Source organism: Streptomyces sp. NPDC046122 (assembly GCF_056429965.1).
On the sequence record NZ_JBWKLQ010000018.1, the window covers coordinates 5,336 to 86,361 of the forward strand.

The window sequence follows — 81,026 nt, forward strand, 5'->3', positions numbered from 1 at the left end:
AAGAAGTTACGTCACTCATCAGGGTGGACCGGACCAGAAGGAATGGGTTTTTTTTCCCCCTCGCTTGGGAATCCTTTTGTTGGCCCCCCCCCCCCCCCCCCAGCGCCGGTCACACTCTGGCGGAACACGCTAAAGGTTCGACGGCGGACACGAGGGCACAGGTCTCCGCCGAAGAGCCGGGGCATCCGTGGACGTGGCCCGCTGCGCCTCGGCGTGGGGCCCGGCGACGTGCTGGACGAACTGTGGTCGGCCTTCCATCAAGGAATCCGTGGCGGGAGAACCCGCTGGCCGGATTCGTGATCCTCTTGCGGCTCCCGTCCTCGTTGCCGACGCGGTCGAGCCGGAGCTTCTGCATCGCCCATCTGACAAGGGCTGAGGGGGCCCACCTATGGTTCGACGATGTGTCGCAGATAGGCGTGCGGCTCGGCGAGATAGCGGCGCCAGTGATCCACAATGCCGAGCTCCCGCCAGGCGACCCTCCGCATACCGTGCTCACCGACCTCGATGATGTCCGCGCCCGGCAGTGCGGTCAGCAAAGGGGAGTGCGTGGCACAGATGACCTGGCCGCCCTCCTTGGCCAACCGATCGATGTGCCCGATCAGCTCAAGGCACGAGGAGAAGGAGAGCGCCGCCTCCGGCTCGTCGAGAACGTAGAGGCCGGCGTGAAGGAACTTCCCTCGGAACGCCGCGAGAAAGCCCTCACCGTGGCTGACATGGTCCGGCGAGAACCCCTCTCTGCCCAGGGCGTCCAGCGCGGTCTCGGCACGCAGGAAAAAGCCCTTGCGGGCTGACCAACTGCTGACCATACGGCGCCCGCGCCCTGAGGCGGCGTCGAATTTCATTCGCTCGCCGAGGGTCGACTTGCCGCGCGGGGAAGCGTAGCGCCAGTCGTGGGAGCCGCCGTAGGAGTCCAGGCCGAACCCCTCTGCCAGCGCCTCGACCAGGGTCGACTTCCCCGAGCCGTTCTCGCCGACCAGAAAGGTCACCGGTGCGGTGAACCGCAGTCCTTCATCGAGTAGCTGCCGAACGCAGGGCACCGACCAAGGCCAGGCTTCCTCGTCGTACGAGGGGAGATGGGCATACGCGCGTTCGATGATCACGCAACCAGTGTCGCCCGGACTGGGAAAGCGTATGCGCCCCGTGTAGCCGGTGCCAGTACCTCGCGCTCGTTCGGCAGGGGCTCCGGTCGGTCATGCGGCCGTTGCCATGCGTTGCAACGGCAGTGCCTCAACGCCTCCAAACTGAACTCTGCGCGTTCGAGTCGGCGGAATGCGCCAACTGTGCGAGCGGCCACGATGGTGCTGCGGCATACCAGCCGGCCTGCGTCACTCTTCCGAACCGAACCGAACCGTCTGCCGGGGCAGTCCGGGCCTCCGCTTCTGGGTGCCACGTCGGTACGTGACGTACTACCGGGACAGCGCTACGGCCCTGGACTACAGCCAGGTCGTGCCGGTCGTGGGCACCACCCCGGAAGGCCGGTCCCCTAGCGCCCCTCGCTTTGTGCGGTGTGGTCGCCGATTGTCGAGGATGCGGTGGTTGCGAAAATCCGGTTCAGGTGATGGTGGAGTACCGCGACAGCCGATTCTGGGTCCCGCTGGCCCACGAGGATGCTGGTTCCCATGGTCGCTGCCATCGCGAGCAGGCTGATCGCCTCCGTGCGGGCGTCGATGCCGGGATCGGCCAGGTCTGCCGCCTGGGCCTGTTCGAGGAGGTCGGTCAGGGCGTTCTCCGCGGCGTCGGGGTTGTCGATGAACGGTTGGGCTGCCAGCGCCTCGTTGGTCACGGACAGGATCGCGTAGGAGGTGTAGAGCAGGTGGAAGGTGCGGCTTTCCTCGTCGGTAGGGAGGGAGGCCAGCACCAGCGCCTCGATGGTGGCGCGGGGGCCCGGGTTGGGCCCTGCGGCGGTCAGGCGGGCGCCGACGCGGGCGGTGAAGCGGCCGGTCAGGTGCTTGAGACCGTAGAAGAGGAGTTTCTCCTTGGTCTCGAAGTAGTACTGCACGAGCCGGAGTGACACGCCGGCCTCGGCGGCCACGTCGCGCATGCCGACGGCGTGCAGCCCGCGCCGCCCGGCGGCCCGGATGAGTGCCTCGGCGATCTGGGTGCGCCGTTCCTCGTGGTCCACGCGCTGCCATGCCCGACGCGTAGGTCCGCAAGGGGAGACCGGCGCCGACTTCAGAGCATGCAGCCTCGGCATCACCGCATTCGCCTGCTGGAGGCCCCGCCGTCCGGGCCCAACTCCCGCAGACGCAGGGCCTCGCGTCCCAAGGGGCGCACGGCGCAGATCCTCGGCGGGTTCGCCTCACAGGCTCGAGGTGCGGGCGCTGGTGGCCGCCACCGGCGGCCGGCCGTGCAGTCGGCTGATGGGCGGCGTACGTGATGCGCAGGTCGACGATCGACTGGTTGCTGGGGTTCGCGATCTTCAGGTGCGGGGGCGAGGTGCTGTCCGAGCTGATCACCCGCTCCAGGGTCCAGGGCTCCGGGACGGCCGGCCCGGTCGATCTTCGCCAGCCGCACGTGGCTATCAGCTGATTCCTGGACGCTCACCCCTATGGTGGCGTGGTGAACGGCCACCAGCGATCGCGGGACGACGAGGGGAGCGCGGCCCGGTTCCTCGCGCTGTCGGACGGCGTCTTCGCCATCGCGATGACGCTGCTGGCGCTGGACATCACACTGCCCACCGGACTGAACCCGGCCCGTTTCGAAGAGGCGCTGGGCGATCTGGTGCCCAACCTGTGGGCGTACGCCCTCAGCTTCGTGGTCATCGCAGCGTTCTGGCGGGGCCACCACCAGATCTTTCGGTACGTGCGGGAGGTGGACGGGACAGTCATCACGTTCGGGCTGCTGAACCTGGGGCTGATCGCCCTGATGCCCTTCCCCACCATCCTCCTGGCCGAGTACGGAGAACAGTGGCAGTCGGTGGCGGTCTACTCCGGCGCCGCCGCGGCCATCGGTGCCGCACAGCTCGTGCTGACGGTCGTGCTGTGGAAGCGCCCGTGGCTGAGCAGTACGGCGTTCCCCGATGCCGTGGCGCGCAACGACGTGCTCGACCTGGCATCGATGGTGCTGATCTTCGCCGTCGCGGTGCCGCTCGCCTTCGTCTCCCCGCTGGGTGCCCAGCTTTGGTGGGTGCTGCTGGTCCCGGGGAAGGTGGTGCTGGGCAGGCGGGGCAAGCGTCTGCGCGCGGCAAGCTAGGTGTCGCGGATCGAAAGGTTGGGCCACCCCAGTGCCGCACTGTTTGTGGCTGCTCAGCGGCTTGCCGAGCACCGCGCGCAACGTCTGCGGCCCGCTGCGCAGTAGTGGTGCCGCAGTCCGACCGGTGTATCGCAGCATGGCAGGAGGCGCGGGGATGTCCTCATCCGCAGGCAAACACGCGGTGACTGGGGCCCATAGGAGGGCGGCGAGGGCGACTGGATGCCTGTAGGTAGGCGGCAGCGTGATCAGTCGACCTCGTCCAGCAGGTGGGGGCCGTTGTTGCGGACATTGTTGACGGCCGTGGACACGGGCCGGGTGTTGAGCTGGCCGCCTGCGGGCTGGGCGAGCAGAGTACGGAGGTCGTCGGTGTTCTGGTGGTGCGGGTCGAGCCAGACGTCGTAGTGGTCCGGGGTGAGAGCGAGCGGCATGCGGGGATGTACCCGGCCGGCCGCGTCGGTGGCCTCGGTCGTGATGATCGTGCAGGTGGTCAGCCAGGCGGCAGGGTCGTCGCCGTTCTCGACCTCAGGGTTGCGCCAGTACTCGTACAGCCCCGCCAGGGCCATCACCTGCCCGTCGGTGGGGTGGATGAAGTACGGCTGCTTGCGCGTCTTGTTCGTCCTTTCGTCCTTGAGCGGCTCCCACTCGTAGAACCCGTCGGCCGGCAGTAGGCAGCGCCGCTTGGCGAAGGCGCGACGGAAGGCGGGCTTCTCGTGCACTGTCTCCACCCTCGCGTTGATCATCCGGGCCCCTGCCTTCGGGTCCTTCGCCCACGAAGGGACGAGTCCCCACCGCAGCGACCGTAGCGACCGCAGCTCCCGCCGGACGTCATCGCCTTCCTCGTGTCCGGCGCGCTCGAGAATCGCGTAGACATCGTCGGTGGGAGCCACGTTCCAGCTGGGCGCCAGCTTCTCGTCGGGAAACCAGTCGGTGACCTTGAAGAGCCGGGTCAGGTCCTCGGGACCGCGGGTTGAGGCGTAACGACCGCACATCCCACCACTCTGCCACGGCATCGGACCGGGCCCTCGGAGTGACCTGCTCCAACACACGGACCCGCTCGAAGGGGTCGGCGTTCTGGCGGTCGGGCCGTGGACGAAACGGCCAAGCCCTTGACGGCTGAAGAAACTGCCCACCCCGGCGGTGGGCGCCGCAGCCCCGCCGCTGTCCCGGCCCGCCCCTCGACTTCGCCCAGCGCGTCGTTGTCGCGGGCGGCGACGTGACGGCCGTCGTCCACCGGTGGCTCCTCGTGACCGGCCGTGCCGGGTGCCGGCTGTGGTGTCCATCCGGCTGGCACCCGTACGGAGGGGGCGTATGCCGGATGGCCAGTGGCCCTTGCTGTTCCTAGCCTCGGGTCATGATCTTCCGTCGTTTATGGTTATCAGCTGCGGTGCTGGCGCTGGCTGTGTCCTCTCTTCCGTCCGTTGCGGCTTCGGCCACACCACGCCCATCCGGCCCGGCTTGGTCAGTCCAGCGTGACGCCGATGTGCTGCGGGATGCCGGGGTCACCGGGGTAGCAGTCCGCCTGGAAACCTCGCGCGGGACGGTCACGGCCCGCTCCGGGGTGGGGGACCTGGTCACCCGCCGCCCCGTGCCGAAAGACGGTTACCTGCGTCTTGGCAGCACCACCAAGACGTTCGTCGCCACCGTCATGATGCAACTGGTGGGCGAAGAACGGATCTCCCTCGACCAGACAGTGGAGCAGCTGCTGCCCGGGGTCGTGTCCGGTGCAGGAAACGACGGCCGGACCATCACCGTCCGCAACCTGCTGCAACACACCAGTGGCCTGTCCGACTACATCTACGACGTCTTCCCCGAACCCAGCACCAAGACCTACTTCGGCAACCGGTGGCGTGCCTACAAGCCCGAAGAGCTGGTGGACTTGGCCATGCGCCATGAACCTGCCTTCCCGGCAGGCACCGACTGGGCGTACTCCAACACGAACTACGTGCTCGCCGGAATGATCATTAAGAAGATCACAGGCCGCACCTGGGAACGGCAGGTCCGCGACCGCATCCTGCGCCCGCTTGGCCTGCTGCACACCGACACCCCCGGCACCTGGCCCTTCCTTCCGTATCCGCACACGGCCAACTACCAGCAGTTCACCGTGGACGGCCCGATGGTCGACACCACGATTCCCTACCGTGCCTTCGACAGCGGGGCCGACGGCTCGATGACCGGCACGGCCCGCGACCTCAACCGCTTCTTCGCCGCACTGGCAAACGGACAGCTGTTGAAACCCGCCGAACTTGCGGCCATGCAGACCACTGTGCCGGTGCCGCAGAACAGCGGTCACCCGGAAGGCACCCGGGACGGCCTGGGCCTGTTCTTCACACCCCTGTCCTGCGGCGGCGGCTACCTCGGACATGGGGGAAGCGGCTTCGGATACGTCATCCGGGCAGCGACAACCACGGACGGTCAGCGCACTGTCACCGTCTCCGCGCACAGCCGCTCCGCGGACCCGCAGACCGCGGCCCGCCAGGAAGACGCACTACGCAACCTCATCGACCATGCCCTGTGCCGCACCACCTGAAAGCACCGCGGTGAGGCTCAGGCCGTTCCTGCCAAGGCGGCGGGTTGCTGCCGACCAGGGGCCGGTGTCCCGCAAGGAGCCCCGCGTCGTCTGGCGGCCACTGGCCGGCCGCCCTCTCACCCAGCGGACGACAGGGGCTTGGCCCGCCGCCCCGTCTGCCCATCCGGCGTCACCGAAGCCAACCGGTGCCTGTCCCTACGCGCCGTGGACCTTGGCCGCGGCGCCGGCCACTGTCCTGCTCCTGTTGTTCTTCGCGCTCATCGGGAAGGTCGACTGTCGGGTGCAGGGCTGTGGGGTATGGGGCTGTCGGGGTCCATGACGGAGATGCCCAGCCCTTTGGTGTCGAAGCCAGCCGTCGGCTGTTTCGTGCGCTGATACAGCCTGGCGATGGCAGTGCACTGCAGTGCCATGGACACCGCCATGGCCAGGCAGATGCCCGGAAGCCCCGAACCTGACAGGCTGTGTGCAAGGACGAGTTGGAGTGCCACGCCGCACGTGGTGATTCGCGCGAGGGCCGGGCTGCCGCCGCTGCCTTCGAACACCCCGCCCAGAGCGATGAAGCAGGCGAGAAGCACCAAGTACGGCCCCAGGCAGCGCAGATAGAGTGCCCCCGCCTCGGCCACCTCTCCCGCGCTGCCGAAGGCTCGCATGATCCACGGCCCGGCGGTGAGCAGCGTCAGGAGAGCCGTGAACCCCAGCGATCCGGCGAGGAGCAACACCTGTCGTCCGACGGCCCGCCGTTCGTCGCGTCCGGCGCCGAGCAGATGTGCGGTGTGGATGGCGGCAGCTTGGCGTATCGCGTAGAAGCTCATGGTCGCGACGTACATCGCCTTCGTCGCGATCCCGTAGGCGGCGACCTCGCTGACGCCGATCCGGGCGACGATGGCGACGAGTGCAAGCGCCCCCGCCATCCGTATGACGAAGTCGGCCGACATGGGAAGCCCGGTCGCAGCCGTCCTGCGCGCATCGGAACTGAGCGAACCCGCCGGGTTCGGGGCAGTCCGGGCGGCCTGTCGCAGTACGCCGTTGCGGCGCAGCGCCACGCAACCGCATATGAGCGCGACCGTCCTGCCCAGCACTGTCGCGATCGCCGCCCCACGCACCCCGAGGTCGAACCCCAGGATGAACAAGGGATCCAGCCCGAGAATCAGGGCGTTCGCGAGAATCGCAAGCTTCATCGGGGTGCGGGTGTCGCCCGCGCCTTTGAGGATGCCGTCTACGACGTTGGTGGCAAAGAACACCGCGATTCCTGGCAGTGCGATGGAGAAGTAGCCGGCTGTGAGGGACAGCGAGTCGCCGCCGCTGCCGCCCAGCACGAGGTGGGCGAGCGGTTCGCGGCACAGGTATCCACCGATGGCGATCAAGGGTGTGACGAGCGCCCACAACACCCATCCGCCGCGCACGGCGGAGCGCAACGCTGCCGGATCCTCCGCTCCTCTGGCTCGTGCGACGAGCACAGTCGTGCCCGAACCGGCGACGAGGATGACGCCGAGCAGCAGGTTCTCTACGTTCGTGGCGACAGCCACCGCGGCGACGGCGCCACCACCGAGCCGCGCGACCCAGGCCATGTTGATGATCCCGGCGGTGACCCCCGCCAGCAGCTCGAAGTAGACGGGATACGCCAGCGTCACCAGCCTGTTCCGGTGTTCTGCTGCCCCCATGACTGCACTCCTCTTCTCGTTGTACCTCTATTCGAGGTACAGCGAGAAGAGATAGCATGGCGGGATGGGACGGGCAAGCGCGCCGACATGCGCGAGAAGGAGCTTTGGGCATGCTGGAGCTGTCGATTCTGGGCTTCCTCTTCGAGGAGTCCCTGCACGGGTACGAGATGAAGGCCCGTATCCAGGGCCTCAGCGGCCACATCCGCCCGGTAAGTGACGGGGCGCTCTATCCCGCCATCTCTCGGCTCGTGAAAGCGGGTCTGGTCGAGCAGCGCACCGAACCTGGAAGCGGGGCCGCGCTCCGCCGGATCCTGTCCCTCACCGAAGCGGGCCGCACCGAACTGCTCTCCCGATTGCGGCACCCCAAGGAGTCCGAAATCACCGACGGGCAGCGCTTCTTCACCCTGCTTGCCTTCCTGCACCATCTCCCGGACCGGGCCGAGCAGGCCGCAGTCCTGCGCCGCCGACAGAGCTTCCTCGACATCCCGGCGAGCTTCTTCTACCGCGACGGCGAGCCCGTACGAGCCGAGGAGGCGCCCAGCATCTTCCGGCAAGGCATGCTGCGCATCGCTCGCGCCACCAGCACCGAGGAGAAGAAGTGGCTGGCCGAGGCCATCGACAGCCTGGAGCGCTGAGCCCTGTGCGCTGAGCGCGGACCGGTGGCGGCGTCACCCCGTCCCGCTCGGGGACGGTCACCGACGAGACGTCCGTCGGCGCGAGACAGGAAGACGGGTGACGTTCCCGGACGGGTCGATTTGTACCGGGCTTGCTGGAGTTACAGGGTGAGCTCCGCAATGACCCGCCGGAGGCTCGCCGTGGGGGCCGCTGGCGGGATCGTTTACGGCTTCTCCCGTTGCCGGCCCCGCGTACCGCCGTGCCAGGCGCTGCTGGACGGTCGTTCGCGCTAACTCGCTCGATGTTGCCGGCTATCGCCCGTCCCGATGAGGAACAGATCTCCCAGCAGCGGGTTCGCGCGTTTCCCGGGTGTGCCGGTCACCTGCGCACCGGGCGTGCTCGGGGTGCTTGGAGTGGGGCTGCCCGTGGGGGATGAGCTGACGCTTCCGGTGGGACTTGGGGAAGGAGTGGTAGCGGGGGGCGACTGGCTGGGGCGGCCTGTGGAGGGGCTGGGAGTCGGGGTGGCTTTTGTGGGTGGGGGAGCGGGGGTGGTGGTGGGGGCTTTGGAAGCCGGCTGCTCGGGTGGAGTGGGCGTCGCCCGGGGACGGCGAGTCGCCGTCTTGTTCCGGCCCCGGGCGGTGCTTCTGGCCGGGCGTGTGGCCGGGCGTTCGGGGGAAGTCGAGGCTTTCGGCGGCGCGGTGGCCTGCTCCGGGGGCTCGTCGGGGGACGCCTGCTGTGGGCTCGGGGTCGCCTGAGGGGCGCCGGAGGAGTGGTCGGGCAGAAGCGATGCGGTGGCCAGGCCGCCCAGCATCGCGAAGGTGGCCGCGGCAAGAGTCCGGCCGCCGTACTTCTTCCAGCGAGGCGGACGGTGGCGCGCAACCGGATGTACGGCGGCTGACCGAGACCGCGCCCCGGCTACGGTGGCGGCCCGTGGTTCGGGCCCGGTCGCGGTCGCCGACCGCGCCTGGGCTGTGGGTACGGCGGCCCAGCGAGCGGGCGTTGCGGGCTCCGCGGCGGCCGGTGCCTGGGCGGCGGGCGAGGCCGGGGGAGTGGCGTGCCGGGGAACGCCGGGGGGTTCGACGAGGCCCGGCCCTTCGTTGAGGAGGTACTCCATCGCTGCCGTGTCGACGGCCGCGGCTTTGGCGGTCCCGTCGCTCGGCGGCTGTCCGCCGGAGTCGTACGCCCCGCATTCGGGGCACGTCACGGTGCCGTTGAGAGTGCGGCGGCAGGGGACGCAGTAGTCCATGGGATCGGCCGTTCAGCGGGTGGGGCGCGGGTGGGAACCGTTGTGCGCCGGCCGGGCCGGGCAGCAGCCTCCGGTCGCGCGGAACTGGACGTCGTGCGGAAGGGGCCTGGACATGTGCGAACCTCGCTCACTCACCGGTCCGGGGATGGGTCTCCGGTTATCGAGGTCAACGGGGCGCGGCGAGTCACTGTTCATCGGGCGACCGAAACGTGGGATACGTAACTCCTGCGGTTGGCCCGTCGTCCACACCCGTTTATGCACCAGACGGCGCACTGCGGCCAGCGGATACGCCGTATCCCCGTCCTCTCCGACTGGGCGAACGTCAAGGGCGCTGCCGTGGCCAGGGCGCGGGCGAGTTCAGCAGCATCGGCCGTACCGTCGCCACGGGCGACTACGACGGCGACGGCCGGCACGACCTCGCCGCAACGTGGCAGGGCATGGAGGACTCCAGCACCTTCATCACGCGCTGGGACGACCAGGCCAAGTCGGCCCAGTGGTAGCGCGCGGCGGCCGCCGCCGCGGCGGTGCCCGGCGTGACACGCCTGACGCCGACGCCAACCGGAGTAGTGCTTCGTTGGGTTCTGCGCTGTCTCCCCCGGTGCGTCCGGCGCCCACCGTGGTTCCGGCGACCCGGTGCGTGCTCTGAACCTGAACGGGGGTACCGGCCAGGTCATGACACTTGAACATCCCGCTGAGCGCGGTGGAAACGAGCGCGGCCGCTTCGCGCACCTTGCGGAGAAGTCTTCGAACTTCACGAGCAGCCCCACGTTTTTCGGGCTGTGCCTGCTCCTCGTCGGCATCGTCATCGGCGCGCATGCGGCCAAGGTTCCGATGGCCTGGATGATGCTCGCCGGTGAGTCGATGACCGCGGTGACCCTGCTGCTCCTGGCTCTCCTCAAGAACAGCGAACGACGAGCCGAACACGCCATCCAGCGGAAGCTCGACGCGATCGCCGCTGCTCTGATCGAACTGCGGGAAGACGAGCCAGGTCCCGCCCAGCGGGACCTGCAAGAGGCGATACGCGTCGAGGACCAGACGTGACCGAGCCAGGGCACGCCACGCTTCTCACTGAGCCAGTCGCCCGGGAGCAGGACGAACACGGTTGAGGTCCACTGCCGTTCGGCCACGGGCCCACATGGCGATGCCGTCGCCGCCCTCCAGGGCGCTGGTCCAATGGGCGGCGAAGGAGGAAGGCGACAGTGACGGTTCACGCGGCCGGTTCAGAAATCGACTGTCGATTACCCGCTCTGCTGCATACAGCTGCCGATAACGGTCAGGCGAACGAGAAGCATCCGGCGACGTGAATGGAGGCACGACGATGAACTGGCGTCACAAGGCCGCCTGTCGGCGGGAAGACCCTGACCTGTTCTTTCCCATCGGCACCGGTGGCCCAGCCATGCTTCAGGTCGAGGAGGCGAAGGCAGTATGCCGCCGGTGCCCGGTTATGGACGAGTGCCTGAAATGGGCCCTTGAAGGGGGTCAGGACATGGGCGTGTGCGGCGGCCTGAGCGAAGATGAGCGGCGTGCTCTCAAGCGCCGGACGACCAGGGCCGCCCGAGCCCGGACGTAAGCCTGATCTCACCAGCGTTCCATGGTGGTGGAGGCGTCGCGGCCCCCTTCGCTCCGGTGGGAGTGGTCCTACCGGTCGCCGTGGTGCCGTCCCCCCAGCCCCGCCGACGCTCGGGTGGACGTGCTCATGCGGGGACCAGCCGGTGTACCTCGACGGGCCCGGCCGATTACTGCTCTTGTTGTCAAGCCACTGCCGTGACGGGTGGTGCCGGTTTGTAGCACCGCCCGTCTCGGAGCAGGCCCACGGAACGTTGACCCGTCGGCGGGCGGGAGCGAGCACCGCCTGAGTATGGCGTTTGCGTCGGCGCGTTCGTGGTCGTGACAGCGGCGGGACTCGTCGCAGCAGCGGATGTGATCGACGCTGAAGTGATCGTGCTCGGCACGAGGAGATCCCCCCGCCTGACGGTCAGCGATAGGGAGCACCTCGAGCACGACCCCCGGGTTCTTCTCCCGACCCGCCCGAATGCTTCCGAGTGAACCGGGGAAGTCCCGCTCCGGGGCCGGCCCCGGAGCGCGGTGCGTCGCGGTTACCGCGGCGCCACGGCCGGCCATGGTCCGCGTCTTGCACGTTTGCCCGGGGAGCGCGGTGGAAGAGTGGACCCCAATGACTGGCCGGCCGAGTCGCTGGCGGAACGGCCAATTTCTCCTCGACGTATTGAACAGAACAGGGGTCCGCCGTTGCGCCTCTACGCCCAGACTTCCGCACGCCGGAACTGCCAGGTTCTCGTGGACCTGATCGCCATGGCCCTGATCGCCCTCACGGTGTGGGCGGCACTCTTCGTCCGCGACGTGATCATGCGGCTGGCCGAGCCGGGGCGGAAGGTCGAGAGCTCCGGAGACGGACTCGCCGAGGAACTCGGCAACGCCGGGGACGCGGCGTCGGACGTACCGCTCATCGGCGACGTCCTCAAGAAGCCGCTCCAGTCCGCAGCCGACGCCAGTACCGGCTTCGCGGACGCCGGCGCTTCGCTCCAGGAGACCGTCACCCAGGTCGCCGACGTGACGACCACGGCTCTCATCGTCGTCCTGGTGCTCCTCATCTTGGTTCTGTGGCTCCCCCCGCGCCTTCTCTGGATTCGCCGCGGCATGATCGTCCGCCGTCTCGCCGACGCGCCGGGCGGTGCCGACCTGCTCGCCCTGCGCGCCCTCACCGGCCCGCCGGCCGTCCTCGTCAAGCTGCCCACCCCGCCCGGCGGATTCGCCGAAGCCTGGCGTCGGGGCGACCAAGGGGTCATCGCCACCCTCAGCGCGGCGGCCCTCGCACACGCTGGCCTGCGCCCCTGACGCACGGCGCCCGCACCGGCCGGTTGTGGTTCGGGCGTCGGGTTCGGGTGCCGGATGCGGGCGTCGGAAGCGTGCGTCGGATACGAGGGCCGGTTGGCGGCATGGGGCGCGCCGTAGCAGTCGGAACGGTGTGTGCTTCACGTCTCGCCGTGCAACCGCGGTCCCCTGGTCGGGCGTCTCGTCGGTGTGACATCCAAGCAACACGCGTTTCGACAGGTTTTCCTTTTCGGGTGGCAGCAGGCGCGCTGCTGCGCCTTCGCGGTGGCGCTCGTCGGTGGTGTGGCCGTTTCGGATCTGTTGCCGGAACTTCCCGTAGCGCGCTACGACCTTCTGCTCGGTTACGGCTTGCTGCTGACCGTGCTGGCCCGTCGGCTGGGATGGGACACCGCCCGGGACACCGCGGTGATCGCCGCCTGTCACCTCATCGGATTGCTGTTCGAACTGGTCAAGGTGCACCTCGGTTCCTGGAGCTACCCCGAGGACGCCGTCACCAAGTTCGGGGGTGTGCCGCTGTACGGGGGGTTCCTCTACTCCGCCGTCGGCAGCTACGTCTGCCGGGCCTGGCGGCTGATGTCGGTCGAGCTCACCGCTTACCGGCCGCGCGTGATGGTGCCACTGGCCGCTGCCGTGTACGTCAACTTCTTCAGCCATCACTGGCTGCCCGACGCCCGTTGGCTTCTCGCCGGTCTCATCCTGCTCGCCACCAGCGGGACCTCGGTCAGTTACCTGGTGGGGCAGCGGCGATACCGTATGCCGCTCGCCCTGAGCTTCCTCCTGATCGGCTTCTTCCTCTGGATCGCGGAGAACGCCGCCACCTACGTCGGAGCATGGAGCTACCCCGATCAACTCCATGGATGGCAGCCGGTCTCCCCGATGAAGATCGGCGCCTGGGCGCTGTTGATCAGCGTCACCTTCGTCCTGGTCGCCGGACGCCGCCGCGCGGCCCAAGGTACTTCTTCGCCCCCTCCTCCGCCGCTCCGCCACTCGGAGGCCGCGCCCGGCTCTCCCGGTAGCCTGCCCGCACACGCGCAGACCGCTCCGCCGGATCTCCGCCACGAACCGTCACGCATTCCGGAGTCACGCAGCCACTGATCCCGTCGGCCAGAGGGCCCGCGGCATTACGACGCTCACCGGCTGTGTCTCCGTAGCCATGTTTGGTCCGTTGGACGACTGGCTCCGTGAGATTCTGCGGGCACTCGGTACCAGGAGTCTGGACGCTGCTGGGTCGCCTTCTCCCGGTATCTGCGCGTACCCGCTGCCGACGCGTAATCTCTCGTCCGCGTTACCCCCGAGGTAATCGACCGCTCTCACCCCTCCCGGCAGTATCAAGCGCAACGACGGGAACCCCCCGCCGGGAGCCGGCCGCAGCCGCGAGGAGAGCGTCATGTCCGTCAAGCCCACCGCCACCACGGCGAGTTCAGCCAACACCCCCGGTTCGGACGCCGACGCCACCCGGGCCGTGGTGCAGGAGTTCCTTGCCGCCCGGGTGGCCGGGGACACCGGGCGGCTCGTCGAGATCTTCGCCGACAAGGTCGACTGGCTGCTCGCCGAGAACCCCGCCGTCCCGTGGATCCGTCCCCGGTCCACCGGTGCAGAATGCGCCGCACAGTTCACGGAATTGATGGAGTACACCGTGCCCGACGACGCGCGCGCCTCCGTCGACACCTTCCTCGTGGACGGAACCGAAGCCGTCCTGATGGGGCACCTGTCAGGGACCGTACGCGCGACGGGAAAGACCTTCGAAGGCCCGTTCGCTCTGCACCTCACCGTCGAGGACGGCCGTATCACCCGGCACCACCTGTATGAGAACGGCCTGTCGATCGCCGAGGCGTGCACCCCCTGAGGTGGCGGGCGGCCGGGCGTCGAAGGACTGTTCTGCGCGGCCGACGGCGCGGTCCGCGCTCGCGGGTTGGCAGAGCACTGCCGTATCGCTCCAGCGGCAGCGCAGGCGAGCCACGCCCGTCCTGCCTGTCCTCCTGCACCCCGCCCCCGGCCGTACCCGTTCCTCCGCGCCGCCCGTTTCGCCGTAGCCCTCCCCGGCAACCCATAAACAACGATCACTGGGCAGGGCCCGGAGAACCACTGACGAAAGGCGCACCATGGGACACGACGCTGCAGGTACCCCCGACAGTGGCCGTGGCAGCGGCAGCGACATGAGGGCGATGACGTACTCGGCCTTCGGCGGACCGGAAGTCCTCACGGAGACCCGGCAGCCGCGCCCCAAGGTCGGACCCGGTGAGGTTCTCGTACGCGTGCGGCGTGCGGCGGTCAATCCGGTCGACTGGAAGATCATGGCTGGGGGTCTGAAGGGCCTGATGGAAGCGTTCTTCCCCGTGGTGCCCGGCTGGGACGTCGCCGGAGTCGTCGAGCAAGTGGGTATCGACGCGCCCGAGTTCTCGGTGGGAGACGAGGTCATCGCCTATGCGCGTAAGGACTACGTGCACGGTGGGACTTTCGCCGAGTTCGTCACCGTGCCCGTGCGCGCCCTCGCCCGCCGGCCCGCGTCCCTGACCTGGGACCAGGCCGCGGGCCTGCCGCTGGCCGGTCTCGCGGCGTACCAGGTGCTGACGCGTCTGGGAACCGGTCCGGGTGACACCGTGCTCATCCATGGCGCCGCCGGCGGAGTGGGATCCCTGGGGGTGCAGATCGCGCGTGCTCGCGGCGCCCGGGTCATCGGTACTGCCTCCCCCGCCAACCACGACCGGATCCGCGAGCTCGGCGGGGAGCCTGTGGCGTACGGGGGAGGGAGTCGTCGAACGTGTCCGGGCACTCGCGCCGGAAGGAGTGGATGTCGCCGCCGACTTCGTGGGCGGGGTACTGGACACGACACTGGCCGTCCTGCGCGAAGGCGGTCGGCACGCGTCGATCGCTGACGGCTCCGTCCTCGACTCCGGCGGGCAGTGGATGTGGGTACGGCCGAACGGCGCCGACCTGGCCGAACTGGGAGCTCTCGCGGACGCGGGGAAGCTGACCGTGCCGGTGGCGCGGACCTTCCCGCTCGAAGAGCTGGCGGACGCCTTCGCGTTGAGCCAGTCGGGGCATGTCCACGGGAAAGTCGTCGTAGCCGTCTGACCCCGCATCCCCGCACATGTTCCTGCGAACCGGAGCCCGCCGTCATCAAAGCGACCCCTACGGGCTCACTTCGACGCCGGCGCGGCCGACCGCGTGGTCGGATCCGGCCGGCCGGTGTCGACGCGCGTCACGCAACACGGCTCTGTACTGCATGCCGCCGAGACGACGCTTCGGGCGCGGTGCTTGTCGACAGGGTCGCCCTGTGGCCAGAGCTGGACGGGGATGAGAATGCCGCTGGGTGGGGGACGGATCTGTCAGGGTGTAACGACGTGGTCTGAGAGGACTGGGGCGCCGTGCCGTGGCGCGTCAGTGTGTGGGTGATGTGAGGTGGTCGAAGCCGAGCGGCTCCCCGGCCGGCCCCACATCACCACCTGTCAGTGTCCGCGTGGAGCTTTGGCCGTACGCCGCCCCCCGGCGGTGAGTGAGTCGATGCAGGGCCGCTCACCAGCGGATACCGGTCGGTGGCAGGACATGCCGACGGCCCGCCACAATGGACGTCAGCGACATCAGGGCAAGTAAGCCGTTGCCGTCGCTGATGTCCCGACGTGCGACCGTCGCATGGCCCGCTGTCGTGAAGGGTAGTGCTGCGGGCGTGAGTCACCAATGGATCATTACGGCGAAGCCTGCAAGCACCCGCAGCACATCACCGGCCATCGCACCGGCCTTGCCGCGGCAGCCGTTCGGGACGGTGGCGATAGACCTCATGCCGTGGGAACTGCGCATCGGTGACGTCGTCCCCTTCGACGACCACATCGGCCGGCCGATCGCCGACATACATGCCGTGGGTCCTGGCTACCGCGCCCGACGCCTCATCGTGGCGGGCCTCCCACCGCTGACCTCACGCCACAAGCTGCGCATCTACCGCGCCGCACAGCGTCTGAGCGCCTGAACGGTGCTCCGGCCGCTCGGTCGACCGCAGAGTGGCTTCTCGACGCACCGTGAATCTGTGCCCGTAGGGCCCGGCCGAGGTACCGGCCGTCCTGCGCGGACAGAGCGCAGGTGGTGGCCGCAGCACAGCACACGGAAGGCGGCGCCGGAGGATTCCGGCGCCGCCCCTTCCGGCTGTCTGTCCACGTGCTCAGGAGCCCGATATGGCATCCCCGAACATGGGGTCGTCTCCCGGGTTGCCGATGCCCACGGACGACGCACCGAAGCTCACCGCGCCAGTGGCTGTGACGCCTCGGGTGGAGCCGCGCAGGACCCACACGGCGCCGTCGTCACTGTTCTCGCCGCCCGCGCCCACCGACAGATCGGCGCGGCCGTCCTTGTTGTGGTCGGCGAGGTGGATGGCGTCGCCGAACAAGTCCGACGACTCGTTGGCACCCGGGATACCCGAGGTGCCCTGGTTGAAGGACTGGGCGCCGGTTGCGGTCAGACCGGAGGCGCCGCCGCGCAGCACCCAGACGTTGCCGGCGTGGTCGGCGGAGCCGATGGATTCGAAGGGGGCGCCGACGGCGAGGTCCGGGTAGCCGTCGCCGTTGGTGTCGCCCGCGGCGAGCGTGTTGCCGAACAGGTCCCACGACTCGTCCGCGCCCGGCACGCCCTCGGTGGCCTGGCTGAAGACGCCGGTGCGGGAGGTGTCGACGCCGGCGGCGGCGCCGTAGTACACGGTGGCGTAGCCGCCGAGCGCCGTCTGGTCCCCGATGGGGTCGTCGTCGGTGCCGATGACGAGGTCGTCGTGGCCGTCCTTGTCGAAGTCGGCCGCGGTCAGCGCGTCGGGGTTGTCGTCGCTGACCTGGGTCTGCAGGGTGAGCCCGGTCGCAGAGCCCCCGTAGACGAAGGCACCTGTGAAGGAGCCCACCACCACGTCGTCCGCGCCGTCGTCGTCGAAGTCGCCGGCGGCCAGATCGACGGCGCCGTTCGGGTACGCGCCGGACTCGATCTGCGCGTCGAAGCGCAGCTTCCCGGCCGCGCCGCCGGACTTGGTGAAGCCGCCCTTGAAGATCCACACGTCCTTGCCGGTGGAACCGACCGCCAGGTCGGCCTTCCCGTCACCGGTGAAGTCGCCGACCGCGAGGGACTGGCCGAACCGGTCGTGGCCCGACGCGTTCGGGTCGCTGATCGTCGTGCCGCCCGACAGGCCGGACGAGCCGCCCCACAGGATCGTGACCGATCCGCCGTCAACGTCGCCGCTGACGTCCTCCAGCGGTGTGCCCACGACGAGATCGCCGTAGCCGTCCTTGTTGAGGTCGCCGTGTGCGAGTTCGGTGCCGAATCGGTCGGAGGTCTCCGAGGCGCCCGGCACGCCGGAGGAACTCTGCGATGTGGACTTGTGGCGCGCGGCGCTGATACCGCTCGATGAACCGTAGTTGACGACCACGGCGCCCGCCTTCGCCTTCGAGCCCGCGACAGCACCCGGGGCGCCGGTCGCCAGGTCGCGGTAGCCGTCACCGTTGAAGTCGTCGGCGAGCCCCGACGCGGCGGCACTCGCGCCGCCGGGCAGGGTGATGAGCAGGCCACCGGCCAGGGCGGCCGCGACGGCGGTGGCGCCCAGGACGACGGGACGCCGGGAGCGCTTGTGGTGGGACCGGTACATGGGTTTCTCTCCTCCGGGACATACGTGCGGCTCTGAGATGACCTGTGGTGAGCCTGAAGGGTTGTACGGGACAGGCGAGGTTCTTGGTGCCACGGCCTCTTCAACGGGGATCTGCCGCGGGCCATGGCTCTCCTCTCGGATCATGTAGGCCGCCGCATGCCCTACGAGTCGTCGTCAAGTGCGGCAGGGAGGTGGGCCTGCCTGGCGGTTGGACGGCTGGGCCTAGGTCCGGTCCTAAGCCTTCAGCCTGTTACGCCGCCGCGGCGCCTCGCCTACCGTCCTCACCATGGATACGACGGGCATTCTCGACGAGGCGCTCCAGCGGCTGCACAGGTCAGGGCCGGAGCGGCTTGGTCGGCTCACGAATCATGCGCCAATGGCCGTTGAGGCCCTGGCCGCGCGTGGCCAGGCCGGCTCGGTGCACCGGTGGCTCGATCTGTATACGCGCAAGCTTGAGGAGTTCCCGTCCGGTGTGGATCCGGTTACGGCCGTCAACTGGCGCTTGGCACTGGGCGATTCGCGCCGCGCTGCCGACTGGATCGGCTACTTTGGCCGGGAGATCGCCGAGCACCCCTGGCGGGACGTGCTCACCGAGTGGTGGCCCCGTCTCCTGCCCGGCCTGTACGGCGGCTCGACACACCCGGTGATCCGGGTGGGCCACGCCGTGCGCACTCTTCTGGTCGGCGAGGGCACCGAGCCGCGTCTGGTCGAGCTCGCCCACGGCCTCGGTTACTGGGCCGCCCGCTACCACCCCGTCTCGGGCCTCGCTCCGCTGCCTGGCGCCGACAGCGCAGTCGCCGCCCTCGACGCGGTGGTACCGATCGCCGAGCGGGACGGCGGATTCGCCGCCCGGCTCGGCCGCGTCACGGGTCTGCCGGTGTGGGCGGCCGCGATCACGGACCCGAACGAGGCGCACCACTGCCTCACCGAACTGGTGCGGGCTGCCACCCACCGGTACGCCACTCACGGCCACGGCGAGGAGACGATGCTGGTCCACGCGGCCACGGCCCCCAACGCCGTGCTGCGTACCCTGCCCGCGCTCCCGCATTCCCTGTGGGTGCCGAGCCTGCGGGCCGCCTGGACCGCATCTGCGGCGGTGACCGCGATGTACGCACCTCGCGCCCCGGTCGCGTACACCCCATCGGGCACCTTCACCCCCGCGGAGGTCTTCGAACGGGCCCTGACGCACGGCGACGAACACGTCATCAAACTAACCGACACGGCCCTCGACATCGGCGACGAACGGGCACTGGCAGCGGCTCTGCGCTCCATCGAGCTGAGCGAACCGCTGGTCTAGGAGTTGTCGTGAAAGTGTCAGGCCCACATCAGGAGCGACGCGAGGGTGACGGTGGCTCGGCAGGACTGGGCGGTCTTGTCGCACCTGGTGGTGATGCCACGCCACTGCTTCAACCGGTTGAAGCACCGTTCCACGACGTTGCGGCGTTTGTAGACCTCGTGGTCGATGGCCGGCGGGCGGCCGCCGAGGCTGCCGCGCCGGTCCCGGTTGGCTATCCGGTCTTTCCGTTCCGGGATGGTGTGGCTGATGCCCCGGCGCCGCAGCCAGATCCGGATCGCTTTCCAGCTGTAGCTCTCATCGCCGAGGACATGATCAGGACTGGTTCTGGGGCGGCTCGGGCCGATCCGGGGCACGCGTATCGCGTCCATCACGGTGGTGAACTGAGTGCAGTCGTTGGTGTTGCCGCCGGTCAGAACGAAGGCGAGCGGTGGGCCGGAGCCGTCGAAGGCAGGTGGATCTTGCTGGCCAGCCCGCCGCGGGACCGGCTGAGGGCCGGGCTCTGAAGCCCCTCTTTTCGGGCCCCGGCCGCATGCTGATGGGTGCGGACGAAGGTGGAGTCCACCGCGATCAGCCCCTCAATATCGCCCGCCTCGTCCGCTTGCGCTTGCGTGGCCCGGAACATCCGCTCGAAGGTTCCGTCCGACGCCCACCTGCGGAAGCGTGTGTGGAGGCCGGCCCACGAGCCGTATCGCTCAGGCACGTCCCGCCAGGCGACCCCGGTCCGGCAGCCAGCGGAGCGACGTGGTGGCGAGCCAGTTCAGGAAGTCCCTCGCGTCGGCGTGCGGGTCCTCGTCGGCGGCACCGGGGGCACGGACGCGGAGGGCCGCCTCGGCGTACGCGGTGACGATGTGTCCGGTGTCACCGGCTGACGCCCAAAGAACCAGGTCGACGTCGGCTTCCAGAGGCCCGTGGGCGTGAGTGGCGGCGAGTTGCGTCTTTCCGACGCCGCCTTCACCGACGAGCACATCGAAGACCAAGGGCCGGGAACAACCGGCCCGGCCGGCGCGGTTGCATCGACCGAGGGACCGGCGCCGCACGGGCGGGGAACGCGGAGACCACAAGCTCGTTCGTCCTGAACAGGATCCGGTCCCCGGGATCGCGGTACGCCCGCCGGGCACTCGGACCACGACGTACGTCTGCAGGAGGACTGTTTCATGACTGACCGGCCTTTGACGCTTATGGCAGTACACGCTCACCCGGACGACGAGGCCACGGGAACCGGAGGGGTTCTCGCGCGGTACGCGGCGGAAGGCATCCGTACGGTTCTCGTGACGTGTACTGACGGCGGTTGCGGTGACGGGCCGGGAGGTGTCAAGCCGGGGGATCCCGGGCATGATCCGGCGGCGGTCGCCTTGATGCGCCGTCAGGAGCTCGAGGCGAGCTGTGATGTCCTGAAGGTCAGTGATCTGGAAATGCTGGACTATGCCGACTCCGGGATGGTCGGCTGGCCGAGCAACGACGCTCCCGGATCCTTCTGGCAGACCCCCGTACAGGAAGGCGCGGCCCGCCTCGCGGAACTCATGCGGCACTACCGACCTGATGTGGTCGTCACCTACGACGAGAACGGCTTCTACGGCCACCCCGACCACATCCAGGCCCACCGCATCACGATGGCGGCGCTGGAGATGACCGCGCTGACACCGAAGGTGTACTGGACCACGATGCCCCGCTCGATGATGCAGCGGTTCGGCGAAGTCATGCGCGAGTTCCATGAGGACATGCCGGAGCCCGACCCCGCTGAGGCCGCCGCGATGGCCGAGATCGGTCTCCCCGACGATGAGATCACCACATGGGTGGACACCACCGCGTTCAGCGGTCAGAAGTTCGACGCGTTGGCCGCGCACGCCAGTCAGGGCGAGAACATCTTCTTCCTCAAGATGGGCAAGGAGAGGTTCGGCGAGTTGATGGGCATGGAGACCTTCGTACGTGTCCAGGACGCCACCGGCGCCGCCGTACCCGAGTCCGATCTCTTCGCCGGACTTCGCTGATCCGTCCGAACGGCCCGGGAAAGATCATTGATGCACGGCACAGACTGCGTTCTACGGCAATGGGGTCCCAGCGGGCTGTCGAAGCGGGAGTTCGAGCGCCGGCACAGCGTGACGTGTCGACTCTGCGAAAGGCGCTGGACTCGGCCCGGCCCAAGCCCGGAAGGGGCTGCCGCTGTGGGATAGCTGGATCTCGGCCACTACCACTGCTCGGGCTCATGACCATCGCCGACATCTGTAGCTCTTGGAGCCTCTGGCTGGCAGGTCAGCCTTCACGTGTGATGAGTGAGAGGAAGTGGGCACGGCCTCCCGGGGGCCCGACCGCAGTGACGGTCTGGGTTCCCGGGCGTGCCGCGAGCCGTGCCGTATCCCTCCGGCCGGCTCCGGACTGTGATCAGCGACGGCAGGTGGCCACGATGGCCAGCAGGGCGAGGGCGATGACCGCCAGCTGGATACACCCGTGGGTTCCGTCCGGCCCCCTCTAGCGGGTCTCGACGTGGGCACCGGGGGAGTTGAGAGGACACCGCGCCGTCGCCCGGCCGCGCGTCCGCGGCGCGATGTCAGGCCGCTGGTGGGGCGGAGAGGAGTTCGAGGAGAGCCATGCCTTTCGTGGTGGCTCGCAGTCGGACGCGTTGGCCGTGCCGTTCGCGTTCCAGTAGCCCTGCCGCGGCGAGTTGATCGCAGTGGTAGGTGGCGGTGCTGGGACTGATGTGCAGGTTGCGGGCGAGCTCTCCGACCGCGGGGCGGTGGGTCAGCTGCCGCAGGATCGCCGCCCGTATGACTCCCAGGACGAGACCGAGCGCGTCGGCTGCCGGGGGAGGGACGCTTGTGGAAGCGCCAGTGACATGGCCCAGGCCGGGCAGTGGATAGGCGATCCAGAGAAGTTCTGGATGCTCCGCGTCGTACATGCCGGCCCGGTGACCGGATGCCAGAGGCACGAGCGTGAGGCGACGGCCGCCGAGCGTGTCCGGTGCTCCGTGGTCGCACGAGGGCAGTTGCAAAGCGCCGTCGCGGAAGCGGATTTTGGTGTTGAGGCCGGTCAGTAGTGGTGCGAGGCTGCGAGTGACGCTGGCGAGCCCCACGCGTTCCATCTCGCGTCCGATCAGGCCGTCCGCCCGCTTCCACAAAGGCTCGAAAGCCGCCCAGACCGAAGTGACCACGTGCTTGTAGGCCGTGAGGAATTCCCGCGGTGAATCCACGATCCGCTGCCAGTCGGCGGACGGCGAGGCGGGACTTTGTGCCGCCATATCACCGGCGAACTCATCGGGACCGAGCTCCATCAGCTGATCGAGAGTGGCCGACATCCCGGTGCCGTGCAGATCGGAGGTCAGGGCCAGGCTGTCGGGGACGCGGGGATGTGTGGTGGACAGCAGGGTGCGGACAACGGAGGCAGCGGCGGGAGGGGCGGAGCTGTGGACGGTCCTGCGCCACAGATCTGGCACGTCGAAAGGCCCCTCACCGAGGACCCCCATGAGCAAGGTGAAAAGTGTGGGACCGGGATGCCTGACCACTTCTACGTGCACGTGCTCCAACGGACCCAGACGCACGATGCCCTCAGCCGTCATCCGCTCCCCCCCCGGTGGTGGTGCTCGGCCTTTCGAGATTATTCGAAAGGCTTTCGGCTGTCCCGCGGTTGTCGAAGGATGGTGTCACAGCCAGGGGCCCGGATCGCTCCCTTCCGCGACCACCGGTGTGGCTCCGCCCGGGGAAAGGATCGGCATGTACAGCAGCGCGCACGCCTTACAGAATGGTGCCCGGCCGAAGAAGACGTTGGTTCCGCGCGCCGTCACTGCTCTTGCCGTTTCGACACTCGTCGCCATCACCGGATGCGGCTGCACCGGGACCGTGCAGCCCCGCGCGGCCGAGCCGACCGTCGCGGCGCGACCGCTGACCGATGCCGAGCAGTTGCGGATCTCGGACGCCCAGCAGCGGCTGATCGGCACCTGTATGACACGGCAGGGCTTCCGGTTCCGGGAGGCGGAGCGGCTGAGCCCGGCGGAGAGCCGAACACTCGGCTACGTCTCGGACGACGTGGACTGGGCGCGCGAGTACGGCTACGGCAGCCGGCTCCGGGCCGCGGAGAACCGTGCGCGCCGCACCAACCCGAATCTGGCTTACCGCAAGGCGCTTTCCGACGAGCGACGGGCCGCATACGACAAGGCATTGGACGGCGGACTCGACGCACCCGTGATCTCGGCCGACGTCCCGGGCGGCGCGACGATCCGCAAGCGCGTGGGGGGCTGCGTGGCCGAGGCCGAGAAACATTTGTACGGGGACCCGGAGACGTGGTTCCGGGCGGAGAAGACCGTCGGGAACCTCCAGCCTCTCTACGTTCCCCGGCTGATGGCCGACAAGCGGTTCACCGCGGCGTTGAGCGCCTGGTCGCGGTGTATGGAGCGCGCGGGACACGAATACGCAAACCCCGGCGCCGCCCGCGCCGCGGCGGACCGGCAGACCCTGAGACGCGCTCCGGACAAGACGTTTGAGGCAGAGCGGAAGCTCGCTGTCGCCGATGCCACCTGCGTCCGCAAGACCTCTCTGGCGGACATTGGCCGAGAGCGCGAGACCCACTACGTGAACAAGCTGCGCGGCCAGTACGGCGAGGCCCTCGACACGCACACACGCTTGCAGCGCAGAGCTCTCGCACGCGCCGAGCGGATCGTCGAGCCCCGCGCCTGACCACCACCCCGGATGTCCACGGCCGCCGGCCGCGGATCGGATCACTACGTCGTCCACCAACAGGAGTCAACCATGCGAAAATTGGGCACAGCCATCGCCGTTCTCGGTCTGACGGTCCTGGGATTGGCCGTACCTGCCACATCGGCCCAGGCAGATACCCAGGGCGCCACCTGCAACTCCAAGTGGCCGGGCCGTGACGGTTCCGTCCGCGCCTGGCAGCATCCCGACTGCGAGGGCATCCTCCTCGGGAGGTCCCAGGGGGACGACGCCCACTGGGGCGACAACCAGGGAGGGTTCACGCACTCGGCTTACTACGACACGAGTTCGGTCATGAACAGCGGCACCCTCGGCGGCAGGGACGTCGTCGCCTTTTACGTCGGCCCAGGTCACCAAGGTGGGTACACCTGCCTCTCGCCGTACGAGCTGTACGCCGACAACCTGACCGACAACCACTTCACCAACGGCGCCGGCGTCGTCGACAATCGGATCGGCTCCCACCGCTGGGTGACAGCCGCCGAATGCGCGCCGGGTAGCTGGCTCACCTGAGGCAGCACCGCACTGGGCGGCCCGTCGCTTCTCTGTCGACGGGCCGCCCGTGCCCGGTTTGTACGCGGTCACCAGCGCCTCTTGTGATCGGAGGAGGGGTAGTGGGAGGGCCGACAGTGCTCACCGTACGAGCAGCGGACCAGGGTCCGTCTTCAAAGATCATCGGATGATGGATCATGGTGTGGTTATGCGCCGCCATCAAGGAGCCGCCCTTCCAGGGGTGGCGGGCGCAAAGGCGGCCCCGAACACGACTGCTTCGGACATGGCGCGCTGATGGTGTGGCGCTGATGGTGTCAGGAGGGCGCGATGGGCAGGCGGCCGTCGCCGCTGTCGGTCTGCCGTGCCCGGTCCAGCGTGTGGTGGAGTCGCGCGCGTTGCAGCGAGTTGCCGATCCTCTGGAGCAGGTCGTCGGCCGCGATGTGCTCGTACCAGACGGCGAGCTCAGTGGAAGTGGACAGTCCATTGATGTGCGTCCGGTAGCTCCGGGCGGCCTCGGCGGCGATGGCGCCGGTCGTCTCCGCCGGGACGTCGTTGTCGTAGGCGGCGACGACGAGGCTTGTGGCCAGGCGCTTGATGTCCCACTCGAAGGGGCGCGGCAGTGTCTCGTCGAAGTCGTCGAGTCGAAGTTGAGGCGTCGCTCCAGGGAGGCGAACAGCCCGGATTTGGACAGGTGCGCATCTCCTGAGAGCTGAACGGTCAGCCCGGTGTCCGGCATGCCGACCAGGTCGGCTGCCATGACAGCGGGAGCACCGCGATAGAAGGCGGACTGGGAGCCGGCCATGCGGGTGTAGCGGATCGGCACCAGGTCGGGGACGCGGGGCTGGGCCTCCTCGAGCAGGATGTTCACCAGGTCGGGCCGGTGCGGTGATGGGGTCCATTCGCCGTGCTCGGGCAGCGGGTGTTGCCTGCGGTCTCCAAGGCCCGGTGCGGCCGGGTCGTCGGACGCGGTGGTGGTTCGGCCCCACCTCCTGGACACCTGATGAACTGCGTCGCGGGTGCTCCCGCCGGACGCTGTCGGCCGTGATGCGGGAACGCTCAGGTGATCGCGTCGTCGGCTCGACCTGTCGGCCGCTGGGGTGTACGGCCGGCCGGTCGCGACGCCGAAGTGGTCGGCGGTCAGCTGGGCGGCCTGCTGTTCGGCGTGTTCTCCGTCGATGCGGTCCGGGAGGGTGTCCGTGTCGGCTTCGACGATCACTTCGCCGGCGCTGAGCCGGAAGATTCCCTCCGAGCTTGGACCGCGCACGAGGCGCGCTGCCTGGTGCGGTGCTGGCGATCCGCAGGCACACCACGCCGAGGAGGCCCGAGTCCAGCCGTGCTCTGCGGCCCTGACGGGGGGCGTCGACGGCCGGTCCGTAGGGATTGTTGCTGACGAGCAGCGCCTGGAGTTCGACGAGCAGCGTCTGGAGTGTCTCGACGTACGTCCCGTCCGTCCGTGCCCGCAGCGTGGGCGCGTCGTCACCGATGAGGATGGCTGGGAGGGTACGCAGGGTCGTGCGGGCTTTGGAGTCCCGGTACGCGGTGTCGTTGGCGACGGCCGCGCATGTGCCGAACGAGGAGTTGTTGACGAAGACGCGGTCCGCTGCGTACCCGAGGCCGACGCGCAGTTCGGCGCCTTCGGTCAGGGCTTTCAGGGCCGCGGCAGTTCCCACGCGTCGGCCCTTCCCTCCTGGCGTGCGGGCAGGCATCGGACTTCCCTTCCGTGGGCCGTTCGCCGCGTGCCGGGCTGCCTCACCGGTTACGCGTCGGACGGTCCTCGGACAGGTCGAGCAGGTCGTCCCGCTGGACCACGCACAGGGCCCAGATGATGAACGCCGAGATGGCGATCAACACGATCGACCACACCGGGTAGTACGGCAGGGAGAGGAAGTTGGCGATGATGACGAGTCCGGCGATGCCGACGCCGACGACGCGCGCCCACGTCGCCCCCTTGAGCAGACCGATGCTGACGATCACGGCGATCGCGCCCAGGACGAGGTGGACCCAGCCCCACGCCGTCAGGTCGAACTCGAACACGTAGTTGGGCGTCGTGACGAAGACGTCGTCCTCGGCGATGGCCATGATTCCCCGGCAGAAGTCGAGCAGGCCGACGAGGAAGAGCATCACGGCCCCGAAGGCGGTGAGGCCGGTTGCCCAGCCCTGCTTGGCCGTGTGCGCCGACCGGGTGTGTGTCGCGCTCATCTTGTGCCTCGTTTCGCGTTTCGGAATGCGTCAGCGAACGGTGGTGGAGCCAGAGCCCGGCTGCGGGCCGTGGCCGCTCAGAACCAGTTCCTTCGCCCTGCGGAACTCCTCGTCCGTGATGGCGCCCCGGTCGCGGATCTCGGCCAGCCGGGCGAGTTCGTCGACATTGCTGGGTCGTCCGCCGGCCGCGGTCTCCCGGATGTAGGACTTGAACTCCTCCTGCTGCGCTCGTGCCTGCGCCACCTCACGGCGGCCCATGTGCTTGCCGCGGGCTATCACGTAGACGAACACACCCAGGAAGGGCAGGAGGATGCAGAACACCAGCCAGCCGGTCTTCGCCCAGCCGTTCATCGAGTCGTCACGGAAGATGTCGGTGATGATCCGGAAGAGCAGGATGAACCACATGACCCACAGGAAGAACAGGAACATGGTCCAGAAGGCGCCCAGCAGCGGGTAGTCGTACGCCAGGTATGTCTGCTCGCTCATGTCCATCCTCCGTTTCGGGCCCTCGCCCGCAGCCGTTATTTGCGGTTTTCAGCATGCTCACGGCGGCCACCGTGCCGCCTCACCCTGCGCGGGTGAGTTGTGCGAGCTGCGGGCTCTGGTCCGACGCGTCCGCCGTGTGACCGGGCAGGAGCGTCCCGGGCAGGGGAACGGGAGGCGCGTCGAGGGGGAGGGGCTGCGCTCGGTGGCCTTGCTCCCGGCTACCGCGATCCCGCAGCCGTTCGCTCGCCGCGGGCCTCTGGGAGGCGTGCCCGGGCCGCCGACCGGCCCGGGCACGGCTCCTGGGCTCACGGGGCCCTCTTTCCCGGCCATGGCCCCCGCGGTTCCCGGTCTGCTCGCCCGGCCGTCCGTCCCGCCGGCGGCCGCGAGGATCGCCCGGGCGATCAGGGCTGCCAAGGCGACAGCCAGGACGAGCACCACCGCTGCCACCGTGAGGTGGTTCCACGGCAGCAGCACCAGCGCGCCCGCCGCGATGACGCCGCCGGCCGTCCACGCCCGGTGGTCCCTCAGCCAGCGCCCTGTGGATCCGGTGTTCGCACCGGCCCGGCTGAGCGCGCGGCCGGCGGCCGTCGTGCTCCGGTCCGCCGTCGCGCGGACCGCACGCGTCCGGTTCGTGTTCCGGGCCGCGTGGCACGGTCACGGACCTGGGTGGTCGGGGCGGTCGCTTGCGGACCGCGGACGGGCTGGTGTGAGCGGTGTGCCTGGGCCCGACCACTTCACGGTCGGGTCTGTCACGGGATGGCGGATCACCCACTACGGGTGATCCGGCGGCAGGGCCGTGGCGGTGAGGTGGGAGTCGCGGCACCCCCGCCCGACGGCCGCGGCCGGATGCACGAGGGAGCGATGAGATGAGCGACCCGAGCACCACCCGGCCGGACCGGTCCGGGTCCGATCCGGACGCGCACCGGCAGCGCGCCCCTGGCCGGTGGGCGGCTGCCGGGACTCTCACCCGCGCTGTGCTCATCGCCGTCGGCCTGGTCGCCGCCTATTACCTGCTGCCCCTGGACGATCGAGGTACGGCCGGCGCGTCGGCGCTGCTCGTGTGCGGCCTGCTGGCGGTGCTGCTGGTGTTCTCGTGGGAGGTGAGGGTCATCGTGCGCTCACCCCACCCGCGCCTGAAGGCCGTCGAGGCCCTGGCCGCCACACTCGTGCTCTTCCTGGTGCTCTTCGCCGGTGCCTACTACCTGCTCGACAGCTCCGCTCCGGGCTCTTTCAGCGAGCCGCTGACCAGGACGGACGCCCTGTACTTCACGTTGACGACGTTCAGCACGGTCGGCTTCGGGGACATCGCGGCACGTTCGCAGACCGGGCGTGTGCTCACGATGCTGCAGATGGCGGGTGGGCTGCTGCTCGTGGGGCTCGCAGCACGGGTGCTGGCGAGCGCGGTGCAGGCGGGGCTGCGCCGGCAGCGCGGGCCGTCACAGCCGGGTTCCGGGCCCGGCGCCGGGACACCGGATGAGGAGGCCTGACCATGACGGTGACGAGCGCTTTCACCGCGTCCTTGACCCCGGCCGAGCGGGCGGCGTACGGCAGGGACGCGCGCAGGCGTGCCTCCCGTTCGTGCCACGGCTGGTACGAGACGGCACAGCGGCGACCCGACCCCATCGAGGTGATCGAGCGGCAGTCGGCCGACCGCGTGCCGGACCTGGTCCCCATTCGCTACGGCCGCATGCTGGAGTCCCCGTTCCGCTTCTACCGCGGCGCTGCGGCGATCATGGCGGCGGACCTGGCGCCCCTGCCGGCCACCGGGCTGCGGGTACAGCTGTGCGGTGACGCCCACCCGCTGAACTTCCGGCTGCTCGCCTCGCCGGAGCGCCGTCTGGTCTTCGACATCAACGACTTCGACGAGACGCTGCCCGGACCGTTCGAGTGGGACGTCAAACGGCTGGCCGCGGGGTTCGTGACGGCGGCCCGGGCGAACGGCTTCTCGCTCAAGGAGCAGAACGCCGCCGTAAGGGCCTGCGTGAGCGCCTACCGGGAGCGGATGCGCGAGTTCGCAGGCATGCGCACTCTGGACATCTGGTACGCCCAGGACGACGCCGATCGTATGCGGAAACTGCTGGCCCCTTCGCTGGGCCGGGAGGCCGGGCGGCGTACCGCCAAGGCCGCGGCGCGGGCTCGCACCCGAACGCATCTCGAAGCCTTCGCCAAGCTCACCCGTGTCACGGCCGAGGGCCGGCGCATTGCCCCGGACCCGCCGCTGATCAGCCCGCTCGGCCACCTGTCGGCCGACGCGTCCGGGCGGGAGCTGGAATTCCAGGCCCTCCTGGACGGGTACGCACGGACCCTGCCGTCCGAACGCCGGCACCTGTTGCGGCACTACCGTCTGGTGGACATGGCCCGAAAGGTCGTGGGCGTGGGCAGTGTCGGCACGCGCTGCTGGGTCCTGCTCCTGCTCGGCAGGGACGACGACGATCCCCTGCTGCTCCAGGCCAAGGAGGCCCAGGAGTCGGTGCTGGGCGCCCATACGGGCGGCGAGCGCTTCGACAACCAGGGCCGCCGGGTGGTCGCCGGACAGCGCCTGATGCAGACGGCCGGCGACATATTCCTCGGCTGGACCCACGTGGTGGGCCTCGACGGACAGGGCCGGGACTTCTACGTGCGCCAGCTCTGGGACTGGAAGGGCATAGCCCGGCCGGAGACCATGGGGCCTGGCCTGCTCTCCCTTTTCGCCCGGATGTGCGGGGCGTCCCTCGCGCGGGCCCACGCCCGCTCGGGCGACCCTGTCGCTGTCGCCGCCTATCTGGGGGGCAGCGACCGCTTCGACCGCGCGCTCGCGGAGTTCGCGCAGTCCTACGCCGACCAGAACGAGCGGGACCACGAGGCGCTCGAAGTCGCCTGCCGCTCCGGTCGGATCAGGGCTGAGCGGCTCTGAGCCTCGGCTGACGGAGCGGGCGCTGACACGTCAGACCCGGCGGCGGGCTCCCCTCCCGCCCCGTACCCGGTGGCCGGGTGAGCACAGCCGACCGGACACAGAGGGCGGATCGGGGAAACCCCGTCACTCCGGCAACTGCCGCATCTCCATGACACGCAGCCCCAGTGACTGGCAGCGTGCCAGCAGGCCGTACAGCTGCGCTTCGTCCACTACAGGGCCGAACAGGACGGTCTGGCCGGACATCACCACGTGCCCCAGCTCCGGAAAGGCTTTCGCCAGTGTTTCCGACAGGTGGCCCTCGACGCGGATCTCGTAGTGCACGAGCTGTCCCTCCCATGGACATGCCTGGGGCAGGTGGACGACGCCCTCTCCCCGCGATCCTCCGTCCGGACGCTCCACGACCGCATCACCCGGTACAGGTGACCGTGTGTGCGGGCGGAGGCGGACGCCGGGGCAGCCGCCTTCCTAATGTGTCAGAACGATCTTGAAGGCGATGATCGCAAGGCCGAGCAGGAGATTGACCGATGCGGTGGTGGCCATCAGCCGCCGGGAGGCGCCCGCGCGGCGTGCCGCCGCCACGGACCAGCCCACCTGGCCGCCCACGGCGATGGACAGTGCCAGCCAAGCGCCGCCTCGCACGTCCAGGCCCAGCAGCGGGCTGACGGCCACCGCGACGGCCGGCGGGACGGCGGCCTTCACGATCGGCCACTCGTCCCGGCACACGCCCAGCACGACCCGGCGGTCCGGCCTCTGCCGTGAAGCGAGGCGTGCCCCGAACAGGTGGGCGTGCACGTGCGCGATCCAGAAGACCAGGCCGGTGAGCAACAGCAGCAGCACCAGCTCGACGCGGGGGAACGAGCCCAGGGTGCTGGCGCCGATCACCACGGAGGCCGCGAGCATGGATCCGTAGACGCCGCCCGTGTAGTCGGCGTGGGCCCGGCGCTCGGCACGGCGCTCCCCGCGCGGCGGGGTGGATCCGGTTGTGGTTCTGGACACCTGTGACTCCCTTCTGGCTCGGCGCGTCAACCGGCCACCCCGGTCGGAGCATCGCCGTCCGGATTCCGCGTACCGCCGCCCGAGGAGGTCGGCAGGTGGGGTGTGACCAGGAAGCTGGCGACCGCGATGCCGCCGGTGGCGAGGATCGCCGCCTTCAGGCCGTTCAGCTGCGCCGAGGCGTAGGAGTCCGAGACGGCGTCGACCTCGGACGGTGGCAAGCCGGCACGCTCGGCCGCCGAGCGCACCTGATCGGTGGATACGAAGGTGACCCCGGCCTGAAGAGCGACACCGACCTGCTCACGGGCGCTTTGCGACAACCGGGGGTTGTCTGCGACCTGTGTGGTGAAGGCGTGCGCCAGCGCGCCGATGAGGATCGACCCGATGAGAGCGGTGCCCAGGGCCGAGCCCAGATTCTGTGCCGTGAACTGAAGCCCTCCGGCCTCCCCGCGTTCCTCCTCGTCGACGCTGGACTGGACGACGTTTCCCAGTTGCGAGGCGAGCAGGCCGACTCCCATGCCCAGCAGGGCCATGGCTCCGGCGAACTGGGCGTCGTCGATGACCGGGTCGATGGTCGCCAGTAGCCACACGACGGACGCCGTCAGAATCGCCAGGGCCAGCCGGACCACCCGGCGCGGTCCCCACGCCCGGCCCAGCGACGACCCGCCCAGGGAGGTCACCAGCATGGTGACGGACACCGGGAGCAGCCGCAGTCCCGTCTGGAAGGCGTCGAACCCCTGCACCACCTGCAAGTACAGCGGAATGGTGAAGAACAGTCCCAACAGGATGAGGTTCTGGCTCACCAGAGTCATGAGGCCGGATCGCAGCACGGGCCTGCCCAGCAGGGACAGGTGCACGAGAGGGTCGACGCCGCGGACATCCCGGCGCCGCTCCCAGTACCGGAAGGCGGCCAGCACCGCCACCCCGGCGCCGACGACGAAGAGCGTCGGGGCGAAGCCGAGCACGGTGAAGGGAGGGTTGCGGGGCTGCACCCACCCCCACGTACTGCTCTGGAGTACGCCGAGCACGCACAGCCCCAGCCCGGCGGCCGAAAGTACCGCCCCGACCCCGTCCAGCCGGGGGCGTCGGCCTGCCGGGGCGGGCGTCGCGATCATCCGGCGGCACAGCAGTACGGCCACGACGACCACAACCTCGCCGGCGAACACCAGCCGCCAGGTCAGGTACGTCGTGACCCAGCCGCCGAGCAGCGGGCCGACCGCGATGCCGGCGCCGGCGAGCCCGCCGATGACCGCGTACGCGACTGCCCGGTCCCGCCCGCGGTACGACTCCGCTACGAGAGCGGCCATGGCCGGAAGCACCATGGCGGCTCCCAGACCCTCGATGACCGACCAGCCCAGGGTGAGGACCCACAGGGTGGGCGCCACGGCGGTCAGGGCCGAGCCCACGCCGTAGACGACCATCCCGATGAGGAACATGCGGCGACGGCCCAGGATGTCTCCGAGCCTGCCGCCGATGATCATGAAAGCCGCCATGACCAGCGCGTACAGGGTGATGACCGCCTGAATGGCGGTGACCTCGGTGTCGAAGTCCTCGACCAGCTGACTGATGGACACGTTCATGACCGAGGTGTCCAGGACCATGAGGAACTGGGCCGCGCCCAGTACGACCAGAGCCCGCCAGTGCTTCACGGTGTCCACCTCGCCGAGTCGGCCCGATGCGGCCGGCGGCCGCTGTACGCCCCGCCGCTTTGCCCCATTGCACCCGGTGTACGCGCCCCGCGCCTCACCCGCCACGGGCGAGAGGCAGGGCAACCGCCGCTACGAAAAGGTCTTCCTGCACGACGAGGCGCCCGACGCCGGGGATGCAAAGGACCGCACTTGAGCCCGTCCGATGACGTCAGTTTCGATTCCGGCACCGTCACGTACCTCCTGTGCAAGCGGTACGGGCGCCCTTGAGCGCCGGCGGGCGCTGAGACGGTCCGTCGCCAACGTTCCGCTGCCCAGGCCTCACGACAGTTTCCACCGGGGACTGCATGTGCTCCAGCAGGGGGACAGGGCACTGGGTGTCATGGTGGTCATCAGCGTGCCCGCACTGACGCCACCGCCCGGCCGCTGCCTTGCCACCGCAGGCAACCGACCGTCTGCGGTACCGGGCGGGAACGGCAAGGTCATGCTGAACGGCACCGCCTCGCAACCAATCACCCGGGCCGAAACCGGCTCTCGGCGAGTCGCGCAGACACACATCGTGACCTGCGGAGATGCCGCTCGTTCGGACGTGGCGTGCGACTCTTACCGGCTGTAAATCAGGGGGTATCGTCGTTCGCTCACGGACGGCAATCAGATCGTCTGTTCAACACAGGAGAACCAACATGACTGATCTGAACTCGCTGCGGGCAAGCCTTGCGTCAGGTGAGCACGAGTTCGCCGACACATTGGCCTTCGTCGCTGCGCATTACGAGTATCAGCCGCAGGCGTTCCGCAACGGGGAACTGGAGAACGCCGCGGGTGAGAACGAGGGTTCCTGCAAGACGCTGGGACTGGCCCTGCTGGAAGGGCTGAGCGACCAGGAGGCGCTGTGGGCGTTCGGTGAGCACTATCGCAGTGTGCTGGCGACGCCGAACGACACTGATCACGGCAACATTCGCAACCTCATGGCCCACGGCCTGGAAGGGGTGAGCTTCGCCGGGCAACCGTTGGCCCGCAAGAGCTGAACAGCGAGACTGGGGGCGGGCATCAAGGGTCACGAGCACGTCCCTGTCCTGCAGATGCCTGCTCGTGCCGCCCTACACCTGCCACCGTGACCCGCCCAAGCGGGCCCTGCCCGCCGCCGTGCTGGCCCTGACGCCGGTGGAGTACGCCTGGGGGTGGCGCTCGCCACCGGATGAGGGCCAGTGGCGTGCGTCGTCGCAGATGATGAGGCGCTTGGTCTGACCGACGAGGCCGCCCGGTGTGTGACAACAACCCGTGCCGACGTGAGAGCCGTACGGGCATGCTGTACGACGCCTGCGGACAAGCCGCTGCCGCCCGGTGAACGCCCTCGTGAGACTGCGGGGATGACCACGTAGCGGCTGCCGCTCCCGGCCCGGGATGCGCGAGTCCACCACTTCGTCGGCCAATGCGCCGACATGGGCCACCTCGTCGGGGACCGGGTGGCGACCGCCGGCTTAGCGGAGGCCGCGTCGACGATCATTCCTGTCACAGCCGCGGCGAGCACCGCCCGGTTGGTGCCAGGCAGCCGGGTCAGCGCGCCGAACGCCAGCACCGCGACTACCGCGACGACTACGGCGAGTAGGACGATCCGGGGGCGTCCCACCAGAACGCGGCGGTCACCACCGGCACGCCCACGGCCTCTTGCGATGGTGAGGCCAATGGGTGTTGCGCAGACCACGCTCGACGAGTCGCACGGCCGTGGTATTTGATGTGCACGGCTCCCTGGGGTGTCGTATCGTGAACGAGTTCCTGTGCCGGAGGTTTCGGCGCCAGTGTTCGGACTCCCCGTTCCGCGATCTTGAGGTGAGCTTGTATCCCCAGGCCCTGTAGCCGTCCGCATTTCCCCGCGTTCTGAGTTCTTCGAACGTGTCCGGGGGCGGACGTCGCGCTGGCCTGAGTTGCGTCACCCACCCCCGCATTTCCCTGTCGTTTTCCGGGTGCAGCTCTGCCGACTGCCCCGGGTTTCGTGTTTTTCGCCCCCTGCGCGGCTGATGGCGAGCTCCCCGGCTTGTCTGAACCAGGAGTCCCACCGTGGTTTCCCCCGCGATCGGCAACGAGCCGAAGCACCCAACCGAACCCTCGGCACACGCCCCATGGGGCCGGTCGTCGAAAATGACCCGGGCCGCCCGGATCACCCTCGTGGTCGTCCTGGTCGCCGAGCTCATGGACATCCTCGACCAGTCGGTTGTCCTCACCGCCCTGCCCGCCATCCAGGAGTCGACCGGCGCCGGACCGGCCGCGGTGCAGTGGCTGACCGCCGGCTACTCGCTGACCGTCGCCGTCGGACTGATCACCGGCGGGCGACTCGGTGACATTCACGGCCGACGCAAGATCCTTCTCCTCGGTACCACCGTATTCACCCTCGCCTCGCTGCTGTGCGGCATCGCCACCGGCCCTGGCGTGCTGATCGCCGCCCGCGTGATCCAGGGCGCCGGCGTCGCCGTGATGATTCCGCAGGTCCTGGCCACCCTCCACGTCACCTTCGACGGCGGGAACCGCAGCAGGGCCTTCGGCCTGTACGGGGCCGTGCTGTCGATGGCCTCCGTTCTGGGGCCGGTTCTGGGCGGCGTGCTCACCCAAGTGGATCTGTTCGGCCTGTCCTGGCGGCCTATCTTCCTGATCAACGTGCCCGTCGGCCTCGCCGTGATCATCCTCGGACGGAGGTTCATCCCCGAGTCGACCGCGCAGAACACCACCCGCTTGGACCTCACCGGGATGCTGCTGTCCGCACTGGCCGTGGTCCTGATCATCTTCCCGCTCACCGAGGGCCACGCCCACCAATGGCCGCTGTGGTGCTTCGCCATGCTCGCAGGCGGTCTCCTCGTGCTCGGCGTCTTCCTGCGCCACCAGGCTCGCAGGAAGGATGACGCACCGCTCGTGGAATTGTCCCTCTTCCGGGACAAGCAGTTCTCTGCCGGCCTGTCAGCGCAGCTGATGCTCGGCCTGCTGTGCGGCCTGTTCTTCATGACCTGGACGCTGTACCTGCAACGCGGCCTGGACATGAGCCCGTTGACGGCGGCCGTGGCCTTCGTTCTGCTTGCGCTCGGGGAACTGGCCGGTGCGATGGTCGCGATGAAGACCGCCGGGCGCTTCGGGCGCCGCCTGCCACAGAACGGAGTCGTGATCGCACTCGCCTCGATGGTGGTTTACGGGCTCCAGGTCAGCAGCCGACAGGCCGACCTGAGCCTCCTCGCGATGGTGGTCCCTCTCACGCTGCTCGGCTTCGGTTTCGGCATGATCGGCGGACCGATCGCCGACATGTCGCTCGCCTGCGTCCCCCACGAGAACGCCGGGTCCGCCTCGGGTCTTTTCAATACCGCGATTCATCTGGGCATTGCCCTCGGTACCGCGTTGACCGCCCTTGTGTTCTTCTCCGCCACCGGCGGCTCACCCGACGGCGCGATCAACCGCGACGCGTTCACCGGGGTGCTCTGGTGGGTCGGCGGTGCCTTCGTGATGATGTGGGCGCTGATGTTCTGTCTGCCCAAACCTGTGAACAGCCAGGTCGGCTGAACCACGGCCCGCTGCGGCGACACCCGGTGGCTCCAGAGCGGGGGTTATCCCTACTGATAGCCGGGCGGCCAGCGGGTTCGCGCCATGCAGTCAAGGCAGGGAATGCCGGGCCCGGCGGCTACCGCCGGCTCTCGACGTTTCCATGGAGGTTGGTTCGTGCGTGAACAGGCAAGGAAGAAGTTCCCTTCCTCCGGGCGGGGCGGCCGACGCGGAGCCGTGGCCGTGCTGGCCGTCGGTGTCTCGGTAGCGGTCGGGTAAGGATGGTCAGCGGCACTCTGTGCGGTACATGACGTACACCCTGCCCTGGCAGGTGGCCGCGGTGGGATCGTCCACGAGAGTGAGCATGCTGGCGGTCCCGATGATGCTGGCAGGGCCGAATGCACCGGCGGAGGCGAATTACAGCTCTTCCCCCCAGCGTTCGAACTGTCAACGCGACGCTCTTCACCGGTGCCCGGCGTCCGCCACCCACTGGCCTGCACGACGTGCAGAAGCGCCGGTGCGCCCAAACCCAAACCCCCCGTCCTTGCTGGCACAGTCCTGGAGGCCGGGCCCTTTCACGGTCACGAACCCGCCGCCGTCAGCCCATGCCCTGCTGCGGCAGGGGGCGCACGACGATGCAGTCGCCGTCCGTGCTGAAGTGCGTGTGGGCACCTGCACCGTGCTGATCGGCGATGTGCTGACCGATGCCCCCGGCGTTGTGGTTGGATGCGGAGACGACAGTGATCGTCTCGACGGCTTGGCCGGCACAGTCGTGGCAGCCGGTCACCATGCTGGTTCGTGGGGGAGCGGTTGTCATGATGCCTCCTTATGACGGCCGAACTTCTGAGGCCGGGGTCAAGTTTCGAGACACTCTCCCCACGCCCTGGTGAGTCATGTGCCCGGGGCGAGAACTGACATGCGTCCCCCGTGGTCCGGCTGTGCTGCCAACTCGCGGAACTGGAGGGGGAGTCGGCTGCTTCGCCGGGCGTGAACGATGTGGGCCGGCCTCAGTGGGCCAGGTTGCTGCCGAAGGCGGGGACTCGGTGGTGGGCACGCCGACGGTGGCGATGTTTGGGGTGCCCCAGTCGACGAGTGCGCGGGTAGGCGACCGCGCCGTCGCATCAGGCGAGCGAACGGCAACTTGTCTCTCCGGCGCCTTCTCCCGGACCGCGATCCGAAGGCGCTGGCGATGCTGGTGAAGGACTGGGACGCCGAAACCATTCACGCCCACGGCCGGCCTGCGCGCTTAGCATCCTCTGTGCCGAGACGGTGTCTCACGTGGCGATCTCGTTCCCTGCGGCCCCATGGCGCTGAGGGCGGGCGCAGCCGTCAGGACGGTCGGCTGAGCTGGCCGTCCACGACGGCCGGGAGAGACGTGGGCATCTCATCGGTGACCCAGGCGAACTCCAGGGCCGCGAGCGTGGCTCCGCGGTCCGTCCATACGAGGATCTCGCCGACGTAGGCGCCGGGGGGGTCATGGGCCGCCCATTGCACCTTCGCCCGTCGGCGGCGCGGCAGCGCGCGCCAAGCCTGGAGCTGGGGGTCATGGAGGTCGCTGGGCGAGCGTCTGTCATGCTGTCGGAGTGATCGTCCCGTTTCTTGTCGGCACCCTCGCACTGGCTGGCGTTCTCACCATGGCGGTGTGGGTGTGCATCGAGTTCGTGAAGGCACGCCGGGAGCGGCGCGCCTGAGTCTCGCCCCCGGAGAGGCGCCCTGCCGTTCGGCTCCACCACTGCGCACTGTGCCCCGCTGCCGCCCACGAACTCCAGCGCCGCCACGTCCGCCTCAGCCGCGGCCATGTCTTGCGCTTCCAAGAGCGCGAGCAGCTGCAACCCGGCATGGCAAGTTGCGTCCAACGGCGAGACCGTGCTCAGCGTCGTGACCCGGGCCATCAGCGCACTGGGACTACGCAATGGCGTAGCACACACCGAAGTGCAGGTCGACACACGCGGAAACCCGTTCGTCATCGAAGTCGGAGCCAGACCGCCGGACGACGACATCATGACGCTGATCACCGAAGCGCTCGGCATCGACGAGGCGCGGGCCTACCTGCAAACCGCACTGGGCGAACGACCGGACGTGATACCGCGTCGCGACGGGGCTGCCGCCATCCGGTTCATCACCTCGCCGGAGGCCGGAACCCTCCGATGGCTCAGTCCCCTCCCACGGGGCGAGCGGATCGTCGCGACGTGCCTGTTCAAAATGCCCGGCGAAGACGTGGGAGCTCCTTACGACGACTTCGGGCGCATAGGACAGGTCGTGCTCCGGGGAGCCACCCCTGCGGAAGTCAACAAAGCCGCTGAAGCCACCATGGACTCCCTCGCCGTCGAACTGGTGACGAGGTGGGAGCCGAGCGGGGGAGGCGGGCACCACCAATGAACGGCCCCCGCCGGCCCGGCGCCACTCTCGATTGGTGGCCGCCTGCCCACCCTGCCGTCCGTACCCGATACCCAGTACCGGGTCTGTTGGAGCTCGTAACAAGACCTTGCTGAAGTGCCCTGGTCGGGCGTGACTGTTGTGACGGTTCGACCGTTCGAGTGGGTCCGTGCGGCGCGGCTGCATCCAGGCCCTGCTACCGCCCGAGACGGTCGCCCAGCACTCGCGGACTCGCTGCGCTCCAGCGTCTCGACGCGTCCCGGAGGAAGATGAGTCCCTGGGCGACCCGCCCCGCTTCCTAGGGATTGTGGCCTGACCGCGCCACCGGACGATGAGCTCCCCTGGCAGCCATCTGTGAAGGAGTCGAAGCCGCGCTCGGCGTCGGGGTTTGTCAGCGGACGGTGAAGGGGGGTGTTGTGCCGGTGAACGGGGTGATCGTGCCGGTGAGGCTCTTGGCGTCGCCGTGGTAGACGATGCGGTGGCTGCCCGGGACGGTGTGGGGCGGGATGTCCCAGGTGATGGTGATCCGGGAGGCGGTGATGCCGTCGCGTTTCCAGTGGAAGCGGGTCGCCCAGTCGCCGTCGTCGGCCACGGTGCGCCAGGCCCCGCCGGGCTCCTGACGCTGGACCTTGAGATATGTCCGGCCGCGGTGCAGGTCGTTGCCCGGGTGGGCGCCCGCGAAGACGACCTCGACCCGTTCACCGGCCCGGTAGGTCTCCCGCGCAGGAACCAGCACGTCCCCGAACTTGCGGAAGATGGGCGGCGTGTCCAGCACCACACCCGGTTGCAGGGCGAGCACTGTGGCGGACAGGTCCGGCGCCCCCGGGCCGGGGGGCAGGTGGGTGCCGTCGCGCAGCGAGGTGGCCAGTGCGGCCGCGGTCTGCTGGAGCGCCGGGAGCTGCCAGCGGCCGAACAGGGTGCTTCCGCCCTCGTAGTGCTGGGCGTCGTACTCCTCCGGGGTGGTCACGTAGTGGAAGTACGCGTTGGCGTACCCGGCGACCAGCACGTCGTCGAGTGGTGCCCCCACGATGGCGGCGACCGTGCGGCGCAGCCGCAGGCCCGCGCAGATGGTGACCTCGCCCGGGATGCCGATGAGATACAGCTGGCCGATCCTCACCAGCATCACGGGCACCCGCTCCTGCACCCAGGGGTAGAGGCGGTTCATCTCTCCCAGGGGCACGACGACGTCCTTCGGCGCCTGCGCCTGTGCGAGTTCGGGCGAAACGGCGTAGACGATCGAGTCGGAGATCGCGTCCCAGAAGGGGTTCTCGCCCTCCTTGAATCCGGGGAAGGCCGGGCCGTCCTCCATGCTGCCGGCCGCCATGGACGCGCCGACGCAGGGCTTGGAGGTGCGGTGGGTGTGTCCGTCACCGGTGAACTCGGGGCGCACCGTGACGTCGGAGAGGTCGACGTACACCAGCCGGGAGTCCACCGGGCCGGACAGTCTGACACCGGGCCGCTGCAACTGGGCCGCGGCGGCCTGATACTGACGCAGTCCGCTGGCGCGGGCGCGCTCGAAGTCCTCCGGCGTGGTGGGCGGCTTCAAGTCGAGGTTGGGCGACATGTCGCCGCTGTTGGTCTGGGCGAACGCCGACACGAACGCAGGGGAGCCGCCGGCCAGGTAGTCGACGTCGTGGACTTCGCGCTCCCAGTGGTAGGCCGCGTACCCCTTGTTGTCCGCGCTGATGAGCCGGTTGTCCCCGGACATGCTGGTGCTGTGCACCGGGAACCAGTTCACGGCGCCCACCGCCCGCCCGTCCCGCTCCACCCGCAGCAGGGTGGTGAGGGGGTCGACGGCGTCCGGGAAGTGGTCGCGGTCGGCCTTCGGGTTGCGCGCGAAGGCCGCCTGGGAACGGTTGACGCTCGCGCCGGTCAACGTGCCGTGGCTAAGTATCAGTTCGGACGGTGCCAGGTCGTCGTGGGCCCGTTGCGCGGCCTCGAGCAGGCCGCCCGCCACCGCCTCGAAGGTCTTGCGGTGGAACCCGAAGGTCGTCGTGTTGTACAGCAGGTGGTGCGCGTAGCCGCCCGGACCGGCGTGGGTGTGGGTGGCGGTGATCAGCACGTTCTGCTCGGTGTACAGGCCGCCGTACCGCTCGGCGAGCCGCCGCAGCACCGCCTGGTGCACGCTCGAGAAGATCATCGGCGAGTCTGCGACGATCAGCATCACCCGCCGCCCGCTCGCCCTGTCGGCCACGACGAACGCACGCGCCCGCAAACGGGTGTGCAGCCCGGCGGCCTGCTGGTCGAACCGGCCGTAGCCCATCATGCCCACCTCCGCCACCTCACCGGTGGCATCGGCGAGCCCCCGGCCGACGAGGTAACCGGCGGCCCCGCCCGCGGGCACGGCGGAGGCCCGGCCGGCCATCTGCGCACCCACCAGCCCAAGACCGGTGACGGCTCCCGCCCGCAGGACCGTGCGCCGGTTGTGAACGGGACGTTCCGCGGACATCTGCTGCTCCTCCGGCTCGGCCGGCCCGGCGGCACACGGGCTGAGTGCGGTGCGGGTGTACCCGCCCCTCTCGCCGCCCTGCCGGGGGACCTGACGCTTCGTAAGGGGAATCCCGCGACCGGACGACCGCGGGAACATGAACGGTGTTCAGGTTCCGTCGCCATTGGTACACCGTCCGTCACGGGTGCCGCAAGAGGTCCGACGACACCACCAGGGCGGTCCGTGCGGAACGACGCGCCCCGTGGCCGCAGCCCGGCGAGGCTTGGCGCTTCAACGCCTGCAGGCAGGTATGGCTTACACCAGTCCTATCCTGTGGGCGAGGTCCTCGTTGTGGCGCAACTGGGTGTGGGCGTCGGGGCCGAGGGCGTCGATGACGCCGGCGATGAGAACTTCGATGATGGCGAGGGTGGGTACGAGGCTGTCGTAGGGGGAGAACGTTCCGACCTGGCTTGGCTGGACGACGTCTGCATGGGCTGCGGTGGGGGAGAGCCATGGGTCAGTGAAGACGATGACTTTGCCGGCGGCGTTACGGACGAGTTGGGCGATGGCGACCTTGTCGTCCTCGTAGCGGCGGTAGTCGAAGAGGACGAGAACGTCGCGCCGGTGCAGTTGCGCGAGGGCGGCGGTTCGTTCGACCGGCCGGTCAGGCAGGAAGCGAATCTCGTCACGTAGCTGCATGAGGTGAAGGCCCAGGTACTGGGCCAGGAGGTGGGTGAAGCGGCCTCCGGCCAGAGTGATGCGGCGCTTGCGGGCACAGCGGTCACTCTGCGCGCGATCGCCTTGCCGCTCGCCATCCTGCCCACAGCACTCCTCATGCTGCTCTCCTTGTACAAGCCGCTGTACCTGGAACGCTACGTGCTCTACGGCCTCGTGGGCCTTGCCCTCACCCTAGGAGCCGCACTCGACCGGATGCTGCGACAACGACGCCCCCTGCGCGTCACCGCCGTAACCGTCGCCGCCGTGGCCACCGCGCTGCTGATACCCGAGTCCATGAAACTGCGCACCGCAGACAGCCGGTCAGACAATGTCACTGCCCTGGCAACCGTTCTTCGCGAACAGGGCACACCGGGCGACGGCGTGCTCTATCTGTCAGTGAAACGCCGCGCGTGGACGCTCGCATACCCCCCGAGCGAGACCCAGTTGACCGACCTTGCCCAGGCACGCACGCCCGTCGCCTCCCACAGCTTGTACGGGACCGAAGTTCCTCCTTCCCAGATCCGCAGTCGCATGCTCGCCAGCCCGCGGATATTCGTGGTCACAGAGCCTCCGGGCCGCGCAGTGCCCAGCACCGAGACGGACACCATGAAGGAGAAGACGCTCGCGGCACACTTCGAACGGTGCGGCGCGGTACAAGTCAACGGAGCACAGATCACGATCTATGAACTCGCCGAGCACTGCTGATTCGGCAGGGCCGGGGCACTGACCCGCACGGGCTCAGGTTCCAGTGGTTGTCGCAGTCAGGGCGATGCGGTGGACCGATGTGCTGTTCTCGTGCAGAGTCTCGCCCTGTCCTCGGTTACCTGAGTCCAAGTTCCGGACAGTCAGTCCCAGCTCACCTGCCGACGTTCTTCGTGTCAGGGGCCACTTTGTTCTGCCTGGATCACCGGATAGACGCGCTCGCTGCTGGGGAGCTGTAGAGCAGGCATCCGGCCGGGGGAGGAGCAAGGCATGGGAACAGAAACGGTGCTGTTGGTGGTGTTAGCCGTCCTGGCTGTGGGAGGTGTGGTCGGGGGCCTGGTGCGGGCGGGGCGGCATGAGGCGCACGCGGAGAAACTGCGGGCCGCGGAGCAGGCCCGGATCCAGGCCCTTCGCTCTATGGAGGCGGTTTGGTTGCTGGGGGACCGCGAGTTCGAGGAGTACGTCGCCGAGCTGTGCCGCCGCGACGGCTGCACCGAGGTCCGCCGGGTAGGCGGCGCGAACGACCTGGGCGCGGACGTGATGGGCCGGCTGCCGGACGGCCGAAAGGTCGTGGTGCAGTGCAAGCGCTACGCGAAGCACCGCACCGTTGGCAGCCCCGACCTTCAGAAATTCAACGGCACCGCCCGTGACGAACACGGTGCGGACGTCCCGCTCTTCGTCGCCTCCTGCAAATTCACCAAGCAGGCCCGCGCCTTCGCCGCCCGGCACCGGCTTGTGCTCATCGACGTTGACCTCCTCGGCTTCTGGAACAGCGGGACAAAACTGACGACACTCCTGGACCTCGACATCGGCCGCTCGGGAACCAACCGCAAACTGTCCCCGGACAGCTGAACGTTTCATCCCAGTTCGACTCCGCGCCCAGAACTCGAGCGATGGCGTCGGTAAAGCACGGGTCGTTGGCGGATACGCGTGGTGGAACAGGACCTCCAGGGCCTGGCGCTTCGTTTTGCAGGCGTGCGCCGAGGTCCGCATCCGGTGCGCGTCGCGCATGCGCTGCGCCGGCACCATGGCGGCCTGCTGCTCTTCGTTGATCGCCGCGCGCAGCTGCTCGGTCAGCCGAAGCACCTCCGACCGGGCCACAGGCTCCAATCCTGCGCCCCGGCCCTGCTCAGGCGAGGAGGCCACACGTTCATGGGATGCCCGGTGGCCCGACAGGGCAGGAGATCGCGAGCACAGGCGCGGCTGGCCTGCAGCCGCGTGCTGCGGCAGGCCGGGCACCCGGCCGAGACCAGGAACGGTCGGCTGTCGTTTCTCGTCGATGCGGTTTATTTCACCTCTACGCGGTCGGTGTGATCGGTGCTGGTGCACCGTTGCTGTCGACCGTCGTAGCAGGCGTACGCGCGGTCGCGATTGCTGCGCTGGAAGGCGAGATACGCGTGCTTGGACTTCGGCTGGACCACGACCTCGAGGTCCTGCTACACCTGCCGGGCCGAGGGCTTCGTGCCCGGCCGCCTCCGGCACGCCTCCAACCCCGAGTTCGTGCTGGCCCTCGTCCACGCGGGCCACGGCCTCGCCTTCGGCCAGGGGCCGCTGGCCCGCAAGGAGCCCCGCGTCGTCTGGCGGCCACTGGCCGACCGCCCCCTCACCCAGCGGACCACCGGGGCCTGGCCCGCTGGCCGGTCCGCCCATCCGGCCGCCCCGCATTTCGCGGAACTCGCGGCCGGCGTGCTCGCCCGCGACCGTACGGCGGCATCCCTGCGCCGCGACGACGGCCCGCGCTCGCCGGACGGGCCGCCCCGCCCGTGGTCGGTGGTGTATGACGAGTCGGCCTGACGCCGCGCCGACCGGCTGCCCGCGAGAGACAGGCCGAACCTTCGGGTACACGTACGCATGCGCTGGCCCCGCTCGCTGGCGAGGACAACTCGTATGGACCTTCCTTCGGCGCCGTGGCGTTCGACGCGCGACCCTGTCCGCCTGAGCCAGCACACCGAAGCGGGCGATTCCTCCATCGCGGGGGTGAGGACGGGCGCATCGGCCGCACGACGCGGTCCCACTGATCAACCTCGGCTCGGATAGACCGCGCGTCCTCCCGCCGTGCCCGCAACGGGGCATCCGCCGCCTGTGAACCACAGGAGTCAGGCGTTGACGGGAGTCTGCGCGGGAACTTCCGTACCTGAGTTGCTCGCAGCGGCAGCGGCGGCCTTGCTCCTTTCCTTGGCCCCGGGTGCCCGGCCGCGATGCTGGCAGCGCAGGGTGTGGCCGTCCAACTCGATCTCCACCACGGAGCCAACGGGTGTGTCGTCTCGCACAATGAAGTGGTATCGCGGCGTGTGCCCCTGACGACGCAACCACGCGTGGTTGGCGGCCTTGGCGTACAGATGGTCGGCACTTCTGGCCCCGCGGGCACGACGCCCCGCATTCGGGCAACAGCCTATGAGGACCAGGGGAAGTGAGCGAAGTGGCTCACGCGGCTGTTGCACCGCTTCGTCGTCAGTTGCCCACCGCATCAACCGAGCAGGACACCACACCAGACCGACTCACCGTGGTACTCCTCACGGAAGAAGTCGAGATCGACCGGATCGGTCGGACAGAGCAACGGCTCGTCAGACTCCGGGCCACCTTGCACCGCGGTTTGGATCTGCCGGTTGTCAAAGCACATCGCCAGCCCGTTCGCCAGCAATCCTCGCAACTGCCCCCATGCCTACCGGTCTTCCCGCGACGGTCGGGACCTGAGATCTAGGAGACTGCAGCCTTCAGCCATTCAGCGTAGCGATCCGCACTGACAGTGAGGCCTGCTGCTCGACATGGAGGGCGAGCAGCCGCGCCCTCAGGTGGGTTGATCGACGATCTGGCGCGGCGGCTGGCCCATCTGAGCGAGACCGGCGGCCCCGCGCACGCCCACCGTCTCGCCGAGACCCTGCTGGCCTGGTTGGAGACGCGGGATGGCGCGCCGGGGGTGACCGACCGGCTCGGAGTCCACCCGCAGACCGTGCGCTACCGGCTGAGACAGCTTCGTGAATTGTGGGGCGAGGACCTGGACGACCCGGACCGCCGCTTCCACTTGGAAATGGTGCTCCGCGCCCGGCGGCAGCGCGGTGATGTCGTCCCCCCGCCTGACTGACCGGGCTGCCCTGACGGGCTGTCGGGCCGGCCCGCCGGAGAACTCCGCGTCGCGGCCGTACCGGTCATGTCCCCTGGTGTGGTGTAGCGGCGGGCAGCTGTTCTCTGCCCTGGGTGGTCAGCAACCTGTCGCGGTGCCCGTCGCGTCAAGTGGTGATGGCATGGACCGTCGCGTGCGCCGGGCCAGGAAGCGGTTCACGAAGAAGGTGATCCATGGGCTATTTGCGGCCCGACCGCGATCGGCCGCTGTGGTTGCGGTACTTCGCTGCCGTACCGCCTCACGCCTCGTGAAGAGTGGCCGCCGTCAATTACGACTTGAACGTGTTCAAACTCTGTGCCAGGGTACGGCATGAGTTCTTGAGCCCACCGGTCGCGCACGCACGGCCTGCGGAAACCGCTAGGGGTTGAGTGTGTTGCGTTCCTGTCGTACTGCGCTGATCTTGGTCGCCATGGCCCTCGCCCTGACGGCCTGCGGCAGGTTGACCGTCATGCCGCCGCCCGAAGGCGAACCGGTCGTTCTGAAGTCGGCCGAACTTTCGACCACGTGGACCGATGCCCACGATGGCACCCTCACGCTGAAGCCGGACGGGGCGTTCATCGCCGATAAAGTCTGCATTGCCTACCGCTGGGACGAGGGTTTGACCGGGTCCGGAACAGGCACCTGGGAGCAAGACTCCAACAAGAAGCAAAGCTTCGTCGGTGTGACCTTCGACGTCGCTCACCCCGAAACGGGTGAGCGGGAGCCCGACTCCTACGCCGCCTTGAGGCAAGGCAAGGTCCTGAAGCTCTGGACCGCCGTCGGCGATCCGGACAACGATTATCCGAACTGCGTCCTGACCAGCCCGGCGAGTTGACCCGGTTGCCGTGCGGCCGGGTGAGCTGCACATGGTCCGGCATCGCACATGAGCGGTTTTAGTCGATCGTGTCCCCCTGCCGTGGTGGAGGGGATCAGCCCTCGGTAGTACCGGGGAGGGCCTCGGTGTCAGCGGTGGCGTAGACGGTGGCCATGCTCTCTTCGGAGAGGTAGCGGCGGGGGAAGGCGATCCATTCGTGGTGCATTTCGGCCAGCACTGCGGTGGCCAGTCGTAGGACGGCCTCGGGGTTGGGGAAGACTTGGACGACGTCGGTGCGGCGTTTGATCTCGCGGTTGATCCGTTCCAGCGGGTTGGTGGACTGGATCTTTTTCCAGTGCTGCTGGGGGAAGTCGGCGAAGGCGGTGAGGTCCTCTTTCGCCTCCAGCAGTATGGTTTTGACCTTGGGGAACTGTCTGCCGAGCATGTCGGCGACAGTATCCAGCTGGGCCCGGACTGCCTCAGCGGTGGGCTGGGCGAAGATGGTGCGGATGGTCGCGGCGACCATCTCCCCGGTACCCTTTTCGATCACCGAGAAGACGTTGCGCACGAAATGAACCCGGCAGCGCTGCCAGCCGGCACCGAACATGACCTTGCGGAGGGCCTTGACCAGCCCCGACTGGCTGTCGGAAACCACCAACCGCACCCCGCAAAGCCCCCGCTCGCGCAAGCTGCGTAAGAACGCGGTCCAGGACGCCTCGCTCTCGCTGTCATCCACCATCACCCCGACCACCTCGCGGTTTCCCTGCTCGCTGACGCCGGTGGCGATCACCACGGCCTGCGAGACGATCTGGTGGTTCACCCGGGCCTTGACGTAGGTGGCGTCCAAGAACAGATAGGGAAAGCGGGTGTGATCCAGCGGCCGGGTACGGAAAGCCGTCAGTTCCGCATCCATCCCGGCACAGATCCGCGAGACCTCACTCTTGGAGATGCCGGTGTCCGCGCCCAGGGCTTTGACCAGGTCATCGACGCGGCGGGTGGACACCCCGAGCACGTATGCCTCCATCACCACCGCATACAAGGCCCGGTCGATCCGGCGGCGGCGCTCCAGCAGCGAGGGGAAGAAGCTCCCCGCCCGGATCTTCGGGATCGCCAGCTCCACATCGCTGGCCTGCGTGGTCAGCGTCTTCTCGCGGTGCCCGTTGCGCCAGGTGGTGCGGGACTCGGTGTGCTTCGTTCCACTCGGCGCCGATCCGGGCGGTGGCCTCCGCCTCGATCAGTTCCTGCAGAATGCGTTCGCACACCGCGCGGATTGTCTCGACTCCATCCGCCGCACGTAGTGACTCCAGCAGCCGCAACAGGTCAGACTGGGACAAGGCCATCGTGCACTCCCCGGGTTGGACTTAGCCGTTTTCCCGGAGCGTTGCACGATGGCCGTCGCCTGTTCAGGGGGCACGAACCGGAGCAGCGGAAGCACATGCTGGGCGCACCGGCCCAGGCTCACCGCCTTGATCCCCTACACCACGACAGGGGACACGATCGCCGTACCCGGGCGGTCAGGTCCGAAGTGGATGAGCGGGCGCCGGTGCGCCAAACGAATTTCGCACATGGGCGGGGGCTGGATCTCGCGTGATGGCCGCCGGTTCCACACGCCGGGCAAAGGGCCCCGACACCCACACCTCTCGAGAACGAGGCCAATGCCCAAAGCGCCAGGTCAACGCACTCGCGTAGCGCGACCTTCGCGTGTCCGTGCAGGTCAGGGACATTCCGAACAAGCAGGGGTCAACAAAAGGTCAGCATTGGCACCCGCGGCGCAGCGATGGGGGGCGTACGGCCGGCCAACTTCTATACGCGGGCGGCCGGCCCAGGGACTCACCCGGGCCGGCCGCGTACACCCGCGCGAGCGGACGTCAGCCGATCTCGATGAGCAGATCGCCCGCCTCGACCTGCTGGATCTTTCCAATCGCCAGTCGCGCGACCGTGCCCGCGCACTGGGCAGTGATGGAAGCCTCCATCTTCATCGCCTCGATGGTGGCCACCGTCTGACCCGCCGACACCGTAGAGCCCTCGTCCACCTGGAGCGTCACGACACCGGCGAACGGCGCGGGGACATGCCGGTCGTTGCCGCGGTCGGCCTTTTCAGCGGCCTTGACCTCGGTGGCGACGGACTTGTCCCGCACCGACACCGGGCGCAACTGGCCGTTGAGCGTGGCCAGCACCGTACGGAAGCCCCGCTCGTCGGCCTCGGAAATCGCCTCCAGCTCGATCAGAAGCGTGACACCGGCCCCGAGCGTGACCGTGTGCTCTGTGTCCGGCTCCAGACCGTAGAAGAAGTCCTGCGTGGGCAGAACTGACGTATCGCCATAGGCCTCGCGGTGGGCTTCGAACTCCCTGGTCGGGCCGGGGAACAGCAACCGGTTCAGCGTCGCCCGCCGCTCCCGGCCCAGTCCCTCGCGGTCCTCGTCCGACAAAGTCGGGGTCTCGGCCTGCGCAGGGCGGCCCTTCAGTGCGCGGGTACGGAACGGCTCGGGCCAGCCGCCGGGCGGGTCGCCCAGTTCGCCGCGCAGGAATCCGATCACCGAGTCCGGAACGTCGAACTTGCCGGGGTCGGACTCGAAGTCGGCCGCCTGTACGCCGGCTCCGACCAGGTGCAGGGCGAGGTCTCCCACCACCTTGGAGGAGGGGGTCACCTTGACCAGCCGGCCCAGCATCCGGTCGGCGGCGGCGTAGCAGTCCTCGATCAGTTCGAAGCGGTCGCCGAGGCCGAGCGCGATGGCCTGCTGACGCAGGTTCGACAACTGTCCGCCGGGGATCTCGTGGTGGTAGACCCGCCCGGTCGGCGAGGCGAGTCCCGACTCGAAGGGCGCGTAAACCTTGCGCATGGCCTCCCAGTACGGCTCGAGTCCCCCGACCGCGTCGAGCGAGAGCCCGGTCGCGCGCTCGGTGTGGTCGGTAGCCGCCACGAGCGCCGACAAGGAAGGCTGGCTGGTGGTGCCCGCCATCGAGGCGACGGCGGCGTCGACGGCGTCGACGCCGGCGTCGATCGCGGCGATCAGCGTCGCGAGCTGTCCGCCCGCCGTGTCATGGGTGTGCAGATGGACCGGAAGGTCGAAGCGCTCGCGCAGTGCGGTCACCAGGGTGCGGGCAGCGGGCGGCCGCAGCAGGCCGGCCATGTCCTTGATGGCCAGTACGTGCGCGCCGGCCTCGACGATCTGCTCCGCGAGGCGCAGGTAGTAGTCGAGCGTGTACAACTGTTCGGCAGGGTTCGACAGGTCCGCGGTGTAGCACAGGGCGACCTCGGCCAGCGCGGTGCCGGTGGACCGGACGGCATCGATGGCGGGACGCATCTGCGAGACGTCGTTGAGCGCGTCGAAGATCCGGAAGATGTCCATGCCGGTCGCCGCTGCCTCGGCGACGAAGGCCTCGGTCACCTCGACGGGGTAAGGCGTGTAGCCGACGGTGTTGCGCCCACGCAGCAGCATCTGCGTACAGATGTTGGGCACCGCCTCCCGCAGGGCCGCGAGCCGCTCCCAGGGATCCTCGGCGAGGAATCGCAGGGCCACGTCGTAGGTGGCACCGCCCCAGCACTCCAGGCTCAGCAGCTCCGGCGCCGTGCGAGCGACATGCGGGGCGACGGCCAGCAGGTCGCGCGTCCTCACCCGGGTGGCGAGCAGGGACTGGTGCGCGTCGCGGAAGGTCGTGTCCGTCACCGCGACGGCCCGCTGCGCACGCAGCTCCGCTGCGAACGCCTCCGGGCCGAGCGCCGCGAGGCGCTGCCGGGAGCCTTCGGCGGGTGCTCTGCCCAGTGAGGCGGGAGGGAGCTTGGCGGCCGGGTCGATGACCTGGGGGCGCGGGCCGTGAGGACGGTTGACTGTCGTCTCGGCGAGATACGTGAGCATGCGACTTCCGCGGTCGGCCGAGGGGCGCGCCCGGATCAGCTCCGGATGCTCGGCGATGAAGCTCGTCGTGATACGGCCTTCGCGGAAGCCGGGGTGGTCGAGCACGGCGCCCAGGAAGGGCAGGTTGGTGGCGACTCCGCGGATACGGAACTCTGCGATCGCACGCCGTGCGCGACGGGCCGCGTTGGCGAAGTCGTGGCCGTGGCAGGTCAGCTTGACCAGCATCGAGTCGAAGTGGGCAGACACCTCGGCGCCGGTGTGGACGGTGCCGCCGTCGAGCCGTACACCGGGGCCGCCCGGGGAACGGTACGCGGAGATGGTGCCGGTGTCGGGACGGAAACCGTTGGCGGGATCCTCGGTGGTGATACGGCACTGCAGGGCCGTGCCCGTGAGGACGATGTCGTCCTGCGTCAGGCGCAGTTCCGGAAGTGTCTTTCCCGCGGCGATCCGCAGCTGCCCGATCACCAGGTCCCGTCCGGTGACCTGCTCGGTGACCGTGTGCTCCACCTGGATACGCGGGTTCATCTCGATGAAGACGTGGTTGCCGCGCTCGTCGACCAGGAACTCCACGGTCCCCGCGTTGACGTATCCGATGTGCTTGGCGAACGCGACGGCGTCGGCGCAGATACGCGCGCGCAGTTCCGGGTCGAGATTCGGCGCGGGCGCGATCTCGATGACCTTCTGATGGCGGCGCTGCACCGAACAGTCACGCTCGTACAGGTGCACCACATTCCCGTTGGCGTCGGCGAGGATCTGCACTTCGATGTGGCGGGGGTTGATGACGGCCTGCTCCAGGAAGACGGTGGCGTCGCCGAACGCCGACTCCGCCTCGCGCATCGCCGCGTCGATCGCCTCCCGCAGCTCGCCGGGCTCGGCGACGCGCCGCATTCCCCGCCCGCCGCCGCCGGCGACCGCCTTGACGAACACCGGGAACCCGATGGAGTCGGCCGCGCCGATCAGCGTCTCCACGTCCGTGGACGGCTCCGACGACTTCAGTACGGGAACTCCGGCCTCGCGGGCGGCCGCCACCGCGCGGGACTTGTTCCCGGTGAGATGCAGCACGGAAGCGGGAGGGCCGACAAAGGTGATCCCGGCCTCGGCGCATGCGGCGGCGAGGTCGGGGTTCTCCGACAGGAAACCGTATCCGGGGTAGATGGCGTCGGCACCGGCCTTGCGGGCGGCCTTGATCACCTCTTCGACCGAGAGGTAGGCCCGCACCGGGTGGCCCTTTTCGCCGATCTGGTAGGCCTCGTCGGCTTTGGCCCGGTGGAGCGAGTTGCGGTCCTCGTAGGGGAAAACGGCCACGGTGGAGATGCCGAGCTCGAACGCCGCGCGGAAGGCGCGGATCGCGATCTCGCCCCGGTTGGCGACCAATACCTTGCGGAACATCGATGTCCCCTGTCGTGTGCGGGCGGGCGGCCTCAAGGTGGCGATGTCATCCCGTGTACCGGGATCGGCATGCGCTGTTCCCGTGGACGGTACCGATCAGTAGCGGTGGCGTCGATCTCCGACCGGCGGGAGTTACGTCACGCCGGTCGGAGATCGACGCCATACCGAGCTTCCGGCCGAGGGCACGGCCACGCAATTCAAAGCATGACCGCCTTCCCCCAGCGGGACAGGATGCCCGTCCTCTTCGCGGGCCTGCGTTCTCCGCCGACGGCGTCACCAAGGACGAGAACCCCAGCTGCTTCGCCACTCCGACCCTGGCGTCGGGCTACGGGGCTGCCGACTGGTCGAAGAAACCCCGCTTCCGCTCCAAGCCCTCAGCCTCACCCGAAGCACCATGGTTCTCACAGACGTGCATGGCGCCTGCGCCTGAGCGCGCATCTCTCGCCACGATCAAACGGGGTCGCCGTCAGCCTGCCTGTCGGCCCCCGCTCTAACCATGAACACGCAGCTGCACGTTCATGGAGCCGGGTGCCTTTCACAGGCGCGTGATGTGTCCAAGGGGTGCTCGGGGTCGCGCCGGGAGGGAATGCCTCCGCTGAGGAGGATTGAGGAGGATGAGCCGGGCTGCCCGGTGGCGTTGCTCGGCATAGGGCGCGAGGAGCTCCAGCATGCCTGCGTCGCCAGGCCGCGGCGGCCGGTGAGGGCGCAGCCGACGTATCCGGGCAGGTGCAGGTCGCCAAGGGTGAGGGCGTCAGGTGGGCCGTTGGAGCGCTGTAGCACCTCCGCGGCGGTCCACGGTCCGATCCCGGGCACCAGCTGAATGCGCCGCATGGCGTCGGGCAGGTCTATGCCGGCGGCCTCTTCCAGCGCGATGCGCAGCGGCAGGCCCGCACGATTGCCGAGGCGCGTTTGTCTTCTACGCCCGCCCGATGCCACTCCCAGGAGGGGATCCCCGCCCACTCCTTGGGTGTGGACTGCTGGACGGACCGGCGCTCACGGCATGCCTGGCGGATCGGGGGCTGACCGGCTCCGGGCGGGTCCAGGAGAAACTGGCGGAGGAAGCGGCCGAGGCGGAGCAGCGCCGGATGCGCTGGGTGCGGGCCGCGCCGGACGGTCTCGCGGCCTTTCTCCGCTGGGAGAAGACCGAGGACTCCTCCGCCGGCATCACGCTGCTGCCCAGTGACGACACCGGCTTCCGGCTCCGCTTCCTCCCGACCCAGGAAAGGAAGAGGGGCCAGAACCACATGCATTTCGATCTGACGAGCACGTCCCTGGACGACCAGAAGCAAGTGGTGGAGAGGGCGCTCGCACTCGGCGCCCGGCACATCGTCATCGGCCGACGCCCGGAGGATGGGCATGTGGTGCTCGCCGACCCGGAGGGCAACGAGTTCTGTGTCATCGAGCCGGGCAACCGCTTCCTGGCCGAGTGCGGATTCGTCGGGGCGCTGGCGGGCGACGGTTCCCAGGAGGCCGGGTACTTCTGAAGCCGAGCGCTGGGCTGGCCGTTGGTCTGGGACCGGGACCAGGAGACGGCGATCCGCTCACCGCACGGCGGCCCGAAGGCGACGTGGGGTGGTCCACCCCTGATGCCGAAGACGGGGAAGGAACGACTGCACTTCGACCTCGCTCCGCCGGCCGGCGGTGACCAGCAGGCGGAGGTCGACCGGCTGGCCTCTCTCGGGGCGACGCGCATCGACATCGGCCAAGGGGACGTCGACCGGGTGGTGATGGCCGACCCGGACGGTCACGAGTTCTGTGTGCTGACTCCCGATAGGCGTGGTCTTCGGCGGTGGGTGGTTCGTCGTAGCGAGAGCCGAGTCGCCTGATGCCTTCCTCGCGAGCGACGACCCCGGCGGCGTCGCTGGGGGAGCCGCCGGGAACGGCATGGGGCCGGCGGTGGCGAAAGTGCCTGACCCGCCGGCTCAGCCGGCTTCGAGCCGTGCCGTCGCGCTGTCGAGCAGCATCTCCAGGGCGGTGGGGTAGGCACTGTCGTTCATGCGCGCCACCAACAGGGGCGCTGTGGCCGCGATGTTGGGGTGGGTCTCGGGGGACAGCCGGGCGTAGGTGGCGCCCCAGACTTCCTCGTCGGCCGCACGTGCCGATGCGGGGAGAGCGAGGCTGGCGGCGTCGAGAGCGGCGAAGGCGAGGGTCTGGTCGATGAACGCCTGGTAGATGCGTACCGCGTCGGGATCGGGAAAGCCGGCGGAGCGCAGAATGCCGAGGACGGACTCGTCGGTGGCGATCTCGTTGACCCGGCCACTGACGCGGCTGGCCGTGAGGACGGCCGCTTCCGGGTGGTTGAGGTAGGCGGTGTGGATGCGCAGTCCGACCTCGCGCAGGTCGGCGCGCCAGTCGCCGGTGGCCCGCCACCCCCGCATGGCGCGCCCGATCAATTCGTCGGCGATGGCCAGAGTCAGGTCGTCCGTGCCGCGGAAGTAGCGGTACAGGGTACTGGGATCGGCACCGAGCGCCACACCGAGGCGCCGCACCGTCAGCCCTTCCCGGCCGTGCTCGTGCAGCATGCGCAGCGCGGTCTCCACGATCAGCTGCTCGGTGAGGACGACGCCCCGCTTGGTCGGTTTCCTGCGTCGCCGGTCTGTCTCCCGCACCACTTTCTTCGCCATGGCGACTCCCTGTCTCGTCTCGGCCCCACCTTATGCCAACGCAGTTGACGCTCTTTGGGGCGGGCCCGTTCCATGAGCCGTCCAGGGCTTCGGCCTCCCCGTGGGAAGGCACCTTTACATGCGAGTACTGCTTGTGGGCGCGGGCGGCGTGGGCACCGCAATAACCAGAATCGCCGCCCGCCGCTCCTTCTTCGACCACATGGTCGTCGCCGACTACGACGTCTCCCGGGCCGAATCCGCTGTGGCCGCACTGCCCGGTGGCGGGCAACGGTTCAGCGCGGCGCGCATCGACGCCTCGGACCAGGAGGCGGTCGCCGACCTGCTGCGGCAGGAGCGGTGCGATGTGCTGCTCAACGCGACCGACCCGCGGTTCGTGATGCCGCTGTTCGAGGCCGCGCTGGCGGCCGGCGCGCACTACCTGGACATGGCGATGTCACTGTCCTCACCCCACCCCGATCGACCGTACGAGGAATGCTGGACCAAGCTCGGCGACGGACAGTTCGACCGCGCCGCCGAGTGGGAGAAGGCCGGCCTGCTCGCGCTCGTCGGCGTCGGCGTGGAGCCCGGTCTCTCGGACGTCTTCGCACGTTACGCTGCCGAGGAACTCTTCGACGAGATCGAGGAGATCGGGGTTCGTGACGGCGCGAACCTGACGGTCGACGGTTATGACTTCGCTCCGTCGTTCTCCATCTGGACGACGATCGAGGAGTGCTTGAACCCGCCGGTGGTCTGGGAGAAGGACCGCGGCTGGTTCACGACCGCTCCCTTCAGCGAGCCGGAGGCCTTCGACTTCCCCGAGGGCATCGGGCCGGTCGAATGTGTCAACGTCGAACACGAAGAGGTGCTGCTGATCCCGCGCTGGGTGGACGCCAAGCGGGTCACCTTCAAGTACGGACTGGGTGACGAGTTCATCGAGACCTTGAAGACACTGCACAAGCTGGGGCTGGACCGCACCGAGAAGGTGACCCTGCCCGGCGGCGCCGAGGTCTCCCCGCGTGATGTCGTCGCGGCCTGCCTGCCCGACCCGGCAACCCTCGGTGACCGTATGCGCGGGAAGACGTGCGCGGGCACCTGGGTGAAGGGAACCAAGGGCGGCCGTGCGCGCGAGGTGTACCTGTACCACGTCGTCGACAACGAGTGGTCGATGACCGAATACGGCTCGCAGGCCGTGGTCTGGCAGACCGCCATCAATCCGGTCGTCGCCCTGGAACTTCTGGCGAACGGCAGCTGGGCCGGCACCGGCGTCCTCGGCCCCGAAGCCTTCGCGCCCGGCCCCTACCTGGACCTGCTCACCGCGTACGGCTCCCCGTGGGGCATGCGCGACCAGTAGCCCGTCAACGCCCCGGCCGCACGGGCCGGGGCGCCCGGGCTGTCTTGAGCCTCTCCTGGGCAATCCTGCTCGGCTTAGGACACGCAGCACCGGCTACGCCCAGCTCCCGAGCGAAAGAAATGACTGCGGACCGCGCTCGGTGGCCCGTCGAGTCCCGTGGGATCGGGAAGCTTGATCCGGACGTTCCAGTCGGCACCTCCTGCGGGCATAGATGAGCCCCGGCCCCACCGCGCCCCACGAGCGGGCCGTCCGCGCGTCGCCAGCAGGCGCATCTGCGCAGGTACCGCCCCGGAGGCAATGATGGCGGCCGATGTCCTGGTGTCCGTCCGTGGTGGCGATACTGAAGGAGTGACGGACATCGACCGGCAGATGGACCGGCGCCTGGAACGAGCCATCGTTGAGCTGCTGCAGCGTCGCGGCCCGTCCGCGACGATCTGTCCCTCCGAGGCCGCGCGGGCGGTGTACGCGGGGGGCGACGACGGTTGGCGGGCGCTCATGGAACCGGCCCGTCGCGCGGCCCGGCGGCTGGTCGCAGCCGGAGAGGTCGAAATCACCCAAGGCGGCCACCCCGTCGAGCCGGCCGAGGCCCGTGGTCCGATCCGTATCCGTCGCGCTCAGTGACGCACCCGCACTGGTCGACGGACATCAGGCCACGTTTCACGGCACCCGTCCTTCCCGGGCCTTCATGGAGCGTCCTGTAACTGTCCGCGGCATAGTCGCGCCGGCGGGCGCCGAGGTCGGCTTGCCAGCGGGGTGACCTGGTCGTATCGGCGACGTACCGAGCGCCGGACGAGGCGTCGTACTCCGGTCACGGGTACGGCTGACCCGAGCGACACCGGGTACGTACGCCCCGCCAGGGGTGACCCGGCCGCAGCCCGCTGCGCTTGCCCACAGTTCAAGGTCTCGTGCTGCAGCGCCCCGCCCGGGACTGCGAAACCCCTCTCCTGAGGCTCCGAAGCCGTCATAGGCCCCGCGTGTGGAGGACACTAGGCGTATGGCCCTATCGAATACGCATGATTGCTCGGCTTGCTCGAACGGAGCCGCCCCGGGTGAAGTTCTTCACGAAGACCTCGTCGTCGGAGCGCCTCTGTCCATGGACGACCTCACCGACGCGCAGCGCCTGGACCGGTTCGCCCTCAAGTACGCCCACGACAGTTGCCAGGTCAGAGAGGTCAGGCGAGTTCCGCACAACGGTTTGAGCGGGTACGCCTGGTCCGTCCGTTTCACAGAGAGTTCGTGACGAGTGGATCACCGGGCAGCTCAGGGAAGGTGCCGGAGAGGATGAGCCCCGGCCCATTGGACAGCCTGGGCTTTGCGTAGCGGATGATGTTGCTGCGGTCCGACCGCGCGTGGCGGGGCTCTCCCCTGTAGCTTGTGCCAGCTGCTGGAGCCTGGCTTGCGCGCTTCCGTTTCGGCCGCGACACATTGTGCGCCGCTACGGAGCGCCTGCTGACGACGTCGCGATCGAACGCGTCGAGCTCTGAGCACGCGTGCCACACTCGGACCGCAGTGACGTCGGCGGTTCGATTCCGTCCGTGCCCACCAGTGCAGAGGCCCCATCGCGCTTCGGCGTGCAGGTCGATCAGAGTCTGGCGGATCTGCGACAGGCCCGCCCGTACGCTATGGCGGCTCGCTGCTACGTGACGGTCGCCCCCTCCGTCTGGAGGTCGAAGTCGATCGTGACCGTCAGGTGCTTTGGGGGGCTTCTGGGCCGCTCGGGTCCCTTCGGGTGATGTGCGGACCGTCAGTATCGAGCGCATCACCAACGGGTGACCGAGGAACCCAGAAACCCTCATCGGCATCGCGGGCGGCTTGCTCGGCGGCTGGCTCGGCAAGGTCATCTTCGGCGTCGACTCCATCGACGGCTTCTTCGACCTCTCCACCTGGATCGCCGCCATCATCGGATCCCTCATCCTCTCCGTCCTCTACCGTCTGATCACCGGCAACAAGCGCCACCACAGTCGCGCCTGAGCGACAAAGTCCCACCCGGAACGGCTCCGCCTCTCCGAGGCGGAGCCGTTCCGCAGTCGCTATCACCAAGGCGTGCGAGCCGCGGCGCTTCCCCTGAGAGTGGGAAGTGCGGCCTCGGCGCGGATTCGCTGCTGCCGCTCGGGAGTGCCGGGCCTTCGCCTGGATCCACGACACATCACCGAGGCGGACCGCGCCTGGGTGGAGGAACACCACGACGGTCCCGCCCTGCGTACCGAGCCGGCCCCCGATGCGTCCTGGCCCTTGACGAGTTCGCCGCACTGGCCGCCTGGGGCGGCTCCGTAGGGTCAACAATCAACCGTGGCGCAGTTCCGCCCCACGTGCTGAGTCCCCAAGCGGCGCCTGCGGCTCGCGCAGACGCTCAGGCGACGGCGGGGCGTACCGACCTGAAGTCGACGGCCCTGTCCGCCTCCCGGAGGACCGCCTCGGAGACCCGGCGCACCTCGGTCGGCACGTCTCCGCGTTCCAGGACGAGGCGCGCGTAGATCGGAGCATCACTCGGTGCCAGTCCGGCGCCGTCCTGCTGGTGCACTGCCGTGCCTTTCCCCCGGGTGACGAAACGGTCAGCTCAAGTCACGCGGGACTGGCCACGAAGAGGCCGGTCGACCGCGTACCCGAGGGCCCAACTGCCGGGCGCGACCGCCTCGGCGTAAGGGTCGATCACGCCTTCGTCGCCACCCTGTGCGGCGTTTTCCAGCCACTTCACCAGCGGGCCGCCATCAAGGGCGACATGGCGTTCGTGCTCGCCGATGCCGGCGACTCGAACCCGGCCCGCACATGGAGGAGTGGAGGAGGGAAGTCCGGCGGACGGGCTCCGGTCGCTCGCGGGGAAGGCCGGGACCGGGCCGCGTCAGGCCGGCCAGGGGGAGGGGCGCGGCGGCGCGGGACGGGGATAGATCCGGGACTGCTTGACGCTGCCGAAGGCGAAACTGGACTGGATCGAGGCGATGCCCGGGATGGCGTGGATCCTGTCCCGGACGAGGCGCTCGTACGCTTCGAGGCTCTCGGTGACGATGCGGAGCAGGTAGTCGCTGTCGCCGGTCATGAGGTAGCAGTCCTGGATGTGCTCGATCCGCCCTACGTGCTCCTCGAAAGTGCCGACCATGTCGGACGTGTGCCGTTCGAGGCGGATGTTCACGAAGACGGTGATCGGAAGGCCGAACGACAGCTGGTCCACGATCGCGGTGTAGCCCCGGATGAGACCCGCATCCTCGAGCCGCCGGACGCGGCGCAGGCACGGCGACGGCGACAGCCGGACGCGGTCGGCCAGCTCCTGGTTCGAGAGCCGCCCGTCGGCCTGCAATTCGCGAATGATCTGTAGGTCTACGGCGTCCATCGGGCACTCCTTGGCAGATTCTGCCCCCAGGCTAGGAATCCGAGGTGCAAATAGCAATCGTCTGCCCCGCCACCTGCCATAACGTTGCGGAGGCCGGAATCGCCGCGCCGCCCACCATGCCCGCCGGAGGAACCTCCTTGAGTACGACCGAGCGCGCCCCCGCGGCTCCACCTGCCCCCGTGGATTCACCGGCCGCCGGGAGCCCGAGCGGCAGGCGTCCGGGCGAGGTCGCGGGGATGGCGGCGCTGCTGCTGACGGTGGCCATCTGGGCCGGGTTCGCCCTCAGCGCCCGGGCCCTCAGCACGTCGACGCTCGAACCGGCGGATGCCGCGCTGCTGCGGTTCGGCGTGCCCCTGGTGGTCCTGGCGCCGGCGCTGTGGCGCCGCCGAAGGCGTTTCACCTCCGTCGGCCGATGGACAGCACTCAAAATCATCGGCGGCGCCGGAGTGCCCTTCTTCCTCGCCGCGATGTACGGCGGCTCGCTCACCTCGACGGCCTTCGTGGGGGCGATCGTGCCCGGCATGGTCCCGCTCTTCGTGTCGGTGCTCATGATGACCACCGGGCGCGGCGTCCCGAAGCGGATGCAGGCGGCAGGGCTCTGCCTGATCGCCACGGGAGTCGTCGCTCTCCTCTCGCCGTATGTCGTCGCGGTCGACGCGGACGTCCTGTTCGGATCCGGCATGCTGCTTGTGGCCAGCGGGCTGTGGGCGCTGTACACCGTCGGGCTGCGCGAGGTGGACCTCGATCCCATCGGGTCGATCGGGCTGCTGTGCGCGCCCTCGTTCGTAGTGGTGGCCCTGCTTGTCCTGACCGGCGTACTCCCCACCAACCTCGCCGCGGCGACCTGGCCCGATCTGACGTTCTTCCTGCTGATGCAGGGCGTGGGCGTCGGCCTCTGCGCAGGCCTGCTCTACGCCTTCGCCATCCGGCGCCTGGGCGCCGAGCGCAGCGCCGTCGTGGGCAGTCTCAGTCCTGTCGTCGCGACTCTGCTGGCCATTCCGCTCTTGGACGAGCCGCTGACTGTGGCCGTGCTCTTCGGCGTACCACTCATCACCCTCGGCGTCGTCCTCGCTAATACCCGTTCTCGTCCCAAGGTGCTCCCCGATGCTTGAGCTGCTCAGCCCTCCTCCCACCGACCCGCTGTTCGCCCTGGTCGCCGAACTCGGCGCCGTTGCCCGCCCCGAGCGGCTGGACCTCCTGGTCGGCGTCTACCGGGACCAGACCGGGACCACACCGGTGATGGCCGCGGTCCGCGAGGCCGAACTGCGGCTGGCGGAGCGGGGCGAATCCAAGGAGTACCGGGGTCTGTCGGGCAACCGGGCGTTCAACCGCGCGATGACTTCCACCGTGCTGGGCACCGACGACCTCATATCCAGGGCGACGGCGGTACAGACCGTCGCCGGTACGGGGGCACTCAACCTGCTCGCCGAGTTCGTCCACCGGACCGCTCCCGGTGCGACCGTCTGGATCAGCGACCCGTCGTACGTCAACCACCGGCCGATCCTGGAATCCGCCGGCCTGTCCGTGCGCACGTACCGCTACCTCGACGCCGACGGCCGGCCGGACCAAGCCGGTCTACTGCGCGACCTGGGCGAGGCCCGGCGCAACGACGTCGTCCTGATCCAGGGCTGCTGCCACAACCCCACGGGCGTCGACCTGTCGGCCGAAGCCTGGGACGCGCTGGCCGGCCTCGCCGCTCACCACGGCTGGGTGCCCTTCATCGACCTCGCGTACCACGGACTCGGCGACGGTCTGGAGGCGGATCTGCAACCCACCCGCACGATGGCCTCGCGGGTCGAGGAGATGCTCATCGCCGTGAGCTGCTCGAAGAACTTCGGCCTCTACAGCGAGCGGACCGGCTGCGCGATCGTTCTCGGGCCTTCCCAGCAGGCGCTGCGGCATGTGGAGTCGACATTGCAGAACGTTGCCCGGGTGCTTTACTCGATGCCGCCCGAGCACGGCGCCGCCGTCGTCACCACGATTCTCGACGATCCGGGCCTGTACTCGACCTGGCGCACCGAACTCGATGCCATGCGCACCCGCATCAACGCCAACCGGTCCGACCTCGTGGCCCACCTCGACTCGCTCGGGTGCGAACGGCCGGCGCGGATCGTCGCGCAGCAGAAGGGCATGTTCTCGATGCTGCCGCTGACCTCGCAGCACATGCGCCGCCTGCGGGAGGAGTTCGCGGTCTACGGCACGGGATCGGGTCGTATCAACATCGCCGGCATGTCCGCCCACCGCATCCCGTACCTCGCGAGCAGCATCGCCACAGTCCTGGCCACTCCCGCCCGATCCGCCCCGGACCCGCACCTCGCGCACCACTAGGCTCATTCACCCGTTCCGTCGAACGCCGGTCACGTCTCATCTGGCATCGAACATGGACCCTCGTTCAGCCGGCCCCAGTCGCGGGCTTGGCGCGCTGTCCAGCGGCCGATGTCCTCGCCGCGACAGGTCACCCCCCGGCTGGACGTCCTGCAGCGCGTTCCCGGCCTGCAGGAGCGCGGCCAGGCCCACGTAGTGGCGCTGCCAGTCGACGGTCCACCCCAACTGTCCGGGGTTCCAGTCGGGGTCGATCCCGACGAGCTGCTCGCTGCGCCGGGCTGCGCGGCCGGGGTCTTTGCCGAGCCCGCCGGGACGCCGAAGATTGGCCAGCCATTGCCCTACCGGCCGGTCCAACGCCGTCGCGTGGCGGGGGGCGGCCAGGGCACCGGCCTCGGCGTAGTACGCGCGGGCCGCGGCGAGGTTCTCCTCGAACGCCGCGTCGGCGGTGTCCCAGATCATGCCGAGCTCTTCCAGCTCGGCAGCCCGCGTGGCGGGCATGGTCTCGGTCCGGAACGCTCGCCTCTGGTCGCTCAGCCACCGGCCCAGGGGGTAGGCGCCTTCCTGGTGTGCGTAGGGCACATCAAGACTGTCTTCCTGGTCGTGGTAGCGGCGGGCGGCGTCGTATCCATGCGTCCAGTCCTGGCGCTCGGTGTCGAGGATCTGGAACTTGACCCACTTGGCGACCATCACGGGGTCCCTGGGCGCGGCGAAGCGGAGCAGCACCCGCTGTCAGGCCCCGCCTTCAAGCACGTAGGTCCACCGGCCGTCCAGCCCCCACTGGTACCCAGGCCAGCGGAAGCATCCACTACTGGATGCTCCTGCGGTCCGGATGGTTGGGATCGGTGGGGCAAAGGAAGACGTTGAGCTCGTCGGAGCGGCCCAGTGACCTTGGTGGGGGCGGACCGAAGGGCGGGCAGGTTTCGGTACTAGCGGCTGGCGGTCGGCGTGGCCGTCGGGTGCCATTCGTGGCGGAGGAGGCCGAAGACCCAGGAGTCGGAGACGTCGCCGTTGACGACGCAGTCCTCGCGGAGGGTGCCTTCGCGGACGAAGCCGAGTTTCTCCAGGACCCGGGCGGATGCCACGTTGCGGGTGTCGGTCTCGGCCTGGACGCGGTTCAGGTCCAGGGTGTCGAACGCCCATCGCAGGACGGCGTGCGTGGTCTCCGTGGCGTAGCCGTGGCCCCATGCGGCGGCGTCGAAGACGTAGCCCAGGGACGCGCTGCGGAATGCCGGGTTCCAGCTGGTCAGGCCGCACCAGCCGATGAACGCGCCGTCGCAGACGCGGTCGACGGCCACCCGCGCTCCCGTGCCTTCCTCCTCGATCGTCCGGCAGGTCGCGATGAAGTGCTGGGCGCGGGCCGGTTCGGTCCACGGCGGGGAGTCCCAGTAGCGCAGCACGTGGGCGCTGCTGTGCAGCGCGTAGAGCGACTCCGCGTCGGCGTCGGTGAACGGCCGCAGTCGCAGACGGGCGGTGTGCATCTCGGGGGTGGGCAAGCTCATGCGGAGCATCCTGCCGCGTCACGCTCGCCCCCGACCATCCGTTTATCCGGACGGTCGGGGGCGCGTACGTCCGCGGTGACGCCGGACGCGCCGGACGGGCGGTGAGTCCGCACTACCGTGCCGGCATGGCGAGCAAACGGCGGCCGTACTGGCGCACCCTCGGGCGCCGATCAGCCTCGTGCTGTACCGGACTCCGGACGGGTGGAGGTACGCCGTCCACTTCACCGGGCCGGCCGGCATCGCCGACGGCGCGCTCGCCGGTCTTCCGCCCTCGTCCGAGCCGGACATCGCGCAGGCGGCCCTGGCTCAGAAGGCGGAGGAACTCACCCACCGCCGGCTCGGCTCCTCTGGCACGCACCCGCTCGAACGGACTGGTGGACCGGCACGGTCACCGTCGCAGGGCCGCTTCCACCTGCCCTGAAGCCGGCGCACCGATGCGGTCGGAGCACTAGACCGGGTACGGGGGGCGCCGTCGGTTGTTTCAGCGGCTGGTGGGTGCGTTCCAGTCGACCAGTTGGACGATGACGCCGTTGGGGTCGCGGACCTGGAAGGCGCGCTCGCCCCACTCCTCGTCGGTCAGCGGCATGGTGATCGCGACGCCTTCGGAGCGCAGGCGCGCCAGCTCGCCTTCGAGGTCCTCGACGACGAAGGCGAGGATCAGACCTGCGGCGTGCTCGTCGCGCTGGTCCGCCGGGAGGCTGTCCAGCCCTCGCCGCAAAAAGATGACGTTCATGCCGACGTCGTCGCGCGTCAGGGACGCGAAGCCGTCGGCTGCCATCTCCTCGCGGAACCCGAAGTGCTCGATGAGGAAGGCGCTGGACGCGGGGACATCGTCGACATTGAGCGACACGGCACTAGAGGTGATCTTCATGAAAAGTCCTCCGAGAGATCGGCGCTGAGCATATTCTCTGTACGACGTACAATGTACATTGTACAGAGTTCGGATGCGAGAGGATGACTCCGTGCCAACGGAACGAACCAGCTCGGGCGACCCGGCCCACACCTTGCAACTGCTGTGGCGCGGCTCCTCCCCTGACCGACGTCGGGGGCCGCGAAGGGGGCTGAGCGTCGACGCGGTGGTCGAGGCCGCCACCGCCGTCGCCGACGTCGAAGGCCTGGACGCGGTGACCATGCGCCGGGTGGCCAAGGAACTCGGCGTCGTGCCGATGACGCTGTACACCTACGTCCCCGGCAAGGCCGAGCTCCTCGACCTCATGCTCGACGCCGCCTACGCCCGCATGCCCCGCACCGACACCACCGGACAGCCCTGGCGCCAACGCGTCACCGCCATCGCCGAGGAGAACAAAGACCTCTTCGAACGCCACCCATGGGCCGCGGCCGTCTCCACCGTCAGGCCTCCGCTGGGGCCGGGGCAGATGTCGAAGTACGAGCACGAACTGTCCGGGCTCGACGGCCTCGGCCTCAGCGACGTCGAGATGGATGATTGCCTGACCCACCTGCTCACCTTCGTGCAGGCATGCGCCCGTGCTGTCGCCGACGCCCGCGCCGCACAGCACGACAGCGCCCTGAACGACCAACAATGGTGGGAGCTGAACGCCCCGCTCCTCGCCCGGGTCCTCGACGAGAACGCCTATCCCACTGCCGTCCGCGTCGGAGCAGCCGCAGGCGCCGCACACAACAGTGCCTACGATCCCGCCCACGCCTACGCCTTCGGCCTGCAACGCGTCCTCGATGCCTTCGCCGCCCTGATCGACCGAAGCTGAGACGCCAAGACATCGACTTCATCGCACGGGCACGACGCCATCGCGCCTGAGCCGGCCCAGTGAGCCGCAGCGCTACCTGCCCGGAGCGCGCTTGGTACAAGATCAGACGCCGCGACACCACCGAGGCGATCCTCGATGGCGCGCAGGTGGCCGAGGCTGTCGTAGCGGCCCGGGATCGAGGATCTGGGGTGGGCCAGGCTGCCGGTGATGGCGCCGACCGGAGCCGCCGCTTGTGCCGCTGCCGTCGGAGCCTGCGTCGTCGCTGCGCGTGGACACCGCCGCGCAGGACGTGCCTGGGTTCGGTGAGGGAACGGCAGCCGCCGTGAGGTGAAGGGCGTTGAGGCCTGGCTGTGCAGCAGCGGTTGATTCCGGCCCCGTCGTGAACTAGAGGTGGGGTGCAGCCCGTGCCGATATGCGTGTGTGGGTGAGTGCCGCGGTGCCCGTCCTGGGCAGGGGGCGGCGTGGCGCCGGGGTGTGAGCAAGAAGGGCGCTTTGTGGCGTTTCCCCAGTCGGTCACCATCACCGGTGGACGGGCCCGCCGGCTGCCGTCCCCGTGCCGGGGCCGCCGTCCTCGGCACGGGCCAAAGCCGACCAGGAGCGGTCGATGCGGCCGCTGAAGGCGATCGACGAAGCCAGCGACGCCGCTCCGGGGGAGGTGACGGAGTTCGAGCGGATCGTCCACCCCCGGCGGTGACGGGCCCCGCTTGGTGCCGCCCATGCCCGAACGCACCCCGCAGGCCCTGCGCCTGGCCATCCAGGAACACGCCCCGCACCTGCTGCCCGACTTCAAGGCGCACTGGCGCCGCGCGATCGCTGACGCCTTCAACCTCACCCCGGTACCGGCCTTCATACGCCTGTGGTGGACCCAGTACGCCATCGCCCGCGATCCCAACCTGGAAGGACACCTGCGCGACCTCGAAGCCCGAGCCGCGAAGTCCGAGGACGCCCAGGAGTCCGCCGCCCTCCTGGCCGAGTACAGCCGGCTGCGCCGCCAGGCGTCCGCCGTGGAGCCCGGCCGGTGAGCGATGAGCTCCCACGCCCGCCCTGGAAGATGGACTGGACGGCAGAGGCGCTCCATGACTTCGAGACCATGCCCGAGGACGGGAAGCGGCTGTTCGTAGCGGCCCGGGCCGAGCTGATCACAGCATCGAATCCGTACTACCGGGGCATCGACGCCGACGGTCCCTGCCGCACTGGCTCACCGTCCGCCCACTGGCCTCGACCAGCCCGGGCGGCCCGCACATCGCCGACCTCGCAGGCGGCCGCGGCTGGCTCATCTTCACCTTCATCCGCCGTCACGCCGATCCCCAGATCACCGTCACCGACGCGTTCTGGGCCTGACCGGGAACGCACGGCCGAGCACGTCGCGCGTGGTGCCCGCAGAAGAGCTCCGACTGCGGATGGAATGGGCAGCAGCGCCGGCGGAACTGCAGCAGCGCTGCAGCCGACCGGCGAGCGCCGGTTCACTCGCAGCCTGTGGTCGTCAAGCGGGCTGGGGTGCAGGAGGCGGGTTCACGCCGAAGACCCAGGGCGCGAGGACGACGACCCACCCGTCCGGGTCTGCGAAGCAGACGCATCCGCGATCTGGCCAGTACGGATTCGCTGCCCGCACCGGGCGGTGTCCGGCAGCGGCGAGTCGTGAGGTCGCGGCAGCCACCGCTTCCGGACCCGGCATGTAAAGCACGAGCTGGTTCTCCGGGTGGGGCTCAGGGATGACCGGCGGGCTGCCGTGCTGGGTGATTTCCAGGTGCACAGGCGCGCCCGGCAGCCCGATCAGGACGCCGTCGTATCCCTCGTGGCCGTCGTCACCGCGCCAGCGGGCGAGGATGGGCAGGCCCAGAGCATCCTCGTAGAAGGCGACAACCTCCTGGTAGCGAGCTGTCGGCCGCGCGAAGCGCACGGAGCCAACCGGAAGGTGATGAGGCCATTGGTCAGTCACGGTGAGGTCGCCCTTTCAGGGATCGCAAGGGGAAGGAGCCGGAGAAGACGAATCCTTCCACCTCTTCCGCCGGGCAAGGGTCGCCACGTTCCGGCCACGCCCGCCTGTGGGGTTCGCCGGCCGGAGCCGTATCGCAGGTGCCGACTCAGCGTCGGACCTCGGTGCCCGGGGCCTTGGCCGTCGTGATGGCAATGCGGTTCCAGGTGTTGATCGTCAGGATGACCGCGATGAGCTGGGCCAGTTCCGCGTCCTCGAAGTGCTCGGCCGCACGGCGATAGACGCCGTCCGGGACTCCGTCGGCGATCCGTGTGACGGCTTCCGTCAGGGCCAGCGCCGCCTGCTCCTTGGCTGTGAAAGAGTGCGTCGCGTCCTTCCACACGTGCACCATGTGGAGGCGATCCTCGCTCTCGCCGGCCTTGCGCGCGTCGGAGGTGTGCATGTGGAGGCAGTACGCGCAGCCGTTGAGTTGTGATGCGCGGATCTGGACCAGTTCGACCAGCGCGGGGCCCAGGCCCTTGCGGGCGACGGCGTCGAGACCGATGAGCGCTGTGAACGCTTGGGGCGCGCTCGCGGCGAAGTCGACGCGGGAGGGGCGGGCGGCTGCCGTGCTGTTCATCATGGGTTTAGCCTAGGCATCCAATGACCAACAGATAGGTGCAGTTGAGTGCTTGAATCCCGGGTCAATTCCGCCCCTGTGGCCGGCACCGACTTGCATCTTGAACTGCCGCCCTCCGGCCCTCGCCGTGCTGCTGTGGCGTCAGCACTGCGAGAGGCGGTTCGTACGGGGCGGCTCGCACCGGGCACTGTGCTGCCACCGTACCGTTCGCTCGCCGTCGACTTGGGGGTGGCCCGCAACACCGTTGCGGACGCGTACGGCGAACTTGTCGCCGAAGGATGGCTGACCGCCCGGCAGGGATCCGGTACCCGGGTGGCCGAGCGGGTCTCCGCCAAGGCACACCGGGTCCCGAAGAAGGCCCCCGGCCACGACACGGGCCCCGGCACCGTCCACAACCTCCGCCAGGGGCAGCCCGACGCCACATCCTTCCCTCGCGCCGCGTGGGCCGCGGCCGTCCGCCGTGCGCTTGCCGCCGCACCGCACGACGCCTTCGGTCCCCCTGACCCGCAGGGGCGTCCGGAGCTCAGGCGCGCGTTGGCCGAGTACCTGGGCCGGGTGCGCGGGGTGTGCGCCGTACCGGAGCAGATCGTCGTCTGTGCGGGGTTCTCGCACGGGCTGCGGCTTCTCTTCGGGGGCGGTGTGCTGAGCGGACCGCTGGCGGTCGAGCCGTACAGCCTTCCGTTTCATCGCGGCATTCTGGCCGATGTCGACGTGCGCACCATCTCGTTGGGACTGGACGAGAACGGTGCCCGGACCGACCAGCTGGGCACACACCCTGGAACGTCGTCACGGCACGGGGCTCGTGCCGTGTTGCTCACCCCGGCCCATCAGTTCCCGACCGGCGGCCCGCTGCACGCGACGCGCCGTGCCGCTGCCGTCGACTGGGCTCGGGCCCGGGACGGGGTCGTGCTGGAGGACGACTACGACGGAGAGTTCCGCTACGACCGTGAACCTGTGGGCGCCGTACAGGGACTGGACCCCGCCCACGTCGTCTACATGGGCTCGGTCAGCAAGAGCCTGTCCCCGGCGATCCGGCTCGGATGGATGGTCCTGCCACCGCACATGGTTGACAGCGTTCTCACAGCCAAGGGGCTGCGCGAGGCATGGACCGGTGTCACCGACCAGTTGGCGCTCGCGGAGTTCATCGAATCCGGGCAGTACGACAAGCACATCAGGCGCATGCGCCAGCGCTATCGTATGCGCCGCAAAGAGCTGGTCACGGCACTGGCGGAGCACGCCCCGCACATCGCGGTGACCGGAGTCGCAGCCGGGCTGCATGCCGTCCTGCGCCTGCCGCCGGGCACCGAAACGTCCAGTGTGAAGGCGGCCACGTGGCTGGGTGTTGCGCTCGACGGGCTCGGGATGTTCCGCCACCCCGACAGCCCGGACCCCCACCAGGACGGTCTGGTCGTCGGCTACGCCACGCCCCCCGACCATCGCTACCGAGCCGCACTCCACACGCTGTGCCGAGCCCTGCCGCCTCAGCCCGACGTCTGAGCCGTTGCCGTCACTCCGTGGGCGCGGGTCGGCGCACCTACAGTGAAGTGCCGCTCCGGAATGGGGCGGCACTTCACTGTGGAGCCGCGCCGGTCATCCATACGTGCCGGCCGCGCTCCCGATCAGACGCGCGCGGCCGCGTGGCCGCCGTCCGCCCGTGTTTCGTGCCCGGTTACCGGCTTCGTGGGCGAGGTGCGCAATCCGAGTGCGACCAGCGCGGTCAGCGCGATGCCCGCCGCCGCGACGAGCACCGCTGTGCGCAACCCAGCGGCCGTCGCCGTGCGCAGCGCTTCGCCGTCGAGGCCGTCCAGACCCGCGTTGGCGAGTGCCACCAACAGCGCCAGGCCGACGGCGCCGCCCACCTGCTGGCTGGTGGACGCGACGCCCGAGGCGATGCCCTGGTCCTCGGCGGCCACCCCGAGGGTGGTCGCGCCGAACATCAGGGTGTAGCCGGCGCCTTGGCCGACGCCAAGCACGAGGAGACCGGGAACCAGCGATGCGTACGAGGCGTTCGTCGACATGGTCGCCCCAAGGGTCACCGCGCCGGCACAACCCACTACCAGCGAGGCGACCATCACCGGCCCGATCCCGTACCGGGTGGCCAGGTGACCCGCGCTCTGTGACCCGACCACGATGGCGGCCATCGGCACTAGAAACGCCAGCCCGGTGTCCAGCGCGTCGTAGCCGTGGACGCCCTGGAAGTAGACGGTCAAGAAGTACAGCAGTGTGCCGAAGGTCCCCATGTACAGGAATGTGACGACCGTGCCCACGGTGAGATTACGGTTGGTGAACAGGCGCAGTGGCAACAGCGGGTCGGCCGACCGGTGTTCGACCACGACGAACGCGGCGAGCAGGATCCCTCCCGTGGCGGCGGCGATCAGCACTTGTGGCGACAGCCATCCGGACTCCGGCCCCTGTACCAGGGCGAACACCACGGCCGTCACGCCGGTCGTCGACGACAGGGCTCCCCGGACGTCCACCGGACGCCGCTCCCTGCGAGTCCTGTCCGGTGCGATCAGCACGAAAGCGAGCAGGGCGGCGGCGCCGGCAAGGGGCACGTTGACGAAGAACACCGACTGCCAACCCAACCCATTCGTCAACACACCGCCCAGCAGCGAGCCGAGAATCAATCCGCTGCCGCCCGCGGTGCCCCACACGGCGAACGCCCTGTTGCGCTCGCGCCCCTCGGGGAAGCCGACGGACACCAACATGAGCGTCGCCGGGAACAGGAGTGCGCCGCCGACGCCCTGGATGGCCCGGGCGGTGACGAGCACGGCGGGCGATGCCGCCAGGCCACCGAGCAGCGAGGAAACCGCGTACATACCGAGCCCGGCAGCGAACACCCGCCGCGGCCCGAACATATCGCTGGCCCGCCCGCCGAGCAGGAGCAAACCGCCGAAAGCGACGGCGTACGCGCTGACCACCCATTGAAGGTGGTGAGCCGAGAAGCCAAGGCCCGAGCCGATCTCGGGCAAAGCGACGTAGACGATGTTGTAGTCGATCGAGATGATCAGTTGAGCGAACGCAAGTAGCGCGAGGGTCGCTCCCGGGCGACGTCGCGGCACTTCGGATGTGATGGTCATGGCAAGAAGGGCTTTCTGAGGAAGACGCCGGGGGAAGGGAGAGGTGCCGGCCGGGCCGCTGCTTGGACGGGCGGCCGGGCCTGGTTGTCACCGCTCGACCATGAATCTACGGCGCTCAAAGACCCATGCGCGGGGTTCATTCGGGAGCACAATTCATGGGTCAATTACGGCCATGACGCGCACTCATGCTGCCAACGCCCGCCTTCTGTGTTCAGCCGGGCGTTGTCCTGCCTGCAGCGTCGGAGGTGGCCGCCGCTCATCCGCACGGCGCAATTGCAAGCGGCAGTCAGCCCGGCCGGTAAGCCGCCCCAGGTACCGATGGGTCGCAGTCAGGCGGAAGGCAAGCGGGCATCTGGGCCGGCCCCAGATGGCCTTCCAACCGCCCAAGCGAACCGTTCCCATAACGGCCATTGGCCGTGGCCGCCCGGACCAGCCCCTGGCGGTGCGCCCGGCCGATCTCTTGAGCAGTCTCGTCTCCGCGTTGTGCTGAACCGCTTTTCGCTCGGATCAGTGGCAGGGTGGAGGAGTGCCGGCGGTAGCCCCCGGCCGCTGGAGTGCGGATCCACCTCCGTGCCCGCACTCTGTCCAATCTCCCTTCCTCCCGCCTGAGGGGAGGCCGGGTGAACCGCCTGTCTGCTGTGGTCCACTGACGCGTCGCGGTGAAGCGTTCTGCGCCGCGGCCCGCCCAGAGACGGGCGCCACGTCGGCTGCCGGAGGGCGCTTCAACCGGACACGACGTGCCCCCGGCGTCTGCCCGCCCCGTGTACGTCCGCATCCCTTCCGTGGCGGGCGGCCAAGGCGACACCACATCGTGCCGTTCGCCTGTGCGCGGTGTCAGGACAACGCCCGCAGGGCGTGCCGGTCGAGGGTGCTGGGAAGTCCTGCATCGGTCCACCCCGGCCCCGGTGCCTCCGCCCGTGCTTGCGCTGTGGCGGCCGCGCAGGCGTTGATGGGCTGCGCGAGGGAGTTGCCCTGCTCAGAGGCGTTGCTGACGGCGTCGACCGGGACTTGTGCGGCAAGGATCTCCGCGCGACCCAGACTCTCTGGGCGACCTGAGCGTCGGCAATGTCGACCTCGTAGGCGTAGTGCCGGATGTGGGTGGGGGAGTACCACTCGTAGCTCACGCTTTCACCCGGCAGGATCACCTCCCAGCCGGTGGCCCCCTGCTCTGCAAGTGCCTCTTCTGCTGCCGTGGCGGTGGTCTGGCGGACCCAGTGGGTGGCCCCACCCAGGTTGGGATCCCGCAGAGGCCCGGCGATCTGGCGCTCACCCCTCAGCAGGAGCACCCTGCCGTAAACGGGGTCCGTGCTGGCGGACGAATGCATGCAGCTCCCGGCTGAGGCTCGGCACATGCCACGGTGCGGTGAGGATCGGCGACCACAAGTGGGCACCCCACCGAGCTCTCCGCCGCTCGACGGCGGCGCGCGGCGAGGGGCGTGGAGTACGTCGCCAGGCTATGCCGCGGATCGGGCCCCTGCACGTATGGGCCCTTCGCTGGCACCACTCAATTAATCACGTGCCGCATTTATTGCAGCGCTGTTATATTAGCGCTGTGACACCTTCGGATCCCACTGCGTTACCCGACCCCTGGCACTCCATGCACGAGCTGCTGGCAGCCATGGATGCCGAAATCGAGCAGTTCTACGTCGAGCGTGGAATCGAGGGGGTACGACCTCGATTCGCCTATCCACTGATCCGACTCGCCCACACCGGACCGCTGACCATTCGAGAGCTTGCGAAGTCCCTGGGCCGCTCGCACTCCGCGATCAGCCAAACCATCGCCGCCATGCGGAAGGAGGATCTCGTCACTTCCCAGCCGGGGCCTGACGCCCGAACCCGGCGAATCGACCTGACCGAGCGCGGCCGATCTTTGGTGCCGTTCCTGGAGGCGGAGTGGCGCGCTACCCATCGGACGGTCGCCGAGCTCGACAGTGAGCTCCCGTACGCGATAACCACCGTTGTCGAGGACGTGCGGCGGGCATTGGGACGCCGGTCGATGCGGCAGCGAATCCTTAACCACCTTGTCGAGCCGCCGCGATGAGGGGGCGTGTCCGTGTCCGGTTCCTCGACACCCGCCCACTGCGGAACAGTCAGCCGTTTCGCGACCTCTGGATCGGTACCTCCGCCTCTCAACTCGGTGGACAGATAGCCACCGTGGCGGTTCTGGCCCAGGTTTGGGACCTGACCGGCAGCCCGGTGGGTACCGGTGTCATCGGGCTCGCTACGGGCCTGCCGATGGTGTTGTTCGGGCTGCTCGGCGGGACGTTGGCCGACACCTTTGACCGTCGTGCGGTGGTGCGGGCCACGACTGCGGGCCAACTGCTGGCCGCCGCAGGGCTGTGTGCCCAGGCCCTGGCGGACAGCCGCAGCGTGTTCCTGTTGCTCGCCCTGGTGGCCGTGGGGACGAGCTGCAGCGCTCTCGGCGCTCCTGCCCGGCGCACCTTCCCCGTCCGGTTGTTGCCAAGCGATCGGGTCGCAGCCGGCCTTGCGCTGCTGAACGTCTCCTTTCAGGCAGCGATGCTGGCTGGACCCGCGATGGCCGGGCTGATCATCGCCAGCTGGGGACTCCCGGTCGCTTACGCCGCCCAGGCCGTGGCCACGGTAGTTTCGGCGCTCTCGTTGATTCGCCTGCCTGCCCTGCAGCCAGAAGGTGCCGACGCGGCTGGCGGCAGGCGCCGACCAGAGCGTGGCGGTTGGCGGATTCTGCGCCGCCCGACGCTATGGGGCTCGATGGCCACCGACGTTTCCGCAACGCTCCTCGCCATGCCCATCGCGCTCTTTCCTCTTGTCAACGAGATCCGCTTCGGCGGGAACCCGCAGACCCTCGGCCTATTCCTCTCGGCCGTCGCGGTCGGTGGAATCACGGCCGGCCTGCTCTCCGGCACGGTCACACGGTGGCGCCGCAGCGGCTTGGTACAGCTCTCGGCATCCGTCGTCTGGGGCCTGGCGCTGGCCTGCTTCGGCTTGGCAGGGCCGCTGTGGCTGGCGCTCGCCTGTCTAGCCCTTGCGGGCGCTGCCGACACCGTGTCTGTCGTCACCCGCGGCGCCCTGGTTCAGTTGGAGACCCCAGACGCGTATCGCGGGCGGGTTTCCTCGGTAGAGCACGTCATCGGTGTCGCGGGCCCTGAACTCGGCAACTTCCGCGGCGGCGTGTTGGCTTCGGCCACCTCCGCCTCCTTCTCGCTCGTCTTCGGTGGACTGTCCGCCATCCTTGCGATCGCCGCCGTGGCCGCGACCAACGCCCCTCTTCGCGCCTACCGCACGCCGCCTCCTGCCGCGAAGTCGACTGCCCCTGAAGTCGCGGAAGCGGCGGCTGGATAGGGGTTCTGATTTCACGCCCGGCGAGGGATCGTCAGCAGCGCAGGGCTCTGACACCCTCTTGCCGGGGTCATTCCTCGTCGGCGGTGTCCGGAATCGCGCGGCGGTCTCAGTCCCCAGGCAGCTCAAGGAGTTGGACGGAGTTCCAACCGAGCATGTTGACGTGACGGCGGTGCACACGTGTCACGGCGCCCAGATCTAGTGGCCCTGGGTCGTTACTGACTTCGGCTCGTTGGGGTGAATCGTTGAGAAGTCCCCGATGGGCGTGGGTGGTTGGCTGTATCCGTGGTGTGTGAGATATGCGGATGGGGGCGGGCTGACTCCTACGGGACGTCGGCGTCGGGAGTCGGTACGGATGCAGGCGGCTGAACTGTTCGAGCAGGAGATCAAGCCGTCGGAGGCCGCACAGCGGCTGCGGGTGAGCGTGAAGTCGGCGTATCAGTGGCACCAGTTGTGGCGGGAGGGCGGTGTTCAGGCTTTGGCCTCCCGCGGTCCGAGCGGGTCGCGGTGCCGCCTGTCCCTGCGGTCCCTGGAGAAGCTGGCCGTGTATCTGGAGCAGGGTCCGGCTGCGCATGGCTGGGTGGAGGACCAGGTGTGGACCGCGTCGAGGGTGGCCACACTGATCGGCCGCAAGTTCCACGTCACCTACAGCGTCTCGGGCGCCACACGGTTGATGCACCGGCTCGGCTTCAGCCCGCAGGTGCCCGCCCGGCGGGTCGCCGAGCGCGACGAGCAGGCCGTGAGCGCGTGGCGGGAGGCGACCTGGGCGGAGGTAAAAGGACCCGGGCGGCCTGCGGGGGGCTACGTCTGCTTCGAGGACGAAGCCGGGTTCCCCCGCAGGCCGCCCCGGGGACGTACCTGGGGCCGACGCGGGATCACCCCGGTCGTGGCCGTCAGCGGACGACGCTCGGGACGGCTGTGTAACGGGCTGGTGACGGTGGGGTTGCGGAACGGCTGTCAGACGGTGCCGGAGGCGGGGTGAAACGTTAAGCCGCGCATGGAGGCATTCGGAAACGATCCCGTCCCGGTGAACGTCGCCTCGCTGCCGGGCGCGTACTGGCTGTACGCACCACCGCGCGCAGACGGCGACTGCGTCTGGTGCGCCGGGCTGTGGCAGGACAGTGCCCCAGGCACGCACGGAAGGGCGGCCGGGGAGTCCGCCGTGTCGAACAGCACATCTGAGTCTGCTGCCCCTCTGCCCCTCGTGGACGACTGGGTGGCGGGACTGGCGCGCATGGTGATGCTGTCGGTGGCCGTGTGCACAGTCGTTTCAGCGATGCTCGCGGTAGCCCTGGTATGAGTCGGTGGCGCGGCGAGTGGGTCCCTGGGCCGGCATTGCTGCGTAAGCGCCGGCCATCGTCGGGCAGCGGCGTTTGGCCGACGCCGATCGCTGTACCGACGTCCCCGGCGTCCTGGCACAGGCGAAGGGCCTCGCCGGTCATGCCTTCGCAGGAGTCGTCGCCGCTGGGAAAAGGGCTGCGTTGGATGGGAGAGCCGGGCAGCATGGCGGTGTGGCTGATCTTCTGTGGGATGACGTGCGCTGTTTCTTCGACCCGGACCTGATGGGGTCGCTGCCGGACGTGCGTGTCCCGGATTGTTCGGTGGAGGACTGGCAGGCGGTCCTCGATCTTGTCGAGGCCAGGGGCTGGAAGTGCCAGTACTCGGAAGGCGAGACGGTGCTGCCGGTGCCCCGGGCGGGCGGAGACCGTGTTGTCCCGCCCGGCGGACGCTGAGTGCCCGGACCTGCGGGTCTGGCCGACTCCCGACGTGGTGGCGATCTTCCGTTGCAAAGACGACGAGGTCATCGACTTCGACGTCGACCTGCGGGAGTTGCAGGGCCAGGAACGACTCGATGTGTTCTGCGGCTTCCTCCGGGAGATCGGGCGACGCTTGGGCAAGCCGGTCCTGATGGATCCGGAGGGCGACTACGGCCATCCGGTGCTCGGCTTCGATGTCGAGGCCGATCGGGTCGTCCTTCTGGCTGAACCGCTGGTCATGTGACCGCGGCCGCAGGTCGGGACTCGTAGAAGGTGCCGTCACGGAGCATTGCGAAGAGGACATCGGCCCGCCGTCTGCGAGGCAGAGTAGAGCCTGCGTGTGGTGTTTGCCCTGGCTGATCTTCTTGTCGTAGTAGGCCCGCGATGCCGGGTCGGGCACCGAAGCCAGCCTCGCCCGTCTGCGCTCACCGCGACGTCAGCTGCCCGATCCGTTACCTGAAGCGGTGATCAGAAGCTCGCCGTCTCGGAGGGCTTCCGCTGCTCATCAACCTTCTTGAGGGGGGACCTCACCATGCGCATCACCCATGCCGCCTTCGCCGCTGCCATTTCGGTCGGATCACTCGCCGCTCTGACGGCCCCGGTTCAGGCCGCCGAGTACTCCTCGGCGCTGAAGGTCCGAGGCATCCAGTACGACGCACCGGGCCGCGACTCCAACAGCTGCTCGACGGGCAACACCCGCGAGGAGTACCTGATGGTCAAGAACTACTCGGCCACGGCGACCGTGAACCTGAAGGGTTACGTCGTCAAGGACGCGGCCGGCAACCGCTTCCAGTTCACGGCCAACCACTACCTGCAGCCCGGTGACTCGGTGAAGCTGCGGGGCGGCCACGGCACCGACTCCGACGCGGGCAACGTCGTCTACCGCGACGACTGCAACTTCATGTGGAACAACGACCGCGACACGATCTACCTCTACAAGCCCTCCGGCAGCCGCGCGGACGTCCACTCCTACAGCAAGAGCGGCAACGACCGCGACAACAACGGCTACATCACCTTCCACTAACCCCGCTCGCGCTCACGCTCCCCTCACTCGGCGGTCAGGGGAGTGAGCGCTGCACTGCCAGAGGGTGGGGACCGCGTACCGAGTCGAGCAGCAGCGTCTGGCCGAGCGCAGTCGCGCAGGCGAGTCCCCGCCCGCACTGGTGTGCGCCGGCCGCAGGGTGAGGTTCACCGAGGCCGCTGGAAGACAGGCCGCCCCGACAGGGGCAGGAACAGGACCCTGGACCTGTGCGGCACGTGTAGGAGCCGGACCGCCGACGCCGCGCGCCAGGACCGAACAGACCAAAAGTGAGAGCCAGCAGAACAAGCGCGCTCACAGCGCCAGCGATGATATGTCGGCGACGGCTGAAAAGTGGACCGGTAGCGGGCGCTTGGGTTCTAATCAACGCCATGCATCCCGCGGGCTGCCGACACGCCCTCGGTGTGCTGCTCGGGCACGGGCGGGCCCCCGGAGCTTCCCGGGCGATGTAGGGCCCGGGAAGCTAATCCGCCCGGTGGGAGCGGGGCGGAGCCCTTGTCCGTACCGGCGGCCGGGGCTGCCTCAGCTACCGCGGTCTGTTACGGCGCAACCCTGGGGGGCCCATGACCCTGCTCGGGAGCCAGACCGGCCGGGACAGCGGACGCAGGCAGGGCAAGGGGAAGCGACAGCGCCACCCGGGGCGTGTGACAAGTCCGTTGTCGATCACTAGACGATTGAGTCCAAGGGCTCGTAGCCGTAGGCCGCCAGCGAGCGGAGAGCACGCGACGCATGCTTCAGTAACTCGCAGGAGGTCTCGGTCGGGGCCCAGCGGGGGAATGGCCTTGAGTCTCCAGTGGCTGGAGACAGCAGAGTGGGAGACATGGACGTTACGACTCTCTACTCGATCGGGGAGCTTTCCCGGCGGACCGGCTTGTCTGTGAGGACCATCCGCTTCTACTCCGATTCGGGGGTGGTAGCGCCCACCACCCGTAGTCCCGCCGGCTATCGGCTCTACGACCTCGACGCACTGCTTCGTCTGGAACTCCTCCGCACACTGCGCGAGCTGGGCATTGACCTGGCCACGATTCAACGGGTACTGGAACGCGAGCTCTCGGTGGCGGAAGTCGCCGCGGCGCATGCCGACGCCATGGACGTCCAGATCCGGGTGCTGCAACTGCGTCGGAACGTTCTGCGAGTCGTGGCCAGACGCGGGTCCAGTCCCGAGGAGACCAAGCTCATGCACAGGCTCACGCAGTTGTCCGGCGAGGAACGCCGACGTTTGATCAACGATTTCATGGATGGCACCTTCGGCACAGCGGATGCCGACCCGGCCGCGGTGGCCATGGTTCGCGCTGCCACTCCCGACCTCCCCGAGGATCCGTCCAGCGAGCAGGTCGCCGCGTGGGTGGAACTCGCCGAGCTGGTCGGCGACGAGGACTTCCGGGCCCGGATGCGTCGGACGGCCGGATACCAGGCCGCCGGGCGCACGCTCGACATCGAGAGCGTGGCAGGCGAGGAACTGATGGAGTTCACCCGTCAGAGGGCGGCCGAGGCCATGGAGTCGGGCATCGACCCGCTCAGCGACAGGAGCGCGCCCGTCATCGACGACCTCGTGCACCGCTTCGCCGAGGTGTTCGCGCGCACCCCTGACACGGAATTCCGGGACTGGATGGCCCAGCAGTTCGAAGAAGCACACGATCCCAGGGTGGACCGGTACTGGAGGCTGGTGTGGATCGTCAACGGCTGGCAGGTAGCACCGAACCTGATCCCGGTGTACCCCTGGCTCATCCAGGCCCTGCGAAATGACCGTGACGCACAGACACCGCAGTGGGCACCGCCCCGGATCCCTTAATGAGTCCAAGGGATCGCCTGCGGGCATGAGACGAGGGCGTCCAACGTTGATGTGTGACTAACGACCTGGACACCCTCGCAACGGCACTCTATGCCCGGATCGACGACGAGTTGAAGGCTTCGCCGTGGTCGGCGCTGTGGCGGCCTGCCGTCGGAATCACGCCCACGCTCACTGACGCCGAGCTGATCACCCTCGGGGTCATGTCGGCGCTGCTCGGATACACCTCTGAGCGGCGCTGGCTACGCCGCGTCGGGCGGGACTTCGGTCGCCTGTTTCCCTACGTGCCCCAGCAGTCCGGCTACAACAAGCGGCTGAGCGCCGCGTTCTCACTGCTCACCAGCATGATTCGGATCGTGGCCCGCGATACCTCGCTGTGGAGCGACGATGTGTGGCTGGTCGACTCCACACCGGTCGGTTGCGGTTGCTCCCGCGAGACGGCCAAACGCTCGGACCTGGCAGGCTGGGCCCAGTACGGCTACTGCGCATCACACTCGCGATACTTCTGGGGGCTGCGTCTGCACCTCGACCAGGATCGCGAGGCCGGCGCCGGGAGACGATCGACCTGACGGCGCCGCGGGCGCTGAGGGAGTCCCGCACGGACGTCGCCCTCAATCTCACGGCCGAGCGGCTGCGCCGCCCGGCAGCACGCCTTCTCCTCGGTGGCCCCCGCCGAGTCGCTCAACCCCTGATCGCCGGCTGGAACCGCGAGAAGGACCACAACACCGAAGATTCCGGTGCCACCGTTCGGGCAGCACCAAAGTTGCAGACTCGTCCCGTCAGGAGCCGTTGATCAGCTTCTTGACCTCGGCAGGGAGCTCCGTGTCGGAGTCGATGACGACCAGGCGGGCATCACCAGGTTCGTCGCCCACCGCGACAGCGATGGTGGGGTCCACACCCTCGACCGTGTACGCGGTCGTGGACGAGGCCTTCGTCCTGCCGTCGGAATCATCGTTCGGCGTGTCGTCGCACGGCGGACGGGTTGCGGCGCCGAGATTGTCCCCGACGGGGATGTCGGTGTTTTCGGTGCCGAGGTACGTACGCTTGTCGTACTCGACCAGGAACGCACAGGACGACGCGGACCCACCGCCGTCATTCGATCCGTCCGTGCAGCCCGCGGTTAACGTCGCGCCGGCTGCCGCGAGCAGTACCCACAGGTGCCTACTTCTTCCGAATGGGAGTACCGGTTTCATCGGTACACCTCCTCCTGGAGCATCAGCTCCGGCTCAGTGGTTGGATGCTGCGAGGACCAAGGTCCGCACTCGGCGTGCCGGCTGGGGGGTGGCTGAGTCGGCCCGCCCCCAGCCTGCTGCGGAAGCGTCTGCGCTCGCTTCCGCAGAGATCTCGTAGGAGAGACCCTCGACTCACTCGCCCGCTTCTGCCAACGGATCTCCGGCGCACACGAGGGTGGCGCGGTTCACCGAAGAAACGATGCCCCCGCGCCGATGTCTGCGATGAGCAGACGCGACGCGGGGTGCAGGCGTCAGCGTGCGATCGAGGAGCCGAAGTCCGGGTATCCGCTGGTCGGCAGACCGATGGTGGCTGCCCCGAAGCTGACCGCGCCGGTGGTGGTGAGCTTCGGGGCGCGTCCCTTGAGGGACCACAGGGCGCCATCGCCGTTGTTCTCTCCGGAAGCGCCGACGGCGAGATCGGCCTTGCCGTCGCCGTTGGTGTCTTTCAAAGCCAGGGCGACTCCGAAGTAGTCGGCTGGCTCGGCCGCTCCGGGGACACCGGCTGAATCCTGGTTGTACCCGTACGCGGACGCGGTGGCGAGACCCCCGGCGGATCCGGGGATCACTGTCACCGAGCCCGTGCCTTCTGCCGAGCCGATCGACTCCGCGGGTGCGCCCACGGCGAGGTCGGCCCTGCCGTCCCCGTCGATGTCGTCGAGCGCCACAGCGGAACCGAAGAAGTCCTCGGCCTCCGACGCGCCGGGGATCCCGGCCGTGTCCTGGGTGATCTTCACGGGCGGGCGAGAGGTGTCACGACCACTCGACGCGCCGTAGGTCAGGGTGACGTTGCCGCCCAGGCTGGTGCCCGGCATCCAGGTGGTAGGCCTTCTCACCATGGGCGTGGGGATCTGCATCGAGTCCGTGAGGCCTGCCGCGAGCGGCGCGCCTGAGTCCCGAAGCCTCCGAGAGGCGCCACACCGCCAGCGCCGAACTCATCACGGATTCCTGCTTGCTCATGACGTTGATCGCCGGGTTGTCGCCCAGTGCGTCGACCAGTGCCTTCTCGTCGGCGGCGGTCCGGCCGCCGCCGTCCATGGCTCGGCCGAGAACGGCAAGGAGCCCATCGACGACCCGACGGTGGCCGCCCTGTGCGCGGCCGCGTTCGAGAAGGTCCGGGAGAGCGGGCCATCCCGCACGAGAAGTACATCCTCTGCCCCGGCCCCGGACAGTACATGCCCCACTTCCTGCTCCTGCAGCGCACAGGCCGCCCGCGAAGGCCTCACCCGGCGCAGCATCTGATGAAGGACGCCGGGATTAACGGGCGGATTTCCTGCCGCGACCACGGAACGCCCCGGTGGCGCTTGGCGCACAGGCGGAGGGGATATCCCCGTACGAGCGTCGAAGCGCCTCTGCATCACACCACTCGGCGCGGCGCGTACGGTGTGGCCACCTGCTGCGAGCCGGACACACGCAAGTGCGCATTCCAGGACGGCGGGGGCGGGTTGGCCGGATCGACTTCGTCCAGCCACGATCCAACGGTTCATGACCCCACGTCAGGACAGGGGGCGGCCCGGAAACTGCGCCGCCGTCGTCCCGCCGCACGTGTCTCGAAAAGAGCGCGCCCACCGAAAGTGGCATTGCTAGTACCCCGCCTGCACAGCACTATGACCGAATACCGGCCCACTTATGCATTACGCACGTGAGGCACGCACGGAATGTTGCGGGAGCACCTTGCTGGATGGCTTGTGTGCGCCTTTGCCGGAGGAAATCCACGCACCTAGGTTTGTGCTGCGTCGGCGGCGCCCCGCTCGATCGGGCCGGTTCGCCGGCTGACGTACGAAAACGGCACGAGTCCTGTTCATCCCGCAACGAAAGGGCATGACGATGGCTTACGAGCGTCCCACTCTCACCAAGGTCGGCGACTTCCAGAAGGTCACCGGACTGGCCGGCACGGGCAGCCCCGACCTGCTGGGCGGCCACAGCCTGCTTTGATCCGGCCCGCCATCGGCCCCGGGTGACCTGAGCACCGACGCTACGTCCTGGGGCACGTCGGGTCCGGAGCGTGGGGGGGGGGCCCCGCCCCCCCCCCCCCCCCCCCCCCCCCCTCCCCGTCCCCCCCCCCCCAAAAAAGGCCCTGTCCTGCCGCCCGTCCCTCCCCCCCCCCCCAGGACAGGGTGTTTTTTGT

The 81,026-nt window shown here is 69.0% G+C and carries 68 protein-coding genes and 12 pseudogenes; 47 read left to right on the forward strand and 33 right to left on the reverse strand.

All coding sequences use genetic code 11. The features are described 5' to 3' along the window. Positions 1 to 386 precede the first annotated feature (386 nt). Positions 387 to 1,100, reverse strand: a complete 714-nt coding sequence (locus AC07FK_RS30630) for an AAA family ATPase (protein ID WP_479108194.1) — start codon at positions 1,098 to 1,100, stop codon at positions 387 to 389. A 383-nt stretch (positions 1,101 to 1,483) separates the two neighbouring features. Beyond that, the gene (locus AC07FK_RS30635) at positions 1,484 to 2,122 is read right to left on the reverse strand and encodes a TetR/AcrR family transcriptional regulator (protein ID WP_479108195.1); all 639 of its coding nucleotides are present in this window, start codon (positions 2,120 to 2,122) and stop codon (positions 1,484 to 1,486) included. A gap of 254 nt (positions 2,123 to 2,376) precedes the next feature. Between AC07FK_RS30635 and AC07FK_RS30640 the strand changes: the two genes are divergently transcribed. After that, positions 2,377 to 2,529: a hypothetical protein gene (locus tag AC07FK_RS30640; protein WP_479108196.1), complete on the forward strand. Its 153-nt coding sequence runs from the start codon at positions 2,377 to 2,379 to the stop codon at positions 2,527 to 2,529. 30 nt (positions 2,530 to 2,559) lie between these two features. Beyond that, positions 2,560 to 3,192: a TMEM175 family protein gene (locus AC07FK_RS30645; protein WP_479108197.1), complete on the forward strand. Its 633-nt coding sequence runs from the start codon at positions 2,560 to 2,562 to the stop codon at positions 3,190 to 3,192. 245 nt (positions 3,193 to 3,437) lie between these two features. On the opposite strand, the gene AC07FK_RS30650 is transcribed toward AC07FK_RS30645, so the two are convergent. Next, positions 3,438 to 4,181 carry an SOS response-associated peptidase gene (locus tag AC07FK_RS30650; protein ID WP_479108198.1) on the reverse strand — a complete coding sequence of 248 codons (744 nt, stop codon included), beginning with the start codon at positions 4,179 to 4,181 and terminating at the stop codon, positions 3,438 to 3,440. A 362-nt stretch (positions 4,182 to 4,543) separates the two neighbouring features. Here AC07FK_RS30650 and AC07FK_RS30655 point away from each other — a divergent pair, with 362 nt between their 5' ends. Beyond that, a complete protein-coding gene (locus AC07FK_RS30655; RefSeq protein ID WP_479108199.1) occupies positions 4,544 to 5,719 on the forward strand; it encodes a serine hydrolase domain-containing protein in 1,176 nt (391 codons plus the stop codon). A 257-nt stretch (positions 5,720 to 5,976) separates the two neighbouring features. On the opposite strand, the gene AC07FK_RS30660 is transcribed toward AC07FK_RS30655, so the two are convergent. Then, positions 5,977 to 7,380 carry an MATE family efflux transporter gene (locus AC07FK_RS30660; protein ID WP_479108200.1) on the reverse strand — a complete coding sequence of 468 codons (1,404 nt, stop codon included), beginning with the start codon at positions 7,378 to 7,380 and terminating at the stop codon, positions 5,977 to 5,979. 110 nt (positions 7,381 to 7,490) lie between these two features. On the opposite strand from AC07FK_RS30660, the gene AC07FK_RS30665 reads away from it, so the two are divergent. From AC07FK_RS30665 to AC07FK_RS30705, 9 genes and pseudogenes are all read left to right on the forward strand, one after another. Next, a complete protein-coding gene (locus AC07FK_RS30665) occupies positions 7,491 to 8,015 on the forward strand; it encodes a PadR family transcriptional regulator (protein WP_479108201.1) in 525 nt (174 codons plus the stop codon). Between the two features lie 1,435 nt (positions 8,016 to 9,450). Continuing rightward, positions 9,451 to 9,741, forward strand: coding sequence for an FG-GAP repeat protein (locus AC07FK_RS30670; RefSeq protein WP_479108202.1), 291 nt, complete (start codon positions 9,451 to 9,453; stop codon positions 9,739 to 9,741). A 172-nt stretch (positions 9,742 to 9,913) separates the two neighbouring features. Next, positions 9,914 to 10,282 carry a low affinity iron permease family protein gene (locus AC07FK_RS30675; protein WP_479108203.1) on the forward strand — a complete coding sequence of 123 codons (369 nt, stop codon included), beginning with the start codon at positions 9,914 to 9,916 and terminating at the stop codon, positions 10,280 to 10,282. A gap of 277 nt (positions 10,283 to 10,559) precedes the next feature. Continuing rightward, a complete protein-coding gene (locus AC07FK_RS30680) occupies positions 10,560 to 10,811 on the forward strand; it encodes a WhiB family transcriptional regulator (RefSeq protein ID WP_479108204.1) in 252 nt (83 codons plus the stop codon). Between the two features lie 725 nt (positions 10,812 to 11,536). Next, positions 11,537 to 12,094, forward strand: coding sequence for a hypothetical protein (locus tag AC07FK_RS30685; RefSeq protein WP_479108205.1), 558 nt, complete (start codon positions 11,537 to 11,539; stop codon positions 12,092 to 12,094). A gap of 186 nt (positions 12,095 to 12,280) precedes the next feature. Beyond that, positions 12,281 to 13,186, forward strand: a complete 906-nt coding sequence (locus AC07FK_RS30690) for a DUF817 domain-containing protein (protein WP_479108261.1) — start codon at positions 12,281 to 12,283, stop codon at positions 13,184 to 13,186. 292 nt (positions 13,187 to 13,478) lie between these two features. Beyond that, the gene (locus tag AC07FK_RS30695) at positions 13,479 to 13,937 is read left to right on the forward strand and encodes a nuclear transport factor 2 family protein (RefSeq protein WP_479108206.1); all 459 of its coding nucleotides are present in this window, start codon (positions 13,479 to 13,481) and stop codon (positions 13,935 to 13,937) included. A 310-nt stretch (positions 13,938 to 14,247) separates the two neighbouring features. Continuing rightward, positions 14,248 to 15,166 (forward strand): annotated as a pseudogene (locus AC07FK_RS30700) (NADP-dependent oxidoreductase). A 688-nt stretch (positions 15,167 to 15,854) separates the two neighbouring features. Continuing rightward, the gene (locus tag AC07FK_RS30705; RefSeq protein WP_479108207.1) at positions 15,855 to 16,055 is read left to right on the forward strand and encodes a hypothetical protein; all 201 of its coding nucleotides are present in this window, start codon (positions 15,855 to 15,857) and stop codon (positions 16,053 to 16,055) included. A 189-nt stretch (positions 16,056 to 16,244) separates the two neighbouring features. Here AC07FK_RS30705 and AC07FK_RS30710 read toward each other — a convergent pair whose 3' ends face one another. Next, the gene (locus AC07FK_RS30710) at positions 16,245 to 17,702 is read right to left on the reverse strand and encodes a VCBS repeat-containing protein (RefSeq protein WP_479108208.1); all 1,458 of its coding nucleotides are present in this window, start codon (positions 17,700 to 17,702) and stop codon (positions 16,245 to 16,247) included. A 286-nt stretch (positions 17,703 to 17,988) separates the two neighbouring features. Between AC07FK_RS30710 and AC07FK_RS30715 the strand changes: the two genes are divergently transcribed. Beyond that, on the forward strand, positions 17,989 to 18,999 hold the full coding sequence (locus tag AC07FK_RS30715) for a questin oxidase family protein (protein WP_479108209.1): 1,011 nt from the start codon (positions 17,989 to 17,991) through the stop codon (positions 18,997 to 18,999). Positions 19,000 to 19,016: 17 nt separating this feature from the next. Here the strand turns inward: AC07FK_RS30715 and AC07FK_RS30720 are convergent, their stop codons facing one another. The 3 genes from AC07FK_RS30720 to AC07FK_RS30730 form a co-directional block, all read right to left on the reverse strand. After that, positions 19,017 to 19,412, reverse strand: a complete 396-nt coding sequence (locus AC07FK_RS30720; RefSeq protein WP_479108262.1) for a transposase — start codon at positions 19,410 to 19,412, stop codon at positions 19,017 to 19,019. Then, the gene (locus tag AC07FK_RS30725) at positions 19,409 to 19,621 is read right to left on the reverse strand and encodes a hypothetical protein (protein ID WP_479108264.1); all 213 of its coding nucleotides are present in this window, start codon (positions 19,619 to 19,621) and stop codon (positions 19,409 to 19,411) included. The genes AC07FK_RS30720 and AC07FK_RS30725 overlap by 4 nt, the downstream gene beginning before the upstream one ends. 70 nt (positions 19,622 to 19,691) lie before the next feature. After that, the gene (locus AC07FK_RS30730) at positions 19,692 to 19,976 is read right to left on the reverse strand and encodes a hypothetical protein (protein ID WP_479108210.1); all 285 of its coding nucleotides are present in this window, start codon (positions 19,974 to 19,976) and stop codon (positions 19,692 to 19,694) included. A gap of 177 nt (positions 19,977 to 20,153) precedes the next feature. Here AC07FK_RS30730 and AC07FK_RS30735 point away from each other — a divergent pair, with 177 nt between their 5' ends. Then, positions 20,154 to 20,987 carry a PIG-L family deacetylase gene (locus tag AC07FK_RS30735; RefSeq protein ID WP_479108211.1) on the forward strand — a complete coding sequence of 278 codons (834 nt, stop codon included), beginning with the start codon at positions 20,154 to 20,156 and terminating at the stop codon, positions 20,985 to 20,987. A gap of 557 nt (positions 20,988 to 21,544) precedes the next feature. On the opposite strand, the gene AC07FK_RS30740 is transcribed toward AC07FK_RS30735, so the two are convergent. Continuing rightward, the gene (locus AC07FK_RS30740; protein WP_479108212.1) at positions 21,545 to 22,549 is read right to left on the reverse strand and encodes an ArsR/SmtB family transcription factor; all 1,005 of its coding nucleotides are present in this window, start codon (positions 22,547 to 22,549) and stop codon (positions 21,545 to 21,547) included. A gap of 154 nt (positions 22,550 to 22,703) precedes the next feature. Here AC07FK_RS30740 and AC07FK_RS30745 point away from each other — a divergent pair, with 154 nt between their 5' ends. Further along, positions 22,704 to 23,663, forward strand: a complete 960-nt coding sequence (locus AC07FK_RS30745; protein ID WP_479108213.1) for a hypothetical protein — start codon at positions 22,704 to 22,706, stop codon at positions 23,661 to 23,663. A gap of 72 nt (positions 23,664 to 23,735) precedes the next feature. Beyond that, the gene (locus tag AC07FK_RS30750) at positions 23,736 to 24,209 is read left to right on the forward strand and encodes a hypothetical protein (RefSeq protein WP_479108214.1); all 474 of its coding nucleotides are present in this window, start codon (positions 23,736 to 23,738) and stop codon (positions 24,207 to 24,209) included. A 293-nt stretch (positions 24,210 to 24,502) separates the two neighbouring features. Here the strand turns inward: AC07FK_RS30750 and AC07FK_RS30755 are convergent. The 3 genes and pseudogenes from AC07FK_RS30755 to AC07FK_RS30765 form a co-directional block, all read right to left on the reverse strand. Beyond that, positions 24,503 to 25,668, reverse strand: a pseudogene (locus AC07FK_RS30755) (DUF2252 family protein). Between the two features lie 269 nt (positions 25,669 to 25,937). Next, positions 25,938 to 26,387, reverse strand: coding sequence for a DUF7144 family membrane protein (locus AC07FK_RS30760; RefSeq protein WP_479108215.1), 450 nt, complete (start codon positions 26,385 to 26,387; stop codon positions 25,938 to 25,940). Positions 26,388 to 26,417: 30 nt separating this feature from the next. Continuing rightward, entirely contained in the window at positions 26,418 to 26,873 is a 456-nt protein-coding gene (locus tag AC07FK_RS30765; RefSeq protein WP_479108216.1) for an SHOCT domain-containing protein, read from the reverse strand. Positions 26,874 to 27,739: 866 nt separating this feature from the next. Between AC07FK_RS30765 and AC07FK_RS30770 the strand changes: the two genes are divergently transcribed. Together AC07FK_RS30770 and AC07FK_RS30775 are read left to right on the forward strand one after the other, a co-directional pair. Beyond that, positions 27,740 to 28,360 carry a potassium channel family protein gene (locus tag AC07FK_RS30770; RefSeq protein ID WP_479108217.1) on the forward strand — a complete coding sequence of 207 codons (621 nt, stop codon included), beginning with the start codon at positions 27,740 to 27,742 and terminating at the stop codon, positions 28,358 to 28,360. A 2-nt stretch (positions 28,361 to 28,362) separates the two neighbouring features. Then, positions 28,363 to 29,766 carry a DUF2252 domain-containing protein gene (locus tag AC07FK_RS30775; RefSeq protein ID WP_479108218.1) on the forward strand — a complete coding sequence of 468 codons (1,404 nt, stop codon included), beginning with the start codon at positions 28,363 to 28,365 and terminating at the stop codon, positions 29,764 to 29,766. Between the two features lie 123 nt (positions 29,767 to 29,889). Here the strand turns inward: AC07FK_RS30775 and AC07FK_RS30780 are convergent, their stop codons facing one another. The 3 genes from AC07FK_RS30780 to AC07FK_RS30790 all read right to left on the reverse strand — a co-directional run bounded on the left by AC07FK_RS30780 (position 29,890) and on the right by AC07FK_RS30790 (position 32,408). Next, complete coding sequence (locus AC07FK_RS30780; RefSeq protein WP_479108219.1) at positions 29,890 to 30,087, reverse strand: hypothetical protein; 198 nt, start codon at positions 30,085 to 30,087, stop codon at positions 29,890 to 29,892. A 144-nt stretch (positions 30,088 to 30,231) separates the two neighbouring features. Further along, positions 30,232 to 30,762: a hypothetical protein gene (locus AC07FK_RS30785; protein ID WP_479108220.1), complete on the reverse strand. Its 531-nt coding sequence runs from the start codon at positions 30,760 to 30,762 to the stop codon at positions 30,232 to 30,234. A gap of 26 nt (positions 30,763 to 30,788) precedes the next feature. Then, complete coding sequence (locus AC07FK_RS30790) at positions 30,789 to 32,408, reverse strand: MFS transporter (RefSeq protein ID WP_479108221.1); 1,620 nt, start codon at positions 32,406 to 32,408, stop codon at positions 30,789 to 30,791. Positions 32,409 to 33,088: 680 nt separating this feature from the next. On the opposite strand from AC07FK_RS30790, the gene AC07FK_RS30795 reads away from it, so the two are divergent. Further along, positions 33,089 to 33,430, forward strand: a complete 342-nt coding sequence (locus tag AC07FK_RS30795; RefSeq protein ID WP_479108222.1) for a HopJ type III effector protein — start codon at positions 33,089 to 33,091, stop codon at positions 33,428 to 33,430. Positions 33,431 to 34,460: 1,030 nt separating this feature from the next. Further along, positions 34,461 to 35,942: an MFS transporter gene (locus AC07FK_RS30800; protein ID WP_479108223.1), complete on the forward strand. Its 1,482-nt coding sequence runs from the start codon at positions 34,461 to 34,463 to the stop codon at positions 35,940 to 35,942. Positions 35,943 to 36,519: 577 nt separating this feature from the next. Here AC07FK_RS30800 and AC07FK_RS30805 read toward each other — a convergent pair. Then, entirely contained in the window at positions 36,520 to 36,738 is a 219-nt protein-coding gene (locus tag AC07FK_RS30805; RefSeq protein WP_479108224.1) for a hypothetical protein, read from the reverse strand. 1,049 nt (positions 36,739 to 37,787) lie between these two features. Between AC07FK_RS30805 and AC07FK_RS30810 the strand changes: the two genes are divergently transcribed. Then, positions 37,788 to 38,300 (forward strand): hypothetical protein, encoded by a 513-nt coding sequence (locus AC07FK_RS30810; RefSeq protein WP_479108225.1) that lies wholly within the window; start codon positions 37,788 to 37,790, stop codon positions 38,298 to 38,300. Between the two features lie 388 nt (positions 38,301 to 38,688). On the opposite strand, the gene AC07FK_RS30815 is transcribed toward AC07FK_RS30810, so the two are convergent. Continuing rightward, entirely contained in the window at positions 38,689 to 40,746 is a 2,058-nt protein-coding gene (locus tag AC07FK_RS30815) for a neutral/alkaline ceramidase (RefSeq protein ID WP_479108226.1), read from the reverse strand. A 294-nt stretch (positions 40,747 to 41,040) separates the two neighbouring features. Continuing rightward, on the reverse strand, positions 41,041 to 41,484 hold the full coding sequence (locus tag AC07FK_RS30820; RefSeq protein WP_479108263.1) for a MurR/RpiR family transcriptional regulator: 444 nt from the start codon (positions 41,482 to 41,484) through the stop codon (positions 41,041 to 41,043). Here AC07FK_RS30820 and AC07FK_RS30825 point away from each other — a divergent pair. The 6 genes and pseudogenes from AC07FK_RS30825 (at position 41,428) to AC07FK_RS30850 (ending at position 46,079) form a co-directional block, all read left to right on the forward strand. Continuing rightward, the gene (locus tag AC07FK_RS30825) at positions 41,428 to 42,147 is read left to right on the forward strand and encodes a hypothetical protein (RefSeq protein WP_479108227.1); all 720 of its coding nucleotides are present in this window, start codon (positions 41,428 to 41,430) and stop codon (positions 42,145 to 42,147) included. The two genes, AC07FK_RS30820 and AC07FK_RS30825, sit on opposite strands and share 57 nt — an antisense overlap. Before the next feature lie 267 nt (positions 42,148 to 42,414). Then, positions 42,415 to 42,996, forward strand: a complete 582-nt coding sequence (locus tag AC07FK_RS30830) for a restriction endonuclease (RefSeq protein WP_479108228.1) — start codon at positions 42,415 to 42,417, stop codon at positions 42,994 to 42,996. Between the two features lie 81 nt (positions 42,997 to 43,077). Further along, positions 43,078 to 43,458: a hypothetical protein gene (locus AC07FK_RS30835; protein ID WP_479108229.1), complete on the forward strand. Its 381-nt coding sequence runs from the start codon at positions 43,078 to 43,080 to the stop codon at positions 43,456 to 43,458. 126 nt (positions 43,459 to 43,584) lie between these two features. Further along, positions 43,585 to 43,938, forward strand: a pseudogene (locus tag AC07FK_RS30840) (LysR substrate-binding domain-containing protein); the annotation flags it as partial. Between the two features lie 1,003 nt (positions 43,939 to 44,941). After that, positions 44,942 to 45,226 (forward strand): annotated as a pseudogene (locus AC07FK_RS30845) (helix-turn-helix domain-containing protein); the annotation flags it as partial. Positions 45,227 to 45,674: 448 nt separating this feature from the next. After that, positions 45,675 to 46,079: a hypothetical protein gene (locus AC07FK_RS30850; protein WP_479108230.1), complete on the forward strand. Its 405-nt coding sequence runs from the start codon at positions 45,675 to 45,677 to the stop codon at positions 46,077 to 46,079. A 94-nt stretch (positions 46,080 to 46,173) separates the two neighbouring features. On the opposite strand, the pseudogene AC07FK_RS30855 reads toward AC07FK_RS30850, so the two are convergent. The 3 genes and pseudogenes from AC07FK_RS30855 to AC07FK_RS30865 form a co-directional block, all read right to left on the reverse strand. Beyond that, positions 46,174 to 47,398, reverse strand: a pseudogene (locus tag AC07FK_RS30855) (IS256 family transposase). Positions 47,399 to 47,926: 528 nt separating this feature from the next. Next, the gene (locus AC07FK_RS30860) at positions 47,927 to 51,304 is read right to left on the reverse strand and encodes a pyruvate carboxylase (RefSeq protein ID WP_479108231.1); all 3,378 of its coding nucleotides are present in this window, start codon (positions 51,302 to 51,304) and stop codon (positions 47,927 to 47,929) included. A 535-nt stretch (positions 51,305 to 51,839) separates the two neighbouring features. Continuing rightward, a pseudogene (locus AC07FK_RS30865) lies at positions 51,840 to 52,272 on the reverse strand (DNA glycosylase family protein); the annotation flags it as partial. 117 nt (positions 52,273 to 52,389) lie between these two features. Here AC07FK_RS30865 and AC07FK_RS30870 point away from each other — a divergent pair. Further along, a pseudogene (locus AC07FK_RS30870) lies at positions 52,390 to 53,130 on the forward strand (VOC family protein). 96 nt (positions 53,131 to 53,226) lie between these two features. Here the strand turns inward: AC07FK_RS30870 and AC07FK_RS30875 are convergent. After that, positions 53,227 to 53,928, reverse strand: coding sequence for a TetR/AcrR family transcriptional regulator (locus AC07FK_RS30875; protein ID WP_479108232.1), 702 nt, complete (start codon positions 53,926 to 53,928; stop codon positions 53,227 to 53,229). Between the two features lie 118 nt (positions 53,929 to 54,046). Here AC07FK_RS30875 and AC07FK_RS30880 point away from each other — a divergent pair, with 118 nt between their 5' ends. The 4 genes and pseudogenes from AC07FK_RS30880 to AC07FK_RS30895 all read left to right on the forward strand — a co-directional run. Next, entirely contained in the window at positions 54,047 to 55,258 is a 1,212-nt protein-coding gene (locus AC07FK_RS30880; protein WP_479108233.1) for a saccharopine dehydrogenase family protein, read from the forward strand. A 348-nt stretch (positions 55,259 to 55,606) separates the two neighbouring features. Then, positions 55,607 to 55,879, forward strand: coding sequence for a DUF3253 domain-containing protein (locus AC07FK_RS30885; protein ID WP_479108234.1), 273 nt, complete (start codon positions 55,607 to 55,609; stop codon positions 55,877 to 55,879). Positions 55,880 to 56,351: 472 nt separating this feature from the next. Beyond that, positions 56,352 to 56,498 (forward strand): hypothetical protein, encoded by a 147-nt coding sequence (locus tag AC07FK_RS30890; protein WP_479108235.1) that lies wholly within the window; start codon positions 56,352 to 56,354, stop codon positions 56,496 to 56,498. A 551-nt stretch (positions 56,499 to 57,049) separates the two neighbouring features. After that, positions 57,050 to 57,229, forward strand: a pseudogene (locus tag AC07FK_RS30895) (GlsB/YeaQ/YmgE family stress response membrane protein); the annotation flags it as partial. Between the two features lie 379 nt (positions 57,230 to 57,608). On the opposite strand, the gene AC07FK_RS30900 reads toward AC07FK_RS30895, so the two are convergent. Both AC07FK_RS30900 and AC07FK_RS30905 read right to left on the reverse strand, forming a co-directional pair. Further along, positions 57,609 to 57,779 carry a hypothetical protein gene (locus AC07FK_RS30900; protein ID WP_479108236.1) on the reverse strand — a complete coding sequence of 57 codons (171 nt, stop codon included), beginning with the start codon at positions 57,777 to 57,779 and terminating at the stop codon, positions 57,609 to 57,611. Between the two features lie 318 nt (positions 57,780 to 58,097). Then, the gene (locus tag AC07FK_RS30905) at positions 58,098 to 58,583 is read right to left on the reverse strand and encodes an Lrp/AsnC family transcriptional regulator (protein WP_479108237.1); all 486 of its coding nucleotides are present in this window, start codon (positions 58,581 to 58,583) and stop codon (positions 58,098 to 58,100) included. Positions 58,584 to 58,720: 137 nt separating this feature from the next. On the opposite strand from AC07FK_RS30905, the gene AC07FK_RS30910 reads away from it, so the two are divergent. Together AC07FK_RS30910 and AC07FK_RS30915 are read left to right on the forward strand one after the other, a co-directional pair. Continuing rightward, on the forward strand, positions 58,721 to 59,695 hold the full coding sequence (locus AC07FK_RS30910; RefSeq protein ID WP_479108238.1) for a DMT family transporter: 975 nt from the start codon (positions 58,721 to 58,723) through the stop codon (positions 59,693 to 59,695). Then, on the forward strand, positions 59,688 to 60,911 hold the full coding sequence (locus AC07FK_RS30915) for an amino acid aminotransferase (RefSeq protein ID WP_479108239.1): 1,224 nt from the start codon (positions 59,688 to 59,690) through the stop codon (positions 60,909 to 60,911). The genes AC07FK_RS30910 and AC07FK_RS30915 overlap by 8 nt, the downstream gene beginning before the upstream one ends. Positions 60,912 to 60,947: 36 nt before the next feature. Here the strand turns inward: AC07FK_RS30915 and AC07FK_RS30920 are convergent, their stop codons facing one another. Together AC07FK_RS30920 and AC07FK_RS30925 are read right to left on the reverse strand one after the other, a co-directional pair. After that, positions 60,948 to 61,595 carry a helicase associated domain-containing protein gene (locus AC07FK_RS30920; RefSeq protein ID WP_479108240.1) on the reverse strand — a complete coding sequence of 216 codons (648 nt, stop codon included), beginning with the start codon at positions 61,593 to 61,595 and terminating at the stop codon, positions 60,948 to 60,950. Positions 61,596 to 61,834: 239 nt separating this feature from the next. Then, positions 61,835 to 62,407 (reverse strand): GNAT family N-acetyltransferase, encoded by a 573-nt coding sequence (locus tag AC07FK_RS30925; RefSeq protein WP_479108241.1) that lies wholly within the window; start codon positions 62,405 to 62,407, stop codon positions 61,835 to 61,837. Positions 62,408 to 62,585: 178 nt separating this feature from the next. On the opposite strand from AC07FK_RS30925, the gene AC07FK_RS30930 reads away from it, so the two are divergent. Next, entirely contained in the window at positions 62,586 to 62,828 is a 243-nt protein-coding gene (locus AC07FK_RS30930) for a hypothetical protein (RefSeq protein WP_479108242.1), read from the forward strand. 60 nt (positions 62,829 to 62,888) lie between these two features. Here the strand turns inward: AC07FK_RS30930 and AC07FK_RS30935 are convergent, their stop codons facing one another. Then, positions 62,889 to 63,278 carry a VOC family protein gene (locus AC07FK_RS30935; protein WP_479108243.1) on the reverse strand — a complete coding sequence of 130 codons (390 nt, stop codon included), beginning with the start codon at positions 63,276 to 63,278 and terminating at the stop codon, positions 62,889 to 62,891. 91 nt (positions 63,279 to 63,369) lie between these two features. Between AC07FK_RS30935 and AC07FK_RS30940 the strand changes: the two genes are divergently transcribed. Together AC07FK_RS30940 and AC07FK_RS30945 are read left to right on the forward strand one after the other, a co-directional pair. Next, positions 63,370 to 64,131, forward strand: a complete 762-nt coding sequence (locus tag AC07FK_RS30940; RefSeq protein ID WP_479108244.1) for a TetR/AcrR family transcriptional regulator — start codon at positions 63,370 to 63,372, stop codon at positions 64,129 to 64,131. A 716-nt stretch (positions 64,132 to 64,847) separates the two neighbouring features. Beyond that, on the forward strand, positions 64,848 to 65,153 hold the full coding sequence (locus tag AC07FK_RS30945) for a hypothetical protein (protein ID WP_479108245.1): 306 nt from the start codon (positions 64,848 to 64,850) through the stop codon (positions 65,151 to 65,153). Positions 65,154 to 65,614: 461 nt separating this feature from the next. On the opposite strand, the gene AC07FK_RS30950 is transcribed toward AC07FK_RS30945, so the two are convergent. After that, complete coding sequence (locus tag AC07FK_RS30950) at positions 65,615 to 66,031, reverse strand: VOC family protein (protein ID WP_479108246.1); 417 nt, start codon at positions 66,029 to 66,031, stop codon at positions 65,615 to 65,617. Positions 66,032 to 66,215: 184 nt separating this feature from the next. Beyond that, on the reverse strand, positions 66,216 to 66,689 hold the full coding sequence (locus tag AC07FK_RS30955; protein WP_479108247.1) for a carboxymuconolactone decarboxylase family protein: 474 nt from the start codon (positions 66,687 to 66,689) through the stop codon (positions 66,216 to 66,218). A gap of 45 nt (positions 66,690 to 66,734) precedes the next feature. On the opposite strand from AC07FK_RS30955, the gene pdxR reads away from it, so the two are divergent. After that, positions 66,735 to 68,183, forward strand: a complete 1,449-nt coding sequence (gene pdxR, locus AC07FK_RS30960; protein ID WP_479108248.1) for a MocR-like pyridoxine biosynthesis transcription factor PdxR — start codon at positions 66,735 to 66,737, stop codon at positions 68,181 to 68,183. 122 nt (positions 68,184 to 68,305) lie between these two features. On the opposite strand, the gene AC07FK_RS30965 is transcribed toward pdxR, so the two are convergent. Further along, on the reverse strand, positions 68,306 to 69,766 hold the full coding sequence (locus tag AC07FK_RS30965) for an MFS transporter (RefSeq protein ID WP_479108249.1): 1,461 nt from the start codon (positions 69,764 to 69,766) through the stop codon (positions 68,306 to 68,308). A gap of 1,597 nt (positions 69,767 to 71,363) precedes the next feature. Between AC07FK_RS30965 and AC07FK_RS30970 the strand changes: the two genes are divergently transcribed. The 5 genes and pseudogenes from AC07FK_RS30970 (at position 71,364) to AC07FK_RS30990 (ending at position 75,085) form a co-directional block, all read left to right on the forward strand. Beyond that, positions 71,364 to 71,807 carry a MarR family winged helix-turn-helix transcriptional regulator gene (locus tag AC07FK_RS30970; RefSeq protein ID WP_479108250.1) on the forward strand — a complete coding sequence of 148 codons (444 nt, stop codon included), beginning with the start codon at positions 71,364 to 71,366 and terminating at the stop codon, positions 71,805 to 71,807. Then, entirely contained in the window at positions 71,804 to 73,087 is a 1,284-nt protein-coding gene (locus tag AC07FK_RS30975; protein ID WP_479108252.1) for an MFS transporter, read from the forward strand. Before AC07FK_RS30970 ends, AC07FK_RS30975 begins: the two co-directional genes overlap by 4 nt. Positions 73,088 to 73,376: 289 nt before the next feature. Continuing rightward, a pseudogene (locus AC07FK_RS30980) lies at positions 73,377 to 74,003 on the forward strand (IS630 family transposase); the annotation flags it as partial. Positions 74,004 to 74,081: 78 nt separating this feature from the next. Then, positions 74,082 to 74,384, forward strand: a complete 303-nt coding sequence (locus AC07FK_RS30985) for a hypothetical protein (RefSeq protein ID WP_479108253.1) — start codon at positions 74,082 to 74,084, stop codon at positions 74,382 to 74,384. Between the two features lie 211 nt (positions 74,385 to 74,595). After that, positions 74,596 to 75,085: pseudogene (locus AC07FK_RS30990) on the forward strand (hypothetical protein). On the opposite strand, the pseudogene AC07FK_RS30995 reads toward AC07FK_RS30990, so the two are convergent. Further along, positions 75,078 to 75,241: pseudogene (locus AC07FK_RS30995) on the reverse strand (IS110 family transposase); the annotation flags it as partial. The pseudogenes AC07FK_RS30990 and AC07FK_RS30995 overlap by 8 nt on opposite strands. Before the next feature lie 132 nt (positions 75,242 to 75,373). Between AC07FK_RS30995 and AC07FK_RS31000 the strand changes: the two are divergent. From AC07FK_RS31000 to AC07FK_RS31010, 3 genes and pseudogenes are all read left to right on the forward strand, one after another. Further along, the gene (locus AC07FK_RS31000) at positions 75,374 to 75,865 is read left to right on the forward strand and encodes a lamin tail domain-containing protein (RefSeq protein ID WP_479108254.1); all 492 of its coding nucleotides are present in this window, start codon (positions 75,374 to 75,376) and stop codon (positions 75,863 to 75,865) included. An 835-nt stretch (positions 75,866 to 76,700) separates the two neighbouring features. Further along, entirely contained in the window at positions 76,701 to 77,672 is a 972-nt protein-coding gene (locus tag AC07FK_RS31005; RefSeq protein WP_479108255.1) for a MerR family transcriptional regulator, read from the forward strand. A 53-nt stretch (positions 77,673 to 77,725) separates the two neighbouring features. Beyond that, a pseudogene (locus tag AC07FK_RS31010) lies at positions 77,726 to 78,196 on the forward strand (transposase family protein); the annotation flags it as partial. A 252-nt stretch (positions 78,197 to 78,448) separates the two neighbouring features. Here AC07FK_RS31010 and AC07FK_RS31015 read toward each other — a convergent pair. Next, positions 78,449 to 78,862: a DUF6281 family protein gene (locus AC07FK_RS31015; RefSeq protein WP_479108256.1), complete on the reverse strand. Its 414-nt coding sequence runs from the start codon at positions 78,860 to 78,862 to the stop codon at positions 78,449 to 78,451. A 290-nt stretch (positions 78,863 to 79,152) separates the two neighbouring features. Continuing rightward, positions 79,153 to 79,737 (reverse strand): FG-GAP repeat protein, encoded by a 585-nt coding sequence (locus AC07FK_RS31020; RefSeq protein WP_479108257.1) that lies wholly within the window; start codon positions 79,735 to 79,737, stop codon positions 79,153 to 79,155. A gap of 982 nt (positions 79,738 to 80,719) precedes the next feature. On the opposite strand from AC07FK_RS31020, the gene AC07FK_RS31025 reads away from it, so the two are divergent. After that, positions 80,720 to 80,833: a keywimysin-related RiPP gene (locus AC07FK_RS31025; RefSeq protein WP_107061333.1), complete on the forward strand. Its 114-nt coding sequence runs from the start codon at positions 80,720 to 80,722 to the stop codon at positions 80,831 to 80,833. The last annotated feature ends 193 nt before the right edge of the window (positions 80,834 to 81,026 follow it).

Coding starts and splice junctions, on each gene's coding strand:
- AC07FK_RS30640 (WP_479108196.1), top strand. CDS start 2,377: ATGCGCAGGTCGACGATCGACTGGTTGCTGGGGTTCGCGATCTTCAGG.
- AC07FK_RS30650 (WP_479108198.1), bottom strand. CDS start 4,181: ATGTGCGGTCGTTACGCCTCAACCCGCGGTCCCGAGGACCTGACCCGG.
- AC07FK_RS30655 (WP_479108199.1), top strand. CDS start 4,544: ATGATCTTCCGTCGTTTATGGTTATCAGCTGCGGTGCTGGCGCTGGCT.
- AC07FK_RS30660 (WP_479108200.1), bottom strand. CDS start 7,380: ATGGGGGCAGCAGAACACCGGAACAGGCTGGTGACGCTGGCGTATCCC.
- AC07FK_RS30665 (WP_479108201.1), top strand. CDS start 7,491: ATGCTGGAGCTGTCGATTCTGGGCTTCCTCTTCGAGGAGTCCCTGCAC.
- AC07FK_RS30675 (WP_479108203.1), top strand. CDS start 9,914: ATGACACTTGAACATCCCGCTGAGCGCGGTGGAAACGAGCGCGGCCGC.
- AC07FK_RS30680 (WP_479108204.1), top strand. CDS start 10,560: ATGAACTGGCGTCACAAGGCCGCCTGTCGGCGGGAAGACCCTGACCTG.
- AC07FK_RS30695 (WP_479108206.1), top strand. CDS start 13,479: ATGTCCGTCAAGCCCACCGCCACCACGGCGAGTTCAGCCAACACCCCC.
- AC07FK_RS30710 (WP_479108208.1), bottom strand. CDS start 17,702: ATGTACCGGTCCCACCACAAGCGCTCCCGGCGTCCCGTCGTCCTGGGC.
- AC07FK_RS30715 (WP_479108209.1), top strand. CDS start 17,989: ATGGATACGACGGGCATTCTCGACGAGGCGCTCCAGCGGCTGCACAGG.
- AC07FK_RS30725 (WP_479108264.1), bottom strand. CDS start 19,621: ATGTTCCGGGCCACGCAAGCGCAAGCGGACGAGGCGGGCGATATTGAG.
- AC07FK_RS30735 (WP_479108211.1), top strand. CDS start 20,154: ATGACTGACCGGCCTTTGACGCTTATGGCAGTACACGCTCACCCGGAC.
- AC07FK_RS30740 (WP_479108212.1), bottom strand. CDS start 22,549: ATGACGGCTGAGGGCATCGTGCGTCTGGGTCCGTTGGAGCACGTGCAC.
- AC07FK_RS30745 (WP_479108213.1), top strand. CDS start 22,704: ATGTACAGCAGCGCGCACGCCTTACAGAATGGTGCCCGGCCGAAGAAG.
- AC07FK_RS30750 (WP_479108214.1), top strand. CDS start 23,736: ATGCGAAAATTGGGCACAGCCATCGCCGTTCTCGGTCTGACGGTCCTG.
- AC07FK_RS30760 (WP_479108215.1), bottom strand. CDS start 26,387: ATGAGCGCGACACACACCCGGTCGGCGCACACGGCCAAGCAGGGCTGG.
- AC07FK_RS30765 (WP_479108216.1), bottom strand. CDS start 26,873: ATGAGCGAGCAGACATACCTGGCGTACGACTACCCGCTGCTGGGCGCC.
- AC07FK_RS30770 (WP_479108217.1), top strand. CDS start 27,740: ATGAGCGACCCGAGCACCACCCGGCCGGACCGGTCCGGGTCCGATCCG.
- AC07FK_RS30775 (WP_479108218.1), top strand. CDS start 28,363: ATGACGGTGACGAGCGCTTTCACCGCGTCCTTGACCCCGGCCGAGCGG.
- AC07FK_RS30795 (WP_479108222.1), top strand. CDS start 33,089: ATGACTGATCTGAACTCGCTGCGGGCAAGCCTTGCGTCAGGTGAGCAC.
- AC07FK_RS30805 (WP_479108224.1), bottom strand. CDS start 36,738: ATGACAACCGCTCCCCCACGAACCAGCATGGTGACCGGCTGCCACGAC.
- AC07FK_RS30815 (WP_479108226.1), bottom strand. CDS start 40,746: ATGTCCGCGGAACGTCCCGTTCACAACCGGCGCACGGTCCTGCGGGCG.
- AC07FK_RS30830 (WP_479108228.1), top strand. CDS start 42,415: ATGGGAACAGAAACGGTGCTGTTGGTGGTGTTAGCCGTCCTGGCTGTG.
- AC07FK_RS30850 (WP_479108230.1), top strand. CDS start 45,675: ATGGCCCTCGCCCTGACGGCCTGCGGCAGGTTGACCGTCATGCCGCCG.
- AC07FK_RS30860 (WP_479108231.1), bottom strand. CDS start 51,304: ATGTTCCGCAAGGTATTGGTCGCCAACCGGGGCGAGATCGCGATCCGC.
- AC07FK_RS30875 (WP_479108232.1), bottom strand. CDS start 53,928: ATGGCGAAGAAAGTGGTGCGGGAGACAGACCGGCGACGCAGGAAACCG.
- AC07FK_RS30880 (WP_479108233.1), top strand. CDS start 54,047: ATGCGAGTACTGCTTGTGGGCGCGGGCGGCGTGGGCACCGCAATAACC.
- AC07FK_RS30890 (WP_479108235.1), top strand. CDS start 56,352: ATGGACGACCTCACCGACGCGCAGCGCCTGGACCGGTTCGCCCTCAAG.
- AC07FK_RS30905 (WP_479108237.1), bottom strand. CDS start 58,583: ATGGACGCCGTAGACCTACAGATCATTCGCGAATTGCAGGCCGACGGG.
- AC07FK_RS30915 (WP_479108239.1), top strand. CDS start 59,688: ATGCTTGAGCTGCTCAGCCCTCCTCCCACCGACCCGCTGTTCGCCCTG.
- AC07FK_RS30920 (WP_479108240.1), bottom strand. CDS start 61,595: ATGGTCGCCAAGTGGGTCAAGTTCCAGATCCTCGACACCGAGCGCCAG.
- AC07FK_RS30925 (WP_479108241.1), bottom strand. CDS start 62,407: ATGAGCTTGCCCACCCCCGAGATGCACACCGCCCGTCTGCGACTGCGG.
- AC07FK_RS30935 (WP_479108243.1), bottom strand. CDS start 63,278: ATGAAGATCACCTCTAGTGCCGTGTCGCTCAATGTCGACGATGTCCCC.
- AC07FK_RS30945 (WP_479108245.1), top strand. CDS start 64,848: ATGCCCGAACGCACCCCGCAGGCCCTGCGCCTGGCCATCCAGGAACAC.
- AC07FK_RS30955 (WP_479108247.1), bottom strand. CDS start 66,689: ATGATGAACAGCACGGCAGCCGCCCGCCCCTCCCGCGTCGACTTCGCC.
- AC07FK_RS30965 (WP_479108249.1), bottom strand. CDS start 69,766: ATGACCATCACATCCGAAGTGCCGCGACGTCGCCCGGGAGCGACCCTC.
- AC07FK_RS30970 (WP_479108250.1), top strand. CDS start 71,364: ATGCACGAGCTGCTGGCAGCCATGGATGCCGAAATCGAGCAGTTCTAC.
- AC07FK_RS30975 (WP_479108252.1), top strand. CDS start 71,804: ATGAGGGGGCGTGTCCGTGTCCGGTTCCTCGACACCCGCCCACTGCGG.
- AC07FK_RS30985 (WP_479108253.1), top strand. CDS start 74,082: ATGGAGGCATTCGGAAACGATCCCGTCCCGGTGAACGTCGCCTCGCTG.
- AC07FK_RS31000 (WP_479108254.1), top strand. CDS start 75,374: ATGCGCATCACCCATGCCGCCTTCGCCGCTGCCATTTCGGTCGGATCA.
- AC07FK_RS31005 (WP_479108255.1), top strand. CDS start 76,701: ATGGACGTTACGACTCTCTACTCGATCGGGGAGCTTTCCCGGCGGACC.
- AC07FK_RS31015 (WP_479108256.1), bottom strand. CDS start 78,862: ATGAAACCGGTACTCCCATTCGGAAGAAGTAGGCACCTGTGGGTACTG.
- AC07FK_RS31020 (WP_479108257.1), bottom strand. CDS start 79,737: ATGGTGAGAAGGCCTACCACCTGGATGCCGGGCACCAGCCTGGGCGGC.
- AC07FK_RS31025 (WP_107061333.1), top strand. CDS start 80,720: ATGACGATGGCTTACGAGCGTCCCACTCTCACCAAGGTCGGCGACTTC.